The sequence below is a fragment of the Rothia sp. BD8 genome, from assembly GCF_044878465.1.
In the GTDB taxonomy this organism is placed as follows: Bacteria; Actinomycetota; Actinomycetes; order Actinomycetales; family Micrococcaceae; genus Rothia; species Rothia kristinae.
The window spans coordinates 57,003-169,430 of sequence record NZ_JANJES010000005.1 but is presented as its reverse complement, the minus strand read 5'-3'; the positions used below and the strand labels follow the sequence as shown (position 1 = coordinate 169,430).

General features: G+C 72.4%; 100 protein-coding genes, 5 tRNA genes, 1 other RNA gene and 1 pseudogene (1 of these 107 cut by a window edge). 56 read left to right on the top strand and 51 right to left on the bottom strand.

All coding sequences use genetic code 11. From position 1 onward, the window contains the following. Positions 1-18: 18 nt before the first annotated feature. The 6 genes from NQ707_RS06130 to NQ707_RS06105 all read right to left on the bottom strand — a co-directional run bounded on the left by NQ707_RS06130 (position 19) and on the right by NQ707_RS06105 (position 6,198). Positions 19-915: an SGNH/GDSL hydrolase family protein gene (locus tag NQ707_RS06130; protein WP_363833999.1), complete on the bottom strand. Its 897-nt coding sequence runs from the start codon at positions 913-915 to the stop codon at positions 19-21. A gap of 110 nt (positions 916-1,025) precedes the next feature. Then, entirely contained in the window at positions 1,026-1,991 is a 966-nt protein-coding gene (locus NQ707_RS06125) for a siderophore-interacting protein (RefSeq protein ID WP_404435097.1), read from the bottom strand. A 54-nt stretch (positions 1,992-2,045) separates the two neighbouring features. Next, positions 2,046-2,960 carry an ABC transporter ATP-binding protein gene (locus tag NQ707_RS06120; protein WP_165590102.1) on the bottom strand — a complete coding sequence of 305 codons (915 nt, stop codon included), beginning with the start codon at positions 2,958-2,960 and terminating at the stop codon, positions 2,046-2,048. Then, positions 2,957-4,060 carry an iron chelate uptake ABC transporter family permease subunit gene (locus NQ707_RS06115; protein ID WP_224799637.1) on the bottom strand — a complete coding sequence of 368 codons (1,104 nt, stop codon included), beginning with the start codon at positions 4,058-4,060 and terminating at the stop codon, positions 2,957-2,959. Before NQ707_RS06115 ends, NQ707_RS06120 begins: the two co-directional genes overlap by 4 nt. After that, complete coding sequence (locus NQ707_RS06110; protein WP_224799635.1) at positions 4,057-5,022, bottom strand: iron ABC transporter permease; 966 nt, start codon at positions 5,020-5,022, stop codon at positions 4,057-4,059. The genes NQ707_RS06115 and NQ707_RS06110 overlap by 4 nt, the downstream gene beginning before the upstream one ends. Positions 5,023-5,136: 114 nt before the next feature. Continuing rightward, the gene (locus NQ707_RS06105) at positions 5,137-6,198 is read right to left on the bottom strand and encodes an ABC transporter substrate-binding protein (RefSeq protein ID WP_058730826.1); all 1,062 of its coding nucleotides are present in this window, start codon (positions 6,196-6,198) and stop codon (positions 5,137-5,139) included. A gap of 180 nt (positions 6,199-6,378) precedes the next feature. Between NQ707_RS06105 and NQ707_RS06100 the strand changes: the two genes are divergently transcribed. Together NQ707_RS06100 and NQ707_RS06095 are read left to right on the top strand one after the other, a co-directional pair. Continuing rightward, a complete protein-coding gene (locus NQ707_RS06100) occupies positions 6,379-7,218 on the top strand; it encodes an HAD family phosphatase (RefSeq protein WP_061225315.1) in 840 nt (279 codons plus the stop codon). Between the two features lie 55 nt (positions 7,219-7,273). Further along, on the top strand, positions 7,274-7,867 hold the full coding sequence (locus NQ707_RS06095) for a hypothetical protein (RefSeq protein WP_100464173.1): 594 nt from the start codon (positions 7,274-7,276) through the stop codon (positions 7,865-7,867). Between the two features lie 186 nt (positions 7,868-8,053). On the opposite strand, the gene NQ707_RS06090 is transcribed toward NQ707_RS06095, so the two are convergent. Continuing rightward, the gene (locus NQ707_RS06090) at positions 8,054-8,617 is read right to left on the bottom strand and encodes a GNAT family N-acetyltransferase (protein WP_404435093.1); all 564 of its coding nucleotides are present in this window, start codon (positions 8,615-8,617) and stop codon (positions 8,054-8,056) included. Between the two features lie 365 nt (positions 8,618-8,982). Between NQ707_RS06090 and NQ707_RS06085 the strand changes: the two genes are divergently transcribed. Genes NQ707_RS06085 through NQ707_RS06075 form a run of 3 tightly spaced genes read left to right on the top strand, consistent with a single transcriptional unit; the run spans position 8,983 to position 11,650 of the window. Next, positions 8,983-9,846 (top strand): MetQ/NlpA family ABC transporter substrate-binding protein, encoded by an 864-nt coding sequence (locus tag NQ707_RS06085; RefSeq protein WP_270240332.1) that lies wholly within the window; start codon positions 8,983-8,985, stop codon positions 9,844-9,846. A 32-nt stretch (positions 9,847-9,878) separates the two neighbouring features. Next, a complete protein-coding gene (locus tag NQ707_RS06080) occupies positions 9,879-10,937 on the top strand; it encodes a methionine ABC transporter ATP-binding protein (RefSeq protein WP_404435091.1) in 1,059 nt (352 codons plus the stop codon). After that, entirely contained in the window at positions 10,937-11,650 is a 714-nt protein-coding gene (locus NQ707_RS06075) for a methionine ABC transporter permease (RefSeq protein ID WP_404435089.1), read from the top strand. The genes NQ707_RS06080 and NQ707_RS06075 overlap by 1 nt, the downstream gene beginning before the upstream one ends. On the opposite strand, the gene NQ707_RS06070 is transcribed toward NQ707_RS06075, so the two are convergent. After that, entirely contained in the window at positions 11,647-13,353 is a 1,707-nt protein-coding gene (locus NQ707_RS06070) for a long-chain-fatty-acid--CoA ligase (RefSeq protein WP_061225310.1), read from the bottom strand. The two genes, NQ707_RS06075 and NQ707_RS06070, sit on opposite strands and share 4 nt — an antisense overlap. Positions 13,354-13,407: 54 nt before the next feature. Between NQ707_RS06070 and NQ707_RS06065 the strand changes: the two genes are divergently transcribed. The 3 genes from NQ707_RS06065 (at position 13,408) to NQ707_RS06055 (ending at position 15,342) form a co-directional block, all read left to right on the top strand. Continuing rightward, positions 13,408-13,566, top strand: coding sequence for a hypothetical protein (locus NQ707_RS06065; RefSeq protein ID WP_165590101.1), 159 nt, complete (start codon positions 13,408-13,410; stop codon positions 13,564-13,566). Between the two features lie 52 nt (positions 13,567-13,618). Further along, on the top strand, positions 13,619-14,341 hold the full coding sequence (locus tag NQ707_RS06060) for a sugar O-acetyltransferase (protein ID WP_224799633.1): 723 nt from the start codon (positions 13,619-13,621) through the stop codon (positions 14,339-14,341). 68 nt (positions 14,342-14,409) lie between these two features. Then, positions 14,410-15,342, top strand: coding sequence for a hypothetical protein (locus NQ707_RS06055; protein WP_404435086.1), 933 nt, complete (start codon positions 14,410-14,412; stop codon positions 15,340-15,342). 166 nt (positions 15,343-15,508) lie between these two features. On the opposite strand, the gene NQ707_RS06050 is transcribed toward NQ707_RS06055, so the two are convergent. From NQ707_RS06050 to NQ707_RS06025, 6 genes are all read right to left on the bottom strand, one after another. Next, complete coding sequence (locus tag NQ707_RS06050) at positions 15,509-17,050, bottom strand: dihydrolipoamide acetyltransferase family protein (protein ID WP_404435084.1); 1,542 nt, start codon at positions 17,048-17,050, stop codon at positions 15,509-15,511. A gap of 68 nt (positions 17,051-17,118) precedes the next feature. Continuing rightward, entirely contained in the window at positions 17,119-18,090 is a 972-nt protein-coding gene (locus NQ707_RS06045) for an alpha-ketoacid dehydrogenase subunit beta (RefSeq protein ID WP_058731827.1), read from the bottom strand. Positions 18,091-18,241: 151 nt separating this feature from the next. Then, positions 18,242-19,393, bottom strand: a complete 1,152-nt coding sequence (gene pdhA / locus NQ707_RS06040; RefSeq protein ID WP_058731825.1) for a pyruvate dehydrogenase (acetyl-transferring) E1 component subunit alpha — start codon at positions 19,391-19,393, stop codon at positions 18,242-18,244. 140 nt (positions 19,394-19,533) lie between these two features. Then, complete coding sequence (locus NQ707_RS06035) at positions 19,534-20,700, bottom strand: histidinol-phosphate transaminase (RefSeq protein ID WP_061225367.1); 1,167 nt, start codon at positions 20,698-20,700, stop codon at positions 19,534-19,536. A gap of 42 nt (positions 20,701-20,742) precedes the next feature. Then, the gene (locus tag NQ707_RS06030; protein WP_404435082.1) at positions 20,743-22,545 is read right to left on the bottom strand and encodes a hypothetical protein; all 1,803 of its coding nucleotides are present in this window, start codon (positions 22,543-22,545) and stop codon (positions 20,743-20,745) included. Beyond that, positions 22,542-23,075 (bottom strand): hypothetical protein, encoded by a 534-nt coding sequence (locus NQ707_RS06025; protein ID WP_058731823.1) that lies wholly within the window; start codon positions 23,073-23,075, stop codon positions 22,542-22,544. The genes NQ707_RS06030 and NQ707_RS06025 overlap by 4 nt, the downstream gene beginning before the upstream one ends. Before the next feature lie 287 nt (positions 23,076-23,362). Here NQ707_RS06025 and purB point away from each other — a divergent pair, with 287 nt between their 5' ends. Beyond that, entirely contained in the window at positions 23,363-24,826 is a 1,464-nt protein-coding gene (gene purB / locus NQ707_RS06020) for an adenylosuccinate lyase (RefSeq protein WP_224799622.1), read from the top strand. A gap of 148 nt (positions 24,827-24,974) precedes the next feature. On the opposite strand, the gene NQ707_RS06015 is transcribed toward purB, so the two are convergent. The 5 genes from NQ707_RS06015 to NQ707_RS05995 form a co-directional block, all read right to left on the bottom strand. Beyond that, positions 24,975-25,811 carry a di- and tripeptidase gene (locus tag NQ707_RS06015; RefSeq protein ID WP_404435080.1) on the bottom strand — a complete coding sequence of 279 codons (837 nt, stop codon included), beginning with the start codon at positions 25,809-25,811 and terminating at the stop codon, positions 24,975-24,977. Positions 25,812-25,872: 61 nt separating this feature from the next. Then, entirely contained in the window at positions 25,873-26,700 is an 828-nt protein-coding gene (locus NQ707_RS06010) for a spermidine synthase (protein WP_133566248.1), read from the bottom strand. Then, positions 26,697-27,677, bottom strand: coding sequence for a cation diffusion facilitator family transporter (locus NQ707_RS06005; protein WP_196826081.1), 981 nt, complete (start codon positions 27,675-27,677; stop codon positions 26,697-26,699). Before NQ707_RS06005 ends, NQ707_RS06010 begins: the two co-directional genes overlap by 4 nt. Further along, positions 27,674-27,988 (bottom strand): acylphosphatase, encoded by a 315-nt coding sequence (locus tag NQ707_RS06000; protein WP_260006861.1) that lies wholly within the window; start codon positions 27,986-27,988, stop codon positions 27,674-27,676. The genes NQ707_RS06005 and NQ707_RS06000 overlap by 4 nt, the downstream gene beginning before the upstream one ends. Positions 27,989-28,150: 162 nt before the next feature. After that, entirely contained in the window at positions 28,151-28,828 is a 678-nt protein-coding gene (locus tag NQ707_RS05995) for an SDR family oxidoreductase (protein WP_100464193.1), read from the bottom strand. Between the two features lie 339 nt (positions 28,829-29,167). On the opposite strand from NQ707_RS05995, the gene NQ707_RS05990 reads away from it, so the two are divergent. Further along, positions 29,168-29,243: transfer RNA gene (locus tag NQ707_RS05990), tRNA-Thr, on the top strand. Positions 29,244-29,539: 296 nt separating this feature from the next. After that, positions 29,540-30,391, top strand: coding sequence for an HpcH/HpaI aldolase/citrate lyase family protein (locus NQ707_RS05985; protein WP_404435077.1), 852 nt, complete (start codon positions 29,540-29,542; stop codon positions 30,389-30,391). A 35-nt stretch (positions 30,392-30,426) separates the two neighbouring features. Here NQ707_RS05985 and NQ707_RS05980 read toward each other — a convergent pair whose 3' ends face one another. Both NQ707_RS05980 and NQ707_RS05975 read right to left on the bottom strand, forming a co-directional pair. Continuing rightward, positions 30,427-31,281, bottom strand: coding sequence for an ABC transporter ATP-binding protein (locus NQ707_RS05980; RefSeq protein WP_081101524.1), 855 nt, complete (start codon positions 31,279-31,281; stop codon positions 30,427-30,429). Next, positions 31,281-32,414, bottom strand: coding sequence for an ABC transporter permease (locus NQ707_RS05975; protein WP_404435076.1), 1,134 nt, complete (start codon positions 32,412-32,414; stop codon positions 31,281-31,283). The genes NQ707_RS05980 and NQ707_RS05975 overlap by 1 nt, the downstream gene beginning before the upstream one ends. Positions 32,415-32,583: 169 nt before the next feature. Between NQ707_RS05975 and NQ707_RS05970 the strand changes: the two genes are divergently transcribed. Further along, positions 32,584-34,188 (top strand): sensor histidine kinase, encoded by a 1,605-nt coding sequence (locus tag NQ707_RS05970; RefSeq protein ID WP_404435074.1) that lies wholly within the window; start codon positions 32,584-32,586, stop codon positions 34,186-34,188. Next, positions 34,188-34,838 carry a response regulator transcription factor gene (locus NQ707_RS05965; RefSeq protein WP_099049715.1) on the top strand — a complete coding sequence of 217 codons (651 nt, stop codon included), beginning with the start codon at positions 34,188-34,190 and terminating at the stop codon, positions 34,836-34,838. Before NQ707_RS05970 ends, NQ707_RS05965 begins: the two co-directional genes overlap by 1 nt. A 44-nt stretch (positions 34,839-34,882) precedes the next feature. On the opposite strand, the gene NQ707_RS05960 is transcribed toward NQ707_RS05965, so the two are convergent. After that, on the bottom strand, positions 34,883-35,401 hold the full coding sequence (locus NQ707_RS05960) for a dehydrogenase (protein WP_318247399.1): 519 nt from the start codon (positions 35,399-35,401) through the stop codon (positions 34,883-34,885). Positions 35,402-35,678: 277 nt separating this feature from the next. Here NQ707_RS05960 and NQ707_RS05955 point away from each other — a divergent pair, with 277 nt between their 5' ends. The 4 genes from NQ707_RS05955 to NQ707_RS05940 all read left to right on the top strand — a co-directional run bounded on the left by NQ707_RS05955 (position 35,679) and on the right by NQ707_RS05940 (position 39,129). After that, positions 35,679-36,812 (top strand): PLP-dependent aspartate aminotransferase family protein, encoded by a 1,134-nt coding sequence (locus NQ707_RS05955; RefSeq protein WP_100464194.1) that lies wholly within the window; start codon positions 35,679-35,681, stop codon positions 36,810-36,812. Positions 36,813-36,874: 62 nt separating this feature from the next. Then, a complete protein-coding gene (locus tag NQ707_RS05950) occupies positions 36,875-37,717 on the top strand; it encodes a transporter substrate-binding domain-containing protein (protein ID WP_061225302.1) in 843 nt (280 codons plus the stop codon). A gap of 4 nt (positions 37,718-37,721) precedes the next feature. Next, complete coding sequence (locus NQ707_RS05945; protein WP_058730758.1) at positions 37,722-38,396, top strand: amino acid ABC transporter permease; 675 nt, start codon at positions 37,722-37,724, stop codon at positions 38,394-38,396. Continuing rightward, on the top strand, positions 38,389-39,129 hold the full coding sequence (locus NQ707_RS05940) for an amino acid ABC transporter ATP-binding protein (RefSeq protein ID WP_404435071.1): 741 nt from the start codon (positions 38,389-38,391) through the stop codon (positions 39,127-39,129). The genes NQ707_RS05945 and NQ707_RS05940 overlap by 8 nt, the downstream gene beginning before the upstream one ends. 147 nt (positions 39,130-39,276) lie before the next feature. Here NQ707_RS05940 and NQ707_RS05935 read toward each other — a convergent pair whose 3' ends face one another. The 6 genes from NQ707_RS05935 to NQ707_RS05910 all read right to left on the bottom strand — a co-directional run bounded on the left by NQ707_RS05935 (position 39,277) and on the right by NQ707_RS05910 (position 44,725). Next, positions 39,277-39,903, bottom strand: coding sequence for an NAD(P)H-binding protein (locus tag NQ707_RS05935; protein ID WP_058730756.1), 627 nt, complete (start codon positions 39,901-39,903; stop codon positions 39,277-39,279). 46 nt (positions 39,904-39,949) lie between these two features. Continuing rightward, positions 39,950-40,612, bottom strand: coding sequence for an alpha/beta hydrolase family protein (locus tag NQ707_RS05930; RefSeq protein ID WP_404435069.1), 663 nt, complete (start codon positions 40,610-40,612; stop codon positions 39,950-39,952). After that, positions 40,573-40,908 (bottom strand): hypothetical protein, encoded by a 336-nt coding sequence (locus NQ707_RS05925; RefSeq protein ID WP_196826086.1) that lies wholly within the window; start codon positions 40,906-40,908, stop codon positions 40,573-40,575. The genes NQ707_RS05930 and NQ707_RS05925 overlap by 40 nt, the downstream gene beginning before the upstream one ends. A gap of 175 nt (positions 40,909-41,083) precedes the next feature. Then, entirely contained in the window at positions 41,084-41,266 is a 183-nt protein-coding gene (locus tag NQ707_RS05920) for a YbdD/YjiX family protein (protein ID WP_196826098.1), read from the bottom strand. Between the two features lie 29 nt (positions 41,267-41,295). Next, positions 41,296-43,605: a carbon starvation CstA family protein gene (locus NQ707_RS05915; RefSeq protein WP_081101522.1), complete on the bottom strand. Its 2,310-nt coding sequence runs from the start codon at positions 43,603-43,605 to the stop codon at positions 41,296-41,298. A gap of 64 nt (positions 43,606-43,669) precedes the next feature. Further along, positions 43,670-44,725 (bottom strand): NAD(P)H-quinone oxidoreductase, encoded by a 1,056-nt coding sequence (locus NQ707_RS05910; protein WP_279752293.1) that lies wholly within the window; start codon positions 44,723-44,725, stop codon positions 43,670-43,672. A 107-nt stretch (positions 44,726-44,832) separates the two neighbouring features. On the opposite strand from NQ707_RS05910, the gene NQ707_RS05905 reads away from it, so the two are divergent. Beyond that, positions 44,833-44,920, top strand: a tRNA-Ser gene (locus NQ707_RS05905). Between the two features lie 62 nt (positions 44,921-44,982). On the opposite strand, the gene NQ707_RS05900 is transcribed toward NQ707_RS05905, so the two are convergent. Then, positions 44,983-45,297 carry a hypothetical protein gene (locus NQ707_RS05900; RefSeq protein ID WP_404435066.1) on the bottom strand — a complete coding sequence of 105 codons (315 nt, stop codon included), beginning with the start codon at positions 45,295-45,297 and terminating at the stop codon, positions 44,983-44,985. Between the two features lie 43 nt (positions 45,298-45,340). Continuing rightward, a complete protein-coding gene (locus tag NQ707_RS05895) occupies positions 45,341-47,329 on the bottom strand; it encodes an FAD/NAD(P)-binding domain-containing protein (RefSeq protein ID WP_061225299.1) in 1,989 nt (662 codons plus the stop codon). 123 nt (positions 47,330-47,452) lie between these two features. On the opposite strand from NQ707_RS05895, the gene NQ707_RS05890 reads away from it, so the two are divergent. Further along, a tRNA-Ser gene (locus NQ707_RS05890) sits at positions 47,453-47,541 on the top strand. A gap of 219 nt (positions 47,542-47,760) precedes the next feature. Here NQ707_RS05890 and NQ707_RS05885 read toward each other — a convergent pair. The 3 genes from NQ707_RS05885 to upp all read right to left on the bottom strand — a co-directional run bounded on the left by NQ707_RS05885 (position 47,761) and on the right by upp (position 50,121). After that, entirely contained in the window at positions 47,761-48,285 is a 525-nt protein-coding gene (locus tag NQ707_RS05885) for a histidine phosphatase family protein (protein WP_058730751.1), read from the bottom strand. Positions 48,286-48,360: 75 nt separating this feature from the next. Further along, positions 48,361-49,146: a winged helix-turn-helix domain-containing protein gene (locus NQ707_RS05880; RefSeq protein ID WP_061225298.1), complete on the bottom strand. Its 786-nt coding sequence runs from the start codon at positions 49,144-49,146 to the stop codon at positions 48,361-48,363. Positions 49,147-49,482: 336 nt separating this feature from the next. Continuing rightward, a complete protein-coding gene (gene upp, locus NQ707_RS05875; protein ID WP_404435064.1) occupies positions 49,483-50,121 on the bottom strand; it encodes a uracil phosphoribosyltransferase in 639 nt (212 codons plus the stop codon). Positions 50,122-50,160: 39 nt separating this feature from the next. Between upp and tadA the strand changes: the two genes are divergently transcribed. The 7 genes from tadA (at position 50,161) to hrpB (ending at position 59,023) form a co-directional block, all read left to right on the top strand. After that, the gene (gene tadA, locus NQ707_RS05870; RefSeq protein WP_404435062.1) at positions 50,161-50,661 is read left to right on the top strand and encodes a tRNA adenosine(34) deaminase TadA; all 501 of its coding nucleotides are present in this window, start codon (positions 50,161-50,163) and stop codon (positions 50,659-50,661) included. 138 nt (positions 50,662-50,799) lie between these two features. Continuing rightward, complete coding sequence (locus NQ707_RS05865; RefSeq protein ID WP_404435061.1) at positions 50,800-51,603, top strand: multidrug ABC transporter ATPase; 804 nt, start codon at positions 50,800-50,802, stop codon at positions 51,601-51,603. A 9-nt stretch (positions 51,604-51,612) separates the two neighbouring features. Beyond that, positions 51,613-54,333, top strand: coding sequence for a YhgE/Pip family protein (locus tag NQ707_RS05860; protein ID WP_404435059.1), 2,721 nt, complete (start codon positions 51,613-51,615; stop codon positions 54,331-54,333). A gap of 4 nt (positions 54,334-54,337) precedes the next feature. Continuing rightward, entirely contained in the window at positions 54,338-55,012 is a 675-nt protein-coding gene (locus NQ707_RS05855) for a TetR/AcrR family transcriptional regulator (RefSeq protein ID WP_404435057.1), read from the top strand. A gap of 36 nt (positions 55,013-55,048) precedes the next feature. Further along, positions 55,049-55,136 (top strand) — tRNA-Ser (locus NQ707_RS05850). Positions 55,137-55,316: 180 nt separating this feature from the next. Beyond that, a complete protein-coding gene (locus tag NQ707_RS05845; protein ID WP_197939457.1) occupies positions 55,317-56,273 on the top strand; it encodes an ornithine cyclodeaminase family protein in 957 nt (318 codons plus the stop codon). A gap of 2 nt (positions 56,274-56,275) precedes the next feature. After that, positions 56,276-59,023 carry an ATP-dependent helicase HrpB gene (gene hrpB / locus NQ707_RS05840; RefSeq protein WP_404435055.1) on the top strand — a complete coding sequence of 916 codons (2,748 nt, stop codon included), beginning with the start codon at positions 56,276-56,278 and terminating at the stop codon, positions 59,021-59,023. A 13-nt stretch (positions 59,024-59,036) separates the two neighbouring features. Here hrpB and NQ707_RS05835 read toward each other — a convergent pair whose 3' ends face one another. Next, on the bottom strand, positions 59,037-61,208 hold the full coding sequence (locus tag NQ707_RS05835) for a RecQ family ATP-dependent DNA helicase (RefSeq protein ID WP_404435054.1): 2,172 nt from the start codon (positions 61,206-61,208) through the stop codon (positions 59,037-59,039). Positions 61,209-61,346: 138 nt separating this feature from the next. Here NQ707_RS05835 and NQ707_RS05830 point away from each other — a divergent pair, with 138 nt between their 5' ends. Both NQ707_RS05830 and NQ707_RS05825 read left to right on the top strand, forming a co-directional pair. Next, the gene (locus NQ707_RS05830; protein WP_081046101.1) at positions 61,347-62,060 is read left to right on the top strand and encodes a VTT domain-containing protein; all 714 of its coding nucleotides are present in this window, start codon (positions 61,347-61,349) and stop codon (positions 62,058-62,060) included. A 103-nt stretch (positions 62,061-62,163) separates the two neighbouring features. Continuing rightward, positions 62,164-63,102 (top strand): NADP-dependent oxidoreductase, encoded by a 939-nt coding sequence (locus tag NQ707_RS05825; RefSeq protein WP_099049770.1) that lies wholly within the window; start codon positions 62,164-62,166, stop codon positions 63,100-63,102. Between the two features lie 58 nt (positions 63,103-63,160). Here NQ707_RS05825 and NQ707_RS05820 read toward each other — a convergent pair whose 3' ends face one another. Genes NQ707_RS05820 through NQ707_RS05805 form a run of 4 tightly spaced genes read right to left on the bottom strand, consistent with a single transcriptional unit; the run spans position 63,161 to position 67,898 of the window. After that, a complete protein-coding gene (locus NQ707_RS05820; protein ID WP_058730742.1) occupies positions 63,161-63,814 on the bottom strand; it encodes an NAD(P)-dependent oxidoreductase in 654 nt (217 codons plus the stop codon). Between the two features lie 44 nt (positions 63,815-63,858). After that, positions 63,859-64,488, bottom strand: coding sequence for a TetR/AcrR family transcriptional regulator (locus NQ707_RS05815; protein WP_404435052.1), 630 nt, complete (start codon positions 64,486-64,488; stop codon positions 63,859-63,861). 26 nt (positions 64,489-64,514) lie between these two features. Continuing rightward, positions 64,515-65,510 carry an SDR family NAD(P)-dependent oxidoreductase gene (locus NQ707_RS05810; RefSeq protein WP_404435050.1) on the bottom strand — a complete coding sequence of 332 codons (996 nt, stop codon included), beginning with the start codon at positions 65,508-65,510 and terminating at the stop codon, positions 64,515-64,517. Positions 65,511-65,540: 30 nt separating this feature from the next. Next, complete coding sequence (locus NQ707_RS05805; RefSeq protein WP_404435048.1) at positions 65,541-67,898, bottom strand: 5'-nucleotidase C-terminal domain-containing protein; 2,358 nt, start codon at positions 67,896-67,898, stop codon at positions 65,541-65,543. Positions 67,899-68,121: 223 nt separating this feature from the next. Between NQ707_RS05805 and NQ707_RS05800 the strand changes: the two genes are divergently transcribed. From NQ707_RS05800 to NQ707_RS05785, 4 genes are all read left to right on the top strand, one after another. Continuing rightward, complete coding sequence (locus NQ707_RS05800; protein WP_058730572.1) at positions 68,122-68,838, top strand: phosphatase PAP2 family protein; 717 nt, start codon at positions 68,122-68,124, stop codon at positions 68,836-68,838. A 251-nt stretch (positions 68,839-69,089) separates the two neighbouring features. Then, a complete protein-coding gene (locus NQ707_RS05795) occupies positions 69,090-69,662 on the top strand; it encodes a DUF6318 family protein (RefSeq protein ID WP_404435046.1) in 573 nt (190 codons plus the stop codon). 496 nt (positions 69,663-70,158) lie between these two features. Further along, a complete protein-coding gene (locus NQ707_RS05790) occupies positions 70,159-70,611 on the top strand; it encodes a hypothetical protein (RefSeq protein WP_404435045.1) in 453 nt (150 codons plus the stop codon). A 174-nt stretch (positions 70,612-70,785) separates the two neighbouring features. Continuing rightward, positions 70,786-72,429: a long-chain-fatty-acid--CoA ligase gene (locus NQ707_RS05785; RefSeq protein WP_404435044.1), complete on the top strand. Its 1,644-nt coding sequence runs from the start codon at positions 70,786-70,788 to the stop codon at positions 72,427-72,429. A 225-nt stretch (positions 72,430-72,654) separates the two neighbouring features. Here NQ707_RS05785 and NQ707_RS05780 read toward each other — a convergent pair whose 3' ends face one another. After that, positions 72,655-74,367 (bottom strand): helicase HerA-like domain-containing protein, encoded by a 1,713-nt coding sequence (locus NQ707_RS05780; RefSeq protein WP_100464824.1) that lies wholly within the window; start codon positions 74,365-74,367, stop codon positions 72,655-72,657. Positions 74,368-74,658: 291 nt separating this feature from the next. Between NQ707_RS05780 and NQ707_RS05775 the strand changes: the two genes are divergently transcribed. The 3 genes from NQ707_RS05775 (at position 74,659) to NQ707_RS05765 (ending at position 77,488) form a co-directional block, all read left to right on the top strand. Continuing rightward, entirely contained in the window at positions 74,659-74,976 is a 318-nt protein-coding gene (locus NQ707_RS05775) for a DUF2316 family protein (RefSeq protein WP_058730576.1), read from the top strand. 198 nt (positions 74,977-75,174) lie between these two features. Then, on the top strand, positions 75,175-75,915 hold the full coding sequence (locus NQ707_RS05770) for an SDR family oxidoreductase (RefSeq protein WP_404435043.1): 741 nt from the start codon (positions 75,175-75,177) through the stop codon (positions 75,913-75,915). A gap of 73 nt (positions 75,916-75,988) precedes the next feature. Beyond that, positions 75,989-77,488 (top strand): MFS transporter, encoded by a 1,500-nt coding sequence (locus NQ707_RS05765; protein WP_129357656.1) that lies wholly within the window; start codon positions 75,989-75,991, stop codon positions 77,486-77,488. A 98-nt stretch (positions 77,489-77,586) separates the two neighbouring features. On the opposite strand, the gene NQ707_RS05760 is transcribed toward NQ707_RS05765, so the two are convergent. Further along, positions 77,587-77,671 (bottom strand) — tRNA-Ser (locus NQ707_RS05760). Positions 77,672-77,849: 178 nt separating this feature from the next. Between NQ707_RS05760 and ffs the strand changes: the two genes are divergently transcribed. The 3 genes from ffs to recR all read left to right on the top strand — a co-directional run bounded on the left by ffs (position 77,850) and on the right by recR (position 82,242). Next, positions 77,850-77,946, top strand: an RNA gene (gene ffs / locus NQ707_RS05755) — signal recognition particle sRNA small type. Positions 77,947-78,018: 72 nt separating this feature from the next. Next, positions 78,019-81,324: a DNA polymerase III subunit gamma and tau gene (locus tag NQ707_RS05750; RefSeq protein WP_404435042.1), complete on the top strand. Its 3,306-nt coding sequence runs from the start codon at positions 78,019-78,021 to the stop codon at positions 81,322-81,324. A 69-nt stretch (positions 81,325-81,393) separates the two neighbouring features. After that, the gene (gene recR / locus NQ707_RS05745; protein WP_081101635.1) at positions 81,394-82,242 is read left to right on the top strand and encodes a recombination mediator RecR; all 849 of its coding nucleotides are present in this window, start codon (positions 81,394-81,396) and stop codon (positions 82,240-82,242) included. Positions 82,243-82,306: 64 nt separating this feature from the next. On the opposite strand, the gene NQ707_RS05740 is transcribed toward recR, so the two are convergent. Then, complete coding sequence (locus tag NQ707_RS05740) at positions 82,307-83,218, bottom strand: siderophore-interacting protein (RefSeq protein ID WP_404435041.1); 912 nt, start codon at positions 83,216-83,218, stop codon at positions 82,307-82,309. 199 nt (positions 83,219-83,417) lie between these two features. Here NQ707_RS05740 and NQ707_RS05735 point away from each other — a divergent pair, with 199 nt between their 5' ends. Beyond that, positions 83,418-84,713, top strand: a complete 1,296-nt coding sequence (locus tag NQ707_RS05735) for an aspartate kinase (RefSeq protein WP_058730580.1) — start codon at positions 83,418-83,420, stop codon at positions 84,711-84,713. A gap of 2 nt (positions 84,714-84,715) precedes the next feature. Then, the gene (locus NQ707_RS05730) at positions 84,716-85,669 is read left to right on the top strand and encodes a hypothetical protein (RefSeq protein ID WP_058730581.1); all 954 of its coding nucleotides are present in this window, start codon (positions 84,716-84,718) and stop codon (positions 85,667-85,669) included. 29 nt (positions 85,670-85,698) lie between these two features. Here the strand turns inward: NQ707_RS05730 and NQ707_RS05725 are convergent, their stop codons facing one another. Next, positions 85,699-85,887: a hypothetical protein gene (locus NQ707_RS05725; protein ID WP_058730582.1), complete on the bottom strand. Its 189-nt coding sequence runs from the start codon at positions 85,885-85,887 to the stop codon at positions 85,699-85,701. Positions 85,888-85,963: 76 nt separating this feature from the next. Beyond that, positions 85,964-86,260: pseudogene (locus NQ707_RS05720) on the bottom strand (type II CAAX prenyl endopeptidase Rce1 family protein); the annotation flags it as partial. A 449-nt stretch (positions 86,261-86,709) separates the two neighbouring features. Between NQ707_RS05720 and NQ707_RS05715 the strand changes: the two are divergent. The 11 genes from NQ707_RS05715 to NQ707_RS05665 all read left to right on the top strand — a co-directional run bounded on the left by NQ707_RS05715 (position 86,710) and on the right by NQ707_RS05665 (position 97,695). Further along, positions 86,710-87,804 (top strand): FecCD family ABC transporter permease, encoded by a 1,095-nt coding sequence (locus NQ707_RS05715; RefSeq protein WP_404435040.1) that lies wholly within the window; start codon positions 86,710-86,712, stop codon positions 87,802-87,804. Further along, positions 87,801-88,964 carry a FecCD family ABC transporter permease gene (locus tag NQ707_RS05710; protein ID WP_404435039.1) on the top strand — a complete coding sequence of 388 codons (1,164 nt, stop codon included), beginning with the start codon at positions 87,801-87,803 and terminating at the stop codon, positions 88,962-88,964. The genes NQ707_RS05715 and NQ707_RS05710 overlap by 4 nt, the downstream gene beginning before the upstream one ends. Next, on the top strand, positions 88,961-89,851 hold the full coding sequence (locus NQ707_RS05705) for an ABC transporter ATP-binding protein (RefSeq protein WP_100464833.1): 891 nt from the start codon (positions 88,961-88,963) through the stop codon (positions 89,849-89,851). Before NQ707_RS05710 ends, NQ707_RS05705 begins: the two co-directional genes overlap by 4 nt. A gap of 183 nt (positions 89,852-90,034) precedes the next feature. After that, positions 90,035-91,087, top strand: a complete 1,053-nt coding sequence (gene fepB / locus NQ707_RS05700; RefSeq protein WP_165869979.1) for a Fe2+-enterobactin ABC transporter substrate-binding protein — start codon at positions 90,035-90,037, stop codon at positions 91,085-91,087. A 166-nt stretch (positions 91,088-91,253) separates the two neighbouring features. Continuing rightward, positions 91,254-92,432 (top strand): polysaccharide deacetylase family protein, encoded by a 1,179-nt coding sequence (locus NQ707_RS05695; RefSeq protein ID WP_129357649.1) that lies wholly within the window; start codon positions 91,254-91,256, stop codon positions 92,430-92,432. Between the two features lie 164 nt (positions 92,433-92,596). Next, a complete protein-coding gene (gene purS, locus NQ707_RS05690; RefSeq protein ID WP_061225684.1) occupies positions 92,597-92,848 on the top strand; it encodes a phosphoribosylformylglycinamidine synthase subunit PurS in 252 nt (83 codons plus the stop codon). 5 nt (positions 92,849-92,853) lie between these two features. Further along, positions 92,854-93,633, top strand: coding sequence for a phosphoribosylformylglycinamidine synthase subunit PurQ (purQ, locus tag NQ707_RS05685; RefSeq protein WP_058730584.1), 780 nt, complete (start codon positions 92,854-92,856; stop codon positions 93,631-93,633). A gap of 57 nt (positions 93,634-93,690) precedes the next feature. Next, a complete protein-coding gene (gene purL / locus NQ707_RS05680) occupies positions 93,691-95,994 on the top strand; it encodes a phosphoribosylformylglycinamidine synthase subunit PurL (RefSeq protein ID WP_404435038.1) in 2,304 nt (767 codons plus the stop codon). A gap of 20 nt (positions 95,995-96,014) precedes the next feature. Next, positions 96,015-96,812, top strand: a complete 798-nt coding sequence (locus NQ707_RS05675; RefSeq protein WP_260007260.1) for an LGFP repeat-containing protein — start codon at positions 96,015-96,017, stop codon at positions 96,810-96,812. Between the two features lie 42 nt (positions 96,813-96,854). Further along, on the top strand, positions 96,855-97,166 hold the full coding sequence (locus tag NQ707_RS05670; RefSeq protein ID WP_404435037.1) for a hypothetical protein: 312 nt from the start codon (positions 96,855-96,857) through the stop codon (positions 97,164-97,166). A gap of 343 nt (positions 97,167-97,509) precedes the next feature. Then, on the top strand, positions 97,510-97,695 hold the full coding sequence (locus NQ707_RS05665) for a hypothetical protein (RefSeq protein WP_100464840.1): 186 nt from the start codon (positions 97,510-97,512) through the stop codon (positions 97,693-97,695). A gap of 124 nt (positions 97,696-97,819) precedes the next feature. Here NQ707_RS05665 and NQ707_RS05660 read toward each other — a convergent pair whose 3' ends face one another. After that, complete coding sequence (locus NQ707_RS05660; protein ID WP_058731022.1) at positions 97,820-98,287, bottom strand: hypothetical protein; 468 nt, start codon at positions 98,285-98,287, stop codon at positions 97,820-97,822. A 204-nt stretch (positions 98,288-98,491) separates the two neighbouring features. Between NQ707_RS05660 and NQ707_RS05655 the strand changes: the two genes are divergently transcribed. Further along, complete coding sequence (locus NQ707_RS05655) at positions 98,492-101,002, top strand: HAD-IC family P-type ATPase (RefSeq protein WP_404435036.1); 2,511 nt, start codon at positions 98,492-98,494, stop codon at positions 101,000-101,002. Positions 101,003-101,319: 317 nt separating this feature from the next. Further along, positions 101,320-103,527 carry a glucose PTS transporter subunit IIA gene (locus tag NQ707_RS05650; RefSeq protein ID WP_058731020.1) on the top strand — a complete coding sequence of 736 codons (2,208 nt, stop codon included), beginning with the start codon at positions 101,320-101,322 and terminating at the stop codon, positions 103,525-103,527. A gap of 107 nt (positions 103,528-103,634) precedes the next feature. Here the strand turns inward: NQ707_RS05650 and NQ707_RS05645 are convergent, their stop codons facing one another. Next, complete coding sequence (locus NQ707_RS05645; RefSeq protein WP_404435035.1) at positions 103,635-104,108, bottom strand: acyl-CoA thioesterase; 474 nt, start codon at positions 104,106-104,108, stop codon at positions 103,635-103,637. A gap of 103 nt (positions 104,109-104,211) precedes the next feature. Beyond that, positions 104,212-105,696, bottom strand: coding sequence for an amino acid permease (locus NQ707_RS05640; protein ID WP_260009126.1), 1,485 nt, complete (start codon positions 105,694-105,696; stop codon positions 104,212-104,214). A 129-nt stretch (positions 105,697-105,825) separates the two neighbouring features. Here NQ707_RS05640 and NQ707_RS05635 point away from each other — a divergent pair, with 129 nt between their 5' ends. Continuing rightward, a complete protein-coding gene (locus tag NQ707_RS05635; RefSeq protein ID WP_404435034.1) occupies positions 105,826-106,719 on the top strand; it encodes an MBL fold metallo-hydrolase in 894 nt (297 codons plus the stop codon). Here the strand turns inward: NQ707_RS05635 and NQ707_RS05630 are convergent. After that, positions 106,709-107,485: a queuosine precursor transporter gene (locus NQ707_RS05630; RefSeq protein WP_081047775.1), complete on the bottom strand. Its 777-nt coding sequence runs from the start codon at positions 107,483-107,485 to the stop codon at positions 106,709-106,711. The two genes, NQ707_RS05635 and NQ707_RS05630, sit on opposite strands and share 11 nt — an antisense overlap. 101 nt (positions 107,486-107,586) lie before the next feature. On the opposite strand from NQ707_RS05630, the gene NQ707_RS05625 reads away from it, so the two are divergent. Then, a complete protein-coding gene (locus NQ707_RS05625; RefSeq protein ID WP_224799592.1) occupies positions 107,587-108,399 on the top strand; it encodes a hydroxymethylpyrimidine/phosphomethylpyrimidine kinase in 813 nt (270 codons plus the stop codon). A 15-nt stretch (positions 108,400-108,414) separates the two neighbouring features. Here NQ707_RS05625 and NQ707_RS05620 read toward each other — a convergent pair whose 3' ends face one another. The 4 genes from NQ707_RS05620 to NQ707_RS05605 form a co-directional block, all read right to left on the bottom strand. Next, complete coding sequence (locus NQ707_RS05620) at positions 108,415-109,110, bottom strand: TetR/AcrR family transcriptional regulator (protein WP_058731799.1); 696 nt, start codon at positions 109,108-109,110, stop codon at positions 108,415-108,417. Positions 109,111-109,146: 36 nt separating this feature from the next. Continuing rightward, positions 109,147-109,473, bottom strand: a complete 327-nt coding sequence (locus tag NQ707_RS05615; protein ID WP_058731800.1) for a type II toxin-antitoxin system VapB family antitoxin — start codon at positions 109,471-109,473, stop codon at positions 109,147-109,149. Positions 109,474-109,513: 40 nt separating this feature from the next. Next, entirely contained in the window at positions 109,514-111,175 is a 1,662-nt protein-coding gene (locus NQ707_RS05610) for an MDR family MFS transporter (RefSeq protein ID WP_242650416.1), read from the bottom strand. Between the two features lie 113 nt (positions 111,176-111,288). Continuing rightward, entirely contained in the window at positions 111,289-111,942 is a 654-nt protein-coding gene (locus tag NQ707_RS05605) for a TetR family transcriptional regulator (RefSeq protein ID WP_058731801.1), read from the bottom strand. Between the two features lie 288 nt (positions 111,943-112,230). Here NQ707_RS05605 and NQ707_RS05600 point away from each other — a divergent pair, with 288 nt between their 5' ends. Next, on the top strand, positions 112,231-112,428 hold the start of the coding sequence (locus NQ707_RS05600) for an HNH endonuclease family protein (RefSeq protein WP_404435033.1). It continues 534 nt past the right edge of the window; the window shows 198 of its 732 coding nt (coding positions 1-198); the start codon lies at positions 112,231-112,233; its stop codon lies off the right edge, out of view.

The window sequence follows — 112,428 nt, the reverse complement described above, 5'->3', positions numbered from 1 at the left end:
GCCTTAATCACCGCGGAATCACGCGGGCGGGGCGCCGGCCTCCCCCTCCTCCCGGCCCCGGACGGCGTCGCCGCCCTCGGTGACCTGCAGGGACTGCAGGTCCGGGTAGCGCGGGCTCAGGGAGTCTCCGGAGGAGGTGCCGCGCAGGCGCCGCCCCACCCACGGCAGGGCGAAGGTGCGCACCCACTCCAGGTTGGCGCGGGTGGCCTGGACCCGGGAGACCTCCCGCATCTGCGGCAGCGGCTCCAGCCCCAGCTCCCCGGCCCCCACCTGCAGGGCCTCCAGGACCTTCCCGGCCATCTTGATGTGCCCCAGGGTGTTCATGTGCAGGCGGTCCTTGGCCCAGTACCGGGCGTCGGAGAACTCCTCGGAGAAGCGCCAGAAGTCCACCAGGATCAGGTCGTGCTTCTCCGCGATCTCCCGCAGCAGCTCGTTGTAGATCGCGGTGCGCCCGCGGGTGGCCTTGAAGACGCCGTAGAAGTGCTTGACGTCGAAGCCGGTCAGGGTCAGCACCTGGGCCCCGGAGGCCCGCAGGCGTCCGAAGGCCTCGTCGTAGTCGGCCATCAGCGCGTCCACGTCGATGCTCGGGCGCAGGATGTCGTTGCCCCCGCCGTAGAGGCTGACCAGCGTGGGGCGCAGCGCCAGGGCGGCGTCCACCTGCTCGGCCAGGATGGGCTCCAGGGTGCGGCCGCGGATCGCGAGGTTGGCGTAGAGGGTCTGCGGGAAGCGCAGGGTCAGCTGCTCGGCCACCCGATCCGCCCATCCGCGCACCCCGTTGGGTCGGGACGCGTCCTCATCGCCCACGCCCTCGGTGAAGGAGTCCCCCAGCGCCACGTAGCGGATCTGGTGCTCCTCCGGCTCCCGGGCCCCCGGGGCATCGGCGGCCGGCTCGTGTTCGCTGTACTCGGTGCTCATGGATCTCCTGCCTGCATGCTCGAACTCGCGCCCCGCCGCCTCCCCCGGACCGGCGCGCGCCGCAGGCGCGGCGTCGACGGGAGCCGCCGGCAGGGCACGGCCCCTCCAGCTTAGGACTCGGCCTGCCCGGCCTTCCAATAGCCCATGAAGGAGATCCGGCGCCGGTCGATCCCGGCCTCGTTGACGCAGACCCGGCGGGCGGCCCGCACGACGGCGGCCTCCGCGGCCAGCCACACCGACACCCCCGCCGGATCCTCGGACTCCTCCGCTCGACCCCACACCAGCTCCCCGGGTTCGGCCCGCTGCGCGGCGATCCCGGCGGCGTCCTCCTCCGCGGCCCGCGGCACCAGCCCCAGCTCCTCGCGCAGAGCGCTCAGCAGCGCTCGGCCGCGCATCCGCTCCGGCTCCCGCTCCAACAGCCGCACCCGCACCTCGGGGCGGGCGGCCGCCTCCGGCAGGCCGGCAGCCAGATCCTGCGCGTTGCCCGCGGGCACCTCCAGCAGCACGGCGGCCTGGGTTCCGGCGGGCAGGGCCTCCAGCACCGAGCAGGCCGCCGGCACCGCGGTCTCGTCCCCGCCCAGCAGATACCGCTCGGCCCGACCCGGATCCCAGGTCCCCCACAGGACGTCCTCGCGCGTGGGCCCCAGCAGGCTCAGCTCATCGCCCACGCGGGCCGAGGCCGCCCAGGCGGCCCCCGGCCCCTGCTGGTCCCCGTGTCCGTGCAGCACGAAGTCGACGTCGATCTCCACTCCGGGACTCCCCTCCGGGGAGGTCCACGGGCGAGCCGCGCGCAGCGTGTAGGTGCGCATCCACCCGCCGCGCTCCCGCGCCGAGGCGGCGAACCAGGCCCGATGCCAGTCCGCGGCCTCCAGATCCGGCAGCACCGGTCCCTCGTGCTCCGGGTGGGGCAGCAGCAGCTTGAGATAGGCGTCCAGCACCGGGCCCGCCCCGTCCCCGGCGGGCGCGGCCAGCTCGATCAGCCCCGGGGAGGCCAGGCTCACCCGCAGGAAGTCCCGGCTCAGGGGCCGCACCCCGGTCACCCGGGTGCGGAACACGGTCATGGGTCGGCGCGGCATGGTGCCTCCTTCTGGATCAGGGGTGCGGACGGGCGGACGGCGTCGGCCGCGGGCTCACGGTGCGGCGGTCCCCGATGCTCCGCTGCCCGGCCTCTCGTGACCGGGCGCGGCCTCGTCGGCGGTCGGGGCCGGGCACGGGCACCGACGCCGCGGCACCACCACGGGGGCCCCGCCCTCCTCGGCGCGCAGCACCCGGGCGTCCAGGCCGAACACGCGCGCCAGGTGCTCCTCCGTGAGCACCTCCTCCGGGGCGCCGGCCACCTCGATGCGCCCGTCCTTCATGGCCACCAGGTGGTCCGCGGCCCGGGCGGCCAGGTTCAGCTCATGCAGCACCATGACCACGGTGGTCCCGTGCTCGCGGTTCAGCTCCACCACCAGGTCCAGGACCTCCACCTGGTGGGCCAGGTCCAGGTAGGTCGTGGGCTCGTCCAGCAGCAGCACATCGGTCTGCTGGGCCAGGGCCATCGCGATCCACACCCGCTGGCGCTGCCCGCCGGACAGCTCCGCCACGGGCCGCTCGGCCAGCTCCCCGGTCCGGGTGGCCGCCAGCGCCCAGGCGACCGCGGCGTCGTCCTGCGCGGAGGCCCGGGAGAACAGCCCCTGGTGGGGGTAGCGCCCGCGGGAGACCAGGTCCGCGACCGTGATCCCGTCCGGGGCCACCGGCTGCTGCGGCAGCAGGCCCACGGTGCGGGCGAACTCCCTGGCCCCGAAGGAGCCGAGGGGTCGCCCGCCCAGGGTCACGGTCCCGGCGCTCGGGCGCAGCAGCCGGGAGAACCCGCGCAGCAGCGTCGATTTGCCGCAGCCGTTGGGCCCGATGATCGCGGTGACCCGCCCGGTCGGCACCCGCAGGCTCAGCTCCCGGACCACCCGACGGTCCCCGTAGCCCAGCTCCAGCCCCTCGGCCACCAGCTCCGGCGGACTCGAGCGCGGCGGGGCGCCGGGGGTCGTGCTCTCAGTGCTCATGCTCATGTCCTCTCCTTGTGCTCCCCCGCGACCAGCCACAGCAGGACCGGTGCGCCGATGAGTCCGGTGATCACGCCCACCGGCAAGCGGCCCCCGGGGATCAGGTTCGCCGCGGTGAAGTCCGCCAGCACCACCAGGATCGCGCCCACCAGCGCGGATCCGACGAGGGTGTGCCCGCCGCCGACCAGGCGCCGGGCGACGGGCCCGGAGACGAAGGCGACGAAGGCGATCGGCCCGGTCATCGACACCGCCACGGCCGCCAACGCGGTGGCCAGCCCGATGCCCAGCCACCGCACGGCGGTGACCGGGACCCCCAGGCCCGCGGCCAGCTCCTCCCCCACGGCCATCGCGTGCAGGGGGCGGGAGAGGAGCGCCAGCAGCGGCAGGAGCGCGATCAGCGCCGCGCCCGTCAGCCCGATCCGCTGCCAGGAGGAGGCCCCGAGAGAGCCGGTGAGCCAGATCGCGGCGTCGGCGGCCTGGTACACGCTCATCCGGGACAGCAGGTAGTTGGTCACGGCGATGGCCAGCACCGAGATCCCCAGCCCGGTGAGGATGAACCGCCCGCCCACGGCCTCCCCGGCCCCGGGGCCGCTCGCGGCCCGTCCGGAGACGCTGAGCAGGAACACCGCGACGGCGGCGAGCCCGGCCCCGATCAGCCCGCCCGCGGCCAGGCCGAGCCCCGCCGCGCCGAAGAACGCGGCCGAGGCGATCGCCCCCAGGCTCGCGGAGGCGCTGATGCCGATGACGTCCGGGCTGGCCAGGGGGTTGCGCAGCAGCAGCTGGAACACCGCCCCCGCGGTGCCGAAGGCCAGCCCGGCCAGGGCCCCGAGCACCGCGTGCGGCAGCTTGTCCTCCATGACGATGAAGGAGGCGGCGGGCGCGGCGTCCACGGTGCCCCCGCCGAGGATCGTGAGGAAGTCCGGGATGGTCACGGTGTAGGTGCCCAGCAGCACCCGCACGGCCATCGCGCCCAGCAGGGTCAGGCCCAGGACGGCGAGCACCGCTCGCGGGCGGCGTCGGGAGCGGGCGCGCAGCCGGGAGAGGTCCGCACCGGTCAGGGCCCGGTGCGCAGATGAAGGGGAGGTGCGGGTCGCGGCGGCGGTCACAGGCTCATCGCCTTCCGCGAGCGGATCATCGCCAGGAACACGGGCACGCCGACGACGGCCATGCTGACCCCCACCTCCACCTCGGTCGGCGGCAGCACCACCCGCCCGACGGCGTCGGCCAGCAGCAGCACCACGGGACCGGCCAGGGCGCTCAGCGGCAGGATCCACCGGTAGTCCGGGCCGGTCAGCGAGCGCACCGCGTGCGGGACCATGAGCCCGACGAAGGCGATGGGCCCGGCCAGGGCCACGCCCGCCCCGCACAGGAGGGTGACCCCGGCGAAGACCAGGGCCCGGGCCGGCCCCACCCGGGTGCCCAGGGCGCGGGCCATGTCATCGCCCAGGGCGAAGCTGTTGACGGAGCGGGCCATCCCCACGGTCAGGAGCAGGCCCAGCAGGATCAGGGGCAGCAGGATCAGCACATCGGCGTAGGAGGCGCGGGTCAGGGCGCCCAGCTGCCACCGGCGGAAGGAGTCCAGGGTCTCCTGGTGCTGCAGGTTCATGGCCGAGGTCAGCGACGCCGCCCCGGCGGAGAACGCCGCCCCGACCAGGGCGAGCTTGATCGGCGTCGCCCCCTCGCGTCCGATGCTGGCGATCGCGTAGACCACCACCGCGGCCAGGCCCGCCCCGATCAGGGCCCACACGGCGATGGCCATGGTGCCGCTGATCCCGAGCAGGGTGATGCCCAGGACCACGGTGGCCGCCGCCCCGGCGTTGATCCCGAGGATCCCGGGATCGCCCAGCGGATTGCGGGTGACCCCCTGCATCGCCGCTCCCGCCGCGGCCAGGCTGGCGCCGATGACGACGCCGACGACGGTGCGGCGCACCCGATCCGCGACGATCACCCCGTCCGGGCTCACCGGATCGTCCAGCTCGGCCAGGGCGTGCCAGACGCGCGCGGGGCTCAGCGGGTTCGCCCCGATCAGGATGGAGGCGAGCACCGCCGCGGCGAGCAGGGCGAGCACGATCAGCAGCGCGGGGCCGCGGCGTCGAGAGCGCGCGGACGCGCCGGCCCCGGCCGCTCCCGCGGTGGGCGGGGCCGGTCGGGTCGGCGTCGTCTGGGCGGCGGACAGGGCGGACTACTCCCGACCGGTCTTGGCGGCCTGGGCCACCTTGTCGATGAAGTCCGTGTGCTCCACCAGCCAGTCCATGCCCAGCGGGGAGATGCCCAGGGCGAGGGTCTCCTTCTTGTCGGAGTCCAGCACGGAGGCGCCCTTGGCGATCGCGGGGATCTGCTTCAGGGTCGCGTTGTCCTCGATGGTCTGGACGTCGGAGTCCTTGTCGATCCAGGAGTAGATCATGTCCGACTTCAGATCGGCGGCCTTCTCGTTGGACCACTGGATGTAGAAGGTGTCGGCCTTCGCGTTCTTCACGGCGTCGGCCTCCTCCATCCCGAGGGACTTCATGAAGGTCACCCGGCCGTCGCCCTTGGTGTAGACGCTGATGGAGGGCTGCCCGTCGGTCACGGCCAGGGCCGAGGAGATGAAGGTGGCGCCCTTGAGCTCCTCGTGCTGGGCGGCCTTGTCCTGGATCTTCTCCTCGGTCTCGGAGATGACGGTCCCGGCGTGCTCGGGGCGGCCCAGGGCGGTGCCGATGACCTTGGTGTAGTCCTGCCAGGGGGTGGTCCACCCGTCGGAGTCCTTGGCGTGGGTCACCGTCGTGGCGATCTTGGAGAGCTTGTCGTAGGCCTCCTGGTCCACGGTGCCGACGACGGCGAGGATCAGGTCCGGCTCGAGCTTGGCGATCTCCTCGTAGTTGATGCCGTCGGTCTCGGTGAACCGCGTGGGCTGCTGCGCGCCGAGCTCCTTGATGCGGTCATCGAACCAGTCCGTGGAGTGGTTGGAGTTCTCCCCCCAGCCGACCTGCCCGGAGCCCACGGGCACGACGCCGAGGGACAGGGCCACCTCCGCGTTGATCCAGCCGATGCCGACGACGCGCTTCGGCTCGGCGTCGACGGTGGTCTTGCCGTAGGCGTGCTCGATGGTCACCGGGAAGGCATCCTGCTCGGCGGAGGAGGAGGCCGAGGCGGAGGAGCTGGAATCCGAGCCGCCGTTGGAGCCGGTGGAGCAGGCGGCCAGCGCGAGGGCCGCGGCGGAGGCGGCGGCGGTCTTGAGGAACGCGCCGCGGGTCAGAGAGGGCATGGGGGTCTCCTGTCGAGAGCCGGTGTGATTCTGCCGGTTCGGCGCCGCGCGCCGGACCCGCCCCATCCTAACCGCCCCGGACGCCATTAGCGCACTCGGATGTGCTGTTATCCCCAGACCCCGCCATGAGCACCGCCACGGTGCAGGGCCCGGGGGATGGTGCCTGGAAGGATGGAGAGCATGTCCTTCCTTCCGAATCCCGCCGCCTCCTCCCAGCCCTCGCCCCTGGATCCCGGGTGGGTGCCCCGCTGCGCCGTCTTCGACTGCGACGGGGTGCTGATGGACACCGAGCGGCAGTGGGTGGATTCCGTGGCCACCGTGGCGCGGGAGTACGGCCTGGCCGACCCCCAGGGTCTGGCGGAGGGGCTGACCGGGATGACCGCGGAGCAGATCGCCCACCGGGTGGCCGAGGCGGTGGCGGCCGAGCGCCTCCCGGGTCGGGCGTCGGCCCCCGGTTCCGCTTCCGCACCGGGAGCATGCGCGGGGGACGCCCGCGATCCGGAGGGGACGGCCCCGGCGTCGTTGGAGGCGGAGATCCTCACCGCGCTGACGGACCTGGACATGGAGCGCCTGTCCCGCGGGGTGGATCTGCTGCCCGGGGCCCTGGAGCTGGTGCGCGCCCTGGCCGCCGTCATGCCGGTGGCGGTGGCCTCCAACTCCCGCCGGGACGTGCTGGATCTGAAGATGCGCTCCGGCGGCTACGCCCCGCTGCTGAGCACATGGGTCTCCACCGATGACGTGCCCGCCGGCAAGCCGGCCCCGGACATGTACGCGGAGGCGGTGCGGCGGATGGGCTGCGCACCGGGGCAGGCGGTGGCCTTCGAGGATTCCGCGCCCGGGGCCACCGCGGCGGTGCGGGCCGGGACTCGGGTGGTCGGCCTGGTCGCGGCCGACGGGAGCGGGGATCCCGTCTCGGCGCCGGGCTTCCCCGCGGCTGCACTGGTCTGCTCCTTCCTGGACCCCCAGTTCCTGGGGGTGGTGCGCGGGTGGACGGGTGCCCGCGCCGCGCGGCGGGATTAGCATGGGAAGGAGAACGTGACCTGCGGATCCGAGCGCGGCGGGAGGTGATGGGCGCATGGCACCTGAGATGGAGGGTGAGCCGCCGCTTTCGGGCGACGCCGCCCGCGCCGCGCGGCGGATGGTCGGCGGGATCTCCTTCGCCCTGTGCCTGCTCGGGGTGCTGACCGTGCTGGGCCTGCTCGCGCTGGGCCATCCCCGATGGACGCTGATCGGGGCGGCCCCGCTGCTGGCGGGAGTCGCCGGGATGATCGCGGTGCGACGCCGCCTGCACCCCGCCCTGCGGGATCCCGGCCAGCCGGGTCCGCGCACCCGCGGCAGGGGGTGGTTCCTGCTGCCGCTGGGGCTGGCGGTGCTCGGGTTGGCGGCGGTGATCGTGGGCAACCGGATGCCGGAGCTGCTGGCGGGCCGGGATCCCGGGTGGATCCGCAACATCGTGATGCTGTGGGTGGAGATCGGCTTCGTGCTGATCCTCGCCGGCGGGCTGGGCACCGGTCTGGTGGCCCTGTCTCTGTGGACCGTGCCGGATGAGGACGACGCGATCCTGCGCCGCACCGACTACGCCCGCCGGGCCCGCGAGCGCGAACGCCGTCGCGATGGCGGCGACCCCGGACTCTACGACTCCGACTGGCTGCGCGGCCGACGCCGCTGACCCGGCGCTCTCGTTCGCTCCCCTGCGCCGAGCCGGCGCTCCCGTTCCCACCTCCCCACCGAGCCGGCGCTCCCGTACCCGCAAACGCGTTTTTCGGGAACGGATGCGCCGGCTCGCGCATGTGGGTCCCCCGGGGATGCGCCGGCTCGCGCACGTGGGCCCCCGGGGAGACGGTGGATCACCCGTTCACCCCGCGAGGCGCCGCTCCAGCCCGTCCCGCACCTGCGGCCACTCCGCTCGCAGGACGCTGAAGTAGTCGACGTCGGCCACGGTCCCGTCAGCGGCGCGCCGGTACCCGCGCAGCGTGCCCTCGAAGCGGGCGCCGAGCCGGGCGATCGCCCGGTGGGAGCGGAGGTTCCGGTGATCGCAGCGCAGCGCGGCCCGGCCGACGTCGAGCTCCTCGAAGGCGTGCTTGAACAGCAGCAGCTTGCACACGGGGTTGACCCGGGTCCCCCACGCCGAGCGCAGGTAGACGGTGCTGCCGATCTCCGTGCGCAGGCCGGGGACCAGGTCGTAGAACGTGGTGCGGCCGAGCACGCGGCCCTCCTCCTCCACAGCGAAGGCCAGGCCGTCCGGGCGGTTGATGAGCGCGCAGAACTCCTCGGCCAGCGCCTCCGGGGAGGGCGGCAGGGGCGCCGACATCCCCGCCCACATCCGCTCATCCAGGTGCGGGTGCAGCACCTCGGCGTCCTCGGGCCTCAGGGGACGCAGCAGCACCCCATCCCGTTCCAGCCGCACCTCGTGACGCATCCGCGCTCCCTTCTCGACACCCAGCCCCGACGACGTCGGAACCCGACGACATCCGCCCCCGCCCCAGCCGATCCCCGAGGCCCATCCGACCCTGCTCACGATGCCCCAGGCGCCGTCGCCGACGGCTCTCACCGCGGCGCGCCCTCCCCTCTGTGACGCCGTATGACACCCGGTGTCGGCGTCGGTTTCATCTGCCGACGTCTTTGGAGAGACCGGAAAACCCCGTGGTCTAATGGACGCATCGCGCCGCCGTCGGCGCTCCGCCGGCCCTGCCCTGGGCCCGGAATCCGGTCGACCTTCCGGATCGGCGGGAGTCCGACGCGCGGCGTTTGCGCACCACCCGCCACCGCATCGAGGAAACCACCATGAAGAAGAAGCTGGGAGCACTGCTCGCCATCGTCCCCCTGACCTTCGGTCTGGCCGCCTGCGGCGGATCCGGTGACGGCGATGAGACCGTCAAGATCGCCATCACCGAGCACAACCAGGTCCAGGACACCCTGCAGGAGGAGGCGAAGAAGGAGGGCATCGACGTCGAGTACGTGGAGATGGGCGACTACTCCCGCCCCAACCCCGCCGTCGCCCAGGGGCAGGCGGACCTGAACTGGTTCCAGCACATCGCCTACCTGGCCAACTACAACGTGGACAACGACGACGACCTGCAGATCGTCGGCCCGACCTCGATCTACCCGCTGGGCCTGTACTCGAAGAAGTACGACAAGGTCGAGGACATCCCCCAGGGCGGGGAGATCGCGATCCCCAACGACGCCGTCAACGAGACCCGCGCGATCCTGGTGCTGAAGGCCGCCGGCCTGCTGACCCTCAAGGAGGACAAGGCCCAGCCCACCCAGGACGACGTGGACACCGCGAACTCCAAGGTCACCCTCACCGCGGTGGATGCCAAGCAGACCGTGGTGTCCATGGATTCGGTGGCCGCCTCCATCGTGAACAACACCTTCCTGGAGGATGCCGGCCTCTCGCCGGAGGACGCCCTGTACCAGGATGACCCGAAGAACGAGGACGCCCTGCCGTACGTGAACCTCTTCGTGTCCAAGAAGGGCGATGAGGACAACGAGACGTACCAGAAGATCGTGGACGTCTACCACTCGGACGCCGTGCAGGAAGCCGAGAAGAAGCAGTCCGGCGGCACCGCCGTGTCCGTGAGCAAGGACCGCACCGACGAGCTGCGCAAGGTGCAGACCAGGCTCGAGGACGAGAAGAAGAACAGCTGACCCGTCCCAGCCACACCCACCCGAGGGAGACCATGACAGCACAGACCCGCACCCGCCCCGAGCAGACCGGGACGGACATGGTGGTCCTGGACGGGGTGAGCAAGACCTTCCGGGTCGGCTCCCGCTCCGTGACCGCCGTCGACGACGTCAGCCTCACCATCCGCCGCGGCGAGATCTACGCGATCATCGGCTACTCCGGGGCCGGCAAATCCACCCTGGTGCGCCTGATCAACGGCCTGGAGACCGTGACCTCCGGGACCCTGACCGTGGACGGGCAGGAGATCTCCGGGGCCGGGGAATCCCGGCTGCGGCGGATCCGCACGGAGATCGGCATGATCTTCCAGCAGTTCAACCTGATGAACTCCAAGACGGTCGCGGCCAACGTGGAGTTCCCGCTGAAGATCGCCGGCTGGTCCAAGGAGAGGCGCCGGGCGCGGGTCGCGGAGCTGCTGGAGTTCGTGGGGCTGGCGGACAAAGCGAAGAGTCATCCGGATCAGCTGTCCGGCGGGCAGAAGCAGCGGGTGGGCATCGCCCGGGCCCTGGCCACGGAGCCGCACCTGCTGCTGGCCGACGAGTCCACCTCCGCGCTGGACCCGGAGACCACCGAGGAGGTCCTGGACCTGCTCAAGCGGGTCAACGAGGACCTGGGCATCACGATCGTGGTCATCACCCACGAGATGGACGTCGTCGCGAAGATCGCGGACCGGGTGGCCGTGATGGAGAAGGGCCGCGTGGTGGAGGAGGGCAACGTCTACGACGTGTTCTCCGACCCCCAGACGGCCCCGGCCCAGCGCTTCGTGTCCACCACCGTGAAGCAGGCGCCGACCGGGGATGAGGCCGCGGAGCTGAAGGCCCGGCACCGCGGGCACCTGGTCAACGTGGAGATCCACGATCAGGCCGAGGTCGGACAGGTGCTGTCCCGACTCGGGGAGCGCGGGGTCACCTTCACCGTGGTGCAGGGCGGGTTGGATACCCTGCAGGGCCGCACCTACGGCCGCCTGACCCTGGAGCTGCTCGGCGAGATCACCGCGATCGACGCCGCCGTGGAGCAGCTGAAGCTCGTGACCACCGTGAAGGAGGTGCGCGCCTGATGCACGCACAGTTCGACGCCGCCCTCACCCACGCCCCGGTGCTGGCGGCCAAGACCACCGACTGGGACACGGTGCTGCCGAAGATCGGTCCGGCCGTGACCGAGACCCTGCAGATGGTGCTGGTGACGATGGTCCTGGCCGGGATCTTCGGTCTGATCATCGGGACCCTGCTGTACACCACCCGCTCGGGCAGCATCCTCGCCAACCGGCCGGTCAACGCGCTGCTGAACTTCGTGGTCAACCTGATCCGCCCGATCCCCTTCGTGATCCTGCTGGCCGCGCTGAGCCCGGTCATGCTGCAGACCATCGGCACCAGCATCGGGATCAAGGCGGGCATCTTCGCGATGGTGGTGGCCGCGACCTTCGCGATCTCCCGGATCGTGGAGCAGAACCTCGTCTCCATCGACCCCGGGGTGATCGAGGCCGCCCGCGCGATGGGCGCCTCGAAGCTGCGGATCATGTTCTCGGTGATGCTGCCGGAGGCCCTGGGTCCGCTGATCCTCGGATACACGTTCATCGTCATCGGCGTCGTGGACATGTCCGCGATGGCCGGCGCGGTGGGCGGCGGCGGCATCGGCGACTTCGCGATCCGCTACGGCTACCAGCGCTTCGACTGGAACGTGACCCTGGTGGCGATCATCATCATCGTGATCCTGGTGCAGCTGGTGCAGCTGGTCGGCAACCTGCTGGCCCGGAAGATCATGCGCCGCTAGTCGGAGGCGCGGTCGAGCTTGGCCTCCATCTGCTTCTTGACCTCCCGGCGCAGGGTCTTGCCGAGCATGGAGCGGGGGAACTCCTCGAGCTCCACGATCCTTCGGGGCACCTTGTACCGGGTGACCTTGGTGTAGCAGTGCTCGCGCAGCGCCTGCTCGTCCAGGGCGGTGCCGGGGCTCATGATGACGGCGGCCACGACCTCCTCCCCGCCCTTCGCGGAGGGGATCCCGACGACGGCGGCGTCGACCACCGGGTCGAAGGTCTTCAGGGCCGTCTCCACCTCGGACGGGGAGACGTTGAAGCCCCCGGTGATGATGATCTCCTTGACCCGGTCCACGACGAACAGGAACCCGTCCTCGTCCATGGTCACCACATCCCCGGTGCGCAGCCAGCCGTCCGCGGTGAGGGTCTCCCGGGTGGCGACCTCGTTCTTCCAGTACCCCTGGAACTCCTGGGGGCCCTTGACCCACAGCTCGCCGGGGCGCCCCTCGGCGGCGTCCTCACCCGTGTCCGGATCCACCCGGCGGATGAGGGTGGAGGGGAAGGGGATGCCGATGGACCCGGCCCGACGGGTGTCGTTGAGCGGGTTGCAGGAGACCAGCGGGGCGCATTCGGTCAGCCCGTAGCCCTCCACCAGGTAGCCCCCGGTGCGGGTCTCCCACGCCTGGACCAGGTCCACGGGCAGGTTCATCGCCCCGGAGACCGAGTACTTGATCCCGGACAGGCTCACGCCCCGCTCGTCCGCGGCCTCCAGCAGCCGCTGGTAGACGGGCGGGACCGCCGGGAGGATGGTCGGCGGGGACTTGCGCATGGCCGTGAGGATCAGGTCGATGTCCACGGTCGGGAACAGCACGAGCTTGGCCCGGATGGCCATCGCGATGCCCAGGCCCAGGGTCATCCCGTAGGCGTGGAACAGGGGCAGCACCGCGTAGATGGTCTCGCGCTCGTCCGGCTGGATCCACTCCCGGCCCATCGCGGCGTTGGACTCCAGGTTCCGGTGGGTGAGGACCACGCCCTTGGGGGTCCCGGAGGTCCCGGAGGTGTACATCAGCAGGGCGAGGTCGTGGGCCGTGGGGCGGCGGTGGTCTTCGGCGATGGGCGCGCTCTTCAGCAGCTGGCGCCAGGGGATGCACCCGCGGGCCGGGCCCTCCAGCTTCTCCCGGGCGGCCTTGGCCTTCCCGACGGGCAGCTTCAGCGCCAGGCGCATCCCGGCGGGCATCGCCTCCACCATGTTCACCGCGATGATCCTGCGCGGGCGCAGGTCGTAGGGCAGGTCCGTGATGTTCGCGGCCGCCTTGTCCCACACGATCGCGATCTTCGCCCCGTGGTTCTCGAACTGGTGGCGCAGCTCCCCGGCCGTGTACAGCGGGTTGTGCTCCACGACGACGCCGCCGACCCGCAGGATCGCGTAGAAGGCGACCACGTGCTGCGGGCAGTTGGGCAGCACGAGCGCCACCCGGTCCCCGGGCTGCACCCCCATGACCCGCAGCCCTTCGGCCACGCGGGAGACCTGCTCGGCCAGCTGCGCGTACGTCGTCCTCGCGCCGAAGAACTCCAGGGCCGGTCGGGTTCCGGCCCGTCGCGCGGATTCCTCGAACACGTGGACCAGGGAGGTCTCCGGCAGGTCCAGGTCGTGGGCCACGCCGGGGTTGTAGTTCTTCAGCCAGGGCCGCGGCGATGCGGCGGGGGACGTATCAGCCATGGGGGAGATTCTACCGATCGGCTTCGCCCCGGTGACCTGGAATACTGGTGGCCCATGAGCACTCCCCGCCGCCCCCAGCGCACCCGTCCGTTCACCGAGGCCGAGGTCCGCCAGGTCATGAAGCAGATCAACCGGCGGCTGCTGGTCGCCACAGGCGTCGCCATCGGCGTCGGTCTGCTGGTGATCCTGCTCGTGGTGATCTTCGGGCGCTGAGCCGACGGCCCCGCACGCCATTCCCCTTCCCCACCTTCCGAGGAGCATGTCCATGTCCGAGCACAGCGATCCGGTCCGTTCCGCGGCCGCCTCCCCCGCCCCCGGCGACGCCGAGCTGAGCATGCGGGAGCGGATGCACGCGGGCCTGCCCTACCGCGGCGGCGGAGCCACCCCCGCCGAGGGGGCCGACGGCGTCGTGCACCGCAGCTCCGGGGAGGCCGCGCAGCTGGCGGCCCGCTACGGGGAGCTGATGCTCACCGACCGCTCGGCGGCCCAGGACCTGCTGGCCGAGCTGCTGGGCTCGGTGGGCGAGCACGTGGCGATCCGCCCGCCCCTGCACGTGGACTACGGGTACAACATCCACGTGGGCAGCCGGGTCTTCGCGAACTTCGGGCTCACGGCCCTGGACGTCACCGAGATCCGCATCGGCGACGACGTGCAGATCGGCCCGCACGTGCAGCTGCTGTGCCCCACCCACCCCCTGAACCCGGTGGATCGGAAGCGGCAGTGGGAGGGCGGGCTGCCCATCACGATCGAGGACAACGTGTGGCTCGGCGGCGGGGCGATCGTGCTGGCCGGGGTCACCGTGGGGCGGGATGCGGTGGTGGCCGCCGGTGCGGTGGTGACCCGTGACGTGCCGCCGGGCACGGTGGTCGCCGGGGCCCCGGCCCGGGTGATCCGCCGGATCGATCCGACCGAGCGGACGGGGCAGTACGCCCTGGAGAACTTCCCGGCCGAGTACCGGGATCAGGTGCGCGCGGAGGAGGGCCGGTGAGCCGGGACGGGCGGACGCCGTGGCGCTCCTCCGAATCATCGGGAGCGGATGGGGCCGGGGATGGCTGGGTGGATGACGGCGCCACCCGCCCCCTGGAGCCCGGCTCCCCGCGGGACGGCGGGTGGTGGGATCCGGATGCCCAGGCCACGCAGGTGATCCGGGATCCCGAGGCCACCGAGGTGCTGGGCGCCGCCCCGCGGCACCTGTCCGCCGTCGAGGGGGACCCGGAGGCCACGCAGGTGCTGGAGGATCCCGACGCCACGCGGGTGCTGGGTGCGGGCTCCCACCCGGCGGATCCCAGCGCGACCCGGGTGCTGGATGCCCCCGGGGCCCCCGGATCGCGGCGCGACGCCTCGACGGCCTGGCTCGAGTCCCCGCACGCTCCCGGCGGCGCGGGGACCTACGGGGAGGAGGAGCCGGCCCGGGTGCTCTCCGGGGAGCAGCTGCGCACGGTCGTGGTGGCCCGGCAGAAGGAGGAGTACGCGCGGGTGCAGCTGCTGCCCGGGCTGCTCGGCTGGCTGGCGGCCCTGCCGCTGACCGGCTTCCTGGTGTGGCTGGCGCAGCAGGCGCTGCCGCGCTTCGGCGTCGGACCCGCCCCGGAGTCCTCCGGCGCGGCCCTGTCCGGTCTGGGCGCGGGGGAAGCGGATGCCGGGATGTGGGTGCTGGCCTACGCGGTGGCCGTGTTCCTGGGGTATCTGGGCGGCGGCTACGCCGCGGGCCGGGCGGCCCGCTTCGGCGGAGCCAAGCAGGGCGTCGGGGTGTTCCTGTGGTTCCTGATGATCACGGCGGTGTCCAGCATCGTCGTGCAGGCCCTGGGTCTGGGGGCCGCCGGCGGGACGATGCCGGTCGCGGCCCAGGACTACGGCGGGGCGAACCTCGGGTGGACGGGCCTGACGGTGGCCGGCACCGCGCTGATCGCGCTGGCCGCGGCCACCTTGGGCGGGTGGTGGGGCACCGCCTACCACCGCCGCGCGGACCGATGGGGCTTCCAGGCGTTCTGAGCGTCCCGGACAGGGACGTGGGGCGACCGTCCGCCTGGCGCGGCCGGTCGCGGATCTCGGACGTCGTCCTCACCGGCCAGGAGTCCCTCCGCCTCCTCGGGAGCCGCCGTCCCACCCGAGCCCCGCCTCGGAGCGGGGGCTCGGATGGTCCGACGGCTCCGGATCCTCACATATCCAGCAGCAGGGCCGGCTCCTCGAGCACCGAGGCGACGTCGGCCATGAACCGGGCGGAGAGGTCCCCGTCCACGATCCGGTGATCGAAGGAACCGCCCAGGGTGGTCACCCAGCGGGGGATGACCTCCCCGTCCACCACCCACGGCTTCTGCTTGATGGTCCCGAAGGCGACGATCGCCGCCTCACCGGGGTTGATGATGGGGGTTCCGGTGTCGATGCCCAGGGCGCCGATGTTGGTGATGGTCAGCGTCCCGCCGGTCATATCCCCCGGCTGGGTCTTGCCCTCGCGGGCCGTCTTGGTCAGCGCCTGGATCGCCACCGCGAGCTCGCGCAGGGACAGCTCCTGGGCGTCCTTGATGTTCGGGACCATGAGCCCGCGCGGGGTAGCCGCGGCGATGCCGAGGTTGATGTACCGCTTGATGAGGATCTCCGAGTCCGTCCAGGAGGAGTTCACCTGCGGGTTGCGCGCGGTGGCCCAGATGATCGCCTTCGCCAGGATCAGCAGCGGCGTGACCTTCACCCCCTCGAAGCTCGGGGAGGCCTTCAGCCGCTTGACGAACTCCATGGTCCGGGAGGCGTCCACGTCCACGAAGATCGACACGTGCGGGGCCTCGAAGGCGGACTTGACCATGGCCTTGGCCGTCACCTTCCGCACGCCCTTGACGGGCACCCGCTCCAGCCGGTCCCCGCCGCGGCCCTGCGGGATCCAAAAGTGCTCGGGCTTGGCCGCCTCCAGATCCTGGCTGTTCGCGGCGTAGTTGATCAGGTCCTTCTGCGTGACCTGGCCCTGCGCTCCCGTGCCCGGCACATCGGCGAGGTCGATGCCGAGGTCCTTGGCGGCCTTGCGCACCGGCGGCTTGGCGAGGGTGGGACGACGCGGCGGCTCCCCCGGGACCCGCTGGTGGGCGTCCGGGGTGGGCATCGGCTCGTCGTGGGAGCGACCCGGCAGCCGGTTCAGGGCATCGCGGGCCCGCTCGGCGAGGTTCGCCCCGAAGGTCCCCGCGCTGAAGGAGTTGAGCCCGGCCAGAGGCCCGCGCCGGTGCTCCTCGGCCGGAGGGGTCGGCGGGGTCTGGGGCGCTGGGGACGGCTCGACGACGCCGCTGGGGCGCTTCCGGGCCCGACGGCGCACGGGATCCGCCTTGGGCCCGGAGCCCACCAGGGCCGCCCCGCCCTCGGAGCCGGCAGGGGAGCCGGCCGGGGAATCGGCGGGGGATCCGCCCGGGGCGCGGGAGGACGAGCCGCCCTCCCGGCCGGCGGTCCCGGTGGTCTCGGGGTCCCCGGAGTCCTCGGCAGCGTCCGCCCCGGCGATCTCGATCAGCGGGGCGCCGACCTCCACGGTCTGCCCCTCCTCGGCGAGGATCCGGCGCACCGTGCCCGCGAAGGGCGAGGGCAGCTCGACCACGGACTTCGCGGTCTCGATCTCCACGATCACCTGGTTGGATTCCACCGTGTGACCGGGGGCGACCTTCCAGGAGAGGATCTCCGCCTCGGTCAGTCCCTCCCCGACGTCCGGGAGGGTGAAGATGTCAGTCATGGCTCACTCCTGTGCCGGCAGCAAGCCGGCGTCGCGACCACCGCGCGCGGCGCGGGGGCCAGGGAACTTCAGTACGCGAAGGAACGGTCGAAGGCCTCCAGCAGGCGGTCGATGTCCGGGAGGTAGTCCCCCTCCACCGCGGCCACCGGGTAGGGCATGTGGTACCCGCCCACGCGCAGCACGGGCGCCTCCAGGGCGTAGAAGCAGCGCTGCGCGATCTGCGCGGCCAGCTCCCCGCCGATCCCGCCGAAGCTCGGCGCCTCGTGGGCGATGACCAGCCGACCCGTCTTGTGCACGGAGGCCGCCACGGCGTCGACGTCCAGGGGGGAGATGCTGCGCAGGTCCAGGACCTCGATGCTGCGCCCGTCCTCCTGTGCGGCCTGGGCGGCCGCCAGCGCCACCGGCACCAGCGGGCCGTAGGCGGCCAGGGTCAGGTCGCGGCCCTCGCGCACGATCTGCGCCCGCTGGGTGTCCGCGGTGATCCGCCGGTCCACCTCGCCCTTGAGCCAGTAGCGGCGCTTGGGCTCCAGGAAGATCACCGGGTCATCCGAGGAGATCGCCTCGCGCAGCATCGAGTAGGCGTCCTGCGGGGTGGAGGGGGTCATCACCCGCAGCCCCGCGGTGTGGGCGAACAGCGCCTCCGGGGACTCCGAGTGGTGCTCGATCGAGCCGATGTTCCCTCCGTCGGGGATCCGCACGACGACGGGCAGGCTCAGGTGCCCGCCCGAGCGAGCCCGGATCTTCGCCAGCTGCGAGGTGATCTGGTTGAAGGCCGGGAACACGAAGCCGTCGAACTGGATCTCGCACACCGGCCGGTACCCGCGCAGGGCCAGGCCGATCGCGGTGCCCACGATCCCGGCCTCCCCGAGCGGGGTGTCCATGACCCGGTGGGCCCCGTAGGTCTGCTTCAGCCCCTGGGTGACCCGGAAGACCCCGCCCAGGGTCCCGATGTCCTCGCCCATCAGCAGGACCTTCTCGTCCTCGGCCATGGCATCGTCCATGGCCAGGTTCAGGGCCTTCGCCATCGGCAGGGTCTGCACCTCGGGGCGCGGCTCGTCGTGGGCGGTCGCGGAGCGGCGGATCTCCGTCTCCGGGATGCCGGCGCCCGGGGCCTCGGGCTCCGGAACGCGGTCGGTCGGCGTCGTCTCGGGTCCGGTGCCGGACCCGGCTGATTCGCGGGGTGCCATCATCTCAGCGCTCCTCCTCGTGCTCGCCGTCGGCCGCCGCATCGGCGAAGCCCGCCTCATACTCCCGGAACCACGCCTTCTCCGCGGCCGTGAGGCTGTTCGGCTCGGCGTAGACCCGGTCGAAGAACTCCTCCAGCCCGGGGGCCGGCACCGCCAGGGCGGCCTCCCGGATGGATCGGGCGCCCTCCCTGGCCTGCGCCTCGGCCTGCTCGAAGAACTCCTCGGGCGTCCCTTCGGCGCGCAGGTGCCGCTCCAGGCGCACCAGCGGATCCTTGGCCCCCCACTCCTGCTCCTCCTCGCGGGTGCGGTACTTGGTGGGGTCATCGGCGGTGGTGTGCGCGCCGAGCCGGTAGGTCTCCGCCTCGATGAGCACCGGCCCCTGCCCGCGCCGGATCTTCTCCAGGGCGTAGGCGGTCACCGCATAGACGCCGAGGAGGTCGTTGCCGTCCACCCGGATCCCCTCGAAGCCGTAGCCGGCGGCCCGCTCGGCCAGGGGGACGCGGGACTGGGTGGCGAACGGCACGGAGATCGCCCAGCGGTTGTTCTGCACGAAGAAGAGCACCGGGGCGTCGTAGGAGGCGGCGAAGACCATGGACTCGTGCGCCTCCCCCTCGGTGGAGGAGCCGTCCCCGAAGTACACGACGGTCGCCTCGTCCCGGGCGCCGTCCAGCTTCTGCCCCATGGCGTACCCCACGGCATGCGGGATCTGGGAGGCCAGGACGAAGGAGTACAGGTGGAAGCGGTGCTCCTGCGGGATCCAGCCGTGGCCGGAGACCCCGCGGAAGATCGTGAGCAGCTGGGCGAGGTCCACGCCGCGGTGCATCGCCAGGGCGTGCTCGCGATAGGACGGGAAGACGTAATCCGTGGGGCGCATCGCCATCCCGGAGCCGATCTGCGCGGCCTCCTGCCCCTTGGAGGGGACCCACAGCGCCAGCTTGCCCTGCCGCTGCAGGGCGGTGGCCTCGTCGTCGAAGCGGCGCACGGCGAGCATCTGCCGGTAGGCCTCCTCCAGGTGCTGCCGGGACAGCTCCCGCAGGTACGGGTCGAAGCGCGGGTCTGCGGTGCGGCGCCCGTCCTGGTCCAGGATGCGGACCAGCGGCAGGGCTCCTGCGACGGCGCCCGGGTGGGCGGCGGACGCCTCCGGCGAGGTGACCATGGATCCTCCGTGGCTGGGGTGGATGGGCGGCGTCGCGAAGAGGGGCCGTGGAGCGGGCCGGGATGAGCCCCGGGCGCACCGCGGCGGCCTCCGGCCGCCCTGTCCCCAGCCTACCCGCCCCGGGCCTCGCGACGGCTTCCTCAGACGCGCTCCCGGAAGTGCCGGCAGATCTCCAGGAAGCGGTCATTGGCCTCGCGCGGGCCGACGCTCACGCGCACCCCCTCCGGGTGGAAGGCCCGCACGGACAGGGCGTGCTCTTCGGCCAGCTGCGCGAAGGCCGCGGAGCGCTCCCCCAGCGGCAGCCACACGAAGTTCGCCCGCGTCGTCGGGACCTCCCAGCCGTCCGAGCGCAGCGCCGCGACGATGCGCTCCCGCTCGGCCACGATCCACCGGACCTGCTCATCGACCTCCTCCTGGTGGGCGATCGCGGCGACCGCGGCGGACTCAGCCAGGGTGCTCACCGCGAAGGGCGTGGCGGACACGCGCAGGCTGCGGGTGATCTCCGGGTGGGCGATCGAGTACCCGACGCGCAGCCCGGCCAGCCCGGCCGCCTTGGAGAAGGTCCGCAGCACCACCAGGTTGGGGTGCTCCCGGTACAGGGACACCCCCTCGGCCAGGCCGCCCTCGGCCCGCTCCCGCTCGGTCAGCTCGGAGAGGCGGCAGAACTCGTAGTACGCCTCATCCAGCACGACGACGACGTGCTCCGGGACCTTCTTCAGGAACGCCTCCACGGCGTCGCGGGTCAGGGCCGGGCCGGTCGGGTTGTTGGGGGAGCACAGCAGCACCACGGTGGTGCGCTCGGTGATCGCCGCGGCCATGGCCTCGAGGTCGTTGCCCCCGTCCTCGGTCAGCGGCACCTGCACCGAGCGGGCCCCGGCCAGGCCCACCACGATCGGGTAGGCCTCGAAGGAGCGCCACGGGTAGACGACCTCGTCCTGGACCCCGTCCGGGTTCTGCCCGGCGAAGGCCGCGAGGATCTGGGTCAGCGCCCCGAGGCTGCCCGCCCCGGTGACGATGTCCTCCGCGGGAACCTCCAGGTGCCCCGCCAGGGCCTCGCGCAGCCGGGTGGACAGCGGATCCGGGTACAGGTGGGTGTCCCGGAAGGCGTCGATGACCTCCGCGACGGCCGGCACCGGTCCCAGCGGGTTCTCGTTGGAGGACAGCTTGAACTGTCGGAGCCCCTCCACGACCTTCGGCGGCTTCCCGGCGGCGTAGGCCGGCAGCTGGTCGAACACGGGGCGCGGGGTGATGCCGCGGTGCCCGGCGGCGTCGCGGGCGGGGGGCTCGGAGGAGTTCTCGGGACTCATGGACACCACTGTAGCCGCTACCCCTCCCCGGTGTGCCGGGCCTCACTGCAGCACCGGGGAGGGCATCGGATGCCCGGGCAGGCGCGGCGGGCGGATGGTCCCCGGGAACTCCCCGCCCTGCGGGATCTGCGGGGCGGGGCACGGCTCGGGCATCCGGATCTCCGGCATCCGGGTGAGCCCGCCCACCGCCGCCTTCCCCGCCTCGCCGGCCAGCTCCTTCCCCGCGGCGAGCGCCTCCTTCGCGGTGCCCACCGACGCCGGATTCACCGGAGCGATGGGGCGGCGGGGATCGTCGGGGTCGGCGTTGTAGTACTCCGCGCCGGCCTCGTAGGTCACGGTGCTCACCGCCGCTCCCTCCGGCATCATCCGATCCAGCATCGCCAGATACTCCCGCCCCTCCCCGGTGCGGCCCAGCTGCTGGGCCACCGCGGGAGCCATGTGCTCATAACCAGCGCCGTTGTGCGTGCCGAACAGGCCGATGCCGTACTCCTCCTCACCCATGTTCACGTGCACCTCCTGCGTCTGGGCGTTGGCCGGGCGGCTGTCCCCGGCCAGGACGGCGGGCACGACGTCGTTGACGTCCTCGACGCTGAGCACCGGGATGTCATCGGGGATCCCGCCGTAGGCGGAGGTCGGCGCCCCCATCGACAGGACCCCGGCCACCTTCCACCGGCTGCGGAAGTCCCCGTTGGCGGCCAGCGCCTGCGCGGTCATGCCGCCCTGGCTGAATCCGGTGAGCAGCACCTCGTCGGAGGCGGAGGCCCCGGCCTCCCGCAGGGCCTGATCCACCATCTGCATCAGCACTGGGGACTGGGCGAGGCTCGCGGTCCCGTCCGCGGAGGCCAGGTCCAGGGCGGAGAAGGTGCCGTTGGGTTCGTTCTCCGCCCACAGGTTGTCGAAATCGGAGCCGGGGATCGAGACCGTGTAGGCCCGGGTGCCGTCGGGCCGGGTCACCACCTGCACGTCCACGTGCCCCAGGGCGGTCTCCTCCTGGGCCCCGTGCTCGGCGTCGAGCCGGACGTCCGTACTTCCCGCCGCGTTGATCCGCGCCATGATCCCGCCGACGCCGCCGCGCTGCACGGTGCCGCTGCTCCTTCCGGCCTCCCGGAACCCCGTGACCCGCCCCAGGCCGATCCCGGCGGCCCGCTCCGCCTGCTTCATCCCCCGGGCCCCGTGCAGGGTGGCCTCCAGCTTCCCCTGGGAGCCCCCGCGCAGCAGGGAGGAGGCCGCGGCCCGTCGGCCCCGCAGGTGCGCATCCGCACCGAATCCGCCCACCAGCGCGACCCCCACCAGCGCCATCGTCCCCAGCCCTCCGGCCGCACCCGCGGCCCCCTGCGGGGTCAGCACCAACGGCAGGCTGCGCACCGTGGTGAACGCGGAGGTGAAGATCTGACGCACGGCCCCGCTGTAGAAGGAGTCGAAGACGCCCACCAGGGCCCCCGCGATCTGCTCCGCGTGCTCGTAGGACAGGGCCGCAGCCTGCAGCTTGGCGGCGTAGTCCGCGGCGTCCGTCGTCAGCTCCAGCATCGTGGACTGCGCCTGCAGCAGCAGGTCCGCGGCGCGCGCGGCATGCACGGACAGGTGGGACCAGGCCAGGGCCGTCTCCGTCTGCACCGGCAGCGCCTCCAGCTGGGTGGCCCCGTACTCCACACCGGCCGCACCCAGCAGCAGGGAGGCCCGAGACACCTCCTCGGTGTCGATCCGCTGCTGCCGGACGGAGGTCTGCAGCAGCGCCCCTCCCTCCGGGACGGCGCCCAGATCGTGCTGCAGAGCTCCGGTCTCCTGCGCCGGGGCGCCCAGGAACGTCTCATACTCCCCCAGCCGGGAGAACACCCCGCCCATCACCGCACCCCCGCCTGGGCCAGGGCGCTGCGCACCCCGGCGGCCAGCGGATCCCCGCCCAGCGCCTCGGCGGCGGCCCGGGCCCCGCAGACCTCCACGGACTCCAGGGCCCGCCGCCCAGCCTCCACGGTGTCCCCGGCCAGATCCTGGACCCCGTCCAGCAGCCGCTGGGTCTCCCGGTGCAGGGCCTGCCCCAGGCGGTCCCGGGCCGCGGCCATCGCCGTGGCCAGGCCCTCCAGGTGCGCCCGGATCTGCTCCCCGGCCAGCTCCAGCTCCACGGCCGCCTGCTCCAGCTGGTCCCGGGCCAGCACCACCTGGCTCCCGTGCCGGGACATCCCGGTGCGGAACAGCTGCGCCGCCTCCGATTCCCACTCAATCCGGGTGGCCCCGGCCGCCTGCTCACCGGCGCCGTGGATCTGCCGGGAGCAGGTGCGGGCCTGCTCGGCCAGGGCGCGCAGCCGCTCCTGCGCGGCCGCCCCGGCCCCGGTCAGCGCTCCGGGGGCCACCAGCCCCAGCGTGTCCATCATGTCCATCTCCGCCGCCCTCCTCAGGTGCCCAGTGATCGGCCGTCCCGCAGCCGGCGGCGGCTCGAACCCCATCGGGGGCCAGCCGCCGTCCGTGCGGTGCGACCGGCGTCCCGCCCATCCTGCGCCGGACCGCCCGGGCCCGAATCGCCCCTCCCGCGGGATCCCGGGGGTCCTGTGGACGGCGGGCCCGCTTCACCCGCGGAAGGAGCCGGCTGTGGATTCCCGCCGAGGATTCCCGCAGCACCGGCGTCGCGGATCCCCGGGGCGCGGGGAGGCCGTGCGAGAATGACCGCATGGCCTCACCGACCCCTTCCGGCTCCCCGTCCGAGCACGCCGACCCCCGCCTGCCCGACGGCCGCCTCAGCCTCGCCGCCCAGTCCCCCGCCCCGGCCCTGGGGCCCCTGGACGGCCGATACCGGCGCCAGAGCGCGCCCCTGACCGAGCACCTCTCCGAGGCGGCCCTGAACCGCAACCGCGTGCACGTGGAGGTGGAGTGGTTCATCCACCTGTGCGAACACCGTGTGCTGCCCGGGCTCGAGCCGCTGAACGCCGAGCGGCAGGCCGGCCTGCGGTCCCTGGTGACGGACTTCGACGCCGACGCCGTCGCCGAGCTCGCCGAGATCGAGGCCGTCACGGTGCACGACGTCAAGGCCGTGGAGTACTACATCGGACGCCGCCTCGAGGCCCTGGGTCTGGAGCGACTGACCCCGCTGGTGCACTTCGGGTGCACCTCCGAGGACATCAACAACCTCGCGTGGGCGGTGGGCATCCGCGACGCCGTCGAGCAGGTGTGGCTGCCCGCCGCACGCGACCTCGTGGATCAGCTCCTCGCGATGGCGGAGCAGACCCGCGAGATCCCGATGCTCTCGCGCACCCACGGGCAGCCGGCCACCCCCACCACGCTGGGCAAGGAGCTGGCCGTGCTGGCCTTCCGGCTGCGGCGGCAGCTGAAGCGGGTCACCGAGCAGGAGATCCTCGGGAAGATCAACGGAGCCACCGGCACCTACGCCGCGCACATCGTCGCCGTGCCGGGGGCGGACTGGCAGGAGGTCTCCCGCACCTTCGTCGAGGGACTGGGGCTGACCTGGAACCCGCTGACCACGCAGATCGAATCCCACGACTGGCAGGCCGAGCTCTACGGCGGCATCGCCCAGTTCAACCGGGTGCTGCACAACCTGTGCACCGACGTGTGGTCCTACATCTCCATCGGCTACTTCCGCCAGATCCCGGTGGAGGGCGCCACGGGGTCCTCGACGATGCCGCACAAGATCAACCCGATCCGCTTCGAGAACGCCGAGGCCAACCTGGAGCTGTCCACCTCCCTGCTGGACACCCTGGCGACGACGCTGAGCACCTCGCGGTGGCAGCGGGACCTCACGGACTCCACCACGCAGCGCAACATCGGCACGGCCTTCGGCCACTCGCTGCTGGCGATCTCCAACGTCGCCCAGGGGCTGGCCAAGCTCGCGGTGGCCGAGGAGGTGCTGGCCGAGGACCTGGAGCACAACTGGGAGGTGCTGGCCGAGGCCATCCAGATGGTCATGCGCGCCGAGGCGATCGCCGGCGCGCCGGGCCTGGACAGCCCCTACGAGCGGCTCAAGGAGCTGACCCGCGGGCACCGGGTGGACCAGCAGCGGCTGCGGGAGTTCGTCGGGAGCCTGGGGCTGCCCGACGCCGCCGCCGGCCGCCTGGCCGAGCTCACCCCCGCCGCCTACCACGGCATCGCCGCCGCCCTGGTGGACTGGGCCCGGGACTGAACCCCGGTCCGGTCTCAGCCGGGGCGACGGCGGGCGGGCCCCGCCGGCCCGATTCACGCGACGGCCCCGGGCACCCCCTCGTCGAAAGGGGCCCGGGGGCCGTCGCGCTATCCGAGCGGCGCTATCCGAGCAACTCGGCCCGGTCGGCTCAGTCCTCGGCGGCGGGCCCGGCCTGGTCGGACTTCTTGGGCCAGATCTCCCCGGAGAGGATCTTGGCCCGGCGCTCATCGCGCCGGTCCTCGAACTTGGGGGCCACGCCGTCCAGCTGCAGCGAGTCCGGGAACAGGGCCGGGGCCTCGCCGAAGGCCTCGTGGGTCGAGGAGATGACCTTCCGGCCCAGCGCCAGGTTGGCCCCGCCGCCCACCACGGCCCCCAGGCCGAAGGGCAGGGCGCGCCCGAGCATCGCACCGGACTGGCGGGCCATGAAGCGCTTGACGAACATGGTGCGGATCGTCTTGGACACGGAGAAGCCCTTGGACTCGTCCTTGCCCATCATCTGACCCCACTTGCTGGACAGGCCCCGGCCCTTGCCGGCCTGCCCGAGGATCTGGGACATCAGCACGTTGCCGTCCTCACCCAGCATCAGCGCCATGACCATGGTGCGGGCCTTCTCCGGGTCCTGCACGTGGACCCCGTTGAGCTCCGCGACGGACTGGCAGTAGATCGCGGTGCGCTCCAGGTACCCGCCGATGGCGACGAAGGACAGGCCCAGCGACGTCGCGGTGCCGATCCCGGGCACGAAAGCGGAGGCGCCGATCGCCCCGCCGCCGACGGTGACGTCGCGCAGGTAGATCTTCTCGATGCGTTTCAGGATCTGCTCGGGGGTGTCCTTCGGGTGCTTCTTGCGCATCCGCTTGATGGACCCGACCACCAGGGGCCGCTGGATCCGCAGCACGGAGTCCAGGGCCTTGTTCAGGGCGGGCTTGGGCTTGCCCTCGTCGTCGAAGGCGTTCTTCAGGGCGGACTCGGAGAGATTCGGTGCCATGGGCTCATTGAACCACGTCAGACGCCCCTCGGCCCGCGCGATCACGGGCCGCACGCGCGGCTCAGGGGCGGAAGGCCCGGGTGCGCACCGGATCCAGCACGGCCGCCGGATGCGGTCCGGCCGCCTCCAGTCGAGACCGGTGCTCCTCGCCCAACCCCGGCCCGGCGGCCAGGATCAGGTTCCCGGGCCTGCGCCCGGTGAGCATCCCGGCATCGGCGAGGGTCCAGGGGCCGGGCAGCCCGGCGTCGGCGGCGGCCGCATCCAGCGCGGCGGCCTGTGCGACGAAGAAGTCCAGGGGCGGGTCATCCCCCACGTTCACGGCGAGGATCCCCCGCGAGCCCAGCTGCGCCAGGGCCTCGGCGTAGAAGTCCCGGCAGGCCAGGTGCGCCGGGGAGTCCGCCCCGGCGAAGATGTCCACGACCACCAGGTCGAATCCCTGCGCCGACCCCATGCCGGCGGCCGAGCGCAGCCCGGGCAGAGCCGCGCGGGCGTCGTCGATGACCACCCGCAGATCCGTGCCGGGCGGCAGCGGCAGGTGCCGGGTGATGAAGCCGGGCAGCTCGCGTTCGATCTCCACCGCGACCTGCGCCGACCCGGGCCGGGTGGCCTGCACGTATCGCGGCAGGGTCAGGGCCCCCGCCCCCAGGTGCGCCGCCGCGATCGGCTCCCCCGGCTCCCCGATCAGATCCCCGAGGTGGGCGATGCGCCGCAGGTACTCGTAGCGGATCCGCTCCGGGTGGGCCGGGATCACGTGGGACTGCTCGGCGCCGTCGATCTCCAGGACGACGCCGCCCTCACCCCACCCGTCGGGGCGCACCCTGGCGGCGGCCCCGGAGAAGGACAGCTGCACCGAGGCCTGCGGGCCCTCCCCGGCATCGCCGACGCTCATACGGTGAAGTCCTGAGCCTCGTGGGCGGCGTGGCGGGCCGGCTCCAGCTGGATCGTGGAGTGGGCGATGGAGACGTCGAAGTGCTCCGCTATGCACTCCTGCAGGGTGCACAGCAGCTGCGCGGAGTGCCCGTCCTCGAAGCACTCATCCTCCAGCACCACGTGCGCGGTGAGGAACGGCAGGTCCGTGGAGATGCGTCCGGCGTGCAGGTCGTGCACCCGCACCACGTGCGGCTGGGCCTCGATGTGCTGACGCACCCGATCCAGGTCCAGGCCCGGCGGGGTGCGCTCCAGCAGCACCCCCACGGCCTCGGCGAGGATCTTCAGGGCCCGCGGGATGATCAGCAGTCCGATCAGCAGGGCGACGACGCCGTCGGCCTGCACCCACCCGGTCCAGGTGATGATCAGGGCGGAGAGGATCACCGCGACGGAGCCGAGGGCGTCGTTGACCACCTCCAGGAAGGCCGCCCGCAGGTTGAGGCTCTGCTGGCCGCCGGTGAGCACGAGCAGCGCGGCGACGTTGCCTACGAGACCGATGACCCCGAACAGGATCATCTCCGGGGCGGCCACCGGCTCCGGGTGCACGAAGCGCTGCACCGCCTCGATGACCACGAACACCCCGACGCCCAGCAGCACCGCGGCCTGCACGGTGGCCGCGAGGATCTCCGCGCGCTTGAGCCCCCAGGTGTGGTGGGCGGTGGCCGGGCGCTGGGCGAGCACCGCCGCCCCCAAAGCCATGGCCAGCCCGGCGGCGTCGGTGAGCACGTGGGCGGTGTCGAAAAGCAGCGCCAGGGACCCGGTGATGATGGATCCGATGAGCTGGGCGACGAACAGCACCAGCCCGATGCCCAGGGCGATGCTCAGCCGACGCCGACCCGCCCCCACGCCGTGGCTGTGCCCGTGTCCCCCGGCGTCATGGCCGTGGGGGTGCTCCTCCGGGGTGTGTCCGCCGTCCCCGTGATCGTGGTTCCGGCTCACCGGGTGCCGAAGTCCTCGAACTCGCCGGTCGCGCTCGTGTAGCGGTGCCGGACGTCGCTGACGTGCCCGGCGGTGTCCCCGGAGGTCAGCTGCGCGTACAGCGCCTCCACCCCGTCGCGGGTGCCTTCGGCGACCACCTGCACGTCCCCGTCGGGCAGGTTCTCGGCGTAGCCGGTGAGGCCGTGGTCCACGGCGATCCCGCGGGTCCACCAGCGGAACCCCACGCCCTGCACGCGCCCGGAGACGGTGGCCTCCAGCCGCGCCTCGGGGACGGGGCGCTCGTCGTCGTGCTTGCGCTGCCGGAAGGCCATGATGTGCTCCTCGCGTCTCGGGCGGTCGGGTCGGCGGGGCCGCGGCGCGGTCCCCAGAGTCAGTATCTCCCAGCGCGGCCTCAGACGCGATGACGCCGCCCGCACCCGCCGGGAGGGGCGGGGTCGGGCGGCGTCGGGGTGGTGCCTCACCGGGCGGGCGGCTCAGGCGAGCTGGGTGGTCTCCGGGGCTGCGGCCACGGCTTCGGCGATCGCGGTGTCCCCGTCGGTGAAGGGGATGGCCTTGCCGATGGTGGAGTCATCGGCCAGCACCGCGGCGATCACGCGGGCCACGTTGGCCCGGGAGGTGTCGGGGGCCTTCGGGTCCGTGGTGACGTCGATCTTCCCGGTGGGCTCCTCCAGGGTCAGCCTCCCGGGGCCGAGGATCGTGTAGTCCAGGGAGGTGGAGCGCAGGTGCTCGTCGGCCTCGGCCTTGGACTGGGCGTAGGCGTAGAAGTCGTCCTCCTTCGGGACCTCGTGCTCCAGGGAGGCGCCGAGGTAGGAGACCATCACGTAGCGGCTGACCCCGGCCTGCACCGCGGCGTCCATGGTGCGGATCGCGGCGTCCCGGTCCACCTTCCAGGTGCGCTCCGGGTCCCCGCCGCCCACGCCTGCGGACCACACGACGGCGTCCAGCGCCTGGTCCCGGAACAGCGCGGCGATCTGATCGGTGGACAGGTCCATGACGTCGCGGACCACGGCCTCGGCCCCGGCCTGCTCGACGTCGGCGATCTGCTCCTGCTTGCGGATGACGGACCGGACCCGGTGACCCTGCTCGACCAGCAGGGGTGCCGCCAGCAGGGCGACCTTGCCGTGTCCGCCGATGATGCCGATGGTGCTCATGGTGTGCTCCTTGTCTGCGGGCCCCCGCGCGGCATCCGCCACCCGGGGGCGTCGCGGGGATTCCCGCTGTTCGCGGCGTGTCATCCGGTGCAACGGGGTCGGCCGGGGCCGTTATTCCGGGCATCCCGGGGAGCTGAGCCGGCACGTCGGCTCCCGCTCCTCCCGCCTTCCCCCTCCCGCGACCCGGCGCATCGGTTCCCAGAATCGCCGGATTCGGGAACGGATGCGCCGGCTCGGGGAGCGGTGGGAGCGGATGAGCGTCGTGCGGGGCCGGGCGGGGTCTGGTAACCTGATGGTCGCGTTGCGCCGCTCCCTCCCGCCGGGGCGCGGCCAGCGCTTGCCTCCTTAGCTCAGTCGGTAGAGCGAATCCCTCGTAAAGATTAGGTCGCCGGTTCGATTCCGGCAGGAGGCTCCACCACCGCGGGCCGCGGCCTCGTCACCACGACGACGCCGCGGCCCGCGTCGCGTCCTGCGCACCTCTCCCTCCCGGTGCCGCCAGACGCCGTCGGACGCACCCGGGCGCAGCCGCAATCCGGATTCGGGAGCCGTGCGGTGTTTCGGGAGCACTGCCGGGGCTCCCGAAACACCGCACGGCTCCCACAACGTGGCCGCCGCGCCCGCCGCCGACGCCGCGCGGCCCGCCCCACAGACAGCCGCGCGGGCCCGCGCGTAGGGTGGGGAGCCGAACCGACGACGTCCGAAAGGGTCCCCATGCCGCACACCTTCCACCGCAACGAGCGCGCCGCGCAGCTGCCCGCCCGCCTCTCCCGCTCCTGGCTGCTGACCTCCGCGGCCAACGAGGACTCCTTCGAGCCCAACTACGAGTCCGAGGCGGATTCGATCATCCTGGACCTGGAGGACGGCACCCCCGCGGATCAGAAGGACTCCGCCCGCGAGCGCGTGGTGCGGGCCCTGAACTCGGGGATGCGCGCGTGGGTGCGGGTCAACGCCATCACCACCGATCAGTGGAGCGAGGACCTCGCGGCCCTGTCCGAGGCGGAGGGGCTGCGCGGGATCGTGCTGGCGGAGACGGAGCAGCCGGATCACATCACCCGCACCGCCATGATGTCCCGCGCGGGCACCCCGATGATCGGGCTGATCGAGTCCGCGGTGGGCCTGGTCAACGCGGTGGACATCGCGAAGGCCCCGGGGACCTTCCGCCTGGCCTTCGGCACCGGGGACTTCCGCAAGGACACCGGCATCTCCGATGACCCGATGGCGATGGCCCATGCTCGCTCCACCCTGGTGATCGCCTCCCGGGTGGGCAACCTGCCCGGGCCCATCGACGGCCCCGCCAACGGCGTGGACGAGGCGGGCCTGCGGGAGGCCTGCCGGATCACCGCGACCATGGGCATGACGGGAAAGCTCACCCTGGATCCGGGGCAGACGGATGCGATCAACCGCGGCCTGGCGCCCTCCGAGGAGGAGATCTCCTGGGCGCGGGAGATGCTGAAGAAGGAGAAGGACGGCGTCGTGCCGAAAGAGGGCTCCTATCTGCCACGCCTGGCCCGAGCCCGCAAGGTCTCCACCCTGGCCCAGACCTACGGCCTCTGGCGGGACTGACCGCACCGCGTCCCCGCGCCGACGGACCGGCGGGCTCAGACACCCTCGGTCAGGCGGCCGTCGCTCATCGTCACCACCCGGTCCGCCGCGTCCAGCAGCTCGGTCTCGTGGGTGACCATGAGGGTCGCGACGTCGAATTCCCGGGTGATCTCCGCCAGCAGCCGCACGACCTCCCGCGAGCGGGAGGCGTCCAGTGCGGAGGTCGGCTCGTCGGCCAGCAGCACGGACGGGGAGCCCATGAGCGCGCGGGCGATGTTGACCCGCTGACGCTGCCCGCCGGAGAGCTGGTGCAGGCGCCGATCCCCCAGACCGGCCAGGCCCACCCGGTTCAGCAGCTCCTGGGCCCGCTCCCGGCGGGCCCGCAGCCGCTTCCCGCGCAGCCCGCGGATGTGCTCGGCGATCAGCAGCTGCTCGAGCGCGGTCAGGGAGGCGATGAGGTTGGGCTGCTGGAAGACGACGCCGATCTCCTCCCGCCGCAGCCGGGCCCGCTCCTTCTCCGCGGCCCCGACGGTCTCGGTCCCGGCGATGCGCACGGACCCGTCGGTGGGGGCGATCAGCGTGGCGGCCACGGACAGCAGCGAGGACTTCCCCGAACCGGATTCCCCGACCACGGCGCACAGTCGGCCGCGCTCGGCGCTCAGATCCACGGAATCCAGGGCCTGCAGGGTCCGCGGCCGGCCGTCCTCGTCCGTGCCGTCCGGGTACTCCAGACTCACCCCGCGCAGGACCAGGGGCGAAGAGGCGGCCTCGCCGACCGGCTCACGCCGTGACCGCTCGACCGGGCGTTCGTCGGCCCGATGGCCAGCACCCCGGTGCTCGCCGGCCCGGTGCTCGGGGGTGTGTCCGGCGGTCGGGTGCAGGGTCTTCTCGATCTTCTCGATGGTGCTCATCAGTTGCCTCCCAGGGCGATCATGGGGTCCACGGTGGCGACTCGGCGCACCGCGACCAGCGAGCCGAGGATCCCGAGGATCCAGATTCCGGCGGCCGGGACGAGGGTCGTGGCCGCGTCCAGCGTGAAGGGCACCCCGCGGGCGGCGAGGGCGCCGAGTCCGGTGGCCGCCAGCGTCCCGGCCACGACCCCGACGGCGAGGATCACGGCGGCCTGCCCGACGGCGTCGCGCACCAGGTAGGACCCGGCCGCGCCGAGGGCTCGCAGCACCGCGATGTCGCGGGTGCGCTGGATGGTCCACACGGTGAGGAAGGAGATCGTCACCAGCGCGGAGATCCCGTAGAGGAAGCCCTGCATGGTCAGCAGGGAGCCCCGCTCCGAGGAGTAGGAGGCCAGCCCCTGGAAGGATCCGCGGGTGGTGGCCGTGACCGTGTCGGTGCGATGCTCCGCGGCGGTCCAGGCGGCGTCGTCCAGGTTCCCCCGCACCGCCAGCACCGTGCCGACGGGGGTCTGCTCTCCGGCGCCGGAGGCGTGGGTCAGGCCCTGCCAGGCGCCGGTGTCCGTCCAGATCACGGGGCTGTGACTGTACCACTCGTCGGGCAGCACCCCGGTGACCTCCAGCGTCCGGCCGCCGACGGCGACCCGGTCCCCCACCCCGACGCCGAGGTCAGAGGCCGCGGTGCGGGAGACGACGGCGGTCCCGGAGCGGATCTGCGCGGTCCCCTGCAGCGGCTCGCCGGCGGCCCGGTGAGGCAGGTCGGAGCCGTCGGGCACCCCGAAGATCGCGGCGGTGGCGGCGGAGTCCCCCTCCACCCGGGTCTGGGTGATGCCGATCGGCGTCGCCTGCTCCACCCCGTCGGTGCCCCGCCAGGCCTCGGCCTGCTCCCGGGTGATCCCGGAGGCGGTGAAGGAGACCTCGGCCTGCGGGGGCTTCCCGTCGTCGCTCTGCGAGGTGCCGGGGCCGAAGACGAAGCGGTCCGCCTTCAACGCGCTCAGCGCGGAGGTGTTCTGCGCCCCCAGCCCGCCGGTCAGGCCGGTGAGCATGACCAGCAGCAGGGTGATCAACCCGACCACCGAGCCGATCAGCGCGAACCGGCCCTTCGCGGCGCGGATGTCGCGGATGCCCAGGTACATCGTGGGCTCCTTTCTCGGGTCTCGTCCGTATCGATCTCCACTCTCCGGCGGCGGGGGTGTCCGGCACATCGGGGCCCCGGCGGATCCCGGATCATCCGTTCGGTTGATGTCCGGGTCCGACGCCGCCCGCACCCGGCCCGGCGGGGCCCACGGCAGCTACAGTGATCCCGTGCCCCGCCCCCTCGACCCACCCGCCGATCCGACCGCCGATCCCGTCGCCGCCTCGCGCGCCCGCGCCGTCGGGCGGTCCCGCACCGCGTCCGCCGGGCACTCCGCGACCGGGCACCCGGTCTCCCGGGCCACCCGGCCCCAGCTGCCCGTGCTGCGGACCCTGCGGGTCGCGCTGCACGTGATGTTCGCGTTCCTGCTGGGCTTCGGCCTGGTCCGCTACCTCTGGACGGGCACCCGGGTTCCCGACGCCGCCCCGGCGGCCTGCGCCATCGCGGCCACCGCGCTGCTGGCCGCGGTGTACCTGGCCGGGACCGTGTGGGAGAACCGCCACGCGCGCCGGGCGGGGCGGGGTGAGACCGTCCCGGGCTCCGAACCGGGAGCCGGGCCTGGCGCCGGGCCGGAGGGTGCGCCCTCCGGGGTTCCGCGGCGGTGGGCCGGGTCGTGGCTGGCGGCGGTGACGCTGCTGTGGCTGTGCCTGGTGGCGATCTCCCCGGACTTCGTGTGGGTGGTCTTCCCGCTGATGTTCCTGTTCCTGCACCTGTGCCCGCATCGGACAGGCCTGGCCGCGGTGGTCCTGCTGTGGGCGGTCTCGGCCCTGGTGCCCCTGGCCCACGGCGGCGGGGACTACTCCGCCGGCGCCGCGGTGGGTCCGCTGCTGGGGGCCGTGCTGGCGGTGGTCATCTCCTCCACGTACCGCTCCCTGGCCGCCGACGCCGAGCACCACGCACGCACCGCGGAGGCGCTGCGCCTGGCCCAGGCGGAGCTGGCGGAGCGGGAGCGGCGGGCCGGGCGCGCCGAGGAGCGGGAGCGGCTGGCGCGGGAGATCCACGACACCGTGGCCCAGGGCCTGTCCTCGATCCTGCTGGTCGCCCGGGCGGCGCGCGCCGGGCTGGCGGCCGGCAACACCCGGCAGGTGCAGCGGCAGCTGGCCGTGATCGAGGAGGGCGCCGGGGAGAACCTGGCGCAGGCGCGCCGGTTCGTGCGGGATCTGGCCGCCGTCCCCGAGGGTCCGGGGCTGCCGGAGGCGCTGACCGCCCTGTGCCGGCGCACCGAGGCGCAGGAGGCGGCCCGCGGGCAGCGCCTGGAGTGCTCGCTGCGGCTGGAGGGCCGGGAGGCGACGCAGCTGCCGGAGCCGGTGCAGACCGCGCTGCTGCGCGGGGCGCAGGCGAGCCTGGCCAACGTCACCGCCCACGCCGGGGCGGCCCGGGCCGTGCTGACCCTGACCGTCTCCGCGGAGGAGGCCCTGCTGGATGTCTACGACGACGGCGTCGGCTTCGACCCCGCGACCCTGGAGGATCCCCGGGCCGCGGGCGGGTCGGATTCCGGGTACGGGCTGCCGGGGCTGCGGCGTCGGCTGCAGACCCTGGGCGGGAGCCTGACGGTGGATTCGGCACCCGAGGAGGGCACGGTGATCGGGATGCGCCTGCCGCTGACCTCCGCGACCGGCGACGCCGTCGGGTCCGCGAGCACCGCGGATGACGCCTCGGAGGAGACCGCGGAGTCCGCGGCAGCCCTCGATGCGGCGGCCGGGACGGCCGGGCGGGTCGCCGGGGCGGCGCCATCGGCGGGCCCGAGGGAGACGCAGGACGGGAGGCGAGGATGATGGACGGGAACGAGACGGCGCACCCCGTGCGGGTGCTGCTGGTGGATGACCACCCCGTGGTGCGCGCGGGGCTGCGGGCCCTGCTGGAGGGGTTCGCGGAGCTGAGCGTGGCCGCCGAGGCCGCGGACGGTGCGGCGGCGCTGGAGCGCGCGGCCCAGCTGGCGGCGGCCGGGGAGTCGGCCGACGTCGTCGTGATGGACATCCAGATGAAGGGCATGGACGGGATCACCGCGACCCGCCGCTTCCGGGAGGCCGGCGGCCCGCCCGTGCTGATCCTGACGACCTTCGACACGCAGGCGGACATCCTCGCGGCGGTGCGGGCCGGGGCCCTGGGGTACCTGCTGAAGGACGCCCCGCCGGAGGACCTGCGCCGGGCGGTGCTGGACACCGCGGCCGGGCGCAGCACCCTGGCCCCGGAGGTCTCGGCGGCGCTGCTGCAGCGGATGAGCCGCCCGGAGACGGCCCTGTCCGAACGGGAGACGGAGATCCTGCGGCTGCTGGCCACCGGGGCGAGCAACCGGCAGCTGGCCCGGACCCTGTTCATCTCCGAGGCCACGGTCAAGACGCACCTGGTGCACATCTACGAGAAGCTGGGGGTCGGCTCCCGCACCGCCGCGGTGGCCGCGGCCCGCGAGCGCCGGCTGCTCTGAACCGAGCCAACGGGGCCGGGCCACCGCCCCGGTGCGGACGGGCCTCAGGCGGCGGAGTCGGCCGGGGCGGGCACGGCGGGTGCTGCGGGCTGGGGCTGCTCACGGCCGGGCAGCAGCGCCTCGGCGGCGGCCACCTGCTCGACGACGGCGGCCACGCGCCGGCTCACGGCGTCCGCCTTGGCGCATCCGCTCGCGCAGGCGCCGCTGCAGCGCATCATCGCCAGGGCCTCCGCGCACTGCGCGACGGCATTGCCGGCTTTGGACAGCGCCCGGTGCAGCTCGGACCAGCGCCCATCCCGGGAGGCCGGGACGTCCGTGGAGGAGCTGGGGGCTGCGGCCTGGGCGGCCGCGGCCACGGCGCGCACCCGCGGCAGCAGATCCGCCAGCTCGTTGGCCAGGGGGATCGTCTGCTCCAGCACCTCGCCCTCGGGCAGGCGCTCCAGGATCTGGTGGAAGCGGTCCAGGCCCCGGCGGAAGCGATCGTGCGCGCGGCGCCACACGCCCTCACCCAGCTCCGCGGCATCGCGGCGCGCCTGCAGGAACGTCGTCAGCCCCATGTCCATCACCGCCTTCCCGTCGCGCCCGTGTCGGCGACGCCACCGCGGCGCGGCTCGCGCGCAGGTGAGGTCACCCTAAGTCCCCACCAGTCTACCGCCGGCGGGGACTTGGCGACAGAGCGTCATCGGGATCGGTCGCCACACCCAGGAAATCACCAGCTGACGGACACGCGACGTCATACTGGCCGCGGTGCGACCCACAAACCCACCGACCCGGGAATTTCCTCCCCCTCTGCCATGCTTGGCTCAGGTGACACCGGACGCACCCGATCGAGGAGGCCCCTTGGCAGGCATCACCACCCGCACCATCCACGCGCTGCACGACGTCGAGCAGGGCGGGGTGGTCCCGCCGATCTACACCGCCTCCACCTTCCTCCAGCCCACCGCGGGCGGGGAGGGCGAATACGAGTACCAGCGCGGCGCCAACCCCACCCGCACCGCCCTGGAGCAGACGCTGGCCTCCCTGGAGGGGGCCCGCCACGCCTTCGCCTTCGCCACCGGCATGGCCGCGACCTCCGCGGCGATGGGCCTGCTGCGCACCGGGGACTCGATCATCATGAGCCTGCCCGTCTACGGCGGGAACTACCGCTTCGCGACCATCGAGCTGCCCCAGCGCGGCATCGGGCACCGCTTCGTCACGGACCTGAACGAGCTGACCGACGAGGACTTCGACGACTCCGTGAAGATGGTGTTCATCGAGACCCCGGCCAACCCGACCCTGCGGGTCACCGACATCGCCCGGGTCGCCGAGCTGGCCCACCGCCACGGCGCGTACGTCGTCGTGGACAACACCTTCCTCACCCCGTACCTGCAGCGCCCGCTGGCCCTGGGTGCCGACGTCGTCGTGCAGTCCGCGACCAAGTACCTCGCCGGGCACGGGGACCTGCTCGGCGGCGTCGTGAGCACCGACGACGACGAGATCGCCGCCCGGATGACCCAGTCCCAGCTGGTCTCCGGGGCGGTGCTCTCCCCCATCGACTCCTACCGGCTGCTGCAGGACGTGAAGACCCTCGCGGTGCGGATGGACCGGCAGCAGGACAACGCCCGGAAGGTCATCGCCGCGATGGAAGCGCACCCGGCGGTGGCGAAGGTCCACGTGCCCGGTTCCCACAGCGAGGCCGAAGCCGAGATCCAGGCCCGCCAGGCCGACGGTCCCGGCGCGGTGTTCTCCATGGAGCTGGCCGAGGGCCGGGACGTGCGCGCCTTCCTCGGGGCCCTGCGGGTGTGGGGCTTCGCGGTGAGCCTGGGCGGCATCGAATCCCTGATCTGCCTGCCCGCGCACATGACCCACGGGGCCTACACCGACGAGCACCGCGAGGCCGCCCTGATCCCCGAGCAGCTGCTGCGCGTGGCCGTGGGCATCGAGGACGCCGAAGACCTCATCGCGGATCTCACCCAGGCCCTGGAGGCGGCATGAGCACCGCCCGTCCTCCACGAAGGGGCGGGCATCCGTCAGGGCCGGGAGCCCCCGGTGGGCCGGTGACCCGGCGTCGGGCCCTGGGCCTGGCGGGACTCGCCGGCCTCGGCGCGGTGCTGGCCGCCTGCGGCACCGCCGGCTCCGATGCCGAGGGCTCCTCGAGCGCCTCTGCCGGCTCCGACGACGCCCTGGCCCGGATCCGGAAGGACGGGGTGATCCGCATCGGGATGGAGGGCACCTTCCGCCCCTACGGCTACCACGACTCCTCCGGGAAGCTCGTGGGCTTCGAGAAGGAGATCGCGGACCTGATCGCCGCGGACCTCGGGGTGAGGGCCGAGTACGTGGAGACCCAGTGGGACTCCCTGATCGCCGGGGTGGACGCCGGACGCTACGACATCGTCATCAACAACATCGCCCCGACCGACGAGCGGAAGAAGGCCTTCGACTTCTCCATCCCCTACGCGGTGAGCGAGGGCCGGGTCGGGGTGGCCAAGGACTCCGCCCTGCACTCGGTGGACGAGGTCTCCGGACACTCCGCGGCCCAGACCCTGACCTCCAACTACGGCCAGCAGATGGCCGAGCACGGGGCCCAGATCGTGCCGGTGACCGGCTTCGACGAGGCCGCGATGCTCGTGCACTACGGCCGGGTGGACTGCACCGCCAACGACTTCGTCACCTTCGACGCGTTCTTCCGGGAGCGTCCCGACATCAACGTGCGCCTGCTCGACGGCGTCCTGGGCGATGCCGTGGACTCCGCGATCCTGATGGGCAAGGGACAGACCGCATTGAAGGACGCGATCGACGCATCTCTGCGCCGGCACATCGACGACGGGGACCTCACCCGCATCTACGCGAAGTACGTCTCCCAGGACCTCACTCCCTCCGCCTCCCAGACCAAGGGCTGAACCCATGACCGACCTGCTGAACCTCTGGGGAGAATCCCTGCCCCAGCTGCTCCTGGCCACCCTCAAGGTGACCATTCCGCTGTCCGCCGTCGCCTTCGCGCTGGCCCTGCTGATCGCGGTGCTGGCCACCGCGATGCGGTTGTCCCGCGTGGCCCCGCTGCGCTGGATCTCCGCGGTGTACGTCTGGCTGTTCCGCGGCACCCCGATCCTCGTGCAGCTGTTCATCATCTTCTACGGGTTGCCGGCCATCGGGGTGACCTTCTCCGCGTGGACCTCCGCGATCATCGCCTTCAGCCTGAACACCGGGGCCTACGCCGCGGAGACCCTGCGCGCCGCGGTGCACTCGATCCCCCGCGGGCAGCTCGAGGCCGCCCGCACCCTGAACTACACGGGACCGCAGATGCTGCGCCACGTGATCGCCCCGCAGGCCCTGCGCATCGCCCTGCCCCCGCTGGGCAACGACCTGATCGACCTGGTCAAGGGCACCTCCCTGGTCATGGTCATCACCCTGTCCGACGTCTTCCAGGTGGGCCGTCAGATCGCGGCCACGACCTTCCAGCCGCTGGCCCTGTACACCGAGGTGGCCCTGGTCTACCTGGTGATCTTCACGGTCCTGTCCTGGATCCAGTCCCGCGTGGAGCGGGCCTCCAACCGCTACCTCAGGAGCAGCAATGCTTGAGCTGAAGAACATCGCCAAGTCCTTCTCCGGCCAGACCGTGCTCAGTGGAGTGGACCTGACCCTGCGCGACGGGCAGACCACCGTGGTGCTGGGGCCCTCCGGCTCCGGCAAGTCCACCCTGCTGCGGCTGATGAACCTGCTGGAGATCCCCGACGACGGGACCCTGCGCATCGGGGAGGACGCGGTGGACCTCGATGGGGCCCGCCCGGCCGAGGCCGCGATCCGCCGGATCCGCCGACACTCGGCCATGGTCTTCCAGGACTACCACCTGTTCCCCAACCAGACCGTGCTGACCAACGTCTCCCTGCCGCCGGTGCTCAACGGGAAGCTGAACCGGACGCAGGCCCGCGAGCGCGCCGTCGAGCTGCTGGAGAAGGTCGGCATGGGCGGGCGCCTGGAGGAGTACCCGCAGAACCTCTCCGGCGGTCAGCAGCAGCGCGTGGCGATCGCCCGGGCGCTGGCCGTGGAGCCGGACTACCTGCTCTTCGACGAGCCGACCTCCGCCCTGGACCCGGAGCTGGAGGCCGAGGTCATCAAGGTCATGGTGGAGCTGGCCCGGGAGCGCCGCTCCCTGGTGGTGGTCACCCACAACATCGGCTTCGCCCGGAAGGTCGCGGACCGGATCGTGTTCCTGGCCGACGGCGGCATCGGCTTCGACGGCACCCCGGAGGAGTTCTTCACCTCCGAGTCCGAGCGGGTGCGCCGGTACCTGAACATCTTCGACGCGATCTGAGCGGCGCGGGCCCCGCGTGAGATGCGGGGTTTCTGCTGAGATGCGAGGTTCGTGTTCAGATGCGTCACGGCGTGCGGCATCTCAGCACGAACCCCGCATCTGAGAACGAAACCCGCACCTCAGCGCAGGTGCTTGACCCCCGGGGCGTCAGTACCAGGAGGGCTTGTCGCCGTCGGTGCCGGGCTTGCCCAGTCCCAGGTTCTCCCGGACGTGCTCCTGCGGGTGGGCCGCGAGCTCGGCGACGAAGGCGGCCACGGACTTCCGGGACACCTCGGTGCCCCGGAAGGTCTCTTCCCGGCCGGTCAGCTCGTAGTCGACCTCATCGGCGTCGGTCAGCCAGGCCGGGCGCAGGATGGTCCACTCCAGATCCGAGGCCTCCACGGTGTCCGCCGCCCGGCGGAACACCTTCAGCGGCTCCCCGATCATGGACTGGTTCCAGTCGTTGAACGCGGGCGGCAGCTCGTCGTAGATGCCCAGGGCGTCCACGAAGATCAGCCGGGAGACCCCGGCCCGGCCCATCGCCTCCACCAGGATCCCCGCCTGCACGTCCAGGTCCGCGCCCAGGTTCGCGTAGACCACGTCCTGGCCGGCCAGGGCCTCGGCGAGCGCACCCTCGTCCTTCACATCGGCCTCCACCACGCGGGCTCCGGCCGGGGCCTGCACCCGGGAGGCGTCCCGGGCGTACAGGGTCAGCTGGGCGCCTGCGGCGTCGAGCATCGGGATGGCCTGCCGGGCGATCCGCCCCGCGGCTCCGAGCACCAGCACCTTCGTCATCGTCGTCTCCTTCTCTCGTTGTGCTTCCACCGGACCTGAGGCCCGATCAGGCCATCTTCTCGTCGAAGAACCCGATGAGCTTCTCCGGGTGCTGCCCGAAGTGGTTGTAGGCGTAGAACCGCTGGTTGGAGTCCTCGATCCAGAACAGCTCCTTGTCCTCCGCGCCCAGGGCCTCGAAGATCTCGCGCCCGTCGCCGTCGGCGTCGATGAGGAAGTCCCGGTGCAGCTGCGCCATGAGGGTCGGCACCTTCACCGCCGGCGCGTGGGGAGCCGGGGTCTCCTCGGCCAGGCGCATGCCGTTGGTCTGCAGCAGCTTCTCGCTCAGCCGCGCCACCGCTTCCCGCGGATCCGCTCCGATGTTGCGCGCGCCCTGCTCCACGAAGGTGCGCCCGGAGACCACGTTGAGCACCGCCAGCGCCTGCACGTCCCGGAACTCCTCCGGCCAGCGGTCCATCGCGATGATCGTGGAGTTCCCGCCCATGCAGCGGCTGAACAGGCCCAGCTTCATCCCCGCGAGGTCCTCGCGGGAGCGGGCGTAGCGCATGGAGCCGACGACGTCGCGCGCCTCCAGCAGACCCAGCCCGGAGAAGCCGCCGTTGCCCTGACCGGACAGCCCGCAGTTGCGCAGATCGTAGGTGAGGATGGTGTACCCGGCCTCGTGCAGGTGCTTCAGCTCCGGCAGGAAGTCCACCTCGAAGCCGCCGAACATCTGGTCGTAGGGGCGAGATGGCCGGGGAAGCCGTAGCGGTTGCAGGTCATCGGGTGGTTGATGATCAGCAGCCGATCCGAATCCGCCGGGATCAGCCAGCCCTCCAGCGGCACCCCGTCCAGGGAGGGGAAGGTGACCTCCTCGAAGGCCATGCCGTAGTCGTCCGGGCGCTTGAGCACCGGGGTGCGCACCCCGGTGGCGAACATCTGCGCGTACTGGTCCACCAGCTGCTCCAGGGTGGCATCGCCCGGCTGCGGGGCCGCGGCGTCGTGCTGCCCGATGTTCTTCTCCGTCATGATCCCTCCAGGGGCTGTGGTTCCTCACGGGGTCGAGCCCGTGCGACCCGGGGTCCAGGTTCTCCGAGACCACTGTCTCGGACGGCTCCGCACCCGGGCAACCCCGTTCCGGGAGATGCCCTCTGGGCGGAAACGGACCCGATGACGACGACGCCGCGGCGAGAGGCGGGCGGTTTCAGCAGCAGCGAGCCCCCGGGTGGGCCTCCTGGTGCTCGGCCAGGCGGCGCCAGTACTCGCGTTCGGTCATCGGCGGATCGGCGAGGCCTGCTCGGCGGTGGTACTCCAGGTAGCCCCGATACTTGTCCGCCCCGAGCACCCCGGCGGCGAAGCGCACCGGAGCGGACTCGCGTAGCCGCATCAGCAGACCCATCCCGCCGCGGCCCCCGCTCACCGGTCGGCCCCCGCACCGGCATCGGTACCGGCCCCGGAACTGCCCCCGGCACCGCCCCGCGGGCGGGCGGCGTCGAACGCGGCCCATTCCTTCTCCAGTTCCCTCTCCGCGCGGGTTGGGATCAGACCCGCCGGGGCGTACATCCGGGAGGCGACGAACGGGTCGTCGCGGTCCGGGCCCGGCCGGCCGCGCAGCGCCCGGAGGGTGACCGCCACCGAGCAGGCCACCACGATCAGGGTCAGCACCACGAACAGCACGGACAGCGTGCCCTGCACCGCGGTGTTGCGCACCACCGCCGCGATCGCCTCCGGAGTCTTCGCGGTGCCGTACGTCCCGGCACCGGAGTCCAGCGCCTCCCTGGCCGCGGCGTGATTGGCCCAGTAGCCGATCTTCGGGTTGGCCGAGAAGATCTTCTGCCAGGAGCCCACCGTGGTGACCACGACGTCGAAGGCCAGCGGCACCGCGATGATCCACAGGTACCGGGCCCGCCCCTTGTTCGCCGCGATCGCCAGGCACACGGCCAGCCCGATCGCGGCCAGCAGCTGGTTGGCGATGCCGAACAGCGGGTAGAACGTGTTGATCCCGCCCAGCGGGTCCGTGACCCCCAGCAGCAGGATCGACCCCCAACCGGCGACCATCACCGCGGTGCACAGCCACGCCCCGGGCCGCCAGCGGGGATCCTTGAACCGCGGCACCACGTTGCCCAGGGAGTCCTGCAGCATGAAGCGGGCGACCCGGGTTCCGGCGTCCACCGCGGTGAGGATGAACAGGGCCTCGAACATGATCGCGAAGTGGTACCAGAAGCTCATCAGGTCCAGGCTCGGCATCAGCTGGTGCATGATCCCGGCCATGCCCACCGCGAGGGTCGGCGCGCCGCCGGTGCGGGAGACGATCGAGTGCTCCCCGACCGCGTGGGCGGTGCCGTCCAGCAGCTCGGGGGTCACGTGCACCCCCGTCAGGCCGAGGGAGTTCACGAAGGCCACCGCCCCCTCGACGGTGCCGCCGGTGGCCCCGGCCCCGGAGTTCATCGCGAAGTACACGCCGCGGTCCACGGTCAGGGCGGCCACCAGCGCCATGATCGCCACGAAGGACTCCATGAGCATCCCGCCGTAGCCGATGAAGCGGGTCTGGCGCTCCTTCTCCACGAGCTTGGGCGTGGTGCCGGAGGCGATCAGCGCGTGGAAGCCGGACAGCGCCCCGCAGGCGATGGTGACGAACAGGAACGGGAAGAGGGAGCCGGAGAACACGGGGCCGTCGTCGCGGGAGGCGAACTCGGAGAAGGCGGGGACAGAGATCTCCGGGCGCACGAGGATGATCCCCGCGGCCAGCAGCACGATGGTGCCGACCTTCATGAATGTGGAGAGGTAGTCCCGGGGGGCCAGCAGCAGCCAGACCGGCAGGATCGCGGCGATGAAGCCGTAGCCGATGACGCACCAGGCCAGGGTCACCTTATCCAGGGTGAACAGGGCCCGGCCCCACTCCGTGCCCGCGATCCAGCCGCCGGCGATGATCGCGGCCAGCAGCAGGGCGAAGCCGATCAGGGAGATCTCCATGACCTTCCCGGGCCGCAGCCAGCGCAGGTACACCCCCATGAACAGGGCGATGGGGATCGTCATGCCGACGCTGAACACGCCCCACGGGGATTCGGCCAGCGCGTTGACCACGACCAGCGCGAGGATCGCGGTGATGATGATCATGATCGCGAGGGTCGCCAGGATCGCGGCGAACCCCCCGATCGGCCCGAACTCGTCCCGGGCCATCTGCCCGAGGGAGCGCCCGCCGCGGCGCATCGAGAAGTGCAGCACCAGGTAGTCCTGCACGGCCCCGGCGAAGATCACCCCGACGATGATCCAGATGGTCCCCGGCAGGTAGCCCATCTGGGCGGCCAGCACCGGACCCACCAGCGGACCGGCCCCGGCGATCGCGGCGAAGTGGTGCCCGTAGAGCACCCGCCGGTCCGTGGGCATGTAGTCCCGGCCGTCCTCCTGCGCCTCGGCGGGGGTCGCGCGCCGGTCATCCGGGCGGACCAGCTTGTCCTGGATGTAGGTGGACCAGAAGCGGTAGGCGATGAGGTAGCTGCACACCGCGGCGAAGACGAACCAGATGCCGTTGACGGTCTCCCCGCGCACCAGGGCCAGCATGGTCCACCCGAGCCCGCCGAGCAGCCCGACGCCGACCCACACGGCGATCCGGGCGGGGGTCCACCGGCGGGATTCCGCGGCCAGGACCTCGGGATCGACGTGGTTGGGCGGCTGGTCCTGCGGGGCCCGGTCCTCGGGCGGGGCGGCGGGCGCGGTGGTGCTCATGGGTCTCCGTCGACTCCTCGTGCGGATGATGTGCCCCACCATTGTGGCACAGGCGAGACCCCCGTCACGCCAGACGCAGCACGACCTTCCCGCGGTGCTCCCCGGAGTCGAAGTACTCGTGGGCCTCGCGCACCCGCTCCAGGGGGAACACCCGGTCCACCATCGGGTCGATGACCCCGGATTCCAGCAGAGGCAGCTCGGTCTCCGAGAGGTCGCTGAGGATCTCCCCCTTGGCCTCCGGGGAGAGCACGCGCAGCGTCGTCGCGGTGATGCTGGCCCGCTTGGACATCAGGGCGGACAGATCCAGCTCGCCCCGCGCCCCGCCCTGCAGCCCGATGATCACCAGGTGTCCGCGCCAGGACAGCGAGTCCACGTTGGCCTGCAGGTACTTCCCGCCGACGACGTCGAGGATCGCCGCAGCCCCGACCCCGCGGGTGGCCTCCCGGACCACCGCGGCGAAGTCCTCGCGGGTGTAGTCGATGACGCGCACGTCCCCGGCCTGGTGGGCGCCGGTGAGCCGGATGGTCTCGTCCTGCTGCGCGACGAGCCGGCGGACCCGCTCGGCCTTGTCCCGGCTGCCCACGGTGGTCAGCACCCGGTAGCCGAGGGAGCGGACCAGCTGGATCGCGTGCATCCCGATGCCGCCGGTGCCGCCGTGGATGAGGACGAACTCCTCGTCGTCGTTGGGCCCGTCCGGGCTGAGCCCCTCGGTCACGAACAGGTTGGACCACACGGTCGCGGCAACCTCCGGCAGGGCCGCGGCCTGCACGAAGTCCAGGTCCTCCGGCATCGGCATGACCTGGGCGTGGTGCACGGCGACCTTCTCGGCGTAGCCGCCGCTGTCCAGCAGGGCCATCACCGGGTCCCCGACCTTCAGCCCGTGGTGCCCCTCCGCCTCCCGGCCGATCTCCAGGACCGTGCCGGCCGCCTCCAGGCCGTAGATGTAGGTGGCTCCCGGCGGGATGGGGTAGTTCCCCTGGCGCTGCAGGACGTCGGCGCGGTTGATGCCGGCCGCGTGCACGCGGATGAGGACCTGCTGCGGACCGCAGGCCGGATCCGGGATCTCGGTGACCTCCAGGACCTCGGGGCCGCCGTGGCGGGATTCCACTACTGCTCGCATGGGGATGGGGTCTCGCTTTCCGTGACAGCTTTCCAGCGGGGCCGGTAAGATGGGCTACCGCGTCGAGTCGAACCTCCATCCTACTGGCTGGAACCCGGCGCTGACTTGGAAGCTTGTCCGAGCGGCCGAAGGAGCCGGTCTTGAAAACCGGTGTGCGGCGACCCCGTACCGAGGGTTCGAATCCCTCAGCTTCCGCTCCCGATCCCGGCCCGGGGCGCCCCATCCGATCGTGGGCGCGCCCCGGGCCGCCTCCGTTCTCAGGCCCCGGCGGTCATGTTCACGATCACCGAGTCGATGGGCATGAACAGGAACGCCGCCGCGGTGTTCAGCAGCACCAGCGGGATGCTGCGCGTCTCCAGGGCCAGGCGCGCCCCGGCCAGTCCCAGCACCAGCGGCCCGACCATGAGCATGAACGCCGCCGCGCTGGTGGGCCCGGGGGTCAGCCCCACCAGCCACGGCACCGCGATCGTCAGGGCCGTGGCCAGCAGGAACAGGACCAGGGACCACCTCTCGGTGCCGGGCCGCCGAGGCCGCTCCGGACGACGCGGCTCTCCGTCGCGGTGCTTCAGCATGGCCGGCCCCCTTCCATGAACATCCGAAAATATGCCGACCCGCTCATGCGCCCACCGGGCCCAGTATCGCGGCGACCGCCGCCTCGGCGTCGGCCAGGGTCGAAGCGCTGAAAGCCAGCTCCGCGTCGGTCTGCGCGGCGATCGCCGTGCCCCACTGCGCGGAGGACAGCTGCAGACCCAGCACGTAGACCCCGGGCTCCGGGGCGCCGTCGGCCCGGATCAGCCGGTACGGGGAGGCCGTGACGTCGAAGCCGCGCCCAGGCGTCGGTGCCGCGCCGTCCCCGAGACGCAGGGGACACGGCCGGGCCAGCCCGTCCTCGAACAGTCCCCCGATCAGCGGAGAGGTGCTGGCGCGCACGTCGTTGGCCGGGGCGAGGGCCTCGACCATCCATGTGGCCTCCACCGGCTCGTCGCGCACCCACGGGGAGGAGGCCGCGAAGCACCCGGTCTCCGGATCGGTGGAGAACACCGGGTCCGGGCCGAGGAAGCGCAGGATTCCGGCGCGGGCCAGGGCCGCCGTCTGCTGGATCCGCAGCACCGGCGGGCCGGAGGCCAGACCGTCCGTCAGGGCGCCGAAGCTGCGCTCCAGCCCCCGCAGCCAGGATTCCCCCGAGATGCCGCGGTCGCGCACCGCGTGCTTGGCCAGCGCGCGGGCGAGGTTCAGGGAGCCGATGGCCATCTTCAGCGGGCTGTCCTGCGCGGCGAAGGAGGCGGCGACGTCGCGGTCCAGGAAGTGCACCAAGGCCGCGGCGTATTCCTCGTGGGAGTCGAAGCTGACCCCGGCGAAGGGGCGCATCAGCCGCTCCGGCCGCAGGATCAGCCGCTCCTGCACCCGCTGCGCGGCGAACCGATCCATCCTGGCCCACCAGGAGCCCTGGTCCGGATCGGTCAGGATCCGCTCCACCTCCCGCAGGAACTCCTGCGGGTCCCCCTGCACGGCGTCGGGGTCGGTGCGCACCAGCGTGCGGTAGTAGTTCCACTGGGCGTCCCGGCGGATCAGCGGCCAGTACTCGGCCTCGAAGTCCACCTCCCGGCCCTGCTCGGCCGCCGCCGCGCGCGTTCGGTCCACGACCTCGCGGGTGAAGAAGCGGTTGTCCACCGACGGCGGGTAGTAGCTGTCCAGCACGGCCTTGGCCCGGTAGGGGGTCCCGCGGCGGGAGGCCACCCAGATCTTCGGCTCCCGGCCGCTGGGCCGGTAGATCAGCCGCTGGGAGTCGGCCGGGTCCTCCTCGAAGACGCCGCCGCGGCCCTCGGTGACCCGGGTCAGCACGTCATGGAAGTTCAGTCCCATCCCGCGCACCAGCACGTTGCGCCCGGCCGGCAGCGCGCCCCAGCGCACATCCGCCGGAACGGCCGGGGGCTGGTAGCGGGCCCCGTGCTGGGCGGCGAACTCCATGAGGTCCTGCTGGTCATCGCGCAGGGTCGCGTCCGTGTGCCCCAGGGCCAGGATCACCGCATCGGCGGAGAGCACGACGCCGTCGCCCAGCTCCACCCGGTACGGCCGATCCGCGCGGGGCCCGGCGGCGGCGACCCGCACCGCCTCCTGGGCGTGGTGGGACACCCCGATCCCGGCGGGCAGCGCGCCCATCAGCCGGGCGTGCACATCCGAGAGGTAGGTCCCGTAGATCTTGCGGGACGGGAACCCGGAGGGTCCCATCGCGCGCAGCTCGGCGACGTCCTCCTCCGACAGCCCGACGACGGCGCGGGACGGGTCCTCGGCCAGCAGCTGTCGCCACCGGGCGAAGGTCAGCCCGGCCACGGCCGGCACGGGCGCGGGCGGGGTCGGCCCCTCGGCGGTGGCCAGGGTCCGGTCGCTGGGCACCACGGTGGGGAAGAACGCGGGGGTGTTCATGAGGTACAGGCGGGACTGGTCCGTGCGCCACACGTGCCCCGCCCCCGGCGGAAAGGGGTCCACCAGGTGCACCTCGGCGGCGAGCTCCGGATGCGCGGCCGCCCGGGCGACGATGCGCTCCAGCGCGGACAGTCCGCGCGGGCCGACTCCGACGATGACGATCCGCTGCTTTCTGGCCATATCCCCAGCCTATCGGGGGCGCGAGCTCAGCACCGGGGGTTTTGACCTGGCTCGCGGGCACTCGGTACGCTGGAAGAGCTGTTCTCCCGGATGTGGTTCCGCCCGACCCCCGGGAGAGCACACGGAGACGTGCCAGAGCGGCCGAATGGACTTCACTGCTAATGAAGGGTCCGGCTAACACCGGACCGGGGGTTCAAATCCCCCCGTCTCCGCCGAAGGGAAGGCCCTCGGATCCCTGCTATAACAGGGATCCGAGGGCCTTCTTCGCGTCCTGGAGGGACGCGTGATAGCTGATCGATAACATCGGCTGGCTGAGATGCGGCGTTCGTGCTGAGATGCCTCCCGCCGTGCGGCATCCCCAACACGAACCGCGCACCTCAGCACGAACCTCGCACCCGAACGCCGCCCAAGGCCGACGCCGGGCCCGTGCCTCAGAAGGCGGCGAAGGCGGTGAGGCGGGCGTCGGCGCCGTCCAGGGCGGCCCAGTCGGCGTCGAAGGAGAACACCGCCAGGGACGACGGTGGGAAACCGGCGGAGGCGTCCATCACGGCGTCGTAGTCCGAGTCCCGGGAGGCCAGGCGCTCGGTCACCTCCTGCACCGCCGGGTAGTGGGCGATGACCAGCAGGGAGTCCACGGTCTCCGGGACCCGGTTCACCGCCGTCAGCAGCGTGGCGGGGGAGCAGTTGTACAGGCGCTCGTCCAGGCTCGCCGTGGGCGCCTCATCGCCCAGGGCATCGGCGACCCACGTGCAGGTCTGCCGAGTGCGCAGGGCGGCGGAGCACAGGATCATCTCCGGGACCGCGCCGTGCTCCAGCAGCCACCGTCCGGCCGCCGGGGCCTGCTCCCGACCGCGCCGGGTCAGGGGGCGGTCGAAGTCGCCGGTCCCCCAGGGCATGTCCGCCTCGGCGTGGCGCATGATCACGAGGGTCTTCGGCAGGGAGGTCGGAGAGCTCATGGCGTCAGTCTAGGGATGATCCCCGCCCGGCGCCCGCGCAGCGCACGCCAGGGAGACGGCGGTGCGAAACCGGGATCAGATGGAGTACTCGGGGGCGGCCCAGACGATGACCTCGGGGTGCTCGTAGAACCGGTAGCCCTGCCCCCGCACGGTGCGCACCGTGTTGGCCAGGCGCCCCAGCTTGGAGCGCAGGCGCCGGATGTGCACATCGATGGTGCGCTCATTGGGGGTCTCCTCGGCGTCGCGCCACAGGGAGCTCAGCAGCTCCTCGCGGTTCACGGTGCGCCGAGAGTTCTCCACCAGGTAGTTCAGCAGCTCGAACTCCTTGTAGGTGAGGTTCAGGACCTCCCCGTCCAGGAAGACCTCGCGGCGGGAGAGGTCGATGAGCACGCCGGCGGGCCGGCTCGGCGAGGATTCGGGGCCCAAGCCCTGCTGCGCGCCGACCTCGGCCTGGTGGCGCGGGGTGGTCGGATCGCCCAGCGCGTCGCGCACCACCTCGAGGTCCGAGCCGTCGGTGCCGGTGGGGGCGATCGCGACGGCGGCGTAGGACTCCGCCTGGGGCACCAGAGTCTGGGCGTAGGCGCGGATGTCCTGGACCATGCGCACCAGGGAGGTGCCGTTCTCCGCCGCGACGTCCTCGTTCAGGCCCACGTACAGCACGAAGCCGCGGGCCTCGTGATCCGTGGCCCCCGGGGCGGCGTTCGAGGCGACGGGGCGCGGCCCGGAGCGCAGGGAGTGGTAGGAGGAGGGTTCGCCGACGGCGCCGCGCCCGCTCACCGGAGCGGCCATCCCGCGCATCCCCCGCGCCGGGACCACGCGGTTGCGCTGGGAGATGTGGACATAACCGGGGGCGCCTGACATCGGAGTCTCGTCTCTTCGTGGGGTCTGCGGGGCGACGGGTCCGCCGTCGGGAGAACCCGTCGCGTCCATCGTCGTCCGAACCCGCACCAGCCGCAAGTAACATGCCCGCAATTATCTCGCATCGTGAGATGGATGTGGGGGATCCGACAGCCTATGCAGCCTCGACGGCACGTACCGCACACCCGGGGGCACCGGAGCGCAGGGCGTCTCCACCGCGGCAGCTCGGGCTGCGGAGCGGAGCTCCCTCCGCCCTGAGCCCCCCGAGGGGATTCGAGATCACAGCATCGCGAAGCTGTCAAGGGCTCCCGCGATCGTATCCGATTCACCCGCGCCGGGTCAGTCCACGACGCCGTACAGCCGGTCCCCCGCATCCCCCAGCCCGGGGACGATATAGGCCTTCTCGTTGAGCCGCTCATCCCGCGCCGCGAGCACCAGATCCACGTCCGGCAGATCCGCAACCCCTTCCTCCAGAGCGGCGATGCCCTCCGGGGCGGCGAGGATGCACACACAGGTGATGTGGTCCGCCCCGCGCTGGCGCAGGAAGCGGATGGCCTCGATCAGGATTCCGCCGGTGGCCAGCATCGGGTCCAGCACGTAGACCTGGCGTCCGGTGAGGTCATCCGGCAGGCGCTCGGCGTAGGTGACGATGTCCAGGGTCTGCTCGTTGCGGGCCATGCCCAGGAACCCGACCTCCGCCGTCGGGATCAGCCGGGTCATCCCCTCGAGCATGCCCAGCCCGGCGCGCAGCACCGGGACGACGAGCGGACGGGGCCGGGAGATGCCCACCCCCCGGGCTTCGGCCACCGGGGTGCGCACGGTGACCGGCTCCACACGGATGCTGCGAGTGGCCTCGTAGGCCAGGAGGGTCACGAGCTCATCCACCAGGGCCCGGAACTGCGGGGAGGAGGTGCGCTCATCGCGCAGGACGGTGACCTTGTGGGAGACGAGCGGGTGGTCCAGGATCGTGACGCGCATGGCCCCACGCTATCGCAGGCGATGCCCGACAATGGTGGAATGGCCAGCCCCCCTCCCCCGGCGCGTCGCGCCCCCACCCCGTCCGAGTCCGAGCGCTGGATGGACGCGGCGCTGCGCGAGGCCCGAGCGGCCCTGGAGACTCACGACGTGCCGATCGGGGCCGTGGTGATCGGTCCGGACGGGAGGATCATCGGCCGGGGGCGCAACCGCCGGGAAGCCGACGCCGATCCGACGGCCCACGCGGAGATCCTCGCGATCCGCGAGGCGGCCCGGGAACTGGGCACCTGGCGTCTGACGGGGTGCACGCTGGCGGTGACGCTGGAGCCGTGTTCGATGTGCGCGGGCGCGATCGTACTGGCCCGGGTCCCCCGCGTGGTCTTCGGCGCCTGGGATGAGAAGGCCGGCGCCGCAGGCTCCGTCTTCGACGTGCTGCGGGAGCGGCGGCTGAACCACTGGACCGAGGTGCTGCCCGAGGTCCGGGAGGCCGAGTGCGCGGGGCTGCTGCGGGAGTTCTTCGCGGCCCGCCGCCCGGGTGCATAACCTCACAAAGCATTCGGGGCTCCGATCTAGAACTGACCGGTCAGTTCAACTAGAGTGGTGCTCTGCTCGACGACGCGCGCTCGACGCCGGGCGTGCACCGCCACCCATCCCACCCCCACCCTGGAGGCTTCCTCCGCCGTGCTGCACGCCGAGAACATCACCGCCAAGGGGCGCCACGCCCCCCTGATCCAGCGCACCTCCCTGGACGTGACCCCCGGAGAGCTGCTGCTGCTGCAGGCCTCCGGACAGCTGACCCGCACCGCCCTGGCCCTGGTGCTCACCGGGCGCATGAAACCGGAGTCCGGATCCATCACCTGGAACGAGGAGTCCTCCCGCAAGGCCCTGCGCCGGCACGCGAGCATCGTGGACGCCCCCGAGCTCAACGAGATGGAGAAGCACATGCGGGTGCGCGACTACGTCTCCGAGATGCTCTCCTACATGCCCCACCCCTTCCTGCAGCGTCCCCACTCCGGGCGCTGGCTCGAGGAGAACGGCCTGGCGGATCTGAACAACCTCTGGGACGAGCAGCTCACCGGCGAGCAGCGGATCCGGCTCATGACCGCCCTGGCCCGGCACAACTCCGGGGCGGACCTGCTGGTCTTCGACACCCCCTCCCGCCACGCCCACTACTCCGTCACCTGGATCCCCCGCCTGCTGGAGCTGGCCCAGGACGAGGAGCACCCGCGCGCCGTCATCGCCGTCGTCCCCCACGTCTCGGACAAGTGGTACGGCCCCGTGGCCATCGAGGGGGACCCGCAGGGCGGGCGCGGACCCGACATCGCCGACGAGGAGGAGGGCGGACGCCACCGGCAGCCCGCGGAGGACCCTCTCCCGCCCACCCGGATGCTCTCCCTCGAGGAGCTGTTCGACCTGGAGGCCGCGGCCGAGGAGATCGAACCCGAGGGCGACGACGCCGACCAGACCGCCGAGAACGAGAACTAGGAGAAGACCGTGACGTCCTTACGCCTCGCCCTGACCGAGCTCAAGCGCTTCTCCCACGGCGTGCTGCCCAAGCTGGTCATGCTCGCCGTGACCCTCGTGCCCCTGCTGTACGGCGGGGTGTACCTGTACTCCAACTGGAATCCGTACGGTCGGGTGGACAACGTCTCGGCCGCCCTCGTGCAGTCCGATCGCGGCGCCACCGACGAGTCCGGCAAGCATGTGAACACCGGCGAGGACGTCGCGAAGGAGCTCAAGGACGCCGGCAACTTCGACTGGCAGGACGTGAGCACCCGACAGGAGGCCGTGGACAAGGTGGAGAAGGGCGAGCTCGGCTTCGCCCTCGTCATCCCCTCGGACTTCTCCCAGAAGCTGCTGTCCACCTCCCGGTTCCAGCCGGATGAGAACGGCAAGACGGGCGAGGTGGATCCCCAGAAGGCCGGCCTGGAGATCATCACCAACGACGCGAACAACTACCTGCTGACCAACATCGTGGAGAAGGCGGGCACCTCGGTGCGCGACACCGTCGCCAGCCAGGTCGGCGACGAGACCGCCAACCAGCTGCTGGCCAGCTTCACCGACATCCACGGCCAGCTGGTCGAGGCCCGGGACGGGTCCCAGAAGGTCACCGATGGGACCGTGCAGCTGGGCAGCGCCATCGATCGCCTCAAGGGCGGCACCTCGGACCTGGTCAGCGGCTCCCAGCGGCTCAACAGCGGCGCGCACCAGCTGCACGACGCCGAGAACCAGCTGGTGGACGGGCAGCGGCAGGGTCTGGACGGGGCCCAGCAGCTCGATGACGGGGCCCAGCAGCTGGATTCCGCGACGGGGCAGCTGGCCGACGGCACCGGGCAGCTGCGCAGCGGCGCCGGGCAGCTGAAGGACGGCACCCAGCAGCTGGCCGACGGCTCCAGCCAGCTCAAGGACGGCACGGCCACCCTCGCGCAGGGCGCCACCCAGCTCAAGGACGGCACCGCACAGCTGTCCTCCGGGGCCACCCAGCTCAAGGACGGCACCGCACAGCTGTCCTCCGGGGCCACCCAGCTCAAGGACGGCACCGGCAAGCTCGTGACCGGCGCGACCCAGCTGGACCAGGGCATCGGCCAGCTGGACACCCAGCTGAAGGAGTCCGGGATCAGCCAGGTCGGCGACAACCTGACCGGAGTCTGCCGGGACCTGTCCTCGTTCAACGACCAGAAGGCCACCGGCCGCCTGGGCACGGACGTGTCCAACGCCGTCGTGTCCGAGAACGCGAAGATCGTGCGCGAGACCCTGCAGCAGCAGGTCAAGGACGGCACGATCGACCTCACCCAGCAGCAGATCGACGCGATCGTGGGCACCCTGGGCGGGGAGCAGGCGCACCAGCGCATCAACGACGCCACCGCGAAGGGCCTGAACGACTTCGAGGCCACGGACATCGGCAAGGATCTCGCCTCCCTGCGCAGCTCCACCTGCGCGGCCAACGGCGTCTCCCAGATCGCCCAGCAGATCGACCAACTCACCGGCGGCGTCGCCCAGCTGAAGGACGGCTCCAGCACGCTCGCCCAGGGAGTGAAGTCCGCGGATTCCGCCGCGGGAACGCTGGCCGACGGCGCCAAGACCCTGGACGAGAAGACCGGCGAGCTGGCCGACGGCGCCAAGACCCTGGACGAGAAGACCGGGGAGGCGAAGTCCGGCATCGCGACCCTGGATGAGAAGACCGGCGAGCTGGCCGACGGCGCCAAGACCCTGAACGACAAGACCGGTCAGCTGGTCTCCGGGGTGAACCAGGTGGATGACGGCGCGCAGCAGCTGAACTCCGCGACCGGTGAGCTCACCGACGGCACCGGCCAGCTGGTCAGCGGATCCCAGCAGCTGCTGGACGGGCAGACCCAGGCTCGCGACGGCGCCTACACCCTCGCCTCCGGCACGGACGACGCGGTCTCCGGCGCGACCCAGCTGGATGACGGCGCCGGGCAGCTGCAGAGCGGCTCCTCGGACCTGGAGGACGGGTCGAAGAACCTCACCGACGGGCTGCGCCAGGGCGCGAACAAGGTGCCCAACCTGGATGAGAGCCAGCGCAGCTCGCTGGCCAAGGTCATGTCCGATCCGGTGGCCAACGACCACGACTCGCTGGCCACGGCCGCCAACTACGGCGAGGGCATGGGGCCGTTCTTCATGTCCCTGGCGCTGTGGATCGGCGTGCTGATCACGGGTCAGTTCGTGCGGCCCTCCAATGAGCGGGCGCAGGCGTCGAACACCTCGAACTTCCGGATCATGCTGGGTTCCTGGATCCCGTTCGCCGTGGTCTCCGTGGCGCAGGCCGCGATCCTGTTCACCGTCGTGAAGTTCGCCCTCGGGTTCGAGATGGCCCACCCCTGGCTGGTGCTGTGGTTCATGCTCCTGGTCTCGGTGACGTTCAGCGCGATCGGGCAGGGCCTGATCTTCCTGCTGGGCAATCCGGGCAAGCTCCTGGTGCTGATCCTGCTGATCCTCCAGTTGGTCACCGGCGGCGGTCTGATGCCGTATCAGACCCTGCCCCAGCCGCTGCTGTGGATGCACGACGCCTTCCCGATGGGGCACTCGATCACCGCGATCCGGCGCCTGGCCTACGGGGTGGATGAGTCCTCGGTCTGGACGATCGTGTGGATGATGGTCGGGTACCTGCTGATCGGCATCGCCCTGGGCTTCCTGGGCGCGATCCGCTCCCGAACCTGGACCCTGTCCAAGCTGCACCCCGAGATCGAGGCGTAGGACGATGACCGCTCGCACCGAGAACCGCCCCGACGCCGCCGGCACCGCGCCCGCGTCGGGGCGGCGCCCCGGGGCCCGGCGCCCCGGGCGCACCTCCCGCACCCAGCTGAAGCTCTTCGAGGCCGCGATGATCATCATGAGTGAGAAGGGCCCCACCCAGACCACGGTGGATGAGGTCGCGGCCGCCGCCGGGGTCTCCAAGGGCACCGTCTACTACAACTTCGGCTCCAAGAAGTCGATGGTCGAGGGGCTGATGCGCCACGGCATCCAGCTGGTCCTGGAGGCCATCGAGGACGCACAGGTCGGCGTCGAGGATCCGCGGGAGCGGCTGCGCCGCGGCATCATCGCGGCGCTGCGGTTCCTGGAGGAGCACGGCGGCTTCGCCCGGCTGGCCATCGCCGAGATCTGGCGCCCCTCCGGGTCCCTCTCCGAGGTCATCGGGGATCAGCGGACCCTGCTGCTGGAGCGGGTCACCGAGCTGATCACGGACCTGTCCCGCACCTACCGGGTGAACGAGCACCCGGATCCGCACACCCTGGCCGTGGGGCTGTTCGGCACCACGTTCATGCTCGCGATGGACCGGGAGCTGAGCCGGACCCGACGCACCACCCAGGAGGCCGCCCGCGCCGCGATGACCCTGGTGGACGGGTACATCCAGAGCCCCCTGTCGGAGAGTTGAGCGGGCACCGGCCACCCGGTACAGTGCTTTGACGTTGGTGACGTGTCCGAGCGGCCGAAGGTGCGACACTCGAAATGTCGTGTACGGCAACCCCGTACCGAGGGTTCAAATCCCTCCGTCACCGCGCCGAGCGAAGGCCCCTGCTCCCCGGCATCTCCGGGGAGGCGGGGGTCTTTCGCATACCCCGGGGCGACGGCGCGCTCCCGGATCGTGGGGACGGGCCTGGGTACACTCGGGGCAGGCCAGCACCGTCGATCGGGGCGCTCAGGCACCGGCCGTTCCGCGCCCCGGAAAGGGATGTCCCGTGCCCGCGCAGCCCTCCGCCTTGATCCGCCACGTCGGCGCCGACCAGGTCACCGCCCACCTGCCGATGCGCGCCGCCGTCGACGCCCTGCGCCAGTCCCTCCTGGACGGGCTGGACCCGGCCGAGGATCTCCAGCGGTGTACTGCGCCCCTGAGCCGCGGCCGGTTCCTGATGATGCCCAGCGAGGTCGGCGGCTACGCCGGCATCAAGATCCTCACTCTGTGCCCGGACAACGCCGACCGCGAGCTGCCCACCATCCAGGGCGGCTACCTGCTGCACGACGCCGAGACCCTCTCACCCCTGGCCATGATCGACGGCACCGCCCTGACCGCGGTGCGCACCCCCGCCGTCTCCGCCCTGGGGGTGGACCTGCTGGCCGACGGCGAGGCGCGTGAGCTGATCGTCTTCGGCACCGGCCCCCAGGCGCTGCAGCACGTCCACGCCATCGCCGCGATCCGCCAGATCTCCCGCGTCGGCCTGGTGGGGCGGGACCTCGCCCGCACCCGCGCGGCCGTGGAGAGGCTGCGCCGAGACGGGTATCGGGTGCACGTGGCCCACGCCGACGACACCGCCGGAGCCCCGATCATCGCCTGCTGCACCGCCTCGGCGGATCCCCTGTTCGACGGCTCCGTCGTGGATGAGCGGGCGGTGGTCGTCGCGATGGGCTCCCACACCCCCGACGCCCGGGAGGTGGATGACGCCCTGCTGGCCCGGGCCCGCGTGTACGTGGAGGACCCGGAGACCGCGCTGCGCGAGGCCGGGGAAATCGTGCAGGGGACGGCCTCCGGGATCCTCAGCGCCGAGCGGCTGCGGCCGCTGCGCGAGCTGGTGTGCGCCCCGGGGCCGCAGGACGCCCCCGACGCTCCGGGGCCCGCCCTGTTCAAGACCGTGGGCATGGGGTGGCAGGACCTCGTGACCGCGCGCGCCCTGTACGAGAACCTGCCCGGACGGGGCTGAGCGTGGCCCATCCCTCCCCTCACCGGGCGGGCCCCGGGCCCGACGACGCGGGAACTGCCGATGCGGGCCCCTTCGACCTCCGGCGGATCGGTGCGGACCTGCCCGCCCTGGCGCTGGCACCCCAGATCCGCGGGTGGCTCTCGAGGACGGGGCGGCTGCGCGGCGTCGTCGAGGCCCCGCCCGGCACGGGCAAGACCACGCTGGTGCCGCCCCTCGTCGCGAACCTGCTGGCCGGCCTGGCGGATCGGCCCGGCCGGGTGGTGGTCACCCAGCCGCGACGCATCGCCGCCCGATCGGCCGCGCGCCGCCTGGCGGCGTTGAGCGGCACCCGGCCGGGACAGCTGGTGGGGCACACCGTGCGCGGCGAACGCGTCATGGGCCCGGATGTGCGAGTGGAGTTCGCGACCACCGGGGTGCTGCTGCGCCGGCTGCTTGCGGACCCGGAGCTGACCGGGGTGGACACGGTGATCCTGGACGAGGTGCACGAGCGGCATCTGGACTCGGACCTCGCCTTCGCGATGCTGCAGCAGCTGGTGCAGCTGCGTGAGGATCTGGGGCTGCTGCTCATGTCCGCGACTCTCGACGCCCCTCGGTGGGCCCGGCTGCTGGGCGCTCCCGGTTCCGACAGCCGGGCCGATGCTCCGGCCCCGATCGCCTCGGTGGATGCCGCGATCCACCCGCTGGAGGAGCGCTGGGCTCCCGCCGCGGGGCCGGCGCAGGACACCCGCGGCGTCGCCGAGGCCTTCCTCGCCCACGTGGCCTCGGTGGTGCGCGAACATCACCAAACCGCTCCGGCCGGCTCCGCGAGCGGAGCCTCCCGCGGGGTCGGGTCCCGGGTATCAGACTCCGCCGGGGAGGCGGGTTCCGTGGGCGACACCCTGGTCTTCCTGCCCGGGGCGCGGGAGATCGAGCGGGTCGCGAGCCGGCTGCGGGATCTGCCGACCCCGGTGCTCACCCTCACCGGCTCCACCCCCGCCGCCGAGCAGGACCGCATCCTGGACCCGGCCTCGGGCGGGACGGGCCGCATCATCCTGGCGACGAACCTGGCCGAATCCGCCCTGACCGTACCCGGGGTGCGGCAGGTGGTGGACGCGGGACTGGACCGGCAGGCCCGCGTGGATACCGTGCGCGGCATGAGCGGGCTGGTCACGGTGGGCGCGTCCAAGGCCGCGATGACCCAGCGAGCCGGGCGCGCGGCCCGCGAGGCCCCGGGCGTCGCCATCCGCTGCATGTCCGCAGCGGAATATGCGGCGCGGCCCGCGGACACCCCGCCGGAGATCGCCACGGCCGAGCTGACCGGGGCCGTCCTGGACCTGGCCTGCTGGGGGACTCCGGACGGGGTGGGTCTGGCGCTGCCGGATCCCCTTCCGCAGCGGACCCGCGCCCTGGCCCACCGCGAGCTCGCGGCTCTGGGAGCGCTGGATGAGGCCGGGGAGGCCACCGCCCTGGGTCGGCGCCTGGCCGAGGTGCCGGCTGATCCGCACCTGGCCCGGGGTCTGTTCGACGGCGCCGCCTTGGTCGGCTCCCGGGCCGCCGCGGAGGTCGTGGCCGCGCTGGCCGGCGACCAGCGCGCCCCCGGGACGGACCTGACCGCCCTGATCCGCAGGCTGCGTCGGGACCGGGACCGGACCTGGCTGCGGGAAGCCCGCAGGCTGGAGCTGCTGCTCTCCGAAGGGCACGACGACGACCACGGAGACGGGCCCGGTGAGGACTCCTCTGGGCCATCCGACGCGGCGGATGCCGCCGCGGCCGGGCTGGTCACCGCCCTGTCCTTCCCGCAGCGGATCGCCCGCCTTCGTCCCGGCACGGAGCGGGAGTATCTGATGGCCTCGGGCACCGCCGCCGAGCTGCCGCGCGAGACCGCCTGGGCCGGGCAGGAATGGCTGGCCGTGGCCGAGGTGCAGCTGATCGGCGAACGGGCCCTGATCCGCTCGGCCGCGGACATCGACCGGGAGACCGCCGAGCTGGCCGCCGGCTCCCTGCTGGTCACGGAGCGGACGGGGAGCTTCGCTGCCGGGAGGGTCACGGCGCGGGAGGTGACCCGGCTCGGAGGCATCGAGCTGTCCGCCACCCCGGTGCGCCCGACCCGGCAGATGGGGCGCCGCGCCGTCGCCGAGTCCCTGGCCCGGGAGGGGCTGATGCGGGTGCTGCGTCCCGGTGAGGGCTTCGAGGCCCTCCGGTCCCGACTGGGGCTGCTGCACCGGGTGCTCGGGGAGCCCTGGCCCTCGATGCTGCCGGCCGACCTGGCGCAGACGGCAGAGGATTGGCTGGGTCCGGAGCTGGAGCAGATCGCCGAGGGAACGCCCGCCGCCCGGGTGGATGCGGTGTCGGCGCTGCGTCGGCTGCTCCCGTGGCCCCAGGCCTCCCGGCTGGAGGAGCTGGTGCCGGAGCGGATCCGGGTGCCCTCCGGGGCGGCGATCCGTCTGACCTACCCGGCCCCGGAGGAGCACGACGGACAGCCCGGGGCCCACCCCGCTCCGCCCGTGCTGGCCGTGAAATTACAGGAATGCTTCGGCTGGGCCGAGGGCCCGCGCGTGGTGGACGGCAGGGTGCCGGTGCTCCTGCACCTGCTCTCCCCGGCCCGTCGACCCCTGGCGGTCACGGCGGACCTGCGGTCCTTCTGGGAGAACGCCTACCCCCAGGTGCGGGCGGAGAACCGGGCGAAGTACCGCAAGCACCCGTGGCCGGAGGACCCGTGGAACGCGGTGCCGACCGCCAAGACCAACCGCCGCCTGGCCGAGGGCGGCTGACGGCCCGCCCCGGCTACCCGCGCATCGCCAGGGCGAAGGGCAGCACCGCCGGCGCCCCGGCCAACCGCAGCTGCCGGGCGGCCACGGTGAGGGTCCAGCGGGTGTCCACGAGGTCATCCACCAGCAGCACCGGGCCCTCCACCTCGGCCAGTCGCGCCGCCAGCTCCGGGCCGACGCCGAAGCGCCCCCACACCCCCGCCAGGCTGTAGGCGCTGTTCCCGCCGCGCGGTCCCGGCGGAACCGCCCCATCCAGCTCCAGGGCCCCCAGATACGGCAGACGCCCTGCCGCAGCCAGGCCCCGGGCCAGGGAGTCCACCAGCCGCGGCCGGGAGACCGAGGGCACCGCGACCACCCCCGCGGGTCGGGCGGCCCAGTCCCACTCGGCCAGCACGCCCACGCAGGCCCGGCCCACATCCGACGGGACCTCTCGGTCCACGGGGTGTCCTGCGTCGTCGGCGGAGAACAGCTCCCGCAGCCGGTTGCCCCACCCCAGATCGGTCAGGCGAGCCAGGGCCCGTCCGCGCTCGGCCCGCTCCTGCTCCGGGATCCTGCCCCTGACCTCCAGGCCCAGGGTCGCCATGCCGCTGGGCCACTGCGAGCGCGCCTCGATCGGCACCCCCACCCGCACCAGGCCGTGCTTGGCCCGACGCACGGCCTCCTCATCCGCCCCGATGGGGTACCAGGGTCCGGCGCACACGTCGCACCGGCCGCACGGGGCGGCGTCGGGATCATCCAGCTGGGCGGCGAGGAACTGCATGCGGCACATCCGCCCGGCCTCGTACTCCAGCATCGCGTCCTGCTCGGCCCGCCGGGCCTGCGCGATCCGCTCGTACCGGGCGGAATCATAGGTCCAGGGCGCCCCGGTGCCGGCCCAGCCCCCGGAGACCTTCTCCACCGCCCCGTCCACGGCCAGCACCTTCAGCAGCAGCTCCAGCGATGAGCGCTTGACGTCCACCGCGGCCTCCAGAGCAGCCACGGACATCGGATCCCCGGCCCGGCCCAGGGCCCCCAGGATGCGCTGGGCATTCTCCTCGGTGGGCATCGAGGCGGTGGCGAAGTACCGCCAGATCTCCCGGTCCTCCTTCCCGGGCAGCAGGAGCACGTCCGCGCTGTCCGTGGCGCGCCCCGCACGCCCCACCTGCTGGTAGTAGGCCACGGGAGAGCTCGGCGCGCCCAGATGCACGACGAAGCCCAGGTCCGGCTTGTCGAAGCCCATCCCCAGCGCGGAGGTAGCCACCAGCGCCTTGACCCGATTCTCCTTCAGGGCGGACTCCGCCTGCTCCCGATCCTGCGCGTCCGTGCGGCCGGTGTAGGCCAGCACCTCGTGCCCCGCCTCGGCGAGGATGCGGGCGGTGTCCTCCGCGGCGGAGACGGTCAGGGCGTAGACGATGCCGCTGCCCGGCAGATCCCCCAGGTGCGCCAGCAGCCACGCGATCCGGGCGGCGTTGTCCGGCAGGCTCAGCACCCCCAGGCGCAGGGAATCCCGGGCCAGGGGGCCGCGCAGGGTGAACACCTCCTGACCCACCCCCAGCTGCTCCTCGATGTCCGCGACCACTCGGCGGTTGGCGGTCGCCGTGGTGGCCAGCACCGGCACCCCGGCGGGCAGGGCGCGGATGAGGTCCCGGATGCGCCGGTAGTCCGGACGGAAGTCATGGCCCCAGTCCGAGATGCAGTGGGCTTCATCCACCACCAGCAGGGAGCAGGTGCGCATCAGCTGCGGCATCCACTCCTCGCGGAACCGGGGGTTGTTCAGCCGCTCCGGGCTGACCAGCAGCACGTCCAGCTCTCCCGCCCGCACCCGCTCCTGGATCTGCGCCCACTCGGTGGCGTTCGCGGAGTTCACGGCGGCCGCGCGCACCCCCGCCCGCTCCGCGGCGGCCACCTGGTCCCGCATCAGCGCCAGCAGCGGGGAGATGATCAGCGCCGGCCCCCCGCCCTCCTGGCGCAGCAGCAGCGCGGAGAGGAAGTACACCGCGGATTTGCCCCACCCGGTGCGCTGGACCACCAGGGCCCGGGCGCGGTCCGCGACCAGCGCGCGGATCGCCTCGAACTGGCCCGGATGGAAGTCAGCAGACGGGTTGCCGGTCAGTGCCCGCAGGGCCATCAGGGCCCGTTCGCGCAGGGCGGCGTCGGGATCGGGCTGGGCGGGATCGAGGCTGGGCCGGGCGGCGTCGTGGGTGTCCATGACCCCATGGTGGCACCGGCGACTGACACGGCGAAGCCCCCGCCGGGCTCCTGTGGATACGGCCGGTGATTCTCAGCCGCGCCACAGCGCCGGGCGCGTACCATGGGGTGACCCCGACCGACCACCGGAAACGGACCCATGACACCTCTGCTGGATCTCGCCGCCCACGTCGCGGCCCTGCCCACGGCACCCCTCGGCCTGTTCGGGGTGGACCTGGAGCAGCTGCTGGCCGATGCCGGCCCGTGGGTGCTCGGCGTCGTCGCCCTGATGATCTTCATCGAATCCGGCGTGCTCTTCCCCTTCCTGCCCGGAGATTCGCTGCTGTTCACCACCGGATTGCTGCACCAGCAGCTCGGGCTGAACCTGGCCGTGCTGCTGCTGACCGTGGCCGCCGCCGCGGTGCTCGGGGACCAGGTGGGGTACATGCTGGGACGGTGGTTCGGGCGCAGGCTCTTCTCCCCCACCGGGCGCATCCTCAACTACGAGAACCTGGACAAGGCCAGCGCGTTCTTCGCCCGCTACGGCGGCAAGGCGCTGGTGCTGGCCCGCTTCGTGCCGATCGTGCGCACCTTCGTCCCGCTCACCGCGGGCATGGCCCACTACCGCTACCGGGACTTCGCCAAGTGGAACATCACCGGCGCCCTGCTGTGGGTGCTGCTGCTGACCTTCGCCGGCGTGTGGCTGGGCAACGTGACCTTCATCCGCGAGCACGTAGACCTCATCGTCATCGTCATCGTGCTGGTCTCCGTGATCCCCGTGGGCCTGGAGATCTGGCGGGAGAACCGCAAGGCCAAGGTGCGGCTGGCCGCCTATCAGGAGGAGCACGGACAGCCGCTGAACCCGGAGTCCTGAACCGGCGGCACCGCCGCAGGCCACCGTCGCGACACGGCCGGGAGACGGCCGGAATGCGGACCGGCCGCACTCGGTTGCACTGCCCATGACCCAACAGCAGAGCATGAGCGCGCAGACCTACTCCTCCTTCGGCGACGACGCCGTCCTGCAGCTGCAGGAGCGTCCCCTCCCGGAGGTCGGGCCGGGCGAAGTCCTGGTCCGGGTCCGCACCGCGGGGATCAACCCGGTGGACTGGAAGATCATGTCCGGCGGCCTGTCCTCCCTGATGCACACGGAGTTCCCGGTGGTGCCGGGGTGGGACGTCGCCGGCGTCGTCGCCGCGACCGGCATCGACACCCCCGGTCTGTCCGAGGGCGATGAGGTCATCGCCTACAACCGGCGGGACTGGATCCACCACGGCACCTTCGCCGAATACACCACCGTCCCCGCCCGGGCCCTCGCCCGCAAGCCCGCCGCGCTGGACTGGGACCAGGCCGGGGGTCTGCCGCTGGCGGGCCTGACCGCGCTGCAGGTGCTGACCCGTCTGGGGCTCTCCCGCGATCCGCAGGAGAACCGCGGCACGACCGTCCTGATCCACGGGGCCTCCGGCGGCGTCGGCTCGATGGGCGTGCAGATCGCCGCGGCCTACGGCGCCCGGGTGATCGGCACGGCTTCGCAGCGCAACCACGCCTGGCTGCGTGAGCTCGGGGCCGAGCCGGTGGAGTACGGGGAGGGCCTCGCCCAGCGGGTGCGCGAGCTCGCCCCGGACGGGGTGCAGATCGTCGCGGACTTCGTCGGCGGTGTCGTGGAGACCACCACCGCGGTGCTGGCCGAGGGCGGCGCCCACGCCTCGATCGCCGACCCGGAGGTGCTGGAGCACGGCGGGCAGTGGCTGTGGGTCCACCCCGATGCCGAGGGGCTGGCCGAGCTGGCCCGCCTGGCCGAGGACGGCGCGCTGACCGTGCGCGTGGCGGACACCTTCCCGCTGGACCGGCTGCCCGAGGCCTTCGCCGCCAGCCGCGAGGGCCACACGGCGGGGAAGATCGTGCTGCGCGTCTCCTGAGCCCCGCGGTCCGGCCCCGGGGGCCGGCCCGCGGACGGGCCCCCGGGCTGACGCGGCCTCAGTCCCGGGCCGGCTTCCAGCCCTTCCGGGTGGTGATCAGCAGACGCCGACCGGCGGTGTCCGGATCCTGGGCCACCCGCAGCAGGGCGGCCGCGGCGGCGTCGAAGGGCAGGGTGGGCAGTCCCGGCACAGAGGCCACCGTCTCGAGAGGCTCGACGGCGGCCTCCTCCCGGACCGGGGCGTCCTTGAGGTTCACGGGGTAGACGATGGTGTGCTCCAACCCCGAGTCGATCAGCAGCCGGTCCGCGGCCTCCTTGTCCGCCAGGAATCCGCGCAACGCGGTGCGGTAGATCCCGCGGGCGAACCACGAAGCCTTCTGCGCGGTGTCTCCGGCGCCGAACACCGACGTGAGCACCACCCGGCCGGCTCCGGCGGCCCGCACGGCCTCGAGGATGGACGGGAGGCTGCGCTGCATGAAGGTGCGGTCCTTCATCGGGCCGGTCACCGCGATGATCACCGCGTCGGCGCCGCGGGCCGCCCCGGTCATGGCCTCGACGTCGTCGAGCTGGCCGCCGACGACCGTCAGCCCCTGGTGCTGGGTGAGGGCCTCCGGACGGCGCACGTAGGCGGTGACGCGGTGCCCGGCGTCGAGGGCACGGGTGAGGATGCGGGAGCCGACGTTTCCGGTGGCGCCGAACAGCAGGATGTTCATGGGAGTTCACCTCAGGGGATGGGGGTTGTGGGGTTGGTGCGGTCTCAGACCCGCGGTCCGGGCTCTGACGTCGGGGGGAGGGACGATCTCTGGGGCAGGGGGCGGTCCAGCACGGCCTCCAGGGCGGCGAGACAGCGCTCGATCAGCTCGCCTCGATCGGCTCCGGGAGCGTGCCCGCGCGTCGTCGCCAGGTGCTCGACCAACGCCAGCCACCCTCCGATCAGCACACGGGTTTCCGCGGTGTCCGGGACGCCGGTGAGCTCGATGATGCGCCGCAGCTGGACGTCATGGTTGGCTGCGGTGATCACGTACACTCCGGCGACGGTGTCCGCGGTGGGGGCGTACAGCTCCCGGATGCCTCCGGAGCTGGCGTCGAAGGCCTGGAAATAGGCGTCCAACGCGCGTCGGGCCGCCTCACGAGGGCTGAGTCCGACGGCGGGTTCGGTGGCCTGGAGCAGACGCCGGGACTCCTCGGCCAACACCGCCTCGACCAGCGCCTCCTTGCCGGGAAAGTAGTGGTAGAGCAGGGCCCGGCCGATCCCGGCCTCCTGGGCCACCGCACTCATGGAGAGGTTCCCGACGCCGCCCTCGGCCAGCAGCCGGGTGGCCACGCGCAGCAGCTGCGCGCGCCGGCCTTCGGAGCTCAGTCGCGTCCGCGACGGCTTATTGGACATGTGTCTAATATAAGGCCGTTCGGGGGTCAGCGGAAGTACCGGGACAGGACCGCATCCTTCAGTCGCGGCGGTGCGGCCGCCGCGATCAGGCGGGCCGCGCCGACGCCGCGCCCCAGGGAGTACCGGGCCCGCGGATGAGCGGCGGTGGCGGCCTGAACGATCCGCCGGGCCGCCCGCTCGGGATCCAGACCCCGCGGGGCGCGGCGCTCGGCCCGGTCCGCGACCCTCTCGGCCAGCGCCTCGTAGCGGCCGCCGCGCGCCGCCTCCCGCAGCTCCTGCGCCTCGCGGCGCTGCCACCCGGTGCCCACCGGGCCGGGCCGGATCTCCACCACGTCGATGCCGCTGCCGCGCAGCTCCAGGCGCAGCGTGTCCGCCAGCGAGGCCAGCGCCGCCTTGGAGGCGCAGTACCACCCGCTCATCGGCTGGTGCAGATCCGCGGCCACGGAGGTCACCAGCAGGATCCGCGGCTGGCGGTCGACGTCGGTGGGCCGGGTGTCGGCGGCCCGGCGCATCCCGGGGAGCAGCGCCCGCGTCAGGGACATCGGGCCGAGCACGTTGGTGCGCAGCTGGCGGGTCGCGACGTCGTCGTCGACCTCTTCGAGGGCGCCCTGCTGCCCGTACCCGGCGTTGTGCACCATCAGGTGGGGGCCGGGGCCGAGCTCGCGGATGCTCTGTGCGGCGCGGCGGATCGACTCCTCATCCGCCAGGTCCAGGACCACCGGCACGGCCCCGCGGGTGAGCAGCGGCTCCAGGCTGTCCTCGGAGCGGGCGGTGACGACGACGCGGAACCCGGCGTCCAGCAGCCCCTCGGCCACGAGCCGACCGATGCCGCGGGAGGCCCCGGTGACGACGGCGAGCGGTCCCCGCCGATCACCCGGGTTCCCGTGATGCGGGCTGCCGGGATGCTGACTCCCGTGATGCGGGGTCCCGCCGTTCGGATCTCCGGAGGACTCGGGGCGCTCCTCCGCCGGGCCCGCCGATCCGGTCTGCGGGGAGAGGGGTCTGCGCTGGTTCGCCGTCATGGCGCCGAGTCTAGGCCCCCGTGAGTCCGCTCAGCGGGTGCGTCGGGGACGGATCAGCACCAGGGCCGCACCAGTACCGAGCACGAGCAGACCGGCCAGGACCATCCGCACCGGATCCTGGGCGCCGGTCCTCGCCAGCCCACCCGGCCCCGTCTCGGCGGAGTCGGCCGCGACCCCGTTCGGCTCCACGCTCAGGGCGCCGCCGGAGGGCAGGTCATCGCTCCCACCCCCTCCGATCCCGGCCCGGCCGTCAGAGGCGGAGGGTCCCGGTGCGGGGAGATCCGGCCCCGCCGTGGTCGTCGGAGCGGCGGTGGGGACCGGTTCGCCCGTCGGGACAGGGCCCGGCGCGCTGGTCGGCGCGCCCGTCGGGGCCGGCGTCGGCTCACTCGTCGGAGCAGGGCTCGACTCCGGCGTCGGCTCGGCCCCGGCTCCGGTGAAGTCGGCGTTCATCACCACGTGCGTGCCGGTGGTCGGCTCGGTCAGCTCGACCTCGTGCGTCCCGGCGTCCAGGCCCAGCCCGGACAGCGGCACGGAGACCTCCGCGGCGCCGTCTCGCACGGAAACCTCACCGGCGTCGCGCCCGCCGATGCGCACGCTCAGCCGCTCGGGAGTCGGGATCCCGGGGGAGGCGACGGCGAGGTCGGAGACCCACACCGTGTACATGCCGGAGAGGTCATATGCCTCCGGCTTCTCGGACACCCGGACGGCCTGCTTCTCCGGTCGCGGCGTCACGACCCCGAGCTCGCGCAGGTAGTCCTGGAAGGCGTCGGAGTCCACGACGGCGGTGTCCTTGGTGTTCGTCCCCTGGGCGAGGGTGGAGAAGTTATCCCCGCCGCCGAGCAGGAAGGAGGGCAGGGCCACGGTGTAGGTGCGCCCCTCCTCCAGGGGCTTCCCGTCGATGCGCACCTCGTCGATGTTGTCGCCGCGGGTCGCGTAGCCGGCGGCACCGGGCTCGCCGGTGTAGGTGTAGGTGACGTTGGAGGACAGCCCCAGCTGCAGGTACGGGCGGGTGGCCATGGATCCGGCGTTGTCCTGCTGCCACTGCTCCTCGAGCACCTGGCGCAGCTGGGCGCCGGTCAGCTGCGTGGTCCAGAGGTTGTTGGCGAAGGGCAGCACGGAGACGGCGTCGGCCACCGTGATCTGATCCGCGGTGGTGGAGGGGTCGCTGCGCAGACCCGCCGGGAACTCATCGCGCAGACCCCCGGGGTTGACGATGGCCAGGTCCGCGGGCGTGCGCCCCGTGCCGTTCGCCGCGTGCAGGTACATGTCCGCGACGAGATGGCCCATGGTCGATTCCCGGTCGCGCTGGTCGAAGCCGCCCTTGGCCTCGGCTTTGTCCGGGTCCCAGCCGGTGGTCACGGGGGCGGCGAGATCGGCGAGCTTCCGGCTGCCGATGCGATCGGCGTACTCCTTCGCGTCGGTGAGCACGCGCTGCGCCTGCTGCAGGACGGGGTCCGCGGAGATGGTCTGGGCGTCCGGGATCTTCTTGGGGTTGGCGATCAGCTCGGCGCGGGCGCCGCGCACCTCGTGCCGGGCGTCCAGGGTGAGGGTGACGGCGCCGAGGTTGTCCCCGTAGTTGCCGGTCTGCAGGACGGGGCGCTGCCCGGGTCCGGTCTGGCCGCCGGGCGGCAGCACGTACTCCTCGTGGGTGTGACCGGTGAAGATGACGTCCACGGCGGGGCTGGTCTGGGTGACGATGCGGCCCTGGGGATCGTCCGTGCGCACCCCTTCGTGGTATTCGGCGACGATGACGTCGGCTTCGCCGTTGTCGGGGTCGCCGTCGCTGAGCTGCTCGGCGTAGCGGTTGGTGGCGGCCACGGGATCGGTGAACTCCATGCCGCCCAGCGCGGAGGGGTCCACCAGCTGGGGCGTCTCGGCGGTGACGGAGCCGATGACGGCGACGCTCACGCCGCCGTCGGTCTGGAGGATGGTGTAGGGCTTGAGCACGGGATCCCCGGTGGCGGGGTCGACGACGTTGGCGCCGAGGATCGGTAAGTCCGCGTGCTCGGAGATGCGCCCGGTGAGGTCCGCCAGGCCCTTGTCGAATTCGTGGTTGCCGGCGGCGCTGGCCTGCAGACCGAGGGCGTTGAGGTAGTCCAGGGTCGGCTCGTCGTCCTGGACGGAGGAGACGAAAAGGCTCGCGGAGACGTTGTCCCCCGCGGAGAGGAACAGGCTGTTGGGGTGTGCGGCGCGCTGCTGCTGCAGGGTGGCGGCCAGGCCCATCCCGATCTCCGGGGTGATGCGGCCGTGGAAGTCGTTGATGTTGAACAGGGTGAGCTCGGTGGTCCCGGCGTCCTCGACGGCGTAGGCGGCGGGCGCTGCGGGCAGCAGGACGAGCAGGGCGGCGACGGCGGCCCCGGCCCCCGAGCGCAGATGGCGGATGGTCATGGGTTCCCCCGGGAAGACGATGCGAGTGATGTGCGCAACTGTACCCAGAGCGGGTGAACCGCGGGTGAACACCTCCGCAGGTGCTGTGGACAACGCGGGGATCCGGGCTTCTCCCCGGATGGTTCCAGCCGGGGTCCAGCGCCGCCTCCTATCCTGTGCCGTTGGACCGATCCCGTGCTGCCGCAGCCTGCCGCCGCGAGGAGGCCCGGCGAGGAGCGAGCACATGGCACAGGGGAGCAGACGGCGCGACGTCGTCGTGGGGACGATGCTGCTGGCGCTGGGTGCGGTGGGCACCTGGCGGATCTGGGACTGGGAGGTCGAGGGCGAGCATCTGGCGCTGTTCGATCACCCTCTCCAGCGCCTGGCGGCCGCCGACCAGCATCGGATCCTGGACGAGGCGGCCACCGCGGTGACGTGGGCAGCGACGCCGGAGGTGATCCCGATCCTCGCGGTGCTCGCCGCGATCCCCTGGTTCTTCAGGACCCGCCGCCGGGACCCCCTCCTGTTCGCCGGGGCCGTGGTGCTGGCCAGCGTCTCGGTCACGGCGCTGAAGGTCCTGGTGGCCCGGACCCGGCCGCCGGCGGCCTTCATGGTGGACGGCGCGGACCGCAGCTTCTCCTTCCCCAGCGGGCACACCTGCCTGTTCGCCACGGCCGCCCTGGTGCTGGCGTGGCTGCTGACCCGTGGGCGGGCGCGGGGCCCGCGTCTCCTGGCCTTTGCGATGGCAGCGCTGGCCTCGGGCACGGTCGCGGCCTCCCGGATCTACCTGGGGTATCACTGGCTCACGGATGTGTGCGCCTCCCTGGGGATCGCGGTGGCGCTGCTCGGCGCGGTGATGCTGACCGACGCGGCTCTGCCGCGGGGTGCGGCGGCCCCGGGACCCTCGCGACGGCGAGGCCGGGCGCGCCCTGCGCGAGACGGCGCTCCCGTTCCCGAATAGCCCTCGACCGGGAACGGATGCGCCGGGTCGGTGGGGTGGGCGGTCCGGGGTGTGGAAAACCTTCCGGGCCGGGTGCGGGATGGGCTAGTCTCGGGGGACCTGAGTGATTCACCTCGCATGATCACCGTCTGACCCTCGAGCACCCGGAGGCTCCCGTGGCCCGTTCGCACCGTCCCGCATCATCCCTGGCGCCCCTGGTCCTGGCCGGCGCCCTCCTGTTGTCCGGTTGCGGGGGTGAGAGCAGCGGTGAGGTGGTCGGCACCGCGGACCCGCGGGCATCGGCCAGCGCCTCGGCCAGTGCTTCGTCCTCGGCGTCGGCGTCCTCCACCGGGTACGAGAAGGCGACCCCGGAGCACCCGGCCCGCAACGTGCCGGTGCCGACCCTGCCGGAAGCCGCCAAGGAGGAGACCTTCGACGGCGCCAAGGCCTTCATGCAGTACTGGCAGGACTCGATGCAGTACCTGGTCCAGACCGGAGACAAGCAGTACGCGGCGGATGCCGTCAGCCCAAGAAACCCCCAATACAAGGATCTTCTCGAGGGGTTGACCAGGTTATACGACGATGGCCAATGGGTCACCGACGGCCTCCCCTCATATCGCGTGGAATATGATGGGGAATGGGGTCGCGTGAATGATGGATACAACCTGATCGTCTACCAGTCTCGGGCGGATGGAGTTCTGTGGAACAGTGCGGGGAAGGTCGATGACATCTCCGGTCATACTTACAATGGCCAGCCGCAAACCCTCCATCTGGACTACATCGACGGCAGATGGTGGTTCAACAGCATCGGAGACATTCAGAATGTTGACTACGGTGACAACTAGATACACATGGGCATGTGCCGCAGCATTGATCCTGATCTCTGCCCACCTGACACCCGCAATATCGCAGGAGGGGAAACCGAAATCCTGGGGTAATTTTCGTGGCAACGAAGTCGTCGTGGGACGTCAGGGGACGACTCCCGGCGGGAAACCCACGGAACCCGCCAGCCCTGGAGGGAGCGGAGCCACAGAGAGCGGCGGCCGTCAGCGTGCGGCCGTGGTTGACGACCCGTACGAATACTATGCCCACTATGGGTGCCCACTCCCAGGGACAGCAGCAGAGGCAGACGACTATTGCTCGCTCAATCAAGCATGCACTATCGATGGCGAGGACAAGGGCGTTGTCCATTATGTGTACCGTCGACTGAAATCAGGCGGGGAATGGGAGCAGACAGGAAGTCAATACTGCGCCGCCCCCGGGTCCCAGTCCCCCGAAGATGCCGCCCAACGAGTCACCGCACCGCCGACCCCGACCGTCACCGCCGAAGATCTGAAGAAGATGCCCATCCAGCCGGGAACCGTGAGCATCCAGCCCGGCCCCAACACGCTGAAGAACTACCACACCAACATCTACGTCGACAGCCGGCCCCAGGAACTGGAGGTCACCCTGTTGGGGCAGTCGGTGCGGGTGCGGGCCACCCCGGTCTCCTACACCTTCGACTACGGCGACGGCACCACCACCGGACCCACCACCGACCCCGGTCGGGCCCTGCCGGAGAACAGCTGGGACACCCCCACCTCCACCTCCCACCAGTACCGGGAGACCGGGGACTACGCCATCGTCATCTCCACCGAGTTCCGCGGGGAGTACCAGGTGGGGGACGGGCAGTGGCAGCCGGTCGAGGGTACCGCGACCCTCCCATCCCAACCGCAGACGGTGAGCGTGTGGCGGACGAAGTCCGGGTGGGTGAAGGACGGCTGCTCCGCGAACCCCCGCGCCTGGGGCTGCTGAGACCCGGACACCCCACGGGCGGACCTCACTCCGCTTTCCGCCACCCTCCGCTCGCCCGGCCTCACAGCCCGAACCATCGGTATGGCATGGCTCACTCCGGATGCGGTAACCTCGACTCCACCGTGCCGCTCCCCGCGGCGTCGGCACCTGGTCCCAGGAGAAGAAGGAGCGACGATGCTCAAGGGCATGCAGGCCACCACCGGCGAGGACTACCCGCTGAACATCACCACCCTGATCCGGCATGCGGCCCGGAACTTCCCGGACCGGGAGGTGGTGCACCGCGGCAACGACGGCGCCTGGCACCGCTCCACCTACCGCGAGGAATGGCGGCGCCTGGCCCGCATGGCGCACGCGCTGAGCGGTCTGGGGATCGGGCCCGGCGACGTCGTCGGCGTCATGGACTGGAACTCCCGCCGCCACTTCGAGCTGTACTTCGCCGTGCCCGGTCTGGCCGCGGTGATGCTGCAGCTGAACCTGCGCTTGGCCGCCCAGGACCTGCGCTACGTCATCGACCACTCCGGGGCCTCCTGGATCTGCGTGGACGAGTCCCTGCTGCCCCTCGCGGAGCAGCACGCCGACGCCGAGAACGTCCGCGGGTGGATCATCCTCAGCGACCGTCCCGGCTCCGAGGTCAGCACCACCCTCCCCCGCGCGGTGTTCCTCGAGGACCTCATGGCGGAGATGGACGATTCCGCCGACCAATACCCGTGGGAGCTGATCGATGAGCACTCCGCGGCCTACGCCGGGTACACCACCGGCACCACGGGCCGCCCGAAGGGCATCTTCTACTCCCACCGCGCCATGTACCTGCACAGCCTGGCCCTGATCTCGGCGCTGCAGGTGGGCCCGGAGGACTGCGTCATGCCGGTGACGCCCATGTTCCACGTGATGTCCTGGGGCTTCCCGCAGGCCTCGGTCGCGGCGGGAGCGAAGGTCGTGCTCCCGGGACGCTACGGCCTGGACGAGCTGGGCTTCCTCGCGGACGCGATGGTGCAGGAGGAGGTCACGGTGGCCAACGGTGCCCCGGCGATCTTCGGACCCGTGCTGGAGCACATCCGCGGCCTGGATCAGGCGCCGGACCTGTCCCGGGTGCGGCTGGTCTGCGGCGCCACGGAGCCGCCGCTGGCGATGATGAAGAGGTACAAGGAGCTGACCGGCGCAGACGTCGTGCACGCCTACGGCGCCTCGGAGACCTCCCCCGTCGTCACCTACAACTACCGGCTCAAGCCGGGCATGGAGGATCTGGACGAGGAGCAGCGCTGGGACATCAAGCGCTGCCAGGGCCTGCCCGCGCTCGGCCTGGAGATCAAGATCGCGGACCTGGACGGCAACGAGCTGCCGGCCGACGGCGCCACCAGCGGCGAGCTGCTGGTCCGCGGCCCCTGGGTCACGGTGGACTACCACGACCGGCCCGATGCCGGGGAGAGCTTCCGCGACGGGTGGTGGCGCTCCGGCGACGTCGGGGTGATGCGACCGGACGGGTACCTGAAGCTCACGGATCGTCTCAAGGACGTCATCAAATCCGGCGGGGAGTGGATCTCCTCGATCGACCTGGAGAACGCGATCCTGGACAACGCCCGAGTCGCGGAGGCCGCGGTGATCGGGGTGCCGCACCCGCGCTGGCAGGAGCGCCCGGTGGCCTACGTCGTCGCCAAGCCGGGGGCCGAGCTCACCGAGGACGCCGTGCTGCAGACCCTGCGCGGGCGCTTCGCGGACTGGCAGCTGCCGGATCGGGTGATCCTGGTGGAGGAGCTGCCCAAGACGTCGGTGGGCAAGCTCAACAAGAAGCTCATGCGGGAGCAGTACGCCGCGTCCTGACGCCCCGCGCCGTCGTCGGCCGCCCCCCGGAGCGGACCGGGACCGGATCGTGCACCGCGAGCCGGATCATCCGGTCCACGCTGCACACAACGGCCCACGACGACGCCGGAACCCGGCAGCACCACCCGCACAGGTCACTCTGGGTGCAGGATGACGCGAACCGTGCGCGACTTCCTGCACCCAGCGTGACCACGGGGTCGGGGGCCAGCGATCAGACCCCCGGACTCAGCCGAACAGGCCGCCGAAGCCGCCGCGGCCCTTGCGGGAGCGGGAGCGGCTGGTGCCGAAGATGCCGCGCACCAGCTCCCGGCCGATCTGGGAGGCCACGTTGGTGCCCACGCGCATCATCGCGTCGTTGCGCTTCTGCCGCTCGCGCTCCTCCTCCTTGCGACGCCGCTCCTCCTCCTTGGCCTGCTCCCGCGCCGCGCGCTCGGCCTCCTTGCGCTCCTGCGCCGACGACGCCGCCCCGGAACCGTCCGCGCCCGTCGCGCCGGAGGCACCAGCCCCGGAAGCACCAGCCCCGACGGACCCGGCCCCGGCCCCGGCGGCCTCATCCCCACCGGCACCACCCCCGCCCCCAGCAGCACCGCCGGGCCCCGCCTGCCCGCTGAGCTTCTCGAAGGCGGAGTAGGAGTCCACGACGGTCGCGTACTTCGGCATCAGCGGGGACGCGGCCACGACGGCGTCGACGGCCTCCGGGGCCGGGCCCATCAGCGAGCGCGGCGCGAACATCCGGGTCCACGCCACCGGGGAGGGCGCCCCGGTCTCGGTCATCACGGTCACCACGGCCTCTCCGATCCCGGCGGAGGTGAGCACCTGCTCCAGGTCGTACCCGGACTTCGGGAAGGTCTTCACGGTCGCGGTCAGGGCCTTCTGATCCTCCGGGGTGAAGGCGCGCAGCGCGTGCTGCACCCGGTTGGCCAGCTGCCCCAGTACCTCGGACGGCAGGTCCTTGGGGGTCTGGGTGATGAAGAAGATGCCCACGCCCTTGGAGCGGATCAGCCGCACGGTCTGGGTGATGGACTCCTTGAAGGCCTTGGAGGCACCGGTGAACAGCAGGTGCGCCTCGTCGAGGAAGAACACCAGCTTGGGCTTGTCCGCGTCCCCGACCTCGGGCAGGTCCTGGAAGAGGTCCGCGAGCAGCCACATGAGGAAGGTGGAGAACAGCTGCGGCTTGGACTGCAGCGTGGACAGCTCCAGCACGGAGATGACCCCGCGCCCGTCCTCGGCGGTGCGCAGGAACTCGGCGGCGTCGAACTCCGGCTCCCCGAAGAACTGGTCCATGCCCTCGGCTTCCAGCCCCACGATCTCGCGCAGGATCACCCCGGCGGTGGCCTTGGACAGCCCGCCCAGCTGCGCCAGGGCCTCCTTGCCCTCGGCGCTGGTCAGGTGCTGGATGACGGCGCGCAGGTCCTCGAGGTTGTACAGCTCCAGGCCCTGCTGGTCCGCCCAGTGGAAGATCAGCTGCAGGCTGGACTCCTGGGTGGCGTTCAGGTCCATGACCCGGGAGAGCAGGAGGGGCCCGAAGGACTGGATGGTCGCGCGGATGGGCACGCCCTTCCCGTCCCCGCCGAGGGAGCAGAACTCGGTGGGGAAGGACGACGCCGTCCACTCCTGACCCAGGGCGGCCGTGCGCGCGGAGAGCTTCTCGTTGGGCTGGCCGGGGGCGGCCAGACCGGAGAGGTCCCCCTTGACGTCCGCGAGGAACACCGGGACTCCGGCGTCGGAGAGCTGCTCGGCCATCAGCTGCAGGGTCTTGGTCTTGCCGGTGCCGGTGGCCCCGGCGATCAGACCGTGCCGGTTCATCATGGACAGAGGCAGGCCGACGACGGCCTCCGGGTGCGGCTGGCCCTCGCTCATCGCCGCGCCGAGGCGCAGGGTGGGGCCGTCGAATCGGTAGCCGCTGCTGATCTGGGCCAGCTGTTCCTCGTGTGTCATGGGGCCCACAGTACCCGGCGTCGGCCCCGGAACGTCCGGTGGATGCGCAGCATCGCCACAGGTGCATCCCAGGATGCGTCCCTACAGTGGAGAGCACCTCAAAGGTGCGAGTGATTGATGGGGAACGGCCCCGGTCCGATGCGGACCGGGGCCGTTCTTTGCCCAGACGACCTTCCCTGACCGACGTTCCACCGCCCGGGAAGGGGTGACGCCGCGAGTCCCCGCCCTCTGCGCCCGCGCGCGGGCTTGGTATCTTGAGGGCATCGACCCATCCACCGCCGGAGGCATCCCTTGTCCCTGAACGCCGAAGAGCGCAGGACCACCAGCGAGGAGCTGCGCGCCAACCTGCTCCTGTCCGACCTGTCCGAGACCGAGGTCCTGGACACCCTCGACCTCACCCCCAGCCAGCTGGAGCGGATCCTGGACGTCTCCCCCGAGGCCGACCCGGCCGACGTCTGGCTGGTGCGCGACTTCATCCTGCAGACCCTCGAAGGCCAGTCCCGCGAGCCGCGGCCCTTCACCGTGCTCACCGAGCAGGCCCGCACCGACGCGCAGCGCTGGTTCGGCCTGCACGAGGTCCCGCCGACGCCGCAGGCCAGCCCCGAGTAGGCCGCGCCGCAGGCCCACACCCCCTGCGAAACACCTGGTCAACACGCAGAGGGAACTCAGGGAAACCTCAGCATCGATCCGTACGGTAGGAACTACCTCAAAGGTGCGAGTGATTGATGGGGAACGGCCCCGGTCCGATACGGACCGGGGCCGTTCTTCTTAACCACCCGCGCCCACTCCCGCAAGAACGGAGCCCCCATGACTCGCATCGCCGTCGCCGGCGCGTCCGGCGCCATCGGAACCCTCGTCCTGCGCGACGCCGCCCAGGCCGGGCTGGACACGGTCTCCCTGGACCGCGCCCACGGCATCGACCTGCTCACCGGAGAGGGGCTGGCCGCGGCCCTGGAGGGAGTCACGGCCGTCATCGACGTCTCCCAGGTCGCCCCGCCCGACCATGAGAACCCCACCGGCCCGATCCTGCGCGCCGCAGGCCACCTGCTCGAGGCCGCCCAGGCCGCCGGCGTCCGGCGTCTGGTCATGCTCTCCATCAACGGCGTGCAGGACGAGGGGCTGCAGCAGTTCCCCTGCTACGCCGCCCGCGCCGCCCAGGAGGAGCTGGTGGGCCGGTCCCCGGTGGAGCACCTGATCGTGCGCAGCGCCCAGTGGTTCGAGTTCGGCATGAATCCCGCGGCGGTCACCGAGGAGCAGGACCGGGTGCGAGCGCAGGACTGGGCGATCCAGCCGCTGGCCGCCGCCTCCGTCGCCAGCTTCCTGGTGGAGGCGGCCCAGGGCCAGCACGGCGCCGGCATGGTCACTCTGGCCGGCCCGGATCGGATGCGCCTGCCCGAGCTCACGGAGCGCACGCTGCGGGCCCGCGGAGACCGGCGGCCCGTGCACGCCGAGGATCCGGTCCTTCCGGGGCTGGGCGACGGCACCCTGCACGCGCCGTCCGACGCCCGCATCCTGGGGCCGGGGCTCGCGCAGTGGCTGGAAGGATGATCGCCAGAGACGCTTAGAGTCATATTGACAATAACCTCGCTTTCCGGCCGTCTCGCGGGTAGTGTCCTGGGCCATGACCACCACGCGCACCCGCACCGAGCGGCTCGACGAGCTGCCCCTGACCCGCAAGCACACCCGCCTGCTCACCGGCTCCGGCATCGGCTGGGCCCTGGACGCGATGGACGTCGGCCTGATCTCCTTCATCATGGCCGCGCTGACTGCCCAGTGGGGCCTGACCCCCACCGAGGCTTCCTGGCTGGGTTCCATCGGCTTCATCGGGATGGCCCTGGGCGCCACCCTGGGCGGGCTGCTCGCCGACCGCTTCGGGCGCCGCCAGATCTTCGCGACCACCCTGCTCGTCTACGGGCTGGCCACCGGCGCCTCCGCGCTGTCCACCGGTCTGGCGATGCTCATGGCGCTGCGCTTCCTGGTCGGGCTGGGCCTGGGCGCGGAGCTGCCGGTGGCCTCGACCCTGGTCTCCGAGTTCGCCCCGCGGCGGATCCGCGGCCGGATGGTCGTGCTGCTGGAGGCCTTCTGGGCGGTGGGCTGGCTGGCCGCGGCCTGCATCGGCGCCTTCGTGGTGGGCGCCTCCCCGGAGGGCTGGCGGTGGGCCCTGGCCCTGGGGTGCCTGCCCGCGGTCTACGCACTGATCGTGCGCCTGGGGCTGCCGGAATCCGTGCGCTTCCTGGAATCCCGGGGGCGGCACGAGGAGGCCGAGAGGGTGGTCCGCTCCTTCGAGGAGGCCGCGGAGCACTCCGGGAAGACCGGTGCCGCGGGTGCGGCCGACGGCGCGGGTGCGGCCGAGACCACGGGTCGGGCCGCCGCGGGTGCGGCGAGTGCGGCCGACGCCGGGACCCGAGCCGGGACCGCCGGTGCCGCGGATGCGGCGGGGGCCAGCGCGGGTGCGGCCGACGGCGCGGCGTCGCCCTCGGGGTCGGCGGCCGCCCGCACGACGTCGGACTCCGCCCCCGAGCCGAGCGGCGGCCTCGGAATCTGGTCCGCGCAGCTGCGGGGACGCACCGCGGCCCTGTGGACCGTGTGGTTCTGCATCAATCTGTCGTACTACGGGGCGTTCATCTGGATCCCGTCCCTGCTGCACGCGCAGGGCTTCACCCTGGTCAAGTCCTTCACCTTCACCCTGATCATCACGCTGGCCCAGCTGCCCGGCTACGCCACGGCGGCGTGGCTGATCGAGCGGTGGGGACGCCGGATCACGCTAGCCGTGTTCCTGGCGGGCTCCGCGGCGGCGGCGATCGGCTACGGGCTGTCCACCTCGGAGACGGCGATCATCGTGTGCGGCTGCCTGCTGTCCTTCTTCAACCTAGGAGCCTGGGGCGCGCTGTACGCGATCGGCCCGGAGCTGTACCCGACGACGGTGCGCGGGGCCGGAACGGGGGCCGCGGCCGGATTCGGTCGGATCGCCTCGATCATCGCGCCGCTGATCGTGCCGCCGCTGGTGGCCCTCGGCGGGCACGTGCTGCTGTTCGGGGTCTTCGCCGCGGCCTTCGCGGTGGCCGCCGCCGCGGCCTTCACCCTCCCGGAGCAGCGCGGGCGCGCCCTGACGGAGGGGTGAGTCGCGGCGGACCCAGACCCGGAGCGACGCCGCCCCGAACGCGAAAAGACCGGCCCCCGGTTCAGTGCTGCCACTGGCTCGGGGGCCGGTCTGCTCGGCGGAGGATGGGGGATTTGAACCCCCGAGGGCGTGAACCCAACACGCGTTCCAGGCGTGCGCCATAGGCCGCTAGGCGAATCCTCCAGGCGTCGCTTGCATCCATGCGGTCAGGGCCGCACGACATGCTCACGAAAGCGAACGGATACGAGCCTACACAACCGCTCCGGAGGCTGACAACCCAACTCAATCACGGGTGGCGCAGAACACCGACCCAGGGCGGGTCCGCGGTGTGACACCCGCGCGGGGCCTCCGCTAAGCTGGCACCAGCCCCTCGCGTGGCGTCATCGTGGAAAACTCCCCCAGGGCCGGAAGGCAGCAAGGGTATCTGCGCTCTGACGGGTGCGCGAGGGGTCTTCTCGTCTCCGCCGTCCCCCTCCACAGACCCGCGGACGCCGTTCGATCTGTCAGTCCCAGCCGTTAGTGTTGTTCGCGTGAGCACCGCACTGTACCGCCGTTACCGCCCGGAGACGTTCGCCGACGTCATCGGGCAAGAGCACGTCACCGAGCCCCTGATGACGGCGCTGCGGAACAACCGCGTCAACCACGCCTACCTCTTCTCCGGGCCGCGCGGCTGCGGCAAGACCACCTCCGCGCGCATCCTGGCCCGCTGCCTCAACTGCGCCGAGGGCCCCACCCCCACCCCGTGCGGGCACTGCGAGTCCTGCCGGGACCTCGCCCGGGACGGCGCGGGCTCGCTGGACGTCATCGAGATGGACGCCGCCTCCCACGGCGGCGTGGACCACGCCCGTGACCTGCGCGAACGCGCGACCTTCGCCCCCGTGCGGGACCGGTACAAGATCTTTATCATCGACGAGGCGCACATGGTCACCCGCGAGGGGTTCAACGCGCTGCTGAAGATCGTCGAGGAGCCGCCGGAGCACATCAAATTCGTCTTCGCGACCACCGAGCCGGCCAAGGTCCTCGGCACCATCCGCTCCCGCACCCACCACTACCCCTTCCGCCTGGTCCCCCCGGAGACCCTGCGCACCTATCTGGCGCACCTGTGCGAGCAGGAGGGCATCGCCGTCGAGCAGGGGGTGCTGCCGCTGGTGGTGCGCGCCGGAGGAGGGTCCGTGCGGGATTCGCTGTCCGTGCTGGATCAGCTGATGGGCGGCTCCGGGTCGGAGGGCATCACCTACGACCTCGCCGTCGCCCTGCTGGGCTTCACCCACGCCGAGCTGCTGGACGGGGTGGTGGACGCCTTCGCCGCGGGGGACGCTCCGGCCGTCTTCCAGGCCGTGGACCGGGTGATCAGCACCGGGCAGGATCCGCGCCGGTTCGTGGAGGATCTGCTGGAGCGGTTCCGGGACCTCATCATCGTCCGGGCCGCTCCCGACGCCGCGGCCTCGATCCTGCACGGGCTCTCCGAGGACCAGGTGGATCGGATGCGCGGGCAGGCCCAGCAGCTGGGGGCCGCGGAGCTGTCCCGGGCCGCGGACATCACCAACGCCGCCCTGACCGAGATGACCGGGGCCACCACCCCTCAGCTGCACTTAGAGCTGCTGTGCGCCCGGATCCTGTTGCCCACCGCGGATGATTCCACCCGCGGGGTCGGGGCCCGGGTGGATCGGCTGGAGCGGCGGATCAACCTGGGCACGGTCGGCGCGGTGGCGGCCCCGCTGCGCCAGGATCCGGCCGCCCTGACCACCCCGGAGACCCCCGCCGAGCACGCGGCCGCCCAGGCGGCGGGCACCGAGGAGGGGCCCGAGCGCTCCGACGGCTCAGCGGCTGAGGGTATGGCGGCGGCCCCGGACGGTCGCGAGGCCGCGCTGGCGATGGCCCGGCGGAACCGTCCCGTCCCGCCGGGGCAGCAGACCGGGGACGAGGACGCCGGAGCCGATGCCGTCGATTCCCGCCGGGTCGAGGCCGGCAGGACGGGGAACGACGCCGCCGGGAACGACGCCGCCGAACCCTCCGGCGCCCCATCGCCTGCGGCCGACCAGCACCCGGAGGCCCCCGAACGGGAGACCTCGGCGTCGCACATGGCGGAGGACGCCGGACAATACCAGCCGCAGCCCACGGCCCCGGCCGACGCCGGCCAGGTCACCATGATCCAGCGCTCCTGGGCCGATGTGGTGGCCGCCGTCGGCAGCCGCTCCAAGGTGGGCCAGGCGACCTTCCGGGAATGCCAGCCCTCCCGCTTCGAGGACGGCGTCCTGTACGTCTCCTCCCGCGGGCCGGGGATCCAGTCCCGGGTGCAGCGCTACGCCGGTGCCCTGTCCGAGGCGCTGCAGGAGGTCCTGGGGATCTCCTGCCAGGTGGCCGTGGACGGCGGCCCCGGGCCCTCCGACGGCGGCGGGCGCAGCCCGCAGGGGCCGTCCGGGCCTGGCGGGCCCGGTGGATCTGGAGGGCCCGGTGCGCCCGGTGGATCCGGTAGGGGACCGGGCGGCCCCGCGTCGTCGTCGCCCGCTCGCGGACAGAGCGAACAGGACGGACAGCGCGGACACGGCGGGGCCTCCTTCGCGGGTGCCCCCGGCCGCGGACCGGAGCGCTCCGGCCACGCCGCGTCCACCGCGCGCGCGGAGGAGCCGGAGTGGCCGGATGAGGATCAGTGGGAGCGGGCTGCCCAGCAGGCCCTCCGGGAGCGCCCCGCCGCGTCCTCCGCGGGTCGGGCACCCGATGAGTCGGGGCGCCCGCGCGTCACCCCGGATCTGCCCCAGGGCCCGCGGGCCGAGGAGGAGGCCTGGCGTCGTCACGGGGAACCGGCCGAGGGCGGGGCCCCTGCCTGGTCCGAGGATGCCGAGGGCGAGAACTTCGGCAGCTGGGAGGTCGCCGCGATCCCCGGTGACGGTCCCGAGCAGGCCGAGGCTACTCAGGACACCGCTTCGCAGCGTTCGGCTCCGGAGGTCGCGGAGGGGCAGCGTCCCGCGCGTCCCGCCCCGGTGCCCTCCCAGGGCTCGCCCGATCCGCGCACCCCGCCCACCGGCAGCCTGAGCGTGGTCCCCTCTCCGCAGGAGCCCGGTGAGGCCCCCGCGGATTCCGGCGACCCCGGACAGCACCCCGCGCCGGATGCGACGGTCGATCCCACCCAGGAAGCCGCGCCCGACCACGCCCCGACGAACCACGCTGCTCCGACTTCCGACGCCCACCCGGCCGGCCCCGGCGCGTCGTCCCCCGGGGCGTCGTCGAGCGGATCTGAGACGGAAGAGGCCGGGCCGGCGCACGACTGGTCTGTGGCCGCCCGACGCGCCGGCGCCCCGGGCGAACCGGTGGACGGGCGCCGCAGCGGCTGGGGATACGCCGGGCCCGACGACGGTTCCGCACGGCACCCGTCCCAGTGGGGCGAGCGCACCCCGCGCCTGGTCGAGATCCCCGGCGGCGCGGGAGCACCCGGCGGCGGGTCCGCCTCCCGCCACCTGCGCGCCGTCCCCGACGACGCCGCCTCCAGCGCCCCCTCCAGCAGCCCGGCCGACGGGCAGGCGCCCCCGGACACTGGTCCCGCCGGCCCGGAGGGGCACGCGCCGTCGACTCCGCCCACCGAACCCGCCGGGCCCGCCCGGGATCAGCCGCACCGGTCCTTCCGGGAGCGCCACGCCGCGGCCATCGCCGCCGGGGCTCGCTCCCACGGGGGCCCCGGCGTCGACTCGCAGGCCCCGGAGCCGCCCGAGGACTGGGAGGACTTCGCCCCGACCCCGGAGGATGAGGACCTGGAGGACTCGGCGATGTACGGTCAGGCGGCGGTCGAGACCCTGCTCGGCGGCCGGGTGATCGAGGAGCGGCCCCACCAGGCGCGCTGATCCCGACCGCCACCCACCAACCACCGCACCGGAGCGCTGCATCCGGTGCCCCCGCGAGAATGAGGAGCCGTGTACCAAGGCGCAGTCCAGGATCTGATCGATGAGCTCGGCCGTCTGCCGGGGGTGGGCCCGAAGTCCGCCCAGCGCATCGCCTTCCACATCCTCAACTCCCCGGCCGAGGAGATGGAGAAGCTCTCCGCGGCCATCACCACCGTGAAGCGGAAGGTCTCCTTCTGCGAGATCTGCGGCAACATCTCCGAGACCCCCAAGTGCTCGATCTGCCGCGACGCCCGCCGGGACACCTCCCTGATCTGCGTGGTCGAGGAGCCGAAGGACGTCTCCGCGATCGAGCGCACCGGCAGCTTCGACGGCCGGTACCACGTGCTCGGCGGCTCCATCAATCCGATGCAGGGCATCGGCCCGGAGCAGCTGCGCATCCGCCAGCTCGTCACCCGCCTGGCCGACGAGAACGTCCAGGAGATCATCCTGGCGATGGACCCCAACCTGGAGGGCGAGGCCACCGCGACCTACCTCTCCCGTCTGCTCAACCCCATCGGCGTCACGGTCTCCCGCTTGGCCTCCGGACTGCCCGTGGGCGGGGACCTGGAGTACGCGGATGAGATCACATTGGGCCGGGCCCTGGAGGGCCGTCGCATCCTCACCGCCGGGATGCGCCGGGCCGCGGAGGAGGCGCGGCTGGCCGACGAGGAGGACGCCGAGGACTTCGCCGCGAACCCCGAAGCCTCGGACCACAACACCGACGACGACGGCTCAGAAAGCTCTGGGAGCTCCGAGGAGCCCGGTGAGGGCGAACCCGAACGGGGCGGTGCGGGCTCGGAGGCCTCCCCCGAGGTGCCCGCGCGCCGCTACCCGACGCCCCGGCGCGGCGAGCGCTTCGCCAATCCCTGGGCGGACTGAGAAGCCTCGAGCGGGCAGCGGGGCGCACGGGATGCCCGGCGCCCCGGCCCGCGGCGTCGGGCGCTCACCGCTTCCTGGTCCAGTAGCCCTTCGCGTGCATCGAGCGCTTGTCCAGCCCCCACTGCTCCAGCAGGAGCCGACGCACCGGGCGCAGGGCGGCGCTCTCCCCGGCAAGCCACGCGAACGCGGGGCCCTCGGGAACGGGCATCCGCTCCACGACCTCCAGGGCCGTGCGACCGGCCAGCACCTCCGCCCGGCCCGGCTCCCCTGTGTTCGCCCGCGCGTCGGCCTCCGGGCTCGCTCCTCGGCTCGCCGCCCCGTCCCCGTCCCCAGGTCGGCCGTCCGCAGACTCCCCGTCCGGACCGTCCTCGCCCGGCACCAGCCACGTCAGGCGCACCCCGGCGGGGGCTGAGAGGTCCTGGACGGAGTCCGGGCCGGGCACCTCGAGGATCACCCGCCCGACGGCGTCGGCGGGCAGCTGCTCCAGCCAGCGAGCGATGCCGGGCAGGCCCGTCTCATCCCCCACCATGAGCAAGAAGCGCCCCGGCTCCGGGGCCTCGCGGCCGCTCTTGGGTCCCAGCAGGTGCACCGGATCCCCCGGGGCGAGCGCCTGCGCCCACCGGCTGCCGGGGCCGCGCCCGTGGGCCACCACGGCGATCTCCACCGTCCCGAGTTCGGGATCCACCCGGCGCACCGTGTACTTGCGGGTCAGCGGGGCGGGCTTGGCCCAGCGCGGCTTGCCGCCGGTGAGGTCGGGCTCGGGCACCCGGCCGGTCTGCAGATCAGGCAGCACCACGCGCACGGTCTCCCCCACCGCGTGCCGGGTGGGGAATCCGGGTAGGCCCTCCACCACCACCCGCGTCATCGTGGGGCTGAGCCGCTCGACGACGCGCGCCCGGCCCACGCGATAGCGCGGGGCCCGCTCCTGCCGCCCCGTCTCCTGCGTGCCCTGCTTCGGGTGATCCCGTCCGCCCATGCGCGATGCCGTCCTCTTTCCGCTTCCTGCGCCGCAGTCATGCCATCCGCCGCGTTCCGCATCCTGGGACACCGGACGCGAAGCGGCGTCCTCATGTGCGGGAGGATACCCTGGGACGGGCGGCCACGCGCCCCACCACCCGCCCTGCCCCGCCCCGGGGCGCCGGGCCAGCAGGACGAGAGCGAGGACGGGAGCACCCATGAGTCTGATCGTGCAGAAGTTCGGCGGGTCCTCCGTGGCCGATGCCGAGGGCGTCAAGCGCGTCGCCCGGCGCATCGGGGACACGAGGGCCGCCGGGAACGACGTCGTCGTGGTGGTCTCCGCGATGGGCGACACCACGGACGATCTGCTGGATCTGGCCCACGAGGTCTCCTCCTTCCGGGGGCCCAGCCGCGAACTGGACATGCTGCTGACCGCCGGGGAGCGGATCTCCATGGCGGTGCTGGCGATGGCCGTGCGGGAGCTGGGCATCCCCGCGCAGTCCTTCACCGGCTCCCAGGCCGGGATGATCACCGACGGCATCCACGGCGCGGCCCGCCTGGTGGAGGTCAACCCGGATCGGATCCGGGAATCCGTGCAGGCCGGCAACGTCGCGATCGTCGCCGGTTTCCAGGGCATGAACCGGCAGACCCGGGACATCACGACGCTGGGCCGGGGCGGTTCGGACACGACGGCGGTGGCCCTGGCCGCGGCCCTGGACGCGGACGTGTGCGAGATCTACTCGGACGTGGACGGGGTGTTCACCGCGGATCCGCGGATCGTGCCCACCGCGCACAAGCTGGACGAGGTCTCCAGCGAGGAGATGCTGGAGCTGGCCGCCAACGGGGCGAAGATCCTTCACCTGCGCAGCGTGGAGTACGCCCGGCGCTTCGGGCTGAAGCTCCACGTCCGCTCGTCCTTCAGTACCCTGGAGGGGACCTGGGTGATCCCGAGCCCCACCGACGCCGACTCCCGTGATCTGACGAAGGAGATCCCCTTGGAACAGCCCCTCATCTCCGGTGTGGCCCACGACCGCTCGCAGGCGAAGGTCACGATCGTCGGCGTCCCGGACGTGCCCGGCTACGCCGCGAAGATCTTCGGCAGCCTCAACGACGCCGAGGTCAACCTGGACATGATCGTGCAGAACGTGTCCACCAAGTCCGCCAAGCGCACGGACATCTCCGTGACCCTGCCGCAGGATCAGGGGGACACGGCCCTGCAGGTGCTGCGTCGCGTCCAGGAGGAGGTGGGCTTCGAGGACGTGCAGTACGACGACCGGATCGGCAAGCTCTCCCTGGTGGGTGCGGGCATGAAGTCCAACCCGGGGGTCTCCTTCCAGTTCTTCAAGGCCCTGTCCAACGCCGGGGTGAACATAGACATGATCTCCACCTCGGAGATCCGCATCTCCGTGATCACCCGCCTGGATCTGCTCGACGACGCCGTGCGCGCGGTGCACAGCGCCTTCGACCTGGACCGGGAGGGCGAGGCCACCGTCTACGGCGGCACCGGCCGCTGAGGATGCGCCTGCTCGACGCCGCCCGGTGGCGCGCGCTGGCCGCGGAGCACGGACAGCGTGCGGATCGGCACGGGCAGCCCTTCGTGGATCGTCGCAGCCGGGGCGAGAAGCACCCGGTGGAGGACTTCCTGTTCACCTACTACACCCTGTCCCCCGGGCAGCTGCGCCGCTGGCATCCCGGGGCCGGGGTGATCCTGCTGGACGCCGCCGAGCGTCGAGACTGGAAGCACTACCGGCCCGCCGTCGAGGACGAGCTGCGCGCCGCCGGGCTGGAGACCGATGCCGCCCGGGACATCGCCGCGGCCGGCACCGCGGTGACCGTGGACGTCGAGGGATTCCTGTCCCAGCGGCAGCGCACGGTGGAGTTCGTCCGGGATCTGCTCTCCCGCACGCTGGCGAAGCCGGGATCCTTCGGGTGCTTCGGGCTGCACGAGTGGGCGATGGCCTACCGCTCCGAGGTCAACGGGCATCGGCACGAGTACCTGGACCTGCGGCTGGGCGCGGCGGGCACGGATGAGGTGGTGGAGGGGCATCGGATCACGTGCACGCACTTCGACGCCTTCCGCTTCTTCCAGCCGCAGGCCGTCCCGCTGAACACGATCCAGCCCTCCCGTCGGACGCAGCGGGAGATGGAGCAGCCCGGGTGCCTGCACGCGAACATGGACGTGTACAAGTGGGCGTACAAGCTGCTGCCCCTGGTGGATTCGGATCTGCTGCTGGAGGCCTTCGAGCTGTCGCGGGAGATCCGGGAGATGGACATGCGCGCGGCCCCCTACGACCTGGCGGATTGGGGATACGCGCCGATCCGCATCGAGACCGCGGAGGGCAAGCGGGAGTACGCGCGGCTGCAGCGGGCCTTCGCGGAGCGCTCCCAGCACCTGCGGGAGCGCCTCACCTCTCTCCTCCGCACAACGGGAGATCCTTCCCATATCGGGACCGCACACGTCCCGGAATGAGAGGGATCTCCCGTTTTGCGGGGGTGGGTTCAGCGACGGTGTCGGGAGAGCAGCAGCCAGCCGATCAGCCCGGCGGGGGCGGCGAACAGCACGGTGGAGATCGCCACCGTCACGGAGGTGTCGGCTTCGCCGGCCTCCAGGACGTGGCGAGACCACTCGGGATCGGACATCGCGCCCACGGCAGCGCCGCAGTTGAACAGGAAGTGCAGCAGGATCACCGCGCCGGTGCTGCGTGCGGGTTCGCAGCCATACCGCGCCGAGCAGCAGGCCCAGCAGAGCCGCGCAGACCACCTGCCCGAGCACGGGCACCAGGGCGCCGGGGTTGTGGATGAGGTTGAGCAGGTGGGCCAACCCGAAGATCACCGCGGGCAGGGCGACGACGCCGCGCGGACCCATCCTGCCGGTGGCCAGCAGCGCCCCGGCCAGCACCGCGAGGACCCCGGCGCGGAAGAACAGCTCCTCGACGGCGGTGGTGCCCAGCTGCCCGAGAACTGTGCCGAGGGCCGCCAGCGGCGGGGCGGAGAATCCCCCACCCTGGGCGGTCCAGGACAGGGCGCTCAGGACCAGGACGAGCGCGCCGGCGGCCGGCATGTACCAGCCGAGCAGCAGCCCGCGCCCCATCCGCCCTGGGCGCAGGGCCTGCGGGAGGAGCCCGAGGGCCCGGAGCAGGACCACGGCGGTGGTCAGGGGGATCAGGGTGCCGATGGGGTCCGCCCAGGTGCCCAGCGGCAGGGCCGCGGCGGCCAGGCCCGCCAGCCATAGGCTCACTCCGAAGCCGGCGACCAGCAGCAGCACGGCGGGCAGGGGGCGGCATCGCGCGGTCGCGAAGGGGAGATCGGTCACGGGTCTTCGTCTCAGGGATCGGACAAAAGCGCGAATGATTATCATGTGCAATCCTGGGGAGAACCTGGGACTCCCGTCCCCTTCCGCAAAACTGGAGATCCTTCCCATCTCGGGACCGCACACGCCCCGGAAGGAGAGGGATCTCCCGTTGTGCGGTGAGGAGGAGGGGTGGGGTGAGGCATGGCTATCCTGAACGGGTGACCTCCTCACCGCCCATCGTCGACGACGCCGCCCCCGCGAGCGCCCCGGGGCGGCTGCGCAGCCTGCACCTGTGGTTCCCGCTGGCGCTGCTCGCGGTCATCCTCATCTGCGCGGTGGCCAGCCTCATGGTCGGCGGCCGAGCCAATACGATCGCCCAGGCTTGGGAGCGCATCCCGGACGCCCTGACCTACGCGGGGGACCCGCAGCGACTGCCCGCCTCTCGCAGCGGCGACGAGCTCGTCGTCGTCATGGGGCTGCTGCGGCTGCCGCGCACCGTGCTGGCCCTGCTGGTCGGCGCGGCCCTGGGTGCGGCCGGCACGGTCATCCAGGGGCACACGCGCAACCCGCTGACGGACCCCGGGATCCTCGGGATCAACGCCGGGGCGGCCGCGGCCGTCGTGCTCTCCCTCGTGTTCGGCTGGACCGACTCGCCCACCGGGTACGTGTGGCCCGCGCTGATCGGCTGCGCGCTGGTCACCGCCGCGGTGTTCGCCCTGTCCTCCACGGGGTCCACGGCCGCCAACCCGCTGAGCATCGTGCTGGCCGGGGCCGCCCTGTCCGCGATCCTCATGGCCGTGGTCAACGCCCTGGTGCTCTCCGACGACGACGCCCTGGAGGGTCTGCGCCAGTGGGCCACCGGCTCGGTGGCCGGGCGGGATCTGGACGTGGCGTGGGTGGTGCTGCCGATCATCCTGGTGGGTCTCGTCCTGGCCTGCGCGCAGGGCTCGGCCCTGAATCTGCTGGCCCTCGGGGAGACCGTGGCCCGCTCGCTGGGGCTGGCCACCACCCGCTGGCGGGTCCTCGGCCTGCTCAGCGTGGCGCTGCTGGGCGGGGCGGCCACCACGGCCGCCGGGCCCGTGGCCTTCGTGGGGCTGGCCGCCCCGCACATCGTGCGCGCCGTCGTCGGGCCGGACTACCGCCTGGTGGTGCCCTACGCGGCGCTGCTCGGCGCGGCCCTGGCCCTGGCGGTGGACGTGCTGGGGCGGATCATCGCCCGCCCCGGGGAGCTGCAGATGGGCATCGTCATGGCCCTGGTCGGCGTGCCGTTCTTCGTCATCCTGATCCGCCGGGGGAAGGTGCAGGCCCTGTGAGCGCGTCCCGCATCCCCCAGACTCGCACCACCCAGCCCCGAACCGCCGGCGCCCGCGAGACCAGCACCGCCGACGCCGGGACCGCCCGCGCCGACCTGGGCCTCCGGGCCGTGCGCCTCGGCCCGCTCTCCGCGGTGCTGCGCCCGCGGCGCATCGTCGTCGCCGTGGTCCTGATCCTGGTGACCGTGCTCGTGTTCGCCGCGAACCTGGGGCGCGGGGACTTCCCCATGAGCGTGCCGGACGTGCTGCGCACCCTCGCCGGGGGCGGGACCCGGCTGGAGGAGACCATCGTGTTCCGGTGGCGCCTGGGCCGGGCCGTGGTGGGCCTGGCGGTGGGCGCGGCCCTGGCCTTCTCCGGGGCGCTGACCCAGTCCGTGGCCCGCAACCCCCTGGCCAGCCCGGACGTCCTGGGCATCACCAACGGCGCCTCGGTGGCGGCGGTCTTCGTCATCACCGTCTCCGGCACGCACGGGCTGTTCGGCGACGCCGCGGTCTTCGGCCGGGATGTGCTCGGGGTGCCCGTGGTCGCGATCATCGGCTCCGTGCTGACCGCCGCCCTGGTGTGGTGGGTGGCCGGGAAGGACCGCGGCTCGATGCTGCGGCTGGTGCTGATCGGGGTGGGCGCGTCCATGTTCCTCAACGCGATCTCCACCTGGCTGATGGCCGGGACCACCCTGGATCAGGCCGCCGAGGCCCGGCTGTGGCTGACCGGTTCGCTGAACGGACGCGGCTGGGACCAGGCGTGGGCCCCGCTGATCTGCTCCCTGGCCGCCCTGGCCCTGGCCGGGGGGCTGGCCTTCCAGCTGGCGGGGCTCTCCCTCGGCCCGGAGATCGCCCACGGGCTGGGCCACCGCCTCCGGGTCGCGCAGGCGAGCCAGCTGCTGGTCGCCGTCGTGCTGGCGGCGGTGGCGGTCTCCGCGGCCGGGCCGATCCCCTTCGTCGCCTTCGTGGCCCCGCAGATCGCCCAGCGGATCACCGGGGCGGCCACCCCGCCGCTGTGGTGCTCGGCCCTGACCGGGATGCTGCTGGTCAGCGCGGCGGACCTCGTGGCCCGCACGGTGCTGCCGTGGGAGCTGCCCCTGGGCATCGTGACCGCCGTGTGCGGCGCCCCCGTGCTGATCTGGCTGGTGCTGAAGATGAACCGAAAGGCCTCCGCATGACCCCGTTCCGCGACCGCACCTCCCGCCGCGCGATCCCGCCGCAGACGCCGAGCATCGCCCCGGACCCGACGGCGGAGACCCCGGCGGGAGCCCCCGCCTCCCCGTCCGAGGCGCCCGCCGCCCGGATCACCGCGCGCGGGCTGACCGTGGGCTACGGGCAGGACCCGGTGCTGCGGGACCTGGACCTGCAGATCCCGGCGGACCGGGTGACCACCCTGATCGGCCCCAACGGCTGCGGGAAGTCCACCCTGCTGAAGTCCCTGTGCGACCTGCTGCCCTTCAGCGGCGAGGTCCTGCTGGAGGGGCGCAGCATCCGGGAGCTGAAGGGGGTGCGCCGGGCCCGGCGCCTGACCCTGCTGCCCCAGTCCCCCACCGCCCCGGAGGGGCTCACCGTGGCGGGGCTGGTCGCCCGCGGTCGGCACCCGTACCAGTCCTGGCTGGCGCAGTGGTCCGCCCGGGACGACGACGTCGTGCGCGACGCGCTGGAGGCCACCGGCCTGCTGGGCCTGGCGCACCGGCCCATCGCGGCGCTGTCCGGCGGGCAGCGCCAGCGGGTGTGGATCGCGATGGCCCTGGCCCAGGACACCCCCACCCTGCTGCTGGATGAGCCGACCACCTACCTGGATCTGGCCTACAGCATCGAGGTGCTCTCCCTGGTGCGCCGGCTGAGGCAGGAGCGCGGCAAGACGGTGGTCATGGTACTGCACGACCTCAACCTGGCGATCCGCCACTCGGATCACCTGGTGGCCCTGGCCGGCGGTGCGGTGGCCGCCCAAGGCTCCCCGGAGGAGATCATCACCCCGGAGCTGCTGGAGGAGGTCTTCGGGCTGAAGGCGCTGGTGGTGGCGGACCCGGTGACCGGCGGCCCGCTGGTGGTCCCGGCCTGAGCCGGTGCGAAGCTCCGGCACCGGGCCCCGACATCGGGCCCCGGCCCGGCGTCGGCGGGACGCGCTTCACATCCGGGTGAGGCTCTCCTAAGCTGATGGGGAGCCGGACGACGCCGACGGCCCCGCCGTCGCCCCTCCGGCCTGGAGCACACCCGCCCGTCCCCGACCCGAGGAGACCGCACCGTGACCCCGACCAAGACCCCGCTGCGCCGCCTGCTGGCGGCCCTGATCTTCGCCCTGTGCGGCGTCTTCGCGCTCAGCGCCTGCGGCTCCGGCGACGGCAGCTCCGAGGACTCCTCGGATTCCGCCAGCGCCTCGGCCTCCTCCGGGGACTGGCCGCGCACCATCAAGGACGACAACGGCGATGAGGTGACCATCGACTCCCAGCCGAAGAGCATCGTCTCCACCTCCGTGACCCTGACCGGCCCCCTGCTGGCCGCAGACGCCCCGGTCAAGGCCACCGGCATCACCCAGGCCAACACCCCCGTCTCGGATGACAAGGGCTTCTTCACCCAGTGGGGCGACGTCGCCGAGCAGCGCGGCGTCAAGGCGCTGAGCGGCATCACCACCAAGCCGGAGGAGGTCGCGGCGGAGAACCCGGACCTGATCATCGTGTCCAAGACCGGCCAGGACTCCGCGATGGAGCAGCTGGACCAGCTCAAGGAGATCGGCGCCCCGGTGTTCGTGGTGGACTACGCGGACAAGGACTGGCAGGACGTGACCGAGAAGCTCGGTGAGGTGACCGGCCACGAGCAGCAGGCCGAGGACGTCGTGAAGAAGTACGAGGACAAGCTCGCCGAGGTCAAGGACGCCATCGAGCTGCCCGAGCAGCCCACCACGGCCCTGAACTACAACCCCAGCCGCGACGGCTCCGGCTCCAAGGCCAACATCTGGACCGACAAGTCCGCCCAGGGCCGGATGCTCAAGGAACTCGGCTTCGAGCTGACCACCGTGCCCGATGACGCCAAGTCCGGCAGCTCCCAGATGGGCGGCCAGCGCGAGGACATCGTGCCGGTGGACAGCGAGAACCTCTCCAAGGCCATCACCGGCAAGACCGCGGTGATCTTCAACGCCGACGAGAAGAAGGTCCAGGCCTTCGAGAAGGACCAGCTCGTCGCCGACACGGACGCCGTGAAGGACAGCCGCGTCTACGCGATGGGTCTGGACTCCTTCCGCCTGGACTACTACTCCGCGGGCAACGTCCTGGACGTCATCGAGAAGGAGTTCGGCAAGTAGCCGACGCCGCGGGATCCGCGAGCCCCCGCCGGGTGCGGACCTGCGCACCGCCTCGGGCCCCTCTCCCGGTGGGAGAGGGGCCCGAGCCCATATCCCCGAAGGCCGGCGCGGGCCAGGTGCCCGCGTTCGGCCGCCATCGCCTCGAACCACGGAGGAGAACCACCCCATGAGCCTCTCGCGCCGCTCACTCATCGCCTCCGGAGCCGCCGGCCTCGCGGGCCTGGCCTTGTCCGCCTGCGGGCGCACGGGCGGGCAGGCCGGGCCCAGCGCCGGATCCTCGGAGGGCCCCGAGTCCCCGTCCGCCTCCGCCTCCTCGGCCAGCCAGGCCCCCGGCGTCGCCCTGCAGGACATCAGCACGGTCCCGCACCTGTTCTTCCACTCCCTGGTGGCCGATCCCCAGCGGGCCTTCGACGGCGATGACCAGCAGGCCGGGTACCTGGACTACATGGTCACCATCCCGGAGTTCCGGAAGATCATCGCCGAGCTGCACCGACGCGACTTCCAGCTGGTGACCCCGCACCAGCTGCTGCGCGCCGAGGCCGACGGCCGGGTCACGACGCTGCACCCGGAGATCACCCGCGGGAAGAAGCCGCTGATCCTGTCCTTCGACGACCTCTCCTACTACGAGTACATGGACGGGGACGGGTTCGCGCAGAACGTCACGCTGCACGACGGGGAGCTGACCTGCACGTACACCGACGCCGCGGGGAAGACCACCACCGGGGAGTACGACTACGTGCCGATCCTGGAGCGCTTCGTGGCCGAGCACCCGGAGTTCTCCCACGCCGGGGCGAAGGGCACCGTGGCCCTGACCGGGTACAACGGGATCCTGGGCTACCGCACCTCCGAGATCTCCTACGGCCAGGAGAACCGGAACATCCGCCGGGACCAGGAGACGGCCCGGACGGTCGCCCAGGCCATGAAGGACCGCGGCTGGGAGTTCGCCAGCCACTCCTGGGGGCACCTGAACTTCACCCAGGAGGGCGTGGCCAACCTGGAGGCGGACACGCGGAAGTGGAAGGCGGAGGTGGAGCCGCTGGTGGGCCCCACGGACCTGCTGATCTACCCGTTCGGCGCGGACATCGCCGGGGTCGAGCCGTACACGGACGCCAACCCCAAGGTCCGGATGCTCACCCAGCAGGGCTTCCACGCCTTCTTCAACGTGGACGCCTCCCAGGTGGCCTGGTGGCAGATCCAGCCGACCACGATCCGCGCCAACCGCATCAACGTGGACGGGATCTCCCTGAAGGCCGCCATCGACGGGGACAACGACGTGCTGCAGCACTTCTTCGATCCGCGGGCGGTGCTGGACCCGGCCCGCCCGGCGTCCATCGCCGGCTCCTGAGCGCCGGCGCCGTCGCGGTGGTGTGCCGCACGCGACCCCCGGGTAGACTGATCCCGCAAGCTCGCGGAGCGTGCGGCGGCCGCGCCCGGCCGACGCGCGTGAGACGGCACCTTCCGCTCCCCTTCCGCGCGCCCACACCGTCCGCCTCGCGTACAGGAGCCCCGATGCCCCGCATCATCGTCGACGTCATGCCCAAGCCCGAGATCCTGGACCCCCAGGGCAAGGCGATCGCCCGGGAGCTGCCCCAGATCGGCCTGGACGGCTTCACTGCCGTGCGCCAGGGCAAGCGCTTCGAGCTGAGCGTGGAGGGCGAGGTCACCGAGGCCCGCCTGGCCGAGGCCCGCAAGGCCGGTGAGGAGCTGCTGTCCAACCCGGTGATCGAGGACGTTGTGGCCGTGACCGTGGTGGAGGACTGAGCGCGATGACCGTGGAGACCCCCCTCGTCGCGGACCTGCACCAGGACGCCCCGGACGCCGCGCTGGCCGCGGTGCGCGTCGGCGTCGTCACCTTCCCCGGGACCCTGGACGAGCGCGACGCCGCCCGCGCCGTGCGCCTGGCCGGCGGCACCCCCGTGCCCCTGTGGTTCAAGGACTCGGACCTGCAGGGGGTGGACGCCGTGATCATCCCCGGCGGCTTCTCCTACGGGGACTACCTGCGCGCCGGGGCCATCGCCGCGAAGGCCCCCATGATGGCCTCCGTGGCCGACGCCGCCCGCTCCGAGCACGCCCTGCCGGTGCTGGGCATCTGCAACGGCTTCCAGGTGCTCACCGAGACGCACCTGCTGCCCGGCTCCATGATCAAGAACGACCACCTGAAGTTCATCTGCCGGGATCAGCGCCTGCGCGTGGAGACCACCGCGACCCCCTGGCTGGCGGAGCTTCAGCGCGGCGAGGAGATCGTGGTGCCGCTGAAGAACCAAGACGGGCAGTACGTGTGCGACGCGAAGACCCTGGAGAAGCTGGAGGCCGAGGACCTGGTGGCCTTCCGCTACCTGGGCGGCAACCCCAACGGCTCCCGCAACGACATCGCGGGGGTGCGCAACGAGCGCGGCAACGTCGTCGGGCTCATGCCGCACCCGGAGCACGCGGTGGAGGGCGGCTTCGGCCCCTCCTCCTCCGGGCGCGAGGCCGTGGCCATGCGCTGGGGCACGGATGGGCTGCGGATCTTCTCCTCCCTCCTGCGCCAGCTCGTGAACGCCTGAGCCCCACCCACCACGACGACGTCGCCCACCCCCTCCCCGAAGGAAGCCCCGCACCCCATGACCGAGCAGCAGTTCAACCTGGACACCGTCGAGCACGCCGCGAAGACCCCCGATGAGGAGCTGCCCTGGGCGGAGCTGGGCCTGAAGGAGGACGAGTTCCGCCAGATCGTGCGGCTGCTGGGCCGACGCCCCACCGCCGCGGAGCTGGCCATGTACTCCGTGATGTGGTCCGAGCACTGCTCCTACAAGTCCTCCAAGGTGCACCTGAAGCAGTTCGGGCAGAAGGTCACCGAGGAGATGAAGAGGGACCTGATGGTGGGCATCGGGGAGAACGCCGGGGTCACCGACATCGGCGGCGGCTGGGCCGTGACCTTCAAGATCGAATCCCACAACCACCCCTCCTACGTGGAGCCGTACCAGGGTGCCGCCACCGGGGTCGGCGGGATCGTGCGCGACATCATCTCGATGGGCGCCCGGCCCGTGGCGGTCATGGACCCGCTGCGCTTCGGGGACATCGACCACCCGGACACCGCGCGCGTGGTGCACGGGGCGGTGGCCGGCGTCGGCGGGTACGGCAACTCCCTGGGCCTGCCGAACATCGGCGGGGAGGTGGAGTTCGACCCCTGCTACCAGGACAACCCCCTGGTCAACGCCCTGGCCGTGGGCGTGATGCGCCACGAGGACATCCGCCTGGCCAACGCCTCCGGGGTGGGCAACCGGGTGATCCTGTTCGGCGCGCGCACCGGCGGGGACGGCATCGGCGGGGCCTCCGTGCTGGCCTCGGAGTCCTTCGACGACGCCAAGCCCTCCAAGCGCCCCGCCGTGCAGGTGGGAGACCCCTTCGCGGAGAAGGTGCTCATCGAGTGCTGCCTGGAGCTGTTCAAGGAGTCCGTGGTGGAGGGCATCCAGGATCTCGGTGCCGCCGGGATCTCCTGCGCCACGTCCGAGCTGGCCTCCAACGGCGAGGGCGGGATGCACGTGGATCTGACCAAGGTGCTGCTGCGCGACCCGACCCTGACCCCCGGGGAGATCCTCATGTCCGAGTCCCAGGAGCGGATGATGGCCGTGGTGACCCCGCAGAACCTGGGCCGCTTCGAGCAGATCATGGACAAGTGGGACGTGGAGTACTCCGTGCTCGGAGAGGTCAACGACTCCGGGCGCCTGACCATCGAGTGGGGCGGGGAGATCATCGTGGACGTGGATCCGCGCACCGTCGCCCACGACGGCCCCACCTACGAGCGTCCCCTGGCCCGCCCGGACTGGCAGGACGCGGTGGTCGCAGATCGCTTCGCCGGCTCCGCCGCGGACGCGGACCGGCCCTCCGGGGCGGACCTGGGCCCGGCGATCGTCGAGCTGATGTCCTCCCCGAACCTGTGCTCCAAGGCCTGGGTGACCGACCAGTACGACCGCTACGTGCAGGGCAACACGGCCATGTCCCAGCCGGACGACGCCGGGGTGATCCGGGTGGATGAGCAGACCGGGCTGGGCGTGGCCCTGTCCACGGATGCGACCCCCCGCTACGCGTACCTGGACCCCTACGAGGGGGCGAAGGCGGCCCTGGCCGAGGCCTACCGCAACGTGTCCACCGGCGGCGCCCGGCCCGTGGCGGTCTCCGACTGCCTGAACTTCGGCTCCCCGGAGGACCCGGCGATCATGTGGCAGTTCGCCGAGGCCGTGCGGGGTCTGGCCGACGGCTGCCTGGAGCTGGGCGTGCCGGTGACCGGCGGCAACGTCTCCCTGTACAACCAGACCGGCGGGCGGGCGATCAACCCGACCCCGGTGGTCGCGATGATGGGCGTCATGGACGACGTCGCCCGCCGCACCCCCTCCGGGTGGGAGGCGGACCAGGACGGGCAGGCGATCTACCTGCTGGGCACCACCGCCGAGGAGCTGGACGGCTCCGAGTGGGCCCGGCTGCGCGGGCACCTGGGCGGGGTGCCGCCGCGGGTGGACCTGGCCCGGGAGAAGCTGCTCGGGGACATCCTGGTGAACATGAGCCGGGACGGGATGATCGACTCCGCCCACGACGTCGCCGCCGGCGGGCTGGCCGCGACCCTCGCGGAGGCGTGCCTGCGCTTCGGCGTCGGGGCGCGGATCGGCCTGGGCGAGGTGGCCGAGCGGGACGGGGTGGATGAGTTCACCCTGCTGTTCTCCGAGTCCCAGGGGCGGGTGGTGTGCGCGGTGCCGCGCACCGAGGAGGTGCGCTTCAAGGACATGTGCACCGCCCGGGACTACCCCTTCGCGCGCATCGGCGTGGTGGACGCACAAGCCGGGGCCCTGGATCTGCAGGGCATCGCCTCGGTGGACCTGGACGAGCTGCGCGCGGGATGGGCCGGCACCCTACCCGCCCGCTTCGCCTGAGCCGCACCGGGAGGGATGCGATGGCCGCACGGGCATCGTCCTGGACCGCGCTGGGGACGGTGCTGCTGCTGGGCGCCGGTCTGCTCACCGGGTGCGCTCAGCGCGCCCCGGAGGTGACCGGGGCGATCCTCGACCACTACCGGGCGCAGGGCGTGCGGGAGCTGCTCGGGGAGCCGGTGGAGGATCAGCGCTGCGGGCTGCCCGGGGACGGCTGCGAGCAGGCCTTCCAGCGCGGGCGGATCTTCTGTTCCCCGTCCAGCGGCGCCGCGCACCTGGTCGCCGGGCCGCTGCTGGACTGGTACACCGGCCACGGCGGCCCCGAAGGCGACTACGGGTGGCCCGCGGAATCCCTCGAGGCCGGGGCCCGCCAGCTGCGCACCGGTCACGCCGCCGACGGCGCCTCCTGGCTGCTGGTGCGCCGGGAGGGCTCGGGCGAAACGCCGGGGCGGAGCGCCGCGAGCGCCGCCACGCAGGAGCAGGACGCGGAGGAGTCCGACGACGGCGTCGTACCGGTCCGGACCAGCGGGGCGATCGGCGCGTACTGGCTGGCTCACCGGGAGCAGCTGGGCGCCCCGAGCTCGCGCACCCCGGAGGGCGAGCGCTGCGACGAGGCGCCGACGCCGGTGTGCCGGCAGAGCTTCGACCGGGCGGACCTGCTGTGGGACGCCGCCCACGGGGCCCAGCCGCTGCGCGGGGCGTTCCGCGGGCGCTACGAGGAGGCGATGGGCGCGGCCGAGGCCCCGGAGCGCACGCTGCCGGGCGGCGTCGTGCTGCAGAGCTTCCTGGCCGCGGACGGCACCCGGACCGTGCTGCGCTGAGGTGCCCGCGACGGCGTCGCCGTCGGCGCGCTGCACGGACGGGTGCAGGCCGATGAGCAGGGGTACCTCAGCGTGCTGCCGGAGCGGGGCCGGGAGGATCCCGCGCGGGCCCTGGACGCGGTGGCCGCCGTGCACGGGCTGGGCGAGGCCCGCGGGCCGGTGCAGCACGGGCCCGCCGGGGTGGTCTCCCGGGAGCACGCGGGTGGGGTCGCCGTGCTGAGCCCCGAGGGCACGGCCGTGGTGATGTCCGCGCCGGTGCTGCGGCAGTGGCTGCGCGGGCCCGCGCTGGTCGGGCCCCGGTGGCCTCGGCCCGCGGGGAGGACGGCCGGATCCGCACCCGCTTCACCGCGATGACGCTGGCCCACCACCCGGAGCGGACGGGGCTGGTGATGGCCGAGGATCAGGCCCTGGGAGCCGGGGACGCACTGGTGCTCGGGAATTCCCAGCTGCTGGACGGGGACCACGACGGCCCATGGGTGTCCCGCTCGATCCGCGCCCTGGGGTGGACCCCGCACTACCGGGCCCGCGGCGGGATCGGCGTGGTGGCGGACGGCTCGAAAGACCACTACGGCTCGTACCTGGGCGGGGTGGCCGGCGGCCGGTGGGTGCTGCCCGCGGGGGACCCGGGGTTGGTGTACGTGCAGGGCTCCGGCAACGACGTCGGGGTGGCCCCGGAGCGGCTGCGGGAGGGGACCGGGTGGCCGATGCCCTGGAGCAGGTGGCCCGGGCGGAGGGCGTGGAGTTCGTGCCCCTGCGCGGGAAGATCACCGAGTGGCACGCGGAGGGGGACCTGGTGGACGGGAAGCACTTCTCCGCCCCCACCGGCCACGAGAAGATGGCCGCCGCCTACACCCCGCACCTGCGCGAGTTCCTGGCCCGCTGATCCTGGCCCGGCCTGCCGGATCGCGTTCGGGACCGGTTTGTCGCTTCGGGACGGGATATTCCGGTCCCGAAGCGACGAACCCGTCCCGAAACGTCGTCGGGGGCGCGCCCGGCCCCGGCCCGGGTCAGGCGGCGGGGGCGGTGGAGGCGGTCACGGCGATGAACAGGGCCAGGGAGAGCAGCATCCCCACGGGCCCGGCCACCCCGGCGGCCCACACCCAGGCGCGCCGGTAGCCGCGGGCCAGGCCGATAGCCAGCAGCAGGAAGCCGATGAGCACCAGCGCCGCCCAGAGCACCTGGGAGGCCAGGGCGATCAGGGGCAGGGCGTACTCGCTGTACTGCCCGGCCTCGAAGGCCTCCTTCATGGTCGTGTAGGAGGATTCCAGCTGCACCCGCACCAGCACCACCGCCCCCAGCAGGGAGGCGAACACGGAGAAGATCACCCCGATCAGGCTCAGCGTCGCCCCGACGACGGCGGTGCGCCGCCCGCGCACGGGACGCTCCAGCGGCGCGCCCTCCGGGACGTATTCGGTGCCGGGGATCTCCGGCGCGGCGGGGCGGCGGGCAGAGCGTCGGCTGGTGCGGCGGGCCATGCGATCTCCTCCTCGGGAAGCGAGTGGGCTCCTGGTGCGTGCGGGGGCGCCTCCCAGGATCTCACGAGCCCCCGCCCGACGCCGCGCACCGCGCACCACCGGCGGCCCGGGGACCACCCCGGGGACGGCGTCGGCTCCGGTCCGGGCGGGGTGCTCGCGGATAGACTGGGCGGCGCAGCACCCCCACCCCAGCCGAGGAGAGCGATGAGCGTCCGGACCCACCAGGCACCCGCCCTCCCCCGGGCCGACGACGCCGAGCTGGTCCGCACCGGACTCACCGCCGAGCAGGTGGCCGCCCGCCGCGAGCGCGGCCTGACCAACACCCAGCCCACCACCACCTCCCGCAGCGTGTGGGCGATCATCCGCACCCACCTGCTCACCCTGTTCAACCTGATCCTCGGGCTGTGCGCGGCCGTCATCATCGCGCTGGGCCGGTGGCTGGACCTGCTGTTCTCCCTGGCGGCGCTGAGCAACATCGTCATCGGCTTCATCCAGGAGTTCTCCGCCAAGCGCAAGCTGGACCGGATCGCCCTGCTGCGTCGGGACCCGGCGCGGGTGGTGCGCGGCGGCGAGGTCGTCGAGGTGGCGCTGGAGGAGCTGGTGCTGGACGACGTCCTGGTGCTCACCCGGGGGGATCAGGTCCCGGCCGACGGCGAGGTTCTCACCGCGGACGGGCTGGACCTGGACGAGTCCCTGCTGACCGGGGAGAACGACCCGGTGACCAAGAGCCCCGGGGACACCGTGCTGTCCGGCTCCTCGGTGACCGGCGGGTCCGGGCGGGTGCGCCTGAGCGCCGTCGGCTCCCGCTCCCATGCGGCCTCCCTGGCGGCCGAGGCGCGCACCTTCCGACCGATCTTCTCCGAGCTGCGCGCCGGGATGCAGCAGGTGGTGCGGTGGCTGAGCTGGGCGCTGGTGCCGATCGTGGCGGTGGTGCTCAACGGGCAGATGCAGGCCGTGGGCGGGTGGCACGCGGCGTTCGCCACCGGGGCGTGGCGCGATGCCCTGGTGGTCGCGGTGTCCTCGGTGGCGTCGATGGTCCCGCAGGGGCTGGCGCTGATGACCACGATCGCCTTCGCGGTGGCCGCGGTGAAGCTGGCCCAGGACGAGGTGCTGATCCAGGAGCAGCCGGCCGTGGAGGTGCTGGCGCGGGTGGACACGGTGTGCTTCGACAAGACGGGCACCCTCACGGAGGGCGGGGTCTCCTTCGACGCCGTGCATCCCCTGGACCCCGCCGATGCGGGGAAGACCGAGACTCCCGCAGGCGCCGCGGCGGCCCTGGCGTGGTTCGGCGCGGACCCGCACGCCAACCCCACGGCGGCGGCCCTGGCCGAGGGCTTCCCGGAGGCGCCCGCGGAGGATCCGGAAGGTGTGCTGCCGTTCTCCTCCGCGCACCGCTTCTCCGGGGTGCAGCTGCCCGGGGCGGGGGCGTGGCTGCTGGGCGCCCCGGAGGCCCTGCTGGCCCCGTCTGCCCTGGCCGATCCGGACCGCTATGACGCCGCCCGAGCCCGGGCGCGGGAGCTTGCGGCGTCGGGGCTGCGCACCCTGGTGCTCTCCCGGGCGCAGGCCCTGGCCCGGGGGCGGGACGGGAAGCCCGCCCAGGAGCTGCCCGGTGACCAGGAGCCGGTGCTGCTGGTGACCTTCCGGGAGCAGGTGCGCACCGACGCCCGGGAGACCCTGGAGTTCTTCGCCCAGCAGGGCATCGCCGCGAAGGTGATCTCCGGGGACAACCCGGCGACGGTCGCGGCGGCGGCCCGCCAGGCCGGGGTGGACCTGCAGGGGGAGGCCGTGGATGCCTCCGCCCTGCCGGAGGAGGGCCCGCAGCTGGCGGAGGCGGTGCGCGAGCACGCCGTGTTCGGGCGGGTCTCTCCCGCACAGAAGCGGAACATGGTGCGAGCCCTGCAGGAGGACGGGCACGTCGTCGCCATGACCGGGGACGGGATCAACGACGCCCTGGCCCTGAAGTACGCGGACCTGGGGATCGCGATGGGCAACGCCGCGCCGGCCACCAAGGCGGTGTCCCGGCTGGTGCTGCTGGACGGGCAGTTCTCCCGGCTGCCGGCGGTGCTGGCGGAGGGGCGGAAGATCATCGCGAACATCGAGCGGGTCACGCACCTGTTCCTGTCCAAGACGGCGTTCGCGGTGCTGATGGGGGTCACGCTGGGGCTGCTGGCGTGGACCTTCCCGTTCCTGCCGCGCCAGTACTCCACGGCGGATCTGCTGATGCTGGGCGGGCCCACCTTCGTGCTGACCATGCTGCCCAACAACCAGCGGTACGTGCAGGGGTTCCTGCGCCGGGCCCTGCACTTCGCGCTGCCGAACGCGGTGATCGTGACGGCGGCGGTGGTGGCGGTCAACGGGTACGCCCTGTTCGCCGATCCCACCCCGGTGGGCACGCGCGCGGTGCAGACGGCGAGCTTCCTGGTGCTGGTGCTGGTGGGCCTGTGGATCCTGTGCGTGGGCTCCCGACCCCTGACCCTGGCGCGGGCGGGGCTGCTGGCGGCGATGTACGCGGGTCTGGTCCTGGTGCTCACGGTCCCGATCTCCCGGTGGTACCACGAGTTCCAGATCCCGGATGCGGACCTGCTGGCGGTGGCCTTGGGCGTGGGTGCGCTCGGGTGCGCGCTGGTGGAGGCGAACTTCCGGTGGCACCGGCGGTGGCTGCGCCGCACCCAGCCGCAGGCCGTCGACGCCGCCGCGGCCGCCGGCCAGCTGTAGCCCCTCCCCGCGGGCCCCGGCGGCAGATGGTTTCGCGAGCAGCCAGGGGCCGGGCGGTGAACGGGGTACGGAAACAGTCCGGCACGGGGCCTGCCGAGCGTCTATACTGGGGGCCGAGCGGCGGCCCCCTGAGGCCGTCGGATCCTCAGGATTGTTACTGACGATCAGGCAAGACCTGGGTCTCCCAACCGCATGAGCAGCGCCTGCGTGCGCCACAAGGACCGTGGCTCGCGCGCGCCGTCGTGCCCCCGGGAGGCTCAGGTCTTTCGTGTATCTGCCCCGGGAAGCACCCGGGCACTCGCACCAAGGAGCGACACATGGATCACCAGAAGACGGCGCAGTCCGTCCTTGACGGGCTGGGTGGGCCCGAGAACATCAACTACTTCACCCACTGCGCCACGCGCCTGCGCGTGACGCTCAACGACAAGTCCAAGGTGGACAAGCCCGCCATCGAGAAGACCGACGGCGTGCTCTCCGTGATCGAGCAGTCCGGGCAGACCCAGGTGGTCATCGGCAACGAGGTCGCGGACGTCTACGACGCCATGGCCAAGATGCCCGGGATGGAGAAGGAAGGCGGCTCCGCGCAGAAGCCGGCCGCCGGCGAGGGCGCCGGGGACGAGAAGAAGGCCGGGATCATCACCCGGATGTTCGACGTCCTCTCGGACTCCTTCCGCCCCGTCCTGTGGGCCCTGCTGGGCTCCTCCATGATCCTCACGCTGATCGTGCTGCTGCAGACCCTCGGCGTGTTCGGGCACTACACCAACTTCCAGGGCGAGTCCGTGACCGTGGACCTGGTCAACGGGCCCAAGCTCGGCGACGACGCCCTCAACGCGGACATGCTCAACCAGTGGCGTGCCCAGTTCCCGTTCTGGTTCATCATCCTGGGTGCGGCCCTGTCCGTGCTGAACTTCATGCCCATCATGGTGGGTGCGACGGCGGCCAAGCGGCTCGGCGCCAACATGTGGGTGGGTGCCGCGATCCCCGCGGCCCTGATGACCGACGCCTTCAAGGGCCTGTCCGACATGGCCGGGGGCGCTGACCACATCACCCTGTTCCACATCGGCGGCTTGGACGTGCCGCTGTACCTGTTCAACTACACCGGGCAGATCTTCCCGCCCCTGTTCGCGGTGGCGCTGCTGGCCCCGCTGGAGCGGCTGCTGAAGAAGGTCATCCCGAACATGCTGCACATGGTCTTCGTGCCCATGATCTCCCTGCTGATCATGGTCCCGCTGACCGCGCTGATCATCGGGCCCATCGGCGTGAAGCTGGGTCTGGGCATCTCCGACGTGTTCCAGTGGCTCAACGACATCAACCCCGCCATCGTGGGTGTGGTGGTCGCCGGGTCCTACCTGTTCATGGTGCCCCTGGGCCTGCACTGGCCGCTGAACGCCGTGATGATCTCCAACCTGTCCACCCTGGGCTACGACTTCATCCAGTCCCCGATGGCCGCATACAACTTCGCGGTGTTCGGCGTGGTCACCGGTGTGGCCATCCGCGCCAAGCGGGACAAGGAGCTGCGTCAGACGGCCACGGGTGCGGCGGTCTCCGGTCTGCTGGGCGGCATCTCCGAGCCGTCCCTGTACGGCGTGGTGCTGCGGTACAAGCGCGTGTTCCCGCTGATCCTGGTGCCCGCGATGATCGCCGGCGGTCTGATCTCCTGGATGGGCGTGCGCTCCTACGCCTTCGCGTTCACCTCCCTGCTGTCCATCCCCGCGATGCAGCCGATCCCGCTGTTCTGCATCGGCCTGGCCATCGCCTTCTTCGGCGGTATGGCCGGGGTGCTGATCTTCGGCTTCCGCTCCAAGGATCAGCGCGAGGCGGATCTGGCCAAGCAGAACCTGGCCGCGGATGAGGTACCCACCGAATCCAACGCCCCGGATCTGGTGGCCGCCCCGGCCGGCGCCGTGGCCGCGGCCGCCGGCGGCACCGCGGTGGGTGCCGCGGGCACGGCCGGCGCCGGGACGGGCGAGGGCGTGTCCTCCACCCGCGACGACGCCGGCTCCGCCAGCGCCGAGCCCGCGAAGCCCGCCGCCCCGGCGAAGCCGAAGCCGACCTACGAGCCCGGCACCGAGCTGAGCGTCGGCTCCCCGCTGGAGGGCAAAGCCGTGGCCCTGTCCGAGGTCCCGGACCCGATCTTCTCCGCGGGGAAGCTGGGTCAGGGCGTGGCCATCGAGCCGACCGGCAACACCGTCTACGCCCCGGCCGACGCCAAGGTCATCGCGACCCCGGGCTCCGGGCACGCGATGGGTCTGCGGCTGGACAACGGCGTGGAGCTGCTGGTCCACGTCGGCATCGACACCGTGAACCTGGGCGGGGAGGGCTTCGAGGTCCTCGTGTCCAAGGGCGATGAGGTCACCGCCGGGCAGGAGCTGTACCGCTTCGACCGGCAGGTCATCAAGGACGCCGGGTACCCGCTGATCACCCCGGTGCTGGTGACCAACACCCCCAAGTACGCCAGCGTGGAGGGTCGCCCGGCCGACGCCGTGACCCCCGGGGACGCGGTCATCACGGTGACCACCAAGTAGTCCCACCCGGCGCACAGCACGACGGCGCCCGCCTCCTCTCGGATCCCCAGCGGGTCCGGGAGGGGGGGGGCGCCGTCTCGCCGCGTCTGGGGGCTGCCGGGGGCCGTTCAGGCCCGCAGGTGCCGCTGCAGGGTGCGACGCTGCTCCGGGCTCAGACGCACCAGCCCGCCGTCGGGCCGGACGAAGGCCAGCACGGTGCTCGCCGCACAGCACGGGGTCCCGGTCGCGGCATCGCACACCCGGTAGCCCACGGTGAGGCTGGCCGGGGTGACCCGCTGGACCCACACCTCCACCCGGGCCGGATCGCCTCGGTAGGGCAGGGGCGAGCGGTACTTCACGGTGTGCTCGGCCACCAGCGCCTGGGTGCCCGCGGGCAGGTCCGCGAACACGGGGATGGGCACCTCCTGGCGACGCTGCTCCGGGACCTCGCCCGCGCTGGGCGGGGCGCCGAAGGCCAGCGCGCGGGCCTCCTCCAGGATCCGCACGATCTGCACGTTGTTCACATGCCCGTACGCGTCCATGTCCCCCCAGCGCAGGGGGACCTCCAGGATCACGGGCTCGGGATCGACTGCTGCACTCATGCCAACCACTCTAGGAGCGCGCTCCGCCCGCGCGCTCCCGCGAACCGGCCCCTGAGTCAGCAGGCCGGGGGCCCGGCCCGCCCGCGCCGGACCGCGCCGCGCCTCAGCGGCGACGCTGCGGAGGGGCGACCGTCGGCACGGCGCCGGTGGCGTCGTGGGCCTCCTGGAAGGCGGACTCATCCAGCTGGGCGTGGTGGCGCACGGCGGCGAAGAACACCACCACGAGCACCGCGAAGAACGCCACGGCCACCAGGCCGGGCACGACCATCGTCGCGCTGGAGAACACGGCGACGAACACCGCGACCAGCCCGAGGATGCCCACCCCGGCCATCGCGGACCCTCCGAGCAGGCGGAACTGGTCCGCGGCCCCGTCCCGGCGCCGGTAGGAGATGTAGGAGACCAGGATCAGGCCCCACACCACGAGCACCAGGGTGGTGATCATGGACATCATGATCTGGAAGACGGACTCGGTGAACAGCGCCAGCACCACCACCAGCAGGATGCCCAGGCTGGACACGGCCAGGGCCCCGGCGGGGATGCCGCGCGCCGTCGTCGCCCGCAGCCGGTGCGGGGCCATGCCCTCGTAGGACAGGGAGTGCATCAGGCGGGTGCCGGCGTACACGTTCGCGTTCGCCGCGGACAGCGCCGCGACCAGCACGATGAAGTTGATGACGGCCGCGGCCGCCGGGATCCCGACGTCGGAGAACACCCGCACGAACGGGCTGGAGCTGAGCCCCTCCTCCTGGGTGAGGGTCTCCGAGGACATCAGGCACATCACCACGAACAGGGACAGCACGTAGAAGGTGGACAGCCGCCACACGGTGGCCTTGGCGGCCGAGCGCACCGAGCGCACCGGGTCCTTGGCCTCGGCCGCGGAGATGGACACCAGCTCGATCCCGCCGAAGGAGAACATGACCACGGCCATCGCCAGCCAGATCGACGCCGGCCCGTTGGGCAGGAATCCCCCGCCCTCGGTGAGCCGGTGCAGGCCCTCCGCGGGGTGGCTGGGCAGCCCGAAGAACACGATGATCAGGCCGATGATGATGAACGCGATGACCGCGAGCACCTTGATCCCGGAGAGGATGAACTCCACGGAGCCGAAGGACTTCACGCTGAAGGCGTTCAGCCCCAGCACGATCGCCCCGAACACGACGATGCCGACCCACAGCGGCAGCTCCGGCCACCAGAACTTCAGGTACGTGGCCACCGCGACCAGCTCCGCCCCGGCCACCAGCACGGTGGTGGCCCAGTAGGACCAGCGGGAGATGAACCCGCCGAAGGGCCCGAGGTAGCGGGCGGCCATGGAGCCGAAGCCGCCGCGCACGGGGAAGCGCACGGCCATCTCCCCGGCGGCGCTGGCGATGATCGCGGCGATCAGGGAGCCGATGGCGTAGGAGACGATCACGGCCGGGCCGGCGATGGCGATGGCCGCCCCGGAGCCGAGGAACAGGCCGGTGCCCAGGGCGGAGCCGAGGGCGATCATGGTCATCTGCTCGTGGGAGAGGGAGCGGGTCAGCCCGCCCTGACCGGGGGCAGGCTCCGCGGGGGTGGGCGCGGCGGCGCCGGGATTCTCGGGTGCGTGGGACACGGCGGAAGTGCCTTTCGGGTGCGAACCGGATGATCCGACCAGCATATCCGCCCGGCGCGGGCGAGGTCGGGCGGCGGCGGGCGGCATCGCGCGCCCCGGACCGGGCGCGGATGTGGTGGACTGGACCCCATGGACGTCACGCCCTCCTCCCCCGACCCCGGGCACGACGCCGTCGGGCCCGGCGGCCCCCAGCCCGGCGGCACGGCCGCGCCCGGCTGGGTCCGCACCAGCGGGCACACGGCCTGCCTGCGCGCGCCCAATCCGGGGCCGATGACCCTGGAGGGCACCAACACGTACGTGGTCGGGGATCTTCCGCGGGACTGGCCGGGAGACGGCTCCCGGCCGGGCGTCATCGTGGTGGACCCGGGCCCGGAGGACCCGGAGCACCTGCGCCGCCTGACCGAGCGGACGCGGGTGGAGCTGATCCTGCTGACCCACCGGCACGCGGATCACGCCGCGGGCGCCCCCGCCCTGCACGCGATGACCGGTGCCCCGGTGCGCGCGGCGGAGCCCTCCCTGTGCCGCAAGGGCCCGCCCCTGGAGGACGGGGAGGTGGTCGGCGCGGCGGAGCAGGAGCTGCTGGTGCTGGGCACGCCGGGGCACACGGCGGATTCGGTGTGCCTGCGCCTGGATGCCGATTCGGTGATGTTCACCGGGGATACGGTGCTGGGCCGCGGCTCGACCATGCTGGACTACCCGGACGGCGCCCTGGAGCCGTACATCGACTCCCTGCGGGATCTGCTGGAGCAGCGCGAGCACACGGTGCTGCCCGGACACGGGGCGCCGGGCGGGGACCTGCACGCCCGGTGCGAGGCGCTGCTGGAGCACCGGCTGGACCGGTTCGAGGCGCTGCAGGAGCTGCTGCGGGAGACCGACGACGACATCGGGCCCTCCGCCTCCGCGCTGGCTCGGCGGATCTACCCGGCGGTTCCCGACGCTGCCCGGGCGGCGGCCGTCAAGACCCTCAAGGCCCAGCTGGCCCACCTGGTGGAGCTGGGCGCGATCGCCGGGTTCAGCGAGTAGCGGGCCCCGCCGCGGCGTCGTCCTCCACGCGCGGGTAGGTGGGCTCGTGGCGCTTGAACCAGGCGATGGTCGGGTAGGTGATGGGCAGGATGATGACCTCCACCGCGCACTTGTACACGTAGCCCACGAGCACGTAGTTGAGGAAGTCCGCGGGCTCGGTGATCCCCAGGATGGGGGCGGCCACGGTGCAGAAGATCAGGGTGTCCGCCAGCTCCCCCACCAGGGTGGAGCCGATCAGGCGCACCCACATCCACCGCTCGCCGGTGGCCCGCTTGATCAGGGCCATCACCCAGGCGTTGAGCAGCTGCCCCACCAGGAACCCGGCCAGGGAGCCGGCGAGGATCCTCGGGACCGGGCCCAGCACGGATTCGAAGGCCGCCTGGTTCTCGTAGAAGTCCGCGGCGGGCAGGATGATGACGATCCAGAAGCACAGGCTCGCGAACGCCCCGGCGAGGAAGCTGGTGATGATCGCCCGTCGAGCGGAGCGGAAGCCGTACACCTCGGTGACCACATCGCCCAGCACGTAGGCCAGGGGGAAGAGGAAGAAGCCGCCGTCGGTGATGATGGGGCCGAAGGCCACACCCTTGGTGGCCCCGATGTTGGACAGGATCAGCAGCACGCAGTACAGCGCGAGCAGCAGGTCGAAGTAGGTGCGTGGCCGTCGGGCGTAGCGCGGGGCGGGGGCGGAGTGCGGCACGGGAGGCTCCTGAGTGCGAGGAGGGGACGACGATGACGCGGCCCGCCTGCCACCCGGGCCGCACAGCATCCTACCCACCCCTGCCCCATCCTCACCCCTCCCCTGCCTCCGCAAAACGGGAGATGCGGTGGGGTGCGGCGGGTGGGGTGACCCGTGCCATCATGGGGTGCATGACTACCTCGCAGACCCCCATCGCCATGACCATCGCGGGTTCGGAAGCCACCGGCGGCGCCGGTGCGCAGGCGGACCTGAAGACCTTCCAGGCCCTCGGGGTCTACGGGTGCCTGGCCCTGACCTGCATCGTCTCCTTCGACCCGAAGAACGGCTGGGCCCACCGGCTGACCCCCGTGGACCAGCAGACTCTTCAGGATCAGCTGGAGGTCAACACCACCGTCTACGACCTCGACGCCGTGAAGATCGGGATGCTCGGCTCCCCGGACACCATCGCCACCGTCGCCGAGGTGCTCACCGAGCAGAAGCCGCGCCGGATCGTGCTGGATCCGGTGCTGATCTGCAAGGGACAGGAGCCCGGCGCCGCCCTGGACACCGACGAGGCGCTGAAGGCGAAGATCCTGCCGCTGGCGGACTTCGTGACCCCCAACCACTTCGAGTCCCTGTCCCTGTCCGGGCTCGAGGCGATCGACACCGTCGAGGACCTGGAGAAGGCCGCGCGGATCATCCACGAGCGCTCCGGGGCGGCCGTGCTCGCCAAGGGCGGGGTGCGCCTGGACGGGGACGACGCCGTGGACGTGTTCTACGACGGGCAGACCACCGAGGTGCTCTCCGCTCCGAAGATCGGCGAGGTCCAGGTGGCCGGTGCCGGCTGCTCCCTGGCGGCCGCGGTGACCGCGGAGCTCGCGCAGGGCCGCACCCCGCTGGAGGCGGCGCGGGCCGCGAAGGACTTCGTGACCCGCGGCATCGAGGCCCGGATCTCCTCCCACGCCCCGTTCGACTCGCTGCGCCAGATCAACCGGCTCGCCTGAGCGGGCACGCGCAGGTCAGGAGGCCACGGAGCGCAGGCGGGGCGCCTCGTCCTCCGCGGTCTCCTGCGCTTGCGGGACCCGGTGGGTGGGGACGGGGCGGCCCTCGGCGTCGAAGGAGGCGCCCAGGCCCAGCTGGATGAAGCGGATGGTGTTCCCGATGCGGGTCTCCCGGGCGGCCTCGTCCTCGGCGCGCCCGCGATCCGCGGCGGAGGACAGCGAGCCGTGCACCAGCTGCGCCATCTCGCGGATGTCCGACTCCGGCAGGTACCCCTGGTCGATGCCGGCGCGCAGGATCTGGGCGAGCACCGCCTGCAGCTCCCCGACGTGGTGGCCCAGCTTCTCGAAGGACTCCGGTGAGAGCACCGAGCGCATCGCCGGGCCCGGAGGCAGGTGGCGGCGGGACATGTCCTCGATCTGCATCCGCACGTACACGGCCAGCTGATCCACCGGGTTGGTCACGGTGGCCAGCTCGGTGCGCAGATCCCCGATGAACCGCTCGGTCTCATCCAGGGCGTAGGCCACCAGCAGCTCACCCATGTCCGCGAAGTAGTTGTACACGGCCGTGCGCCCGATCCCGGCGTTCCTGGCCACGTGGGTCATGGTCAGGCCGGTCAGCCCGTTGGTGTAGAGGAGCTCGCCGAAGGAGGCCAGGATGGCGTTCTTGGTGTTCTCCCGCTGGGCGGCGTTGGTCGCGGCGCTGATTCGAGGCATGCTGACATCATACGGGCAGGTGTCACCAAAAGACAGTCATGACGACGCCGCGTCGCCATCCGCGGTCGCATCCAGGTCCAGGACGCGGGCGTACATGACCTGCCGATGCTGCAGCGCGGTGCGCAGGGCCCGGTGCACCCCGTCCTCCAGGTACAGCCGACCCCGCCACCGGACCACGTGCGGGAACAGGTCCCCGTAGAAGGTGGAGTCCTCATCCAGCAGGGTGCCCAGGTCCAGGGTGCGCTGCGTGGTGATCAGCCGGTCCAGGCGCACCTGCTGCGGCGGGATGGTCCCCCACTGCCGGGGCCCGTCGTACCCGTGGTCCGGGTACGGGCGGGAATCACCGACGGCGTGGAAGATCATGCCCCCATGATCCCACGGGCACCCCCGAGGACCCGGGATCTCACGAGCGGATCGGGATCATGCCGGTCTCCGGCAGCGGGATCTCCCCGGTGTGCGGGTGGCGCCGCTCGGCCTCCTCCTCGGAAGCCTCCTCCAGTCGCTCCTCCTGCGCTCCGGCAGCCGCGGTGGTCCCGGAGGCCGCGACCGTGGTGGCCAGGTCCTTCTCCACGACGAACAGCAGCACCAGCGCCGCGGCGATCCCCAGCGGCATGATCCACAGGAAGATCGGGATCAGGGCGTCGCTGTACGCCCCGATGATCACCTCGCGCACCGGATCCGGCAGGGACTGCACCACCGAGGGGGTCAGCGAGTTGGTGGAACCGAGGCTCGTGGCCTGCCCCTGCTGCCGGGCCGCGGCCAGCACCGGGGCCAGGCGATCCGCCAGCAGATCCTTCAGCCGGGCCGTGAACAGCCCGCCCACCAGGGCCGAGCCCACCGTGGCGCCCACCTGGCGGAAGAAGTTGGCCCCCGCCGTCGCCGTGCCGACCATGCTCACCGGGAAGCTGTTCTGCACCACCAGGGTCAGCAGCTGCATGGACATCCCCAGGCCCAGACCCACCACGGCCAGGGCCAGGCAGATCAGGTATGTGGCGGTGTCCGTGGCCAGGCGCGAGAGGCAGAACAGCCCGGCCGCGATCAGCAGGGAGCCGGCCACCATGAAGGCCTTGTATCGGCCCAGCTTGGACACCAGCGCCCCCACGGTCACCGAGGTCACCAGCATCGTGCCCATCATCGGGATCATCAGCAGGCCGGCCTGGGTCGCGTCCACCCCCAGCACCATCTGCAGGTAGGTGGGCATGTACCCGATCGCCCCGAACATCGCGATGCCCATGCACAGCCCCGCCACGGTGGTCAGCACGAAGTTGCGGTCCCGGAACAGCGCCATCGGCATCACCGGCTCGGCCGCGCGCAGCTCGACCGGCACGAACAGCGCCGCCGCCACGACGACGGCGCCCAGCAGCCCCAGGATGGTCGGGGAGTTCCAGGCGTACTGGTTCCCGCCCCACGTCATCGCCAGCACCAGGCAGGCGGTGGCCGCGGCCAGCAGGGCCATGCCCAGGACGTCGATGCGCGCCCGGCGCGTGCGCGCCCCCGCGTTGGTGTGCGGGATGAGGAACACGGCCGCGGCCAGGGCCAGCGCGCCCAGGGGCACGTTCATCCAGAAGCCCCAGCGCCAGCCCGGGCCCTCGGTCAGCCACCCGCCCAGCAGGGGCCCGGCCACGGAGGAGAACGCGAACACGCCCATCAGGGCTCCCATGTACTTGCCGCGCTCGCGCGCCGGGATGACATCGGCGATCACCGCCTGGGACAGGATCATCAGGCCGCCGCCGCCCAGACCCTGCAGCCCACGGGAGACGATCAGCCCCGTCATCGACTCCGCGAGCGCACCGGTCACGGACCCGGCCGTGAAGGCGAGGATCGCGAAGATCAGCAGGGGCTTGCGGCCCCAGAGGTCCCCGAGCTTGCCGTAGATCGGCATCATGATCGTGGAGACCAGGATGAACGCGGTGATCACCCAGGACATGTGCTCCACCCCGTCCAGCTCCCCGACGATGGTGGGCAGGGCCGGGGAGAGCACGGTCTGGTTCAGCGAGGACATCAGCATGATCAGCATCAGCCCGATGAACAGCAGCAGGATGCTGGGGGCCGGGGCGGGATCGATGGCCCCGCCGGGCTCGGACGACGTGGCCGACTCGGCCGCCGACGACGGCGCGGGGGCGGTCTGCGGGGTGGAGGCCCGGCCGGGGCGCGCGTGACGCGGGGTGTAGGTGGTGGTCAACGTTCCTCCTGGAGGATCTGAGAGAAGAGGGCGGCGGAGCGGGCGATCTGGGCGTCGGCCTCGTCGATCTCCCGTCCCGCACCGAAGTCGATGTGGCGCAGGATCGCCGCGGAGAGCAGGACCAGGGCCCGGACGCGGCGCACCTGCTCCGGGTCGGGCTCGGCGTCGGGCTCGGTGCGGGGCACGAGCTCTCCCCGCTCGGCGTAGGCGGCCCAGTCCATGCCCAGCAGGAACTGCTGCAGGGCCTGCTCGCAGCGCAGCATGTGGATCTTCATCCGCTGGCGCAGCTCCGGCAGCTCGCGGATGACCTCGCGCGACGCCGCGGCGGCTTCCGGGGACATGGACCCGCGCAGCACCCGCAGGAAGATCTGCGCGGCGTAGGCCGGCAGAGCGCTCTTCGCGGGGTGGGGCACGGTGCGCAGCAGCTGCTCGCTCATCTGCGGTTCGCGCAGCCCGAGGACGGCGTCCTCCTTGCTGGGGAAGTAGTTGAAGAAGGTCCGGGTGGAGACCCCCGCCTGCTCGGCGATGGACTCCGCGGTGGTGCCCTTCAGGCCCTTGGCGCGCGCCTGCTCGGCGGCGGCGGCGTGGATGGCCTCCCAGGTGCGGGTCCGGCGGCGCTCGCGCAGCGACGGCGATTCGTTTTCTTGCACTACTGCATCTTATGCACTGATGCAGTATCTGCACGAGTGCATCTTCTATGGGATCGGTCACCGGATCCGCCGGCGGGTCCGTCAGAGGGCAACGCCGACGGGCGGCGGTGGGCGACGCGGGGCGGCGGGCGGGTCCGTCGGCGGACGGCGGGCGGGTCGGGCCGAGGGCGGCGGTGGCAGAATGGTGCGCCGTCGTCCTCCCCGGCCTCACTTCCCCACCGTCCCAGGAGTCCCGTGTCCCCGCGCCGTTCCCGCCGATCCCGCAGCCGTCCCCGCCCGCGCGTGCGGATGAGCACCCGCACCCGGTTCATCGTCACCGTGGTCGCGGTGGTGGTGCTCGCCGTCGTCGGGCTGGGCACCCGCGGGCTGGATCTGTTCCGCGGCGAGGACGGATCCGCAGATCGGTCGGGCGCGACCGCATCCCGGGCGGCCGCCCCCCTGCCCGCGGGCCTCACCGCGCAGCAGGCCCTGGATTCCCTGGAGACC

Excerpts from the sequence above, each read along its gene's own strand:
- NQ707_RS06130 (WP_363833999.1), bottom strand. The coding sequence starts at position 915 with ATGAGCACCGAGTACAGCGAACACGAGCCGGCCGCCGATGCCCCGGGG.
- NQ707_RS06125 (WP_404435097.1), bottom strand. The coding sequence starts at position 1,991 with ATGCCGCGCCGACCCATGACCGTGTTCCGCACCCGGGTGACCGGGGTG.
- NQ707_RS06120 (WP_165590102.1), bottom strand. The coding sequence starts at position 2,960 with ATGAGCATGAGCACTGAGAGCACGACCCCCGGCGCCCCGCCGCGCTCG.
- NQ707_RS06105 (WP_058730826.1), bottom strand. The coding sequence starts at position 6,198 with ATGCCCTCTCTGACCCGCGGCGCGTTCCTCAAGACCGCCGCCGCCTCC.
- NQ707_RS06100 (WP_061225315.1), top strand. The coding sequence starts at position 6,379 with ATGTCCTTCCTTCCGAATCCCGCCGCCTCCTCCCAGCCCTCGCCCCTG.
- NQ707_RS06095 (WP_100464173.1), top strand. The coding sequence starts at position 7,274 with ATGGCACCTGAGATGGAGGGTGAGCCGCCGCTTTCGGGCGACGCCGCC.
- NQ707_RS06090 (WP_404435093.1), bottom strand. The coding sequence starts at position 8,617 with ATGCGTCACGAGGTGCGGCTGGAACGGGATGGGGTGCTGCTGCGTCCC.
- NQ707_RS06085 (WP_270240332.1), top strand. The coding sequence starts at position 8,983 with ATGAAGAAGAAGCTGGGAGCACTGCTCGCCATCGTCCCCCTGACCTTC.
- NQ707_RS06080 (WP_404435091.1), top strand. The coding sequence starts at position 9,879 with ATGACAGCACAGACCCGCACCCGCCCCGAGCAGACCGGGACGGACATG.
- NQ707_RS06075 (WP_404435089.1), top strand. The coding sequence starts at position 10,937 with ATGCACGCACAGTTCGACGCCGCCCTCACCCACGCCCCGGTGCTGGCG.
- NQ707_RS06070 (WP_061225310.1), bottom strand. The coding sequence starts at position 13,353 with ATGGCTGATACGTCCCCCGCCGCATCGCCGCGGCCCTGGCTGAAGAAC.
- NQ707_RS06065 (WP_165590101.1), top strand. The coding sequence starts at position 13,408 with ATGAGCACTCCCCGCCGCCCCCAGCGCACCCGTCCGTTCACCGAGGCC.
- NQ707_RS06060 (WP_224799633.1), top strand. The coding sequence starts at position 13,619 with ATGTCCGAGCACAGCGATCCGGTCCGTTCCGCGGCCGCCTCCCCCGCC.
- NQ707_RS06050 (WP_404435084.1), bottom strand. The coding sequence starts at position 17,050 with ATGACTGACATCTTCACCCTCCCGGACGTCGGGGAGGGACTGACCGAG.
- pdhA (WP_058731825.1), bottom strand. The coding sequence starts at position 19,393 with ATGGTCACCTCGCCGGAGGCGTCCGCCGCCCACCCGGGCGCCGTCGCA.
- NQ707_RS06035 (WP_061225367.1), bottom strand. The coding sequence starts at position 20,700 with ATGAGTCCCGAGAACTCCTCCGAGCCCCCCGCCCGCGACGCCGCCGGG.
- NQ707_RS06025 (WP_058731823.1), bottom strand. The coding sequence starts at position 23,075 with ATGGACATGATGGACACGCTGGGGCTGGTGGCCCCCGGAGCGCTGACC.
- purB (WP_224799622.1), top strand. The coding sequence starts at position 23,363 with ATGGCCTCACCGACCCCTTCCGGCTCCCCGTCCGAGCACGCCGACCCC.
- NQ707_RS06015 (WP_404435080.1), bottom strand. The coding sequence starts at position 25,811 with ATGGCACCGAATCTCTCCGAGTCCGCCCTGAAGAACGCCTTCGACGAC.
- NQ707_RS06010 (WP_133566248.1), bottom strand. The coding sequence starts at position 26,700 with ATGAGCGTCGGCGATGCCGGGGAGGGCCCGCAGGCCTCGGTGCAGCTG.
- NQ707_RS06000 (WP_260006861.1), bottom strand. The coding sequence starts at position 27,988 with ATGGCCTTCCGGCAGCGCAAGCACGACGACGAGCGCCCCGTCCCCGAG.
- NQ707_RS05995 (WP_100464193.1), bottom strand. The coding sequence starts at position 28,828 with ATGAGCACCATCGGCATCATCGGCGGACACGGCAAGGTCGCCCTGCTG.
- NQ707_RS05985 (WP_404435077.1), top strand. The coding sequence starts at position 29,540 with ATGCCGCACACCTTCCACCGCAACGAGCGCGCCGCGCAGCTGCCCGCC.
- NQ707_RS05980 (WP_081101524.1), bottom strand. The coding sequence starts at position 31,281 with ATGAGCACCATCGAGAAGATCGAGAAGACCCTGCACCCGACCGCCGGA.
- NQ707_RS05975 (WP_404435076.1), bottom strand. The coding sequence starts at position 32,414 with ATGTACCTGGGCATCCGCGACATCCGCGCCGCGAAGGGCCGGTTCGCG.
- NQ707_RS05965 (WP_099049715.1), top strand. The coding sequence starts at position 34,188 with ATGGACGGGAACGAGACGGCGCACCCCGTGCGGGTGCTGCTGGTGGAT.
- NQ707_RS05960 (WP_318247399.1), bottom strand. The coding sequence starts at position 35,401 with ATGGACATGGGGCTGACGACGTTCCTGCAGGCGCGCCGCGATGCCGCG.
- NQ707_RS05945 (WP_058730758.1), top strand. The coding sequence starts at position 37,722 with ATGACCGACCTGCTGAACCTCTGGGGAGAATCCCTGCCCCAGCTGCTC.
- NQ707_RS05940 (WP_404435071.1), top strand. The coding sequence starts at position 38,389 with ATGCTTGAGCTGAAGAACATCGCCAAGTCCTTCTCCGGCCAGACCGTG.
- NQ707_RS05935 (WP_058730756.1), bottom strand. The coding sequence starts at position 39,903 with ATGACGAAGGTGCTGGTGCTCGGAGCCGCGGGGCGGATCGCCCGGCAG.
- NQ707_RS05930 (WP_404435069.1), bottom strand. The coding sequence starts at position 40,612 with ATGTTCGGCGGCTTCGAGGTGGACTTCCTGCCGGAGCTGAAGCACCTG.
- NQ707_RS05925 (WP_196826086.1), bottom strand. The coding sequence starts at position 40,908 with ATGACGGAGAAGAACATCGGGCAGCACGACGCCGCGGCCCCGCAGCCG.
- NQ707_RS05920 (WP_196826098.1), bottom strand. The coding sequence starts at position 41,266 with ATGCGGCTACGCGAGTCCGCTCCGGTGCGCTTCGCCGCCGGGGTGCTC.
- NQ707_RS05915 (WP_081101522.1), bottom strand. The coding sequence starts at position 43,605 with ATGAGCACCACCGCGCCCGCCGCCCCGCCCGAGGACCGGGCCCCGCAG.
- NQ707_RS05910 (WP_279752293.1), bottom strand. The coding sequence starts at position 44,725 with ATGCGAGCAGTAGTGGAATCCCGCCACGGCGGCCCCGAGGTCCTGGAG.
- NQ707_RS05900 (WP_404435066.1), bottom strand. The coding sequence starts at position 45,297 with ATGCTGAAGCACCGCGACGGAGAGCCGCGTCGTCCGGAGCGGCCTCGG.
- NQ707_RS05895 (WP_061225299.1), bottom strand. The coding sequence starts at position 47,329 with ATGGCCAGAAAGCAGCGGATCGTCATCGTCGGAGTCGGCCCGCGCGGA.
- NQ707_RS05885 (WP_058730751.1), bottom strand. The coding sequence starts at position 48,285 with ATGAGCTCTCCGACCTCCCTGCCGAAGACCCTCGTGATCATGCGCCAC.
- NQ707_RS05880 (WP_061225298.1), bottom strand. The coding sequence starts at position 49,146 with ATGTCAGGCGCCCCCGGTTATGTCCACATCTCCCAGCGCAACCGCGTG.
- upp (WP_404435064.1), bottom strand. The coding sequence starts at position 50,121 with ATGCGCGTCACGATCCTGGACCACCCGCTCGTCTCCCACAAGGTCACC.
- tadA (WP_404435062.1), top strand. The coding sequence starts at position 50,161 with ATGGCCAGCCCCCCTCCCCCGGCGCGTCGCGCCCCCACCCCGTCCGAG.
- NQ707_RS05855 (WP_404435057.1), top strand. The coding sequence starts at position 54,338 with ATGACCGCTCGCACCGAGAACCGCCCCGACGCCGCCGGCACCGCGCCC.
- NQ707_RS05835 (WP_404435054.1), bottom strand. The coding sequence starts at position 61,208 with ATGGACACCCACGACGCCGCCCGGCCCAGCCTCGATCCCGCCCAGCCC.
- NQ707_RS05830 (WP_081046101.1), top strand. The coding sequence starts at position 61,347 with ATGACACCTCTGCTGGATCTCGCCGCCCACGTCGCGGCCCTGCCCACG.
- NQ707_RS05825 (WP_099049770.1), top strand. The coding sequence starts at position 62,164 with ATGAGCGCGCAGACCTACTCCTCCTTCGGCGACGACGCCGTCCTGCAG.
- NQ707_RS05820 (WP_058730742.1), bottom strand. The coding sequence starts at position 63,814 with ATGAACATCCTGCTGTTCGGCGCCACCGGAAACGTCGGCTCCCGCATC.
- NQ707_RS05815 (WP_404435052.1), bottom strand. The coding sequence starts at position 64,488 with ATGTCCAATAAGCCGTCGCGGACGCGACTGAGCTCCGAAGGCCGGCGC.
- NQ707_RS05810 (WP_404435050.1), bottom strand. The coding sequence starts at position 65,510 with ATGACGGCGAACCAGCGCAGACCCCTCTCCCCGCAGACCGGATCGGCG.
- NQ707_RS05805 (WP_404435048.1), bottom strand. The coding sequence starts at position 67,898 with ATGACCATCCGCCATCTGCGCTCGGGGGCCGGGGCCGCCGTCGCCGCC.
- NQ707_RS05800 (WP_058730572.1), top strand. The coding sequence starts at position 68,122 with ATGGCACAGGGGAGCAGACGGCGCGACGTCGTCGTGGGGACGATGCTG.
- NQ707_RS05790 (WP_404435045.1), top strand. The coding sequence starts at position 70,159 with ATGCCCATCCAGCCGGGAACCGTGAGCATCCAGCCCGGCCCCAACACG.
- NQ707_RS05785 (WP_404435044.1), top strand. The coding sequence starts at position 70,786 with ATGCTCAAGGGCATGCAGGCCACCACCGGCGAGGACTACCCGCTGAAC.
- NQ707_RS05780 (WP_100464824.1), bottom strand. The coding sequence starts at position 74,367 with ATGACACACGAGGAACAGCTGGCCCAGATCAGCAGCGGCTACCGATTC.
- NQ707_RS05770 (WP_404435043.1), top strand. The coding sequence starts at position 75,175 with ATGACTCGCATCGCCGTCGCCGGCGCGTCCGGCGCCATCGGAACCCTC.
- NQ707_RS05765 (WP_129357656.1), top strand. The coding sequence starts at position 75,989 with ATGACCACCACGCGCACCCGCACCGAGCGGCTCGACGAGCTGCCCCTG.
- NQ707_RS05740 (WP_404435041.1), bottom strand. The coding sequence starts at position 83,218 with ATGGGCGGACGGGATCACCCGAAGCAGGGCACGCAGGAGACGGGGCGG.
- NQ707_RS05735 (WP_058730580.1), top strand. The coding sequence starts at position 83,418 with ATGAGTCTGATCGTGCAGAAGTTCGGCGGGTCCTCCGTGGCCGATGCC.
- NQ707_RS05730 (WP_058730581.1), top strand. The coding sequence starts at position 84,716 with ATGCGCCTGCTCGACGCCGCCCGGTGGCGCGCGCTGGCCGCGGAGCAC.
- NQ707_RS05705 (WP_100464833.1), top strand. The coding sequence starts at position 88,961 with ATGACCCCGTTCCGCGACCGCACCTCCCGCCGCGCGATCCCGCCGCAG.
- NQ707_RS05695 (WP_129357649.1), top strand. The coding sequence starts at position 91,254 with ATGAGCCTCTCGCGCCGCTCACTCATCGCCTCCGGAGCCGCCGGCCTC.
- purS (WP_061225684.1), top strand. The coding sequence starts at position 92,597 with ATGCCCCGCATCATCGTCGACGTCATGCCCAAGCCCGAGATCCTGGAC.
- purQ (WP_058730584.1), top strand. The coding sequence starts at position 92,854 with ATGACCGTGGAGACCCCCCTCGTCGCGGACCTGCACCAGGACGCCCCG.
- purL (WP_404435038.1), top strand. The coding sequence starts at position 93,691 with ATGACCGAGCAGCAGTTCAACCTGGACACCGTCGAGCACGCCGCGAAG.
- NQ707_RS05675 (WP_260007260.1), top strand. The coding sequence starts at position 96,015 with ATGGCCGCACGGGCATCGTCCTGGACCGCGCTGGGGACGGTGCTGCTG.
- NQ707_RS05660 (WP_058731022.1), bottom strand. The coding sequence starts at position 98,287 with ATGGCCCGCCGCACCAGCCGACGCTCTGCCCGCCGCCCCGCCGCGCCG.
- NQ707_RS05655 (WP_404435036.1), top strand. The coding sequence starts at position 98,492 with ATGAGCGTCCGGACCCACCAGGCACCCGCCCTCCCCCGGGCCGACGAC.
- NQ707_RS05650 (WP_058731020.1), top strand. The coding sequence starts at position 101,320 with ATGGATCACCAGAAGACGGCGCAGTCCGTCCTTGACGGGCTGGGTGGG.
- NQ707_RS05645 (WP_404435035.1), bottom strand. The coding sequence starts at position 104,108 with ATGAGTGCAGCAGTCGATCCCGAGCCCGTGATCCTGGAGGTCCCCCTG.
- NQ707_RS05635 (WP_404435034.1), top strand. The coding sequence starts at position 105,826 with ATGGACGTCACGCCCTCCTCCCCCGACCCCGGGCACGACGCCGTCGGG.
- NQ707_RS05630 (WP_081047775.1), bottom strand. The coding sequence starts at position 107,485 with ATGCTGTGCGGCCCGGGTGGCAGGCGGGCCGCGTCATCGTCGTCCCCT.
- NQ707_RS05625 (WP_224799592.1), top strand. The coding sequence starts at position 107,587 with ATGACTACCTCGCAGACCCCCATCGCCATGACCATCGCGGGTTCGGAA.
- NQ707_RS05620 (WP_058731799.1), bottom strand. The coding sequence starts at position 109,110 with ATGCCTCGAATCAGCGCCGCGACCAACGCCGCCCAGCGGGAGAACACC.
- NQ707_RS05615 (WP_058731800.1), bottom strand. The coding sequence starts at position 109,473 with ATGATCTTCCACGCCGTCGGTGATTCCCGCCCGTACCCGGACCACGGG.